This window comes from Rhodobacter sp. 24-YEA-8, from assembly GCF_900105075.1.
In the GTDB taxonomy this organism is placed as follows: Bacteria; Pseudomonadota; Alphaproteobacteria; order Rhodobacterales; family Rhodobacteraceae; genus Pseudogemmobacter.
Window position 1 is genome coordinate 1,390,068 of record NZ_FNSK01000001.1, and the last position, 115,343, is coordinate 1,505,410.

The 115,343-nt window shown below is 62.7% G+C and carries 98 protein-coding genes and 2 pseudogenes (2 of these 100 cut by a window edge); 41 read left to right on the forward strand and 59 right to left on the reverse strand.

Features of this window, described 5'->3' with window-relative positions:
- From BLW25_RS06980 to BLW25_RS07010, 7 genes are all read right to left on the reverse strand, one after another.
- On the reverse strand, window positions 1–445 hold the beginning of the coding sequence (locus BLW25_RS06980) for an NAD(P)/FAD-dependent oxidoreductase (protein ID WP_092897625.1). It extends 812 nt beyond the left edge of the window; 445 of the gene's 1,257 nt are visible here — the first part of the coding sequence; it begins with the start codon at window positions 443–445; the stop codon falls past the left edge of the window.
- Complete coding sequence (locus BLW25_RS06985) at window positions 445–768, reverse strand: 2Fe-2S iron-sulfur cluster-binding protein (protein WP_092897627.1); 324 nt, start codon at window positions 766–768, stop codon at window positions 445–447. The genes BLW25_RS06980 and BLW25_RS06985 overlap by 1 nt, the downstream gene beginning before the upstream one ends.
- A 14-nt stretch (window positions 769–782) precedes the next feature.
- The gene (locus tag BLW25_RS06990; protein ID WP_092897629.1) at window positions 783–2,411 is read right to left on the reverse strand and encodes a dipeptide ABC transporter ATP-binding protein; all 1,629 of its coding nucleotides are present in this window, start codon (window positions 2,409–2,411) and stop codon (window positions 783–785) included.
- The gene (locus tag BLW25_RS06995) at window positions 2,408–3,256 is read right to left on the reverse strand and encodes an ABC transporter permease (RefSeq protein WP_092897631.1); all 849 of its coding nucleotides are present in this window, start codon (window positions 3,254–3,256) and stop codon (window positions 2,408–2,410) included. The genes BLW25_RS06990 and BLW25_RS06995 overlap by 4 nt, the downstream gene beginning before the upstream one ends.
- A complete protein-coding gene (locus tag BLW25_RS07000) occupies window positions 3,249–4,214 on the reverse strand; it encodes an ABC transporter permease (RefSeq protein ID WP_092897633.1) in 966 nt (321 codons plus the stop codon). The genes BLW25_RS06995 and BLW25_RS07000 overlap by 8 nt, the downstream gene beginning before the upstream one ends.
- 58 nt (window positions 4,215–4,272) lie before the next feature.
- Window positions 4,273–5,904 (reverse strand): ABC transporter substrate-binding protein, encoded by a 1,632-nt coding sequence (locus tag BLW25_RS07005; RefSeq protein WP_092897635.1) that lies wholly within the window; start codon window positions 5,902–5,904, stop codon window positions 4,273–4,275.
- A 354-nt stretch (window positions 5,905–6,258) separates the two neighbouring features.
- Complete coding sequence (locus BLW25_RS07010) at window positions 6,259–7,185, reverse strand: LysR family transcriptional regulator (protein ID WP_092897637.1); 927 nt, start codon at window positions 7,183–7,185, stop codon at window positions 6,259–6,261.
- 282 nt (window positions 7,186–7,467) lie between these two features.
- Here BLW25_RS07010 and BLW25_RS23915 point away from each other — a divergent pair.
- Window positions 7,468–7,599, forward strand: a pseudogene (locus tag BLW25_RS23915) (IS5/IS1182 family transposase); the annotation flags it as partial.
- Between the two features lie 360 nt (window positions 7,600–7,959).
- Here the strand turns inward: BLW25_RS23915 and BLW25_RS07015 are convergent.
- Window positions 7,960–9,012, reverse strand: coding sequence for a lysine-2,3-aminomutase-like protein (locus BLW25_RS07015; protein ID WP_092897639.1), 1,053 nt, complete (start codon window positions 9,010–9,012; stop codon window positions 7,960–7,962).
- A 45-nt stretch (window positions 9,013–9,057) separates the two neighbouring features.
- Window positions 9,058–9,303 carry an usg protein gene (locus tag BLW25_RS07020; RefSeq protein WP_253188535.1) on the reverse strand — a complete coding sequence of 82 codons (246 nt, stop codon included), beginning with the start codon at window positions 9,301–9,303 and terminating at the stop codon, window positions 9,058–9,060.
- A 327-nt stretch (window positions 9,304–9,630) separates the two neighbouring features.
- On the opposite strand from BLW25_RS07020, the gene gyrA reads away from it, so the two are divergent.
- From gyrA to gluQRS, 4 genes are all read left to right on the forward strand, one after another.
- The gene (gene gyrA / locus BLW25_RS07025) at window positions 9,631–12,423 is read left to right on the forward strand and encodes a DNA gyrase subunit A (protein WP_092897643.1); all 2,793 of its coding nucleotides are present in this window, start codon (window positions 9,631–9,633) and stop codon (window positions 12,421–12,423) included.
- Between the two features lie 99 nt (window positions 12,424–12,522).
- Window positions 12,523–12,873, forward strand: a complete 351-nt coding sequence (locus BLW25_RS07030; protein WP_092897645.1) for a DUF6614 family protein — start codon at window positions 12,523–12,525, stop codon at window positions 12,871–12,873.
- Between the two features lie 40 nt (window positions 12,874–12,913).
- The gene (gene trmFO, locus BLW25_RS07035; RefSeq protein ID WP_092897647.1) at window positions 12,914–14,242 is read left to right on the forward strand and encodes a methylenetetrahydrofolate--tRNA-(uracil(54)-C(5))-methyltransferase (FADH(2)-oxidizing) TrmFO; all 1,329 of its coding nucleotides are present in this window, start codon (window positions 12,914–12,916) and stop codon (window positions 14,240–14,242) included.
- Window positions 14,230–15,063, forward strand: coding sequence for a tRNA glutamyl-Q(34) synthetase GluQRS (gene gluQRS / locus BLW25_RS07040; RefSeq protein ID WP_092897649.1), 834 nt, complete (start codon window positions 14,230–14,232; stop codon window positions 15,061–15,063). Before trmFO ends, gluQRS begins: the two co-directional genes overlap by 13 nt.
- A gap of 29 nt (window positions 15,064–15,092) precedes the next feature.
- Here gluQRS and hisI read toward each other — a convergent pair whose 3' ends face one another.
- Window positions 15,093–15,452 carry a phosphoribosyl-AMP cyclohydrolase gene (gene hisI / locus BLW25_RS07045; protein ID WP_092897651.1) on the reverse strand — a complete coding sequence of 120 codons (360 nt, stop codon included), beginning with the start codon at window positions 15,450–15,452 and terminating at the stop codon, window positions 15,093–15,095.
- Between the two features lie 91 nt (window positions 15,453–15,543).
- Here hisI and BLW25_RS07050 point away from each other — a divergent pair, with 91 nt between their 5' ends.
- Window positions 15,544–15,984: an iron-sulfur cluster assembly scaffold protein gene (locus tag BLW25_RS07050; RefSeq protein WP_092897653.1), complete on the forward strand. Its 441-nt coding sequence runs from the start codon at window positions 15,544–15,546 to the stop codon at window positions 15,982–15,984.
- Window positions 15,985–16,144: 160 nt separating this feature from the next.
- On the opposite strand, the gene BLW25_RS25220 is transcribed toward BLW25_RS07050, so the two are convergent.
- From BLW25_RS25220 to BLW25_RS07070, 5 genes are all read right to left on the reverse strand, one after another.
- Entirely contained in the window at window positions 16,145–16,267 is a 123-nt protein-coding gene (locus tag BLW25_RS25220) for a hypothetical protein (protein ID WP_283177946.1), read from the reverse strand.
- A 150-nt stretch (window positions 16,268–16,417) separates the two neighbouring features.
- Window positions 16,418–18,508, reverse strand: coding sequence for an ATP-dependent DNA helicase RecG (recG, locus tag BLW25_RS07055; protein ID WP_092897655.1), 2,091 nt, complete (start codon window positions 18,506–18,508; stop codon window positions 16,418–16,420).
- On the reverse strand, window positions 18,505–20,787 hold the full coding sequence (ligA, locus tag BLW25_RS07060; RefSeq protein ID WP_092897657.1) for an NAD-dependent DNA ligase LigA: 2,283 nt from the start codon (window positions 20,785–20,787) through the stop codon (window positions 18,505–18,507). Before ligA ends, recG begins: the two co-directional genes overlap by 4 nt.
- A gap of 153 nt (window positions 20,788–20,940) precedes the next feature.
- Window positions 20,941–21,654: a response regulator transcription factor CtrA gene (gene ctrA / locus BLW25_RS07065; protein WP_092897659.1), complete on the reverse strand. Its 714-nt coding sequence runs from the start codon at window positions 21,652–21,654 to the stop codon at window positions 20,941–20,943.
- Between the two features lie 111 nt (window positions 21,655–21,765).
- Window positions 21,766–22,044 carry a CtrA inhibitor SciP gene (locus BLW25_RS07070; protein WP_092897661.1) on the reverse strand — a complete coding sequence of 93 codons (279 nt, stop codon included), beginning with the start codon at window positions 22,042–22,044 and terminating at the stop codon, window positions 21,766–21,768.
- Between the two features lie 155 nt (window positions 22,045–22,199).
- Here BLW25_RS07070 and mnmA point away from each other — a divergent pair, with 155 nt between their 5' ends.
- Complete coding sequence (gene mnmA, locus BLW25_RS07075) at window positions 22,200–23,339, forward strand: tRNA 2-thiouridine(34) synthase MnmA (protein ID WP_092897663.1); 1,140 nt, start codon at window positions 22,200–22,202, stop codon at window positions 23,337–23,339.
- A 122-nt stretch (window positions 23,340–23,461) separates the two neighbouring features.
- Here the strand turns inward: mnmA and lpxB are convergent, their stop codons facing one another.
- The 13 genes from lpxB to pyrH all read right to left on the reverse strand — a co-directional run bounded on the left by lpxB (window position 23,462) and on the right by pyrH (window position 36,662).
- Window positions 23,462–24,628 carry a lipid-A-disaccharide synthase gene (gene lpxB, locus BLW25_RS07080; RefSeq protein ID WP_092897665.1) on the reverse strand — a complete coding sequence of 389 codons (1,167 nt, stop codon included), beginning with the start codon at window positions 24,626–24,628 and terminating at the stop codon, window positions 23,462–23,464.
- Complete coding sequence (locus BLW25_RS07085; RefSeq protein WP_092897667.1) at window positions 24,625–25,446, reverse strand: LpxI family protein; 822 nt, start codon at window positions 25,444–25,446, stop codon at window positions 24,625–24,627. The genes lpxB and BLW25_RS07085 overlap by 4 nt, the downstream gene beginning before the upstream one ends.
- Window positions 25,443–26,249, reverse strand: a complete 807-nt coding sequence (gene lpxA / locus BLW25_RS07090; protein ID WP_092897669.1) for an acyl-ACP--UDP-N-acetylglucosamine O-acyltransferase — start codon at window positions 26,247–26,249, stop codon at window positions 25,443–25,445. The genes BLW25_RS07085 and lpxA overlap by 4 nt, the downstream gene beginning before the upstream one ends.
- 3 nt (window positions 26,250–26,252) lie before the next feature.
- Window positions 26,253–26,726 carry a 3-hydroxyacyl-ACP dehydratase FabZ gene (gene fabZ, locus BLW25_RS07095; protein ID WP_092901673.1) on the reverse strand — a complete coding sequence of 158 codons (474 nt, stop codon included), beginning with the start codon at window positions 26,724–26,726 and terminating at the stop codon, window positions 26,253–26,255.
- 160 nt (window positions 26,727–26,886) lie between these two features.
- Window positions 26,887–27,627, reverse strand: a complete 741-nt coding sequence (locus BLW25_RS07100) for an OmpH/Skp family outer membrane protein (protein WP_092897671.1) — start codon at window positions 27,625–27,627, stop codon at window positions 26,887–26,889.
- Window position 27,628: 1 nt separating this feature from the next.
- Window positions 27,629–30,028 carry an outer membrane protein assembly factor BamA gene (bamA, locus tag BLW25_RS07105; RefSeq protein WP_092897673.1) on the reverse strand — a complete coding sequence of 800 codons (2,400 nt, stop codon included), beginning with the start codon at window positions 30,026–30,028 and terminating at the stop codon, window positions 27,629–27,631.
- A 389-nt stretch (window positions 30,029–30,417) separates the two neighbouring features.
- Entirely contained in the window at window positions 30,418–30,582 is a 165-nt protein-coding gene (locus BLW25_RS24300) for a hypothetical protein (RefSeq protein WP_171909501.1), read from the reverse strand.
- A 113-nt stretch (window positions 30,583–30,695) separates the two neighbouring features.
- Window positions 30,696–32,027 carry an RIP metalloprotease RseP gene (gene rseP / locus BLW25_RS07110; RefSeq protein WP_092897675.1) on the reverse strand — a complete coding sequence of 444 codons (1,332 nt, stop codon included), beginning with the start codon at window positions 32,025–32,027 and terminating at the stop codon, window positions 30,696–30,698.
- Between the two features lie 73 nt (window positions 32,028–32,100).
- Window positions 32,101–33,282 carry a 1-deoxy-D-xylulose-5-phosphate reductoisomerase gene (dxr, locus tag BLW25_RS07115; RefSeq protein WP_092897677.1) on the reverse strand — a complete coding sequence of 394 codons (1,182 nt, stop codon included), beginning with the start codon at window positions 33,280–33,282 and terminating at the stop codon, window positions 32,101–32,103.
- A 4-nt stretch (window positions 33,283–33,286) separates the two neighbouring features.
- Entirely contained in the window at window positions 33,287–34,138 is an 852-nt protein-coding gene (locus BLW25_RS07120) for a phosphatidate cytidylyltransferase (protein WP_092897679.1), read from the reverse strand.
- On the reverse strand, window positions 34,135–34,962 hold the full coding sequence (uppS, locus tag BLW25_RS07125; protein ID WP_092897681.1) for a polyprenyl diphosphate synthase: 828 nt from the start codon (window positions 34,960–34,962) through the stop codon (window positions 34,135–34,137). The genes BLW25_RS07120 and uppS overlap by 4 nt, the downstream gene beginning before the upstream one ends.
- A 20-nt stretch (window positions 34,963–34,982) precedes the next feature.
- The gene (frr, locus tag BLW25_RS07130) at window positions 34,983–35,552 is read right to left on the reverse strand and encodes a ribosome recycling factor (RefSeq protein ID WP_092897683.1); all 570 of its coding nucleotides are present in this window, start codon (window positions 35,550–35,552) and stop codon (window positions 34,983–34,985) included.
- Window positions 35,553–35,903: 351 nt separating this feature from the next.
- Entirely contained in the window at window positions 35,904–36,662 is a 759-nt protein-coding gene (gene pyrH / locus BLW25_RS07135; RefSeq protein ID WP_092897685.1) for a UMP kinase, read from the reverse strand.
- Between the two features lie 181 nt (window positions 36,663–36,843).
- Here pyrH and miaA point away from each other — a divergent pair, with 181 nt between their 5' ends.
- The 6 genes from miaA to BLW25_RS07165 all read left to right on the forward strand — a co-directional run bounded on the left by miaA (window position 36,844) and on the right by BLW25_RS07165 (window position 45,306).
- Window positions 36,844–37,710 (forward strand): tRNA (adenosine(37)-N6)-dimethylallyltransferase MiaA, encoded by an 867-nt coding sequence (gene miaA, locus BLW25_RS07140; RefSeq protein ID WP_092897687.1) that lies wholly within the window; start codon window positions 36,844–36,846, stop codon window positions 37,708–37,710.
- Window positions 37,711–37,890: 180 nt separating this feature from the next.
- On the forward strand, window positions 37,891–38,688 hold the full coding sequence (locus tag BLW25_RS07145; RefSeq protein WP_092897689.1) for an AraC family transcriptional regulator: 798 nt from the start codon (window positions 37,891–37,893) through the stop codon (window positions 38,686–38,688).
- A 439-nt stretch (window positions 38,689–39,127) separates the two neighbouring features.
- Window positions 39,128–40,783, forward strand: a complete 1,656-nt coding sequence (locus BLW25_RS07150; protein ID WP_092897691.1) for an ABC transporter substrate-binding protein — start codon at window positions 39,128–39,130, stop codon at window positions 40,781–40,783.
- Window positions 40,784–40,885: 102 nt separating this feature from the next.
- Window positions 40,886–41,971, forward strand: a complete 1,086-nt coding sequence (locus BLW25_RS07155; RefSeq protein WP_092897693.1) for an ABC transporter permease — start codon at window positions 40,886–40,888, stop codon at window positions 41,969–41,971.
- Window positions 41,972–41,981: 10 nt separating this feature from the next.
- Window positions 41,982–43,145 (forward strand): ABC transporter permease, encoded by a 1,164-nt coding sequence (locus BLW25_RS07160; protein ID WP_092897695.1) that lies wholly within the window; start codon window positions 41,982–41,984, stop codon window positions 43,143–43,145.
- Window positions 43,146–43,212: 67 nt separating this feature from the next.
- Window positions 43,213–45,306: an ABC transporter ATP-binding protein gene (locus BLW25_RS07165; RefSeq protein WP_092897697.1), complete on the forward strand. Its 2,094-nt coding sequence runs from the start codon at window positions 43,213–43,215 to the stop codon at window positions 45,304–45,306.
- A gap of 24 nt (window positions 45,307–45,330) precedes the next feature.
- Here the strand turns inward: BLW25_RS07165 and BLW25_RS07170 are convergent, their stop codons facing one another.
- The 6 genes from BLW25_RS07170 to BLW25_RS07195 form a co-directional block, all read right to left on the reverse strand.
- Window positions 45,331–45,645: an antifreeze protein gene (locus BLW25_RS07170; protein WP_143040462.1), complete on the reverse strand. Its 315-nt coding sequence runs from the start codon at window positions 45,643–45,645 to the stop codon at window positions 45,331–45,333.
- 187 nt (window positions 45,646–45,832) lie between these two features.
- Window positions 45,833–47,500 carry an amidohydrolase gene (locus BLW25_RS07175; protein WP_092897701.1) on the reverse strand — a complete coding sequence of 556 codons (1,668 nt, stop codon included), beginning with the start codon at window positions 47,498–47,500 and terminating at the stop codon, window positions 45,833–45,835.
- Window positions 47,501–47,572: 72 nt separating this feature from the next.
- A complete protein-coding gene (locus BLW25_RS07180; RefSeq protein ID WP_092897703.1) occupies window positions 47,573–48,601 on the reverse strand; it encodes an extracellular solute-binding protein in 1,029 nt (342 codons plus the stop codon).
- 40 nt (window positions 48,602–48,641) lie between these two features.
- Window positions 48,642–49,445: an ABC transporter permease gene (locus BLW25_RS07185; RefSeq protein ID WP_092897705.1), complete on the reverse strand. Its 804-nt coding sequence runs from the start codon at window positions 49,443–49,445 to the stop codon at window positions 48,642–48,644.
- Entirely contained in the window at window positions 49,438–50,370 is a 933-nt protein-coding gene (locus tag BLW25_RS07190) for an ABC transporter permease (RefSeq protein WP_092897707.1), read from the reverse strand. Before BLW25_RS07190 ends, BLW25_RS07185 begins: the two co-directional genes overlap by 8 nt.
- A 3-nt stretch (window positions 50,371–50,373) precedes the next feature.
- Window positions 50,374–51,441 (reverse strand): ABC transporter ATP-binding protein, encoded by a 1,068-nt coding sequence (locus BLW25_RS07195; RefSeq protein WP_216279342.1) that lies wholly within the window; start codon window positions 51,439–51,441, stop codon window positions 50,374–50,376.
- Between the two features lie 384 nt (window positions 51,442–51,825).
- Here BLW25_RS07195 and BLW25_RS07200 point away from each other — a divergent pair, with 384 nt between their 5' ends.
- Window positions 51,826–52,869 (forward strand): cytochrome-c peroxidase, encoded by a 1,044-nt coding sequence (locus tag BLW25_RS07200; protein ID WP_092897711.1) that lies wholly within the window; start codon window positions 51,826–51,828, stop codon window positions 52,867–52,869.
- Window positions 52,870–52,875: 6 nt separating this feature from the next.
- Here BLW25_RS07200 and BLW25_RS07205 read toward each other — a convergent pair whose 3' ends face one another.
- From BLW25_RS07205 to BLW25_RS07235, 6 genes are all read right to left on the reverse strand, one after another.
- A complete protein-coding gene (locus BLW25_RS07205) occupies window positions 52,876–53,949 on the reverse strand; it encodes an AbrB family transcriptional regulator (RefSeq protein WP_092897713.1) in 1,074 nt (357 codons plus the stop codon).
- A 256-nt stretch (window positions 53,950–54,205) separates the two neighbouring features.
- Window positions 54,206–54,838, reverse strand: coding sequence for a thioredoxin domain-containing protein (locus BLW25_RS07210; protein ID WP_092897715.1), 633 nt, complete (start codon window positions 54,836–54,838; stop codon window positions 54,206–54,208).
- Between the two features lie 7 nt (window positions 54,839–54,845).
- Window positions 54,846–55,676: a L,D-transpeptidase gene (locus BLW25_RS07215; RefSeq protein ID WP_092901676.1), complete on the reverse strand. Its 831-nt coding sequence runs from the start codon at window positions 55,674–55,676 to the stop codon at window positions 54,846–54,848.
- Window positions 55,677–56,261: 585 nt separating this feature from the next.
- Complete coding sequence (locus BLW25_RS07225) at window positions 56,262–56,450, reverse strand: hypothetical protein (protein ID WP_092897719.1); 189 nt, start codon at window positions 56,448–56,450, stop codon at window positions 56,262–56,264.
- Complete coding sequence (locus tag BLW25_RS07230) at window positions 56,447–57,073, reverse strand: RBBP9/YdeN family alpha/beta hydrolase (RefSeq protein WP_092897721.1); 627 nt, start codon at window positions 57,071–57,073, stop codon at window positions 56,447–56,449. The genes BLW25_RS07225 and BLW25_RS07230 overlap by 4 nt, the downstream gene beginning before the upstream one ends.
- A gap of 204 nt (window positions 57,074–57,277) precedes the next feature.
- On the reverse strand, window positions 57,278–57,760 hold the full coding sequence (locus tag BLW25_RS07235) for a MerR family transcriptional regulator (RefSeq protein ID WP_092897723.1): 483 nt from the start codon (window positions 57,758–57,760) through the stop codon (window positions 57,278–57,280).
- Window positions 57,761–57,902: 142 nt separating this feature from the next.
- Here BLW25_RS07235 and BLW25_RS07240 point away from each other — a divergent pair, with 142 nt between their 5' ends.
- Together BLW25_RS07240 and BLW25_RS07245 are read left to right on the forward strand one after the other, a co-directional pair.
- A complete protein-coding gene (locus tag BLW25_RS07240; protein WP_092897725.1) occupies window positions 57,903–58,286 on the forward strand; it encodes an MbcA/ParS/Xre antitoxin family protein in 384 nt (127 codons plus the stop codon).
- Window positions 58,246–59,013, forward strand: a complete 768-nt coding sequence (locus BLW25_RS07245) for an RES family NAD+ phosphorylase (protein WP_092897727.1) — start codon at window positions 58,246–58,248, stop codon at window positions 59,011–59,013. Before BLW25_RS07240 ends, BLW25_RS07245 begins: the two co-directional genes overlap by 41 nt.
- Window positions 59,014–59,025: 12 nt before the next feature.
- On the opposite strand, the gene msrA is transcribed toward BLW25_RS07245, so the two are convergent.
- The 3 genes from msrA to BLW25_RS07260 all read right to left on the reverse strand — a co-directional run bounded on the left by msrA (window position 59,026) and on the right by BLW25_RS07260 (window position 62,180).
- On the reverse strand, window positions 59,026–59,532 hold the full coding sequence (gene msrA, locus BLW25_RS07250; RefSeq protein ID WP_092897729.1) for a peptide-methionine (S)-S-oxide reductase MsrA: 507 nt from the start codon (window positions 59,530–59,532) through the stop codon (window positions 59,026–59,028).
- A 26-nt stretch (window positions 59,533–59,558) separates the two neighbouring features.
- Window positions 59,559–60,725 carry a M20 aminoacylase family protein gene (locus tag BLW25_RS07255; protein ID WP_092897731.1) on the reverse strand — a complete coding sequence of 389 codons (1,167 nt, stop codon included), beginning with the start codon at window positions 60,723–60,725 and terminating at the stop codon, window positions 59,559–59,561.
- A 111-nt stretch (window positions 60,726–60,836) separates the two neighbouring features.
- Complete coding sequence (locus BLW25_RS07260; RefSeq protein WP_092897733.1) at window positions 60,837–62,180, reverse strand: NAD(P)/FAD-dependent oxidoreductase; 1,344 nt, start codon at window positions 62,178–62,180, stop codon at window positions 60,837–60,839.
- A gap of 428 nt (window positions 62,181–62,608) precedes the next feature.
- Here BLW25_RS07260 and BLW25_RS23920 point away from each other — a divergent pair.
- Together BLW25_RS23920 and BLW25_RS07265 are read left to right on the forward strand one after the other, a co-directional pair.
- A pseudogene (locus BLW25_RS23920) lies at window positions 62,609–62,756 on the forward strand (IS5/IS1182 family transposase); the annotation flags it as partial.
- Window positions 62,757–62,836: 80 nt separating this feature from the next.
- Window positions 62,837–63,130: a hypothetical protein gene (locus BLW25_RS07265; protein WP_143040463.1), complete on the forward strand. Its 294-nt coding sequence runs from the start codon at window positions 62,837–62,839 to the stop codon at window positions 63,128–63,130.
- A gap of 49 nt (window positions 63,131–63,179) precedes the next feature.
- On the opposite strand, the gene BLW25_RS07270 is transcribed toward BLW25_RS07265, so the two are convergent.
- From BLW25_RS07270 to epmA, 5 genes are all read right to left on the reverse strand, one after another.
- Window positions 63,180–64,472: a DUF3422 family protein gene (locus BLW25_RS07270; RefSeq protein WP_092901679.1), complete on the reverse strand. Its 1,293-nt coding sequence runs from the start codon at window positions 64,470–64,472 to the stop codon at window positions 63,180–63,182.
- Between the two features lie 157 nt (window positions 64,473–64,629).
- Entirely contained in the window at window positions 64,630–65,889 is a 1,260-nt protein-coding gene (locus BLW25_RS07275; protein WP_092897737.1) for a glutamate-5-semialdehyde dehydrogenase, read from the reverse strand.
- Between the two features lie 124 nt (window positions 65,890–66,013).
- A complete protein-coding gene (gene proB, locus BLW25_RS07280) occupies window positions 66,014–67,135 on the reverse strand; it encodes a glutamate 5-kinase (protein WP_394328425.1) in 1,122 nt (373 codons plus the stop codon).
- An 8-nt stretch (window positions 67,136–67,143) separates the two neighbouring features.
- Window positions 67,144–68,169, reverse strand: a complete 1,026-nt coding sequence (obgE, locus tag BLW25_RS07285; RefSeq protein WP_092897739.1) for a GTPase ObgE — start codon at window positions 68,167–68,169, stop codon at window positions 67,144–67,146.
- A 181-nt stretch (window positions 68,170–68,350) separates the two neighbouring features.
- The gene (epmA, locus tag BLW25_RS07290; protein WP_253188271.1) at window positions 68,351–69,409 is read right to left on the reverse strand and encodes an EF-P lysine aminoacylase EpmA; all 1,059 of its coding nucleotides are present in this window, start codon (window positions 69,407–69,409) and stop codon (window positions 68,351–68,353) included.
- Between the two features lie 113 nt (window positions 69,410–69,522).
- On the opposite strand from epmA, the gene efp reads away from it, so the two are divergent.
- Both efp and BLW25_RS07300 read left to right on the forward strand, forming a co-directional pair.
- Window positions 69,523–70,089 carry an elongation factor P gene (gene efp, locus BLW25_RS07295; RefSeq protein ID WP_092897741.1) on the forward strand — a complete coding sequence of 189 codons (567 nt, stop codon included), beginning with the start codon at window positions 69,523–69,525 and terminating at the stop codon, window positions 70,087–70,089.
- A 262-nt stretch (window positions 70,090–70,351) separates the two neighbouring features.
- Window positions 70,352–71,149 (forward strand): alpha/beta hydrolase, encoded by a 798-nt coding sequence (locus BLW25_RS07300; RefSeq protein WP_092897743.1) that lies wholly within the window; start codon window positions 70,352–70,354, stop codon window positions 71,147–71,149.
- Window positions 71,150–71,218: 69 nt separating this feature from the next.
- Here the strand turns inward: BLW25_RS07300 and BLW25_RS07305 are convergent, their stop codons facing one another.
- A complete protein-coding gene (locus BLW25_RS07305; RefSeq protein WP_092897745.1) occupies window positions 71,219–71,980 on the reverse strand; it encodes a HugZ family pyridoxamine 5'-phosphate oxidase in 762 nt (253 codons plus the stop codon).
- Between the two features lie 306 nt (window positions 71,981–72,286).
- Between BLW25_RS07305 and BLW25_RS07310 the strand changes: the two genes are divergently transcribed.
- Window positions 72,287–73,960 (forward strand): ABC transporter ATP-binding protein/permease, encoded by a 1,674-nt coding sequence (locus BLW25_RS07310; RefSeq protein ID WP_092897747.1) that lies wholly within the window; start codon window positions 72,287–72,289, stop codon window positions 73,958–73,960.
- Between the two features lie 65 nt (window positions 73,961–74,025).
- Here BLW25_RS07310 and BLW25_RS07315 read toward each other — a convergent pair whose 3' ends face one another.
- From BLW25_RS07315 to BLW25_RS07325, 3 genes are all read right to left on the reverse strand, one after another.
- Entirely contained in the window at window positions 74,026–76,146 is a 2,121-nt protein-coding gene (locus BLW25_RS07315) for a TonB-dependent receptor domain-containing protein (protein WP_092897749.1), read from the reverse strand.
- Between the two features lie 178 nt (window positions 76,147–76,324).
- Window positions 76,325–77,137, reverse strand: a complete 813-nt coding sequence (locus BLW25_RS07320) for a HugZ family pyridoxamine 5'-phosphate oxidase (RefSeq protein ID WP_092897751.1) — start codon at window positions 77,135–77,137, stop codon at window positions 76,325–76,327.
- 1,312 nt (window positions 77,138–78,449) lie between these two features.
- Window positions 78,450–79,580 carry a PQQ-dependent sugar dehydrogenase gene (locus BLW25_RS07325; protein WP_092897753.1) on the reverse strand — a complete coding sequence of 377 codons (1,131 nt, stop codon included), beginning with the start codon at window positions 79,578–79,580 and terminating at the stop codon, window positions 78,450–78,452.
- 245 nt (window positions 79,581–79,825) lie between these two features.
- On the opposite strand from BLW25_RS07325, the gene BLW25_RS07330 reads away from it, so the two are divergent.
- The 8 genes from BLW25_RS07330 (at window position 79,826) to BLW25_RS07370 (ending at window position 89,235) form a co-directional block, all read left to right on the forward strand.
- Window positions 79,826–81,028, forward strand: coding sequence for an ABC transporter substrate-binding protein (locus tag BLW25_RS07330; RefSeq protein ID WP_092897755.1), 1,203 nt, complete (start codon window positions 79,826–79,828; stop codon window positions 81,026–81,028).
- Window positions 81,029–81,172: 144 nt separating this feature from the next.
- The gene (locus tag BLW25_RS07335) at window positions 81,173–81,955 is read left to right on the forward strand and encodes an ABC transporter ATP-binding protein (protein WP_092897757.1); all 783 of its coding nucleotides are present in this window, start codon (window positions 81,173–81,175) and stop codon (window positions 81,953–81,955) included.
- Window positions 81,956–82,022: 67 nt separating this feature from the next.
- On the forward strand, window positions 82,023–82,736 hold the full coding sequence (locus tag BLW25_RS07340; RefSeq protein WP_092897759.1) for an ABC transporter ATP-binding protein: 714 nt from the start codon (window positions 82,023–82,025) through the stop codon (window positions 82,734–82,736).
- A 396-nt stretch (window positions 82,737–83,132) separates the two neighbouring features.
- Window positions 83,133–83,546, forward strand: a complete 414-nt coding sequence (locus BLW25_RS07350) for a hypothetical protein (RefSeq protein WP_143040464.1) — start codon at window positions 83,133–83,135, stop codon at window positions 83,544–83,546.
- The gene (locus BLW25_RS07355; RefSeq protein ID WP_092897764.1) at window positions 83,546–84,550 is read left to right on the forward strand and encodes a branched-chain amino acid ABC transporter permease; all 1,005 of its coding nucleotides are present in this window, start codon (window positions 83,546–83,548) and stop codon (window positions 84,548–84,550) included. Before BLW25_RS07350 ends, BLW25_RS07355 begins: the two co-directional genes overlap by 1 nt.
- Before the next feature lies 1 nt (window position 84,551).
- A complete protein-coding gene (locus tag BLW25_RS07360; protein WP_092897766.1) occupies window positions 84,552–85,847 on the forward strand; it encodes a branched-chain amino acid ABC transporter permease in 1,296 nt (431 codons plus the stop codon).
- Window positions 85,844–86,758, forward strand: coding sequence for a hypothetical protein (locus BLW25_RS07365; protein WP_092897768.1), 915 nt, complete (start codon window positions 85,844–85,846; stop codon window positions 86,756–86,758). Before BLW25_RS07360 ends, BLW25_RS07365 begins: the two co-directional genes overlap by 4 nt.
- Before the next feature lie 56 nt (window positions 86,759–86,814).
- On the forward strand, window positions 86,815–89,235 hold the full coding sequence (locus tag BLW25_RS07370) for a GcvT family protein (protein ID WP_092897770.1): 2,421 nt from the start codon (window positions 86,815–86,817) through the stop codon (window positions 89,233–89,235).
- Window positions 89,236–90,177: 942 nt separating this feature from the next.
- On the opposite strand, the gene BLW25_RS07375 is transcribed toward BLW25_RS07370, so the two are convergent.
- Window positions 90,178–93,831, reverse strand: coding sequence for a vitamin B12-dependent ribonucleotide reductase (locus BLW25_RS07375; protein WP_092897772.1), 3,654 nt, complete (start codon window positions 93,829–93,831; stop codon window positions 90,178–90,180).
- A gap of 688 nt (window positions 93,832–94,519) precedes the next feature.
- On the opposite strand from BLW25_RS07375, the gene BLW25_RS07380 reads away from it, so the two are divergent.
- Together BLW25_RS07380 and eno are read left to right on the forward strand one after the other, a co-directional pair.
- Window positions 94,520–95,443: a DMT family transporter gene (locus BLW25_RS07380; protein ID WP_092897774.1), complete on the forward strand. Its 924-nt coding sequence runs from the start codon at window positions 94,520–94,522 to the stop codon at window positions 95,441–95,443.
- 126 nt (window positions 95,444–95,569) lie between these two features.
- Complete coding sequence (gene eno / locus BLW25_RS07385; protein WP_092897776.1) at window positions 95,570–96,847, forward strand: phosphopyruvate hydratase; 1,278 nt, start codon at window positions 95,570–95,572, stop codon at window positions 96,845–96,847.
- Between the two features lie 93 nt (window positions 96,848–96,940).
- On the opposite strand, the gene BLW25_RS07390 is transcribed toward eno, so the two are convergent.
- Both BLW25_RS07390 and BLW25_RS07395 read right to left on the reverse strand, forming a co-directional pair.
- A complete protein-coding gene (locus tag BLW25_RS07390; RefSeq protein ID WP_092897778.1) occupies window positions 96,941–97,483 on the reverse strand; it encodes an RSP_2648 family PIN domain-containing protein in 543 nt (180 codons plus the stop codon).
- A 1-nt stretch (window position 97,484) separates the two neighbouring features.
- Window positions 97,485–98,708 (reverse strand): RSP_2647 family RNA methyltransferase, encoded by a 1,224-nt coding sequence (locus BLW25_RS07395; protein WP_092897780.1) that lies wholly within the window; start codon window positions 98,706–98,708, stop codon window positions 97,485–97,487.
- A gap of 305 nt (window positions 98,709–99,013) precedes the next feature.
- On the opposite strand from BLW25_RS07395, the gene edd reads away from it, so the two are divergent.
- Complete coding sequence (edd, locus tag BLW25_RS07400; RefSeq protein WP_092897782.1) at window positions 99,014–100,831, forward strand: phosphogluconate dehydratase; 1,818 nt, start codon at window positions 99,014–99,016, stop codon at window positions 100,829–100,831.
- A 138-nt stretch (window positions 100,832–100,969) separates the two neighbouring features.
- A complete protein-coding gene (gene eda, locus BLW25_RS07405) occupies window positions 100,970–101,614 on the forward strand; it encodes a bifunctional 4-hydroxy-2-oxoglutarate aldolase/2-dehydro-3-deoxy-phosphogluconate aldolase (RefSeq protein ID WP_092897784.1) in 645 nt (214 codons plus the stop codon).
- 4 nt (window positions 101,615–101,618) lie between these two features.
- Here eda and BLW25_RS07410 read toward each other — a convergent pair whose 3' ends face one another.
- Both BLW25_RS07410 and BLW25_RS07415 read right to left on the reverse strand, forming a co-directional pair.
- Window positions 101,619–101,885, reverse strand: coding sequence for a hypothetical protein (locus BLW25_RS07410; RefSeq protein ID WP_092901691.1), 267 nt, complete (start codon window positions 101,883–101,885; stop codon window positions 101,619–101,621).
- A 19-nt stretch (window positions 101,886–101,904) separates the two neighbouring features.
- Window positions 101,905–104,703 carry a [protein-PII] uridylyltransferase family protein gene (locus BLW25_RS07415; protein ID WP_092901688.1) on the reverse strand — a complete coding sequence of 933 codons (2,799 nt, stop codon included), beginning with the start codon at window positions 104,701–104,703 and terminating at the stop codon, window positions 101,905–101,907.
- A gap of 271 nt (window positions 104,704–104,974) precedes the next feature.
- Between BLW25_RS07415 and BLW25_RS07420 the strand changes: the two genes are divergently transcribed.
- The 8 genes from BLW25_RS07420 to BLW25_RS07455 all read left to right on the forward strand — a co-directional run bounded on the left by BLW25_RS07420 (window position 104,975) and on the right by BLW25_RS07455 (window position 113,780).
- Window positions 104,975–105,508, forward strand: a complete 534-nt coding sequence (locus BLW25_RS07420) for a DUF2852 domain-containing protein (RefSeq protein ID WP_253188273.1) — start codon at window positions 104,975–104,977, stop codon at window positions 105,506–105,508.
- A 361-nt stretch (window positions 105,509–105,869) separates the two neighbouring features.
- A complete protein-coding gene (locus BLW25_RS07425; protein WP_092897787.1) occupies window positions 105,870–106,730 on the forward strand; it encodes an arginyltransferase in 861 nt (286 codons plus the stop codon).
- Window positions 106,731–107,261: 531 nt separating this feature from the next.
- On the forward strand, window positions 107,262–109,010 hold the full coding sequence (locus BLW25_RS07430) for an acetolactate synthase 3 large subunit (protein ID WP_092897789.1): 1,749 nt from the start codon (window positions 107,262–107,264) through the stop codon (window positions 109,008–109,010).
- A gap of 64 nt (window positions 109,011–109,074) precedes the next feature.
- Window positions 109,075–109,635 carry an acetolactate synthase small subunit gene (gene ilvN, locus BLW25_RS07435; RefSeq protein ID WP_092901697.1) on the forward strand — a complete coding sequence of 187 codons (561 nt, stop codon included), beginning with the start codon at window positions 109,075–109,077 and terminating at the stop codon, window positions 109,633–109,635.
- Window positions 109,636–109,837: 202 nt separating this feature from the next.
- Window positions 109,838–111,685, forward strand: coding sequence for an ABC-F family ATP-binding cassette domain-containing protein (locus tag BLW25_RS07440; protein ID WP_092897791.1), 1,848 nt, complete (start codon window positions 109,838–109,840; stop codon window positions 111,683–111,685).
- 127 nt (window positions 111,686–111,812) lie between these two features.
- Window positions 111,813–112,412, forward strand: a complete 600-nt coding sequence (locus tag BLW25_RS07445; protein ID WP_092897793.1) for a nitroreductase family protein — start codon at window positions 111,813–111,815, stop codon at window positions 112,410–112,412.
- A gap of 118 nt (window positions 112,413–112,530) precedes the next feature.
- Window positions 112,531–113,151, forward strand: coding sequence for a MarC family protein (locus tag BLW25_RS07450; protein WP_092897795.1), 621 nt, complete (start codon window positions 112,531–112,533; stop codon window positions 113,149–113,151).
- Between the two features lie 53 nt (window positions 113,152–113,204).
- Window positions 113,205–113,780, forward strand: coding sequence for a retropepsin-like aspartic protease family protein (locus tag BLW25_RS07455; protein WP_092897797.1), 576 nt, complete (start codon window positions 113,205–113,207; stop codon window positions 113,778–113,780).
- A 52-nt stretch (window positions 113,781–113,832) separates the two neighbouring features.
- Here BLW25_RS07455 and BLW25_RS07460 read toward each other — a convergent pair whose 3' ends face one another.
- Together BLW25_RS07460 and BLW25_RS07465 are read right to left on the reverse strand one after the other, a co-directional pair.
- Window positions 113,833–114,303 carry a DNA polymerase III subunit chi gene (locus BLW25_RS07460; protein WP_092897799.1) on the reverse strand — a complete coding sequence of 157 codons (471 nt, stop codon included), beginning with the start codon at window positions 114,301–114,303 and terminating at the stop codon, window positions 113,833–113,835.
- 7 nt (window positions 114,304–114,310) lie between these two features.
- On the reverse strand, window positions 114,311–115,343 hold the 3' portion of the coding sequence (locus BLW25_RS07465; RefSeq protein ID WP_092901700.1) for a leucyl aminopeptidase. 437 nt of this gene lie beyond the right edge of the window; 1,033 of the gene's 1,470 nt are visible here — the last part of the coding sequence; the start codon falls outside the window, past its right edge; its stop codon occupies window positions 114,311–114,313.

Below are 115,343 nucleotides of genomic sequence, written 5' to 3' on the forward strand. Positions count from 1 at the left end.
GGCTGCGGCTGGCGGCGATCTGCGCACGCAGCGCTTCGGCATCCGCGACTGTGCGCAGCGCAGCGATCTGCGCGCCCTGAAGGCCGCCACCCTCCGGCAACGAGAGCGGCCGCGGGCGGGCGCCGGTGGCAAGGATCAGCTTGTCATATGGCTCTTCCCGGCCGCAGCTCAGCCGTATCCGATGCGCATCGGGCCGGATCTCTACAACACGCACACCGCGTTCCAGTATGATGTTGTTGGAGGTGTAGAAGCCTTCAGCGCGCAGCAGCTGGGGCCTGGGTTCCGGCTGTTTCAGAAAGGTCTTTGACAGTGGCGGCTTGTGATAGGGCAAGCTGCGCTCATCGGTCAGCACCCGGATCGGCCCGTCATAGCCTTCGAGCCGCATACTGGCGGCAGCCTGGATGCCGGCATGGCCGGCGCCGATGATGATCGTACCGGCAGCCATCAGATCTGCCTTTCGGCGACATGCAGGATCAGCCCGTCCAGTGCCGGTTCCATGATCAGCTGACAGGCCAGCCGGCTTTCGGGCCGCAGCTCAGCCGCCGCCATTTCCAGCATGCCCTGCTCCATTTCGCCGGGGGCACCGGCGATGCCGAGAAAGGCTGCGTCGAGATAGACATGGCAGGTGGCACACATGCAGGAACCGCCGCATTCCGCCACGATCCCCCCGACATCATGCCGCATCGCCGCCTCCATCGCACTTTCATGCGGCATGGCTTCGATCTCGCGGCGGCTTCCATCGGGCTGAATGAAGGTAATATTAAGCATTTCGGTCCTGAGGGTCAGTTTGCGGCAGAAAGAGTGCTTAGCGTGGTGCGACCCGGCGCTGCCGCCAGCAGCTCCCTTGTATAGGGATGCTGCGGATCGCGGAGGATCGCGGAGGCCCGCCCCTGTTCGACGATGCGGCCCTTTTGCATGACGATGATGTCATCGCTGATCTGGGCCGCGACGCGCAGATCATGGGTGATGAAGAGCATCGCCAGATCCAGCCGGGCCTGGAGATCGCGCAGCAGTTCCAGCACCTGCGCCTGCACCGATACATCCAGCGCCGAGAGGCTTTCGTCGGCGATCAGAACATCGGGCCGCATCGCCAGCGCCCGGGCAATACCGATCCTTTGCCGCTGCCCGCCGGAAAAGGCCGCCGGGCGCCGCGCGTAAGCAGAGGCCTGCAGACCGACGAGGGTCAGAAGCTCTTCGGCAACCGCGCGCGCCTTGCTTGGCGGTGTGCCCGCGAGAATGGCCGCCCGCGCGATCACATCGCCGACCCGCCGTCGGGGGTTGAGGGATTCGAAAGGATCCTGAAAAATCATCTGAATGCGGCGCCGGCACTGCGCCAGATCACGCGGGGGCAGCGCAAGGATATCGGTTCCGCCGACCTCGACCCGGCCCGCTTTCGGTTCGATCAGACGGATCAGCGCCTTTGCAAGGGTAGATTTGCCCGAGCCGGATTCTCCGACAACCGAGAGAACGCTGCCGCGAAACAGGGTAAGGTTAATCTCATCAAGCGCGCGCATGGCCCCGAAGCTGTGGCAGAGCCCTGCAGCCTTCAGTGCGATCTGGCTCCTTTCCGGCGCCGGGCGCAGGCGTGGCGCCAGGCCCGGGATGGCGGCAATCAGACTGCGCGTATAGGGATGGCTTGCCGCCTCCAGCACGTCGCGCGCCGGGCCAAGTTCGACGATCACCCCGTCTTTCATCACGGCGATACGATCCGCGATATCGGCGACCACACCGAAATCATGGGTGATAAAGAGGATCCCGTGGTTATAGACGTCGCGCAATTCACGGATCAGTTTCAGCACCTGCGCCTGAGTGGTCACATCAAGTGCGGTGGTCGGCTCATCGGCGACCAGAACGCTGGGGTTAAGCGCCAGGGCCATCGCAATGACCACCCGCTGACACTGACCGCCGGACAGGCAATGCGGGAATGAGGCAAGGATGCGGTCGGGATCCGGCAGATGCATTGCCTCAACCAGGGCACGGGCGCGCTTGCGGCGTTCGGCTGCGTCAAAATCGGAATGCAGCAGAAAGACTTCCTCGATCTGTTCCCCGACGGTCATTGCCGGGTTGAGCGAGGACATCGGCTCCTGAAAGATCATCGCGATATCGCGGCCGCGCATTTGCCGCAGCTGTGCCTCGCTCAGCCCGGTCAGATCGGTGCCATTCAGCAGGATATGCCCCGCCACAACGTCAAGACCACGTGGCACCGCCCCCATCACAGCAGCGGAAAGGACCGATTTGCCGGAGCCGGATTCCCCGACAAGGCAGAGGATCTCACCCGGGTGCAGCTCAAGGCTGGCGCCCGAGACCGCCAGAGAACGGTCTGCACCCTTTGGCAGGCTGATGCTGAGATTTTCAAGCTTCAGAACCGGCCGGGGGGCTGTAGTGTCGCCGGGATTGACAGGATCGGTCATGACTGGCGCTCCATCCGGCCGGACACGTCTTTCAGACCGTCGGCCAGCAGGCTGAGACCAAGCATCAGCGAAGAGATCGCGAGGCATGGAAAGATGATAAGATAGGGAAATGCCATCGCCATCGCGCGGCCTTCATTGACCATCGAACCCCAGTCCGGTGTAGGAGGAGGCAGGCCAAGCCCGAGAAACCCGAGGGTCCCCAGTTTGATCGCGGTATAGCCGATCCGCAGGCAGAAATCGACGGCAAGCGGGCCAGTGGCATTGGGCAGAATATCCACGAGCATGATCCGCCAGGGGCTTTCGCCCTGGGTGCGGGCAGCGGCCACGAAATCGCGGCTGGAGATATCGAGACTGATGGCCCGCACGATGCGGAAGATTGCCGGGGCGCTCGCGAATGTCACCGCGAGGATGATGTTGAGTGGCGAGGGCCCGATGACCACGATGATCAGGATGTAAAGCACAAGAACCGGGAACGAGAGCACGACATTGGCGATGAAAGACAGGACCATATCGGTGCGACCGCGCTGATAACCTGCGGCAAGGCCGGCGCTGATCCCCACAGCATAGGCGGTCAGGGTGGCCAGCGTTGCATAGACCACCACGGTTCGGGCGCCGTAGATCAGTCGCGACAGGATATCGCGTCCCACGAGATCGGTGCCCAGCCAGAACATTCCGCCGGCCGGATCCGGGGTCAGTGGCTGCGCCAGTGGTTGCAGCATGCGAAGCGGATCATAGGGGGCGATCAGCGGCGCCAGCAGGGCGATGAGCAGCCAGGCGAGCGAGATGCCGCCCCCGATAAGCACCATAGGGTGGCGCAGATAGGCTCTGAGTTTGCTGTCAGGCATCTGCCACCCCCGCGCTGCGTTCAGCACCAGAGAGGCTGATGCGGGGATTGAGCCAGACATAGGCGAGGTCAGAGAGGATCTGAGACAGCACGACAACCACGACGCTGACCATGGCGCAGGCCTCGATCAGATAGACGTCGCTGTTCAGCGCCGCATCATAGAGAAGCGAGCCGAAGCCTTTATAGGCAAAGAAAACCTCGACCACGATCACGCCCGAAAGCAGCCAGGGCACCTGCATCATCACCACGGTAGCGGGCACAATCAGCGCGTTACGCAGCGCATGGCGGAACACGATCCGGAAGGTGCCGGCCCCTTTCAGCCGGGCAGTGCGCACATAATGCGAGGCCATAACCTCGGCCATCGCGGTGCGAGTGATGCGCGCAAGATAACCGGTCGAGTAGAGCGCCAGAACGGCGACCGGCAGCACCAGCTCGCTGAGGGAAAATCCGGTCAGCATGGTGCTGGTGCCGGGCAATACCCCAAGCCAGAACACAAAGATGGCCGAGAGCAGGACCGCCGAGGCAAAATCGGGCACCGAGGTCGAGAGGATCGCAAATACCGAAACAACGCGGTCCATCATTGAATTGGGCCGCATGCCGGCAATCACCCCCAGCAGAAGCGCGGTCGGGACCATCACCAGCAGGGCACAGGCGCCCAGCAGCAGCGAGGCGCCCAGCCTTGCCGGAATGATCTCGATCACCGGGGCCCGGAAGTGACTGGAGAGGCCCCAGTCACCTGACAGGAACGCGACAAGCCAGCGGCCATAGCGCAGCACAAGCGGGTCACGATAGCCATTGGCCAAAAGCCAGGCCTCCCGCTGTTCTTCGGTCGAGAACTGCCCCAGCACCTTGGCGGCGACATCGTCGACATTCACCTCTAGCGCAAGATAGACCAGTATCGAGACGGTCAGCATTGTTGCCGCAGCCCAGCCGAGCTTGCGGAGTAAAAAAGCAGTCATTCGCGTCCTGTTCTTTCCGGGGGTTCAGATCATTGCGTCTGATGCGGGCGTGGTGGTCTCAGGAAGTGACCCAGACCCGGTCCATCCGGTAGTAATGCGAGGGATGGAAATCATAATCCTGTACCCGTTCGGTGCAGGCCGAGAATTCCTTGGGCCAGAAGGGCTGCACGATAACGGCAGCATCGCGCAGAATGGTCTGGACCTCCTGCATGGCGGCCGCGCGCTCCTCCGGGTCGATGATCGTCATTGCCCTGTCGAGGGCTGCGTCAAATTCGGGGCTGGCAAAAGCGCTTTCATTCCATGCACCGCCGCTGCGGTAGGCAAGATTGAGCGTCATCACCCCCAGGGGCCGGTGCGCCCAATAGGTCAGACCAAAAGGCACCTTGTTCCAGACCGGCCAGTATTGGGTCGAGGGCAGGACATTCAGCGTCAGCCGGATCCCGGCCTCTGCCAGATTTTGCTGCAGAACCTGGGCGGTATCCTGTTCCCATTTGCCCTGGGTATTGCCCAGCACCAGTTCCAGATCGATGCCGTTCGGGTAGCCGGCATCGGCCAGCAGCGCCCGCGCCTTTTCGACATCACGCGCAATGGGAGGCAGCGGGAAATGATCGGGGTGTTTGGGCGAGACATGATAATTGCCGCCGACCACGCCTTCTCCGCGATAGGCAATTGCCAGCATCTGATCATTGTCGGCGGCAAGCTGCACCGCCTGGCGCACCCTGATATCGTCGAAAGGTTTCTCATCGGTCTTCATCCGCATCACGATCGTATGCGCGGGTTCAGACCGCAGCAGACGGACGCCCGGAAGTTTGGAGATGATATCGACATCGGTGATCGCGGCCCTGAAGATCACATCGATCTGATCGCTGGCCAGCGCTGCAAGCTGTGTGGTCACATCGGCGCCGACATCGACATAGATGATCCGGTCAAGATAGGCCGGTTCTCCCCAGTAATCGGCGCGCTTTTCAAAGACTGCCTGACGGCTGACTTCATAGGTTTTCAGCGCGAAGGGGCCGGTGCCGACCGGATTTGCCGGCCAGTTGGCGCCGCTCTTTTCGAAATCGCGATGCAGCATCGGGCAATTATAAGCGTAAAGCTGTTCGGGCAGCGAAACGACACCGCGTGACAGCGTCAGGCGCAGCGAGTGTTCACCGGTCTTTTCGACCTTTTCGATCGCCGAAAAGGCGGTTTTGTTTGAGGATTGCGATTCAGGCGCGATCCAGCGCGCAATGTTGAACACCACATCATCGGCGGTGAACGCATCGCCATTTGACCATTTTGCGCGGTCATCCAGCTCGAAATCCCAGATTCTCAGATCATCTGAGGGCGTCCAGCTTTTGGCCAGATAGGGATGCGTGATGTTCTCGCTGTCGACATAGGTCAGGTATTCAAGGCTGTTGCGGAAAAGGTTTGAGGCCTCTGTCCAGCTGGTCAGCATCGGGTCGGTGATTTCCTGGACCGTCATGCCAAAGCGCAATTCGCCGCCCGCCACCGGCAGCTTTGTGTCATCAGCGCGTGCCGCCCCGCCGGTGACCCCGGTGAAGGCCGCCGCAGAAGCCGCCGAGACCCCGAGCCAGGACATCGTGCGCAGGAACGCCCGCCGGTCGAGGCCGTTATCGCTGTATTTCCGGCACAGATCTTCGACCTCCGGGTGAAGGGGTTTGCCGCTGTTCATTTTGAGAATGGTCATGACGTTCCTGTTGGCGAATTATTTTTTGATTTGCGGTCGGTCGCCGCTGCGAAATCCAGGATGGATGCAGCGGCCCCGCTTATTGCTGCAACCTAGGTGCAACATTTGCACTGCCACAAGCAGAGTAATGAGATCGGGGGATCTATAAAAAGCAGGTCCTGCTTATGTATTTAAAAACAATAAATTACACGAAATTCCGGCATGCAATGCCCTGCCGGCCACCCCTGTCAGGTCGGCAAGGCCGGAGCGCGCTCCGTCAAAATCAGGACCTGACCCGCCCGTCCTGTGACCGGCAGATCCGGGCCGCGATGTGGCCTCAGGTGCTGGCCCAGACGGGCCGCGGCCCGGCTCTGCCTACTGACCTGCTTCCCGGTCGGATTTGCAGAATTGCTGGATCAGCCAGTTCCGGAACAGCGCAACGGCCGTGTCCTCCAACGCTTCGGCATCACAGACCAGATAGTATCCATAGCCCGGTGTCAGCCGCAGCGGCGAAGGACAGATCAGGTTTCCCGAAGCGATCTCCGGCCGAAACGGGGTCGGGTCCAGCAATGCGATCCCATTGCCGTTCTGCGCATAACGGATCGCGAGCTCGGCCGTGTCAAAGGTCAGTCCTCGCGCGACAGTGCCGCGCAGACCGTGCACGCCGGCAAACTGCTTCCAGAGCGAAAAACGGTCACCGTCATCGACGCGGACGTGCAAAAGCTCGTTGCGGCTGAGGAATGAATCCAGGGCTTCGCTGCTGTCCAGCGGACCCTCGCATACCAGGTCGGGATGACAGATCAGGGTGCTTTCAACCTGCCAGAGCAGATTGATCACCTTATCGCTGATGATCGGGCGGGAGTAGATGACGGCAGCATCGGGCGGGTTGCTCTGATGCTGTGGCAGCGTCAGACAACTGATGTCCAGCGTGATCCCCGGGCAGAGCTGCCGGAAATCCTTAAGCGCAGATACCGCCAGCAGGCTCGCGAAGCTCGGGGCAAAATAGATACGCAGCACGCGCATTTCGGTGCTCTGGGCGCCAATCTCGTCGAGCGTCAGGCTCAGCCGGTCAAAGGATTTCCGCACCGAACTCAGCAGCTTTTCCGCCGCAGGCGTCAACTCGATGCCACGCGGGTGGCGCTCGAACAAAGACACACCCGCCGCATGTTCGAGGGTTGCGACATGGCGGGATAACGAGCTTTGCGCGACGTTCAGACTGTCGGCTGCGGCGCGGAAACTGCCCTGAAGCGCGACCTCCTCAAAGGCCCGAAGCGCGTTTAGGGGCAGGCGTCTGCGATCCATAGAATTGCCCCCGGAGGTTTTGGCGCAATACACGGCACCGCCGGGGGCATGTCAACCGGCCTGCTGCAGGGCAGAATCCGGAGCGGCGCAGCAGGGCCTTGTACCGGACCGCACTCCTGTGTCAGCGCGGCCTGCCCTTCGGCGAGCCGATAGCGATGTTGAGACAGAACAGTTCACCTGTCAGTGGCTTTCTTGCGCTATCCATGTGACCTGCGGATTAATATTTGTGAATCAGCAGGTTAGATCGGCGCCACGAGCAAGCCCGCTCCCCTCTTCCGCACGATGAACTGGTCCGGCTACAGCCAGGCTCAGAAGCGCCGCGGCTCGCTGCCAGTATGGCTTGCCCCGGAAATGTCATGGTTCACGGCTCCGAGAGGCAAGGCGGGTCATTCTGAGTGGCTTTCGGCAGCAGCCTCCGGGCCGCCCTCATTAACCGCTACAACCACCACCGCTGCCATAAGAGTGCCGGCAACCTAAGCCCGGCAACGGCTGTTGTGGTGGTGACGAGAACATCCTGGCCGAAAGGAGATGCATCAAACTGCATATTACCTAAAACCGCCGCTTGAACCATCAGCGCCAGGCAGCATGATCTGAAACCGGTCAGACGCTGCCCTTCGCGCCGGAATTAGGCCGCCTGTTCCAAAGCCTTTGACGACGAATATGTGCGACGTCGCTGTGTTGCCCCGGGGCGCGCCGCCGATCCATCACGTTGGCTCCATTGCACAAACAGGCGTGACTGCATCTGCCGCCGCCATGGGCATTCGCGGCCCGAATTCAGAGATCCCGGTAGGAATGCGCGCGTCCTTGCGGATCGGTGACAGTCCAGCTGCCATCCCTGTGGTCTTGCAGATAGCCGGGGCCAACCGGAACCTTTCCAAAACCGCCGGGAATATCCAGGACATAGGTCGGCAGCGCCGTGCCGGAGAGCCGTCCCCGCAAAGCGGCAAAGATTTCCTGTCCCTCGTGCAGGCTCAGACGGAAATGGCCGGTGCCTTTCGCGAGATCGGGGTGATGCAGGTAATAGGGCTTCACCCGGTTGCGGATCAAAGTACGGAACAACTGCTCCAGCGTGCCGGGATCGGCATTGACTCCCTTCAGCAGCACGGTCTGCGACAGGAGCGGCACGCCCGCCCGGGTCAGCCGCGCGAGTGCCGCACTGGCCGCAGGGGTAATCTCATCGGCATGGTTCGTATGCAGCACCAGCCAGACCACCGGGCGGATCTGCATCGCCTGCGTCAGGTCTTCGGTGATCTTCTCCGGCGCTACGACCGGGATGCGGGTATGGAACCGGATCACCTCGACACTCGGGATCTCTGCCAGTCGGGCCAGCATATCCTTCAGGCGCCGCGCGGACAGGGTCAGCGGGTCGCCGCCGGTCAGGATCACCTCCCAGATCTGCGGATGATCGCGCAGATAGTCGAGCACGCGGGTGAACTCCGCCTCCTCCAGCTGACCGTTTTCGCCCACCGCCTCACGGCGGAAGCAAAAGCGGCAATAGACCTCGCAGATCTGAGTCGTGTGCAGGATCACGCGGTCGGGGTAGCGATGCGTCAGGCCGGGCACCGGGCGATGCACGTCATCGCCGATCGGGTCGATCAGCTCTTCCGGGAGGATGGTAAGCTCGCGCGGGTCGGGAAGGAATTGCGCTCTGACACCGTCAGATTCTATCTGCCGCATCGCGGGGCTCAGCCGCACCCGGAATTCCGCCGCGACCTGTTCAAGCTCTGCCCGTTGGGCCCCGGGGCTCAGACCCTCGCGGATCAGCCCGTCAACAGTGGTCAGCGCGCCCTGAGCCTGCGCCTTGCCGGGGGGAGACTGGTCATTCATGGCGCGGGCAATAACCTCACCCGCGCCTCCCGGCAAGCGCGGGCTTTACTGCAGCCTCAGTTCCGCCGTCACCCTGCGCCATTCCGCCGGCCCGATCTGCCGGCGATGCGTGAAGCGCACAGAATGCAGCGGCCCTTCGATATTCGTCTGCCAGTATTCAATGAAGCGAAACAGTTCGGGGTAATCCGGCGCCAGATCATAAGTCTGCCAGATGAACGTGTTGAGCACCGACCTGTAATCCGGCATCCGGTAGAAAATCTCGGCCGTGGTGAGCCCGTAACCTTGCAGCATGAGGCCGGTTTCGCTGTGCTGCCCCTCACCTGCCCGCCCCTCACCTGCCCGCCCGTCGCCGATCCGCCTGTCGCCTTCTTTCATGTCCTGTGCCTCCGTTCGTCCTCCCGTTCAGGAAAGCATGACAGAGATGAATATAAGGTCAATAAAATCAACGACCTGTCACTCGCCCTGCCCCTGTGATGACAGCAGAGATGACAGGAGACCGCCCCGACCATTGCGGCCACCATTGCACCCAATGGCTGGTATGGTGTAACTTCTGCTCAACTAAATGCGGGCCAGGGGACACGTTCCCGAAAGACCCGGCCGTGACAAAGAAGGCGTACCGTGTCAGACACTCCGGAAGATATTGAAAACGCTGGTGAAATCCCTGAAAAGCCGGTCTATCACGGCCCGCAGGTCGATATCACCCAGGAGATGCGGACCGCCTATCTCGACTATGCGATGTCGGTCATTGTCAGCCGTGCGATCCCCGATCTGCGCGACGGGCTGAAGCCGGTGCATCGCCGCGTGCTGTTCGCAATGCACGAAAGCAACAACACCCATGACAAGCCCTATCGCAAATCGGCCCGTCCGGTCGGCGATACGATGGGGAAATACCACCCGCATGGCGACAGCTCGATTTACGACGCGCTGGTGCGCATGGCGCAGCCCTTCAGCATGTCTCTGAAACTCCTTGATGGGCAAGGGAATTTCGGGTCGATGGATGGCGATCCGCCAGCCGCGATGCGCTATACCGAAGTCCGGATGGACAAGCCCGCCGCCTTTCTGCTGGCCGATATCGACAAGGATACGGTCGATTTCCAGGACAATTACGACGGCAAGGACCGCGAGCCGACGGTGCTTCCCTCCCGCTACCCGAACATGCTGGTCAACGGCACCGAAGGGATCGCGGTCGGCATGGCGACGCGGATCCCGCCGCACAACCTCGGCGAGGTGATCGACGCCACACTGGCGATGATAGAAAACCCGGATATCTCCATGGAATCGCTCATGGAAATGCTTCCGGCGCCAGATTTTCCGACCGGGGGTCTGATCCTTGGTCGTTCGGGCGCACGCAAGGCCTATCTCGAAGGGCGCGGCTCGGTGATCATCCGGGCGAAAACCCATGTGGAAGAGCTGCGCAAAGACCGCTGGGCAATCATCGTCGACGAGATCCCCTATCAGGTCAACAAGGCCTCGATGATCGAGAAGATCGCCGAAGCGGTGCGCGACAAGCGGATCGACGGGATCTCCTCGATCGCCGACGAGTCGGACCGTGTCGGCGTGCGGGTGGTGATCGAGCTGAAACGCGACGCCACACCCGATGTGGTGCTGAACCAGCTCTGGCGGTTCTCGCCGATGCAGGTGCATTTCGGCTGCAATATGCTGGCGTTGGTGGGTGGCAAGCCCGAGACCCTGACGCTTCGGGATTTTCTAAGCCATTTCCTTGTGTTCCGCGAAGAAGTTGTCGCACGCCGCACCGCTTTCGAGCTGCGGAAAGCGCGCGAGCGCAGCCATATTCTCTGCGGTCTCGCGGTCGCGGTGTCGAATGTCGATGAGGTTGTGGCGACGATCCGTTCCTCTGCCGATCCGGCCGAGGCGCGCGAGCGGCTCATGACCCGCAACTGGCCCGCGCATGATATCGCGGCCTACATCCGGCTGATCGACGATCCCGGCCATAAGATGAACGAGGATGGGACCTATAATCTCTCGGAGACCCAGGCCCGGGCGATCCTCGAACTGCGCCTGCAGCGCCTGACTGCGCTCGGCGTCAAGGAAGTGACCGACGAGCTGGAAGAACTTGCCGGCAAGATCAAGGATTTCCTCGATATTCTCTCGTCCCGTGATCGGATCATGGGGATCATTTCCGATGAGCTGACCGAGGTTCGCTCGCTCTTTGCCGTGCCGCGCCGCACCCAGATCGCCGATTGGGAAGGCGATATGGATGACGAGGATCTGATCGAGCGTGAGGATATGGTCGTGACCATCACCTCGGGCGGCTATATCAAGCGCACGCCGCTGGCCGAGTTCCGCCAGCAGAACCGTGGCGGCAAGGGTCTGTCTTCCATGCAGACCAAGGAAGATGACGTAGTCACAACGCTTTTCGTAGCAAATACACATACCTGGCTCTTGTTCTTCACAACCTCCGGCATGGTCTACAAGCTCAAGACCTGGCGGCTTCCGGTGGCGGGCCGCAATGCCAAAGGCAAGGCGCTGGTCAATATCCTGCCGATCGATCCCGGGGTCTCTATCGCCGCGCTGATGCCGGTTGATGTGCCGGAAGACGAGTGGGACAAGCTGCAGATCGTTTTCGCAACCTCGGATGGCGATGTGCGGCAGAATGATCTGTCGGACTTCACCAATGTGATGCGCAATGGCAAGATCGCGATGAAACTGCCTGAAAACGTTACACTTGTGAACGCAGCCATCGCCGATGAGAATGATGACGTCATGCTGGTGACGGCATCGGGTCGCGCCATTCGCTTCTCGACGCAAGAGATCCGCGTGTTCAAATCGCGCGGCTCGACCGGCGTGCGCGGCATCCGGCTGAACGGCGAGGATAAGGTCGTATCGATGTCGATCATCCGCCATTTCGAAGCCGATCCGGCCGAGCGCGCCGCCTATCTGAAGCAGCGCCGCCTTGTCGCGGGTGTGACCGAAGAGATCGAGGCGGATGATGAGGACGAGGCCGCAGCGGGCCAGCTTTCGACCGAGCGTTATGCTGAAATGTCAGCGGCCGAGGATCTGATCCTCACCATCACCGCGCGCGGTCTCGGCAAGCTCTCGTCCAGCCATGACTACCCGGTGCGCGGTCGTGGCGGTCAGGGTGTGACCGCCTTCGCCAAATCCATGCCTGGTGGGCCGCTGGTGGCCTCCTTCCCGGTCGATCTTTCCGATCAGATCATGCTCGCGACTTCTTCCGGCCAGTCGATTCGGGTGCCGGTGGACCAGATTTCTTTCCGCTCGCGGTCGGCTGGGGGCGTGAAGGTTCTGAATACCGGCGGCGAGGAAGAGGTGGTTTCGGTCGCCCGCATCGCCGAGCAGGAGGGCGTCGGCGCGGCGGACACGACGGTTCCCGATACAGCGTCTTCTGACACGCCGGCGCCTGACGTGCCGCCCGAGACCGCCCCGGAATGATGTGACGGCCCGCCCCTGTGGCGGGCCGTTTCATTTTAACCCGATGGTAAATTTTCGCTGTTTCACTTGGTCCGGGCGGCTGGCCCGAGGGAGGAAACGGTGCATCTTTACCATTGCCTGATCGAACTGCGGCCGGAGGCACGGGCCCTGGCATTCGCGGCTGCCGTCGCCGCCTGGATGGATCATCTGCACGGCAAGGGCCTGGTGAGCGACTGGCGGCTTCTGCGTCGCAAACTGGGGCTTGCTTCGGGGCAGCATACCGATTTCCTGCTGGAGATTGAGCTGCCTGGCCTTGCCGGCCTCGACACCGCTTTCGCAGGTCTCGCCGCCAGCGATGATGAGGCGCTGCGCCGCTACGACCAGATGCATGGCATGATCGCCCATGCCGATGTCGGCCTCTACCGGAACTGGCCCGATCCTGCGCAACGCGAACGCATCGCCCTGATCTGAGGAGTTGAACTGTCGGCAAGGCAGGGCTACATCGCGAGCCATGGAAAAGCTCCACATCATCGGCGGCGGCATGGCCGGATCCGAGGCCGCCTGGCAGGCGGCCGAGGCCGGCGTCCCGGTCGTCCTGCACGAAATGCGCCCCTCTGTGGGCACATTCGCGCATCGCACCGGCGATTTCGCCGAAATGGTCTGCTCGAACTCCTTCCGCTCGGATGATGATGAACGGAATGCCGTCGGCCTGCTGCATTGGGAAATGCAGGCGGCGGGCGGGTTGATCATGGAAATGGCCCGTCACCACCGTCTGCCGGCAGGTGGCGCACTGGCCGTTGACCGCGATGCCTTTTCGGCTTCGGTGACGGAACGGCTGCGCGCACATCCGATGATCTCATTCGACCCCGGCGAGATCCGCGCCCTTCCCGAAGACGGTCACTGGATCATCGCGACCGGCCCGCTGACCTCCGGCGCCCTGGCCGAAGCAATCCGCGCCGAGACCGGGGCGGACAGCCTCGCTTTTTTCGACGCCATCGCGCCCATTGTCTACGCGGAATCGGTCGATATGTCGGTCGCCTGGCGCCAGTCCCGCTATGACAAGGGCGAGACCGAGGAGGAACAGAAGGCCTATCTCAACTGCCCGATGACGCGGGAGCAATATGAGGCTTTCATCGACGCGCTGCTGGCCGCCGAGAAAACCGAATTCCATGAAGGCGAAACGGCCGGCTATTTCGACGGCTGCCTGCCGATCGAGGTCATGGCCGAACGCGGGCGCGAGACGCTGCGCTTCGGGCCGATGAAGCCGGTCGGCCTGACCAATGAACATGATCCCGAAACCAAAGCCTATGCGGTGGTTCAGCTGCGCCGCGACAATGCGCTCGGGACGCTCTATAATATCGTGGGCTTCCAGACCAAGATGAAATACGGCGCACAAACCGCTGTTTTCAAGTTGATTCCCGGACTTGAGAATGCTTCGTTTGCCCGTCTCGGCGGCATTCACCGCAATACATTCATCAACTCGCCGACGCTGCTCGATGGCCGGATGCGGCTGAAGTCTCGTCCGAATATCCGTTTCGCCGGTCAGATCACCGGGGTCGAGGGCTATGTCGAATCCGCTGCGATGGGTCTGCTCGCAGGCCGTATGGCAGCAGCTGAGATTAAGGGCCAGGATCTGCCGCCACCCCCTGCCGATACCGCGATGGGCGCGCTGATCACCCATATCACCGGTGGCGCCGAGGCAAAAACCTTCCAGCCGATGAATGTCAATTTCGGCCTCTTCCCCCCGATTGATGCCAAAGGCGGGCGCCGCGGTCGCAAGGATCGCTACAAGGCCTATACCGACCGCGCGAAAGACGCTTTCACAGAATGGCTCGGGTAACCCGTTTCGCGCCATCGCCAACCGGGCCGCTTCATCTGGGCCATGCATTCGCGGCGCTGACCGCAGCCGCGCGCGGTGATCGCTTTCTTCTCAGAATCGAAGATATCGATACCGCCCGCGCGCGGTCCGATTACGAGACCGCCATATATGACGATCTCAGCTGGCTGGGGCTGCACTGGGAAGCCCCGGTTCTGCGGCAGTCAGAGCGCCTTAACTTATACCGGCAAACAGTTGACAGTCTTGAAAAAAGCGGCCTGACCTATCATTGCACCTGCACCAGGGGCGATATTCGCGCGGCCCTTTCGGCGCCACAGGAAGGCGCGCCTGTGATCGGGCCGGATGGACCGGTCTATCCCGGTACCTGCCGCCATGCCGGCCACCGGGACGGCGCAATCCGTCTCGATATGGCGAAAGCCATGGCGCGCGCCGGCGACGTCACCTTCACCGATACAGGTCGTCGGCCGGGCCTTCATCGTCGCAATGCTGAACAGATGGTCGCTGAGATCGGCGATATAGTTCTGGCGCGCCGCGACATCGGGACCTCTTATCACATTGCTGTCGTGACCGATGACGCCGCCCAGGGCATCACCGAAATCACCCGTGGCGAAGACCTGTTCGAGGCCACCTTCATCCACGCCCTCCTGATCCGCCTGCTCGGCCTGCCCCAGCCGCTCTGGCATCATCATCGCCTGATCCGTGACGACAGCGGCAAGCGTCTTGCCAAGCGCGATGACGCCCGTGCGCTTGCAAAATACCGCGAGGACGGCGCGACGCCCGGCGATATCCGTCAGATGCTCGGCATGTCCCTTCCTCGTGACTGAAATAGTCCCGCCAGAGGTGAAGACCAGACTCAGGTAACCGGCTGCATCAGCTCGATCTCATCCCCGGTCTCGACCCCGGTATAAAAACACGACCGCCGGTTGGTATGGCAGGCCGGCCCGGTCTGATCCACAAGCGCCAGCAGACAGTCGCGATCACAATCCACCCGCAGCCCGACCAGCCGCTGCACATGGCCCGAGCTTTCCCCCTTGATCCAGAACGCCTGACGCGAGCGCGACCAATAGGTCATCCTGCCCGTTTCGAGCGTCTTCGCCACCGCCTCTGCGTTCATCCAGGCCAGCATCAGCACCTCGCCTGTGTCATGCTGCTGGGCGATACAGGCAACCAGCCCATTGGCATCGAATTTCAGACTGGCGGGATCAAAGCTCATGGTCTTCTCCTTGGCGCGGACGCTTCGTCCGATTACATAGACGTCAGGCAAGGCAGGCCACAAGGGCAGCCTATCGGCAAAGGCGACGGCGATGAGCGACAGCGATCTGATCTCGCTATATTCCGGTAAGATTCTCGAACTGGCGGCGAATATCCCGCTGGCCGGGCGGCTTGATGCGCCACAGGGAAGCGCGAAAAAGCGCTCTCCCACCTGCGGATCGACCGTGACGGTCGACCTGACGTTGCAGGACGGACGGGTTGCGGAATATGCGCAAGAGGTGCGGGCCTGTGCCCTCGGCCAGGCCTCTGCCGCGATTTTTGGCCGTGCTGTGATCGGGCGCAGCGCTCAGGACCTGCATCAGGCCCGCGACGCCGTTGCCGCCATGCTGAAAGACGGAGCTGAACCGCCGCCCGCGCCTTTCGATCTTTACGAGGTGCTGATCCCGGCGCGGGACTTCCGCAATCGTCATGCCTCAATCCTGCTGGTGCTCGACGCCGCCTGCGAAGCTGTCGACAAAGCCCGGCAGACCTAAAAAAAACCGCCGCGCGTCGGGATACGACGGCGGCGGAAGTCAAGCGTGTCTGGGACATGCGGGGATCTGCGGGACAGGTTCAGATCAGGGGCCTTCGGATCGGGACAGAGAAGGCCGGTGCATGTCTGGGGTCAGACCGCAGGCAGAAACTCGTATGCGCTCAGCCAGCGACGGGCAGCGCGAGGGCAACAAACAAAAGCGCGAAGAGGGCAAAGACGCCAAGAATATCCTCGGCCGCGCGGATATCTGCGCTGCGGCGAACGGCTTTCAGTCGGGCGATCATCTTCACTTCCTCCTGCTCTCTGTTTTGTTGCCATATTGTTCTCACATAATTCATGAGTTGTAAAGAACTAAAGTGGAACATTTGAGAACATAACGGGTTTCAGGTGTTCCCCTTATGCGGAGGCCGCCTCCACGCCCGCCGAATACGGGTTTAGCCGACCGTCAAAAGCCGGATCGCCCGATCCTGATCCAGCAGCCACAAAAGATGTCGTGCCGCTTTACCGCGCGGGCTGTCGAGCGTCGGATCATCGTGCAAAAGTTTGCGCGCATCCGATTGCGCCACCGCCATCAGCGCCGATTGCCGTTCCAGATCGGCGACGCGGAACCTGGGCAGGCCAGATTGCGCGGTGCCGATCAGATCCCCGGCACCGCGCATCGCGAGATCTTCCTCGGCGATGCGAAAACCGTCTTCGGTGTCGCGCAGCGTCTTGAGACGGCGCTCGCCGCTTTCACTCAAGGGCGGCTGATACATCATCAGACAGGTCGATTCCGCGGCCCCTCGCCCGACCCGCCCCCGAAGCTGATGCAGCTGTGCAAGGCCGAAGGTCTCGGCGCGCTCGATCACCATGATCGAGGCATTGGGCACGTTGACCCCGACTTCGATCACCGTCGTCGCGACCAGAACGCCGGTCTCTCCGGCAACAAACCGCGCCATAGCGGCATCCTTGGCCGCAGGCGGCATCTGTCCATGAACCAGCCCGACCCGCCCCTCACCCAAAGCGGCGCGCAGATGGGCAAACCGTTCCTCAGCCGAGGCCAGATCAACAAGCTCGCTTTCCTCGACCAGCGGGCAGACCCAATAGGCCTGACGCCCGGCTGCCACCGCCTGGGCCAGATGGGCCACCACCTCGTCAATCCGGCTTGTGGTCACCAGCACCGTCCTGACCGGTTTGCGGCCCGGCGGTTTTTCATCCAGCACCGAGACGTCCATATCGCCGTAAGAGGCCAGGGCAAGGCTGCGCGGAATCGGTGTCGCGGTCATCACCAGCACATCCGCCGCCTCGCCCTTGGCGCCCAGTTCCATCCGCTGTGCCACGCCAAAGCGATGCTGTTCATCGATCACTGCGAGACGCAGATTATGAAAAACCACGTCCTTCTGGAAAACGGCATGGGTGCCGACCAGGATCTGGATCTCTCCCGCCGCAAGAGCCGCCAGTTTGGCCACCCGGTCACTGCCCCGGTCGCGCCCGGTCAGGAGTTCCATCCGGATGCCGGCCTGGCCTGCGAGATCCGCCAGCCCCTCATAATGCTGGCGCGCGAGGATCTCGGTCGGAGCCATCAGCACACCCTGCCCGCCCGCCTCGACCGCCACCGCCAGCGCCATCAGCGCCACCAGCGTTTTCCCGGCACCGACATCGCCCTGCAACAGCCGGTTCATCCGCAACGGCGCGGCCATATCTGCGGCGATCTCGGTAACCGCACGCTGCTGCGCGGCTGTGGGCCGATAAGGAAAGCCGGCTAAAAGCCGCGCGCGCAGTCCTCCATCGCCCCGGCTCTGCATCCCACGCCCGCGCCGCATCCGCGCCCGCGCAAGCGACAGCGTCAGCTGATGCGCGAATAGTTCATCATAGGCGAGCCGCGCCCGGGCCGGATCTTCCGCCGCCAGATCCTGCGTGCTTGTGGGACGATGGGCCTGGGTGATCGCGGCAGACCAGGCAGGCCAGCCTTCGCGCGCCATCAGCCCGGGGTCGATCCATTCCGCCAGATCCGGCAACCGGGCCAGCGCCGAAACCATCGCTTTCTGCACCGTTTTCTGCGTGATGCCTGCTGTGAGTGGATAGACCGGTTCCCATCCCGGCAGCGATCCCGCCTCTTCCGGTGCCAGCACGTGATCGGGATGCACGATACGGATCGCAAAATCAGTGGCCTCGGCCTTGCCGGAAATCACCCGGCGCACGCCCTCCGGCAGGATGCGCTGCAGATAGTCACCGCGCGCATGGAAGAAGACCAGTTCCAGCGCCGCGCCCTCATCGTCGCGGCAATGCACCACTGTCGGCGCCGAGCGGGTGCGCCCCGGCTGATGGCGCAGCACCTCGACCGCGATGGTCACTGTTGTGGGCAAAACATAGTCGCGAATGCCGGCGCGCAGACTGCGGTCGATGCCGCTGTAAGGCAGCAGGTACAAAAGATCCTTCGGGCGGCTGACCGCCAGCCCTTCAAACGCCTTCGCGCTTTTTGCACCGACGCCGTCCAGCGTCTCCAGATCCGCGAAAAGCGGAAAGAGCGCCTCAGGACGGCTCATGCGCCGGTCTCTCCTGGCTGACCAGCCGCCAGATCGCCGATCAACACGAGCCAGCCATCCTCATCGAGCGTGCGGATGTTCAGCTTTGCCGCTTCCTTCAGCTTGGAGCCGGCGCCGGGCCCGGCCACCAGAAGATCGGTTTTGGCTGAAACCGAACCCGCAACCTTCGCCCCCAGCGATTCTGCGCGGGCCTTGGCTTCGGCCCGGGTCATTTTCTCAAGCGAGCCGGTGAAAACGACGGTCAGGCCCGCCACCGGGCTTTGGGTCGCACGTTTAGCTGGCGGAGTGATCTCTTTAAGCTGCGCCACGAGATCATCGACCGCCTGGCGCTCATGCCCGCCAGGCGCCAGCGCGGTCACCAGCGAGACCGCCAGAACCGCGCCGATCCCGTCGATTGACAAAAGCTCCTGCCAGGCGGAAAGCGTCGCCGGGTCCAGCGGATCCTGATCCCAGATCACCGCACGGGCCTTTGACGGCTGCGCCCGCCGCCCCGCGTCACGGGCGGCGATACGTTCTTCCGCCTCGGCCTCATCCGCCGCGATCTGGCGCAAAGCGGCCGGATGGGCTATGTCGATGGCCGATGCCAGGCTGGTCCAGGACTGGTAATGCCGCGCCAGATCCCGCGCGGCCACCTCACCGACATCACGGATGCCAAGCGCGAAGAGGAAGCGTTCAAAGCCAATCGTCCGGCGCTCGTCGATAGCGGCCCAGAGCTTCCTGACCGAGGTCTCGCCAAAACCATCGCGGTTCTTCAGCTTTTGCAGCGGGTTAGCGGTGTCACGTGCCTCAAGCGTAAAGATATCAGCCGGCGTTTTCACTGGCAGAAGATCGTCGAGATAGAACAGCTCAACCTGTTTCGCGCCGAGGCCCTCAATGTCAAATGCATTGCGACTGACGAAATGTTTCAGCCTTTCAACACCTTGCGCGGGACAGATCAGACCGCCAGTGCAGCGACGTACGGAATCTTCGGGGGCACGGATCGCCGGGCTGCCGCATTGCGGACAGGTCTCGGGGAAGACATAGGGGATCGCGCCTTCGGGCCGTTTCGCCAGATCGACATCCGCAATCTTCGGGATCACATCACCGGCACGGTAGACCTGGACGAAATCGCCGATCCGGATATCCTTGCCGCCGCGGATCTCTTCCCCGGCCGAATTGCGGCCATGAATGTAATCCTCATTATGCAGCGTGGCATTCGAGACCACCACACCGCCCACCGTCACCGGCACCAGCCGAGCAACCGGCGAGAGCGCGCCGGTGCGACCGACCTGAATGTCGATGGCCTCAAGCCAGGTCCAGGCGAGTTCGGCCGGGAATTTATGTGCAATCGCCCAGCGGGGCGTGGTCGAGCGAAACCCCAGCCGCGCCTGCAGCGCCAGATCGTCAACCTTATAAACCACGCCGTCGATGTCATAGCCAAGCCCGGCCCGCAATTCACCGATATGGCGATACTGCGCCAGCATCTCCTCTGGCCCCGCACAAAGCCGTGTCAGAGGATTGGTCTGGAACCCCAGTTCCGCAAGGCGCCGGATCGCGCCCGACTGGCTGTTCGCGAGGGGCGCCGACACCTCCCCCCAGGCATAGGCAAAGAACTTGAGCGGGCGGCTCGCGGTGATCCGCGCATCGAGCTGGCGCAGGCTGCCAGCGGCCGCATTGCGCGGATTGGCAAAGGTTTTTTCCCCGAGCTCTTCCTGGCGGCTGTTCAGCGCCGCGAAGTCAGCATGGGACATATAGACCTCGCCCCGCACCTCCATAATCTCCGGCGCCCCGGAAACCATATGCGGGATATCGGCAATCGTGAGCGCATTCGCGGTCACATTCTCCCCCGTTGCGCCATCCCCCCTGGTCGCGGCCTGGACCAGCCGCCCCGATTCGTAGCGCAAGGAAAGCGAGAGCCCGTCTATCTTCGGCTCTGCAGTATAGCTCACCCCGCCGGAATGGTTGAGGAAGGACCGTACCCTGTCGTCGAAATCCGAGACATCGCTGTCATCGAACGCATTTTCGAGACTGAGCATTGCGACGCGATGCGCAACCTTGCCGAACCCCTCCACCGGCGCTGCGCCAATCTGATCACTGGCACTGTCAGCCCGTTTCATCGCGGGAAAGCGCGCCTCGATCGCCGCATTGCGGCGCTTCAGCTGATCATATTCCGCATCGCTGATCACCGGAGCATCTTCGGCGTGATAGGCATGATTCGCGCCGGCAAGCTTCTGCGCCAGCATATTCAGCTCGGCCCGGGCCTCTGCTTCACTGAGATCTTCGACTGCTCTGGCTTCCATTGCCCCCTCCGCCCGGTTCGGCCCAAACCTAGGACCTGACCACCAGGAGGTAAAGCACCACACGCGCCTGGCAGCGGCACAGAGGTGCCGGACCCGGTCACACCGAAAGCGCAGGACATCGGCCTTGCCCGGGCAAAGCCGATGCGAGCCTGATCAGGCCGTTGCCGCGAGGCGCCCGCCGCCGCGGTCTCCTTCCGGATCGCGCAGCACATATCCTCGGCCCCAGACGGTCTCGATATAACTTTCGCCGCCGGTGGCTTCGCTCAGTTTCTTGCGCAATTTGCAAATAAACACGTCAATAATTTTAAGCTCCGGCTCATCCATGCCGCCATAAAGATGATTAAGGAACATCTCTTTTGTCAGAGTGGTTCCCTTGCGCAACGAAAGCAGCTCAAGCATCTGGTATTCCTTGCCGGTCAGATGAACGGCCTTGCCTTCGGATTCAACGGTTTTGGCATCGAGATTAACCGTGATCAGCCCGGTCCGGATTGTGGACTGGCTATGTCCTTTTGAGCGGCGGATGATCGCATGGATCCGCGCCACCAGTTCTTCGCGATGGAAAGGTTTGGTCAGATAGTCATCGGCGCCAAAGCCAAACCCCCTGATTTTGCTCTCGGTATCGTCCGATCCGGACAGGATCAGGATAGGCGTTTCTACGCGCGCGAGCCTGATCTGGCGAAGAACCTCATGCCCGCTCATATCGGGCAGATTGAGATCAAGCAGGATCAGATCGTAATCATAGAGGCGGGCGAGATCTATGCCATCCTCGCCCATATCAGTGCAATAGACATTCAGGTTGGCATGGGTCAACATCAGTTCGATACTGCGCGATGTTGTTGGATCATCTTCGACAAGTAAAATACGCATATGGAAATCTCCGGTCCGGGCTGTCAGGTCATTTTCGTTAACGACACTCGCATCCCCTGGTTAATGCATGGTTACCACGCACAGCTTGCCAGAGAGAAATTCCAATACAATCTAAAGTTGTCTGAATTTTTGAATAGACGTGACTTTCAGCGCCTTCTCTCCGTGTTTTTCGACAGCGTCACACCAAAGCCGGAATTCCTCTTCTGACAGGGAATACCGCTCGCGCGCCTCTTCGGCCGTGATCAGCCCATGTGCTACAGCCCGCACAACCGTCGCCTTGCGGCTGGCAACCCAGCGTCGCGTCTCTGGCGCGGGCAGATCCGCCCGGGTCAGAATGGAGCCATCCGGCAAGGTCACCTGCCTCGGGCCGTCAACTCGTCTGAGATACATCGCGGTTTCCGTTCGCTGTCTGGTTCAGGCAGATTTGACCAGTTACGCTTAAACATTGCTGAACCCGCACCTTGAGAGTAGGAAAGATTTTCATATATTCCGGGCTAATCCGGAACCTTTCCCCATCGGCGACCCTCCCATGCCCCGACACTGCCATGCCCTTTGATACCAGGCTCAACTCGCTCGGCTTTGACCGGGCCCCACAAGATACCCGCGTGGTCGTCGCCATGTCGGGCGGTGTCGACAGCTCTGTCGTGGCGGCGATGCTCAAGGAAGAGGGCTATGATGTCGTCGGCGTGACGCTGCAGCTCTATGACCACGGGGCCGCGCTGGCAAAGAAAGGCGCCTGCTGTGCCGGTCGTGACATCCATGACGCGCGGCGCGTGGCCGAGACGATGGGCTTCCCGCATTATGTGCTGGATTACGAGAACACCTTCCGCGAGGCGGTGATCGAGGAATTTGCCGAGGCCTACCTGGCTGGGGCGACGCCTGTGCCTTGCATCCGCTGCAATGAGAGGGTGAAGTTCAAGGACCTGCTCGCCACTGCGAAAGAGCTGGAGGCCGATTGCATGGCGACCGGCCATTACATCCAGCGCAAACTGGGCGGTGCCGGGCCAGAGCTGCATTCGGCCGCCGATCCGAACCGCGATCAGAGCTATTTCCTGTTCTCAACCACGCCGGAGCAGCTCTCTTACCTGCGCTTCCCGCTGGGCCACCTGCAGTCCAAGGCAGAGACCCGCGCCCTGGCGGCAAAATACGGTCTGCCGGTGGCCGACAAACCCGACAGCCAGGACATCTGTTTTGTCCCGAACGGCAATTATGCCAGCGTGATCGAGAAGCTGCGGCCCGATGCCGCCTCACCCGGTGAGATCGTCGATCTCGCAGGCAGGGTATTGGGCGCGCATCGTGGCGTGATCCATTACACGATCGGCCAGCGCAAAGGTCTGGGGATCGGGGGGCTCGGCGAGCCGCTTTATGTGGTGAAACTCGATGCCGAAAACCGTCGGGTCGTAGTCGGGCCAAAAGAGGCGCTCTCGACCCGGGTGATCCCGGTGCGGGAAATCAACTGGCTGGGCGATGCACCCTTTGAGAGCCAGCCGGAATGGCACGTGCTGACCAGGGTGCGTTCGACCCGCGCGCCGCGCCCGGCAATCATCCGTCCGATCTCGGCAACAGAAGCCGAAGTGGAGCTGATTGAACCGGAAGATGGTGTCAGCCCCGGCCAGGCCTGCGTGTTCTACGCGAATGAGGGAAGCCGCATTTATGGCGGCGGCTGGATCTGGCGCGGGCGTTAAACAGAGAGGGGGCGCTGCCCCCTCGGCTCCTGAAGGAGCCTCACCCCCGGGATATTTAGAGACAGATGAAAGAGGCTGACCTTTTCATCTGTCCTTAAATATCCCCGCCGGAGGCATGCGCGTCAGCGCAGTTTCGCGGCATCAACCTGCAAAAAGGTCAGAACAGAGTACGCGGCGCGCATCCCGGGGGCTTCACCGCCACGACCAAGGCGCTCCATGGTCAGGCGCATTGCCGCCTCCTGCCCTTTCGATTTTCCGGAAAGAAGTGCGGTCAGCGCCGGGATGAGCTTTGGCGGCCGGCAATCGCGGCCGATGAATTCCGGCACTGTCCGGGTCTCGGAGACGAGATTGACGAGGGTCACGGTATCGACCCGGATCATCCGCCGCATCAGCCAGAGCGTCAGCGGCGCCATGTCATAGGCAATCACCATCGGGCAATCCTGTGCCGCCAGTTCCAGGCTGACCGTACCGGACGCGGCCAGTGCAGCATCGGCGGCGGCGAAGGCAGCAATGCGGTTTGCGATATCGGGGGACTTCAGGATGACCGGCGCAGCGGCCCAGCCTGCAACCGCCTCTGACACGACCGGCATCAGATGGCTCGGCGTTGGCAGGATCACCCTCAGGCCAGGGCATGACGCAGCCAGACCGGCAACCGTTTCACCAAATGGCGGCAGAAGCCGGCTGACCTCGCCCCGGCGCGATCCGGGCAGCACGGCAAGCAAGGGTGCATCGGGGGCAATGCCATGCGCGGCGCGGAAGGCCTCTGCCTCGGCCGGACCGGCCACAGGCTCAGAGACCACCGGATGGCCCACGAAATCGCAGCTCATCCCGGCGGCTTCCATATAGGGCGGCTCAAAAGGCAAAAGCGCCAGCACATGGTCGATCACCCCCGCCATCTTAGCGGCGCGGCCCGGGCGCCAGGCCCAGACCGAGGGTGCGACATAGTGAATTGTCGGAATTTCCGGCGCGGCCTCTTTGACAATCCGCGCCACGCGCAGGCAAAAATCCGGGCTGTCGATGGTGATCAGGGCCGCCGGCTGCTCAGCCAGCACCAGGTCAGCGCATTGGCGGATCCGCCGTTTGAGATGGAAATATTTCGGAAATATCTCGGCAATGCCCATGACCGAGAGCTCTTCCATCGGAAAGGCGCTTTCCAGCCCCTCGGCCTGCATGGCCGGGCCGCCAACCCCTTCGAAGCGCGCCTCAGGCACCAGCGCCTTCAGCCCTGCCATCAGCGCGGCCCCGAGCCGGTCGCCCGAGGGCTCTCCGGCAATCAGGATGAATTTCACGAAGGTTCTCCGGGCTGACGCGCCCAGAGGAAGAGCCCCGCGTCACGCGCAGCGGCCTGCATTGCCGGCAGATCGAGGCAGATCACGCCACCTGCCTCCCAGACGATGCCACCCAGACCGGCCTGCGCCACCCGGGCCACGGTGACCGGCCCAAGCGCCGGCAGATCGATACGCCGGTCCTGCAGAGGTTTTGGCGCCTTATACAGCAACCCACGTCCGCGCGGGGCCTCGGGTCGCAGCCCGGCGGGCAGGGCAGCCACGCCAGCCAGCATCGCATCGGTCCCTGCGAGCGTCTCGGTTGCAAGGCAGAGCCCCTGTTGCACGACACAGCCCTGGCCGACATCGACCCGGCCAAGCGCCTCGGCAATCAGCGCAGCGCGGGCCGCATCCTGACGGTCACGGGGCTGAACCTCGCCGGCATAAAACGCGGCTTGCGGCACCAGGGCGGGCGCAAGATCGGAGGCGCCGATCACCGAAAACCCGTCTTCCTCGAAGAGTGCGATCACCTCGCGCAAAGTCGCGTCATCGCCCTGGGCCAGTGAGGCCATCAGACGCGGCACGATACCGGCGGTGATCGGATCAAACAGCGCCGGGTCAAGCCGCGGGCGCTGCACCGCACCGGCGAAACAGACGGCGGTGATCCCCGCCTCATGCAAGGCGGCAAAAAACGGGTAGAGCCGTTCGATCCGGAAGGTCAGATCGGGCACCAGCCCTTCGGGGGGAAAGCCATCCAGCGCGGCCACAAAGGGGCGCATGGGCGCAGCCTGCGCCAGCGCGGCAGGGAGTGCACCACGCCCGGCAATGATCGCGACGCTCATTTCGCGCCTTTCGGCGTCAGGAACGACCGGTCGCTGGCCGAGAGGATGAACTCGCTGATCTCGCGCACATGGACGGCGTCGAAATCCTCCGCGAGACGCTCGGCGCGGTCATGGAAGGTGCCCTCGCCCTGGGCCAGCATCTGGAAGGCGGCGCGCAGCTGGGTGATTTCGGCCCGGGTGACCCCACGTCGTTTCAGCCCGACAAGGTTCAGCCCGTCCAGCTCGCCACGCGGGGCCTGGACGAGGCCATAGGGGATCACGTCATTGGTGACCATGGTGACCGCGCCGATGATCGCGCCGCGCCCGATGCGGACAAACTGATGGATGCCGGACAGGCCGCCGATCACCACATCATCGCCGATATGGCAATGGCCCGCTATGGCGACATTATTCGCCATCACCACCCGATTTCCGACAATCGCGTCATGGCCGATATGAACCCCGGTCATCAGCAGGCAATCATCGCCGACGCGTGTCACCCCGCCACCGCCTTCGGTGCCGGTGTTCAGCGTGGCGCCTTCGCGGATGCGGCAACGGGCGCCGACCTCCAGACGGGTGCGCTCGCCCCTGAATTTCAGATCCTGCGGCACTTCGCCTACGCTCGCGAAGGGCCAGATCGTGGTCTCTTCGCCGATATCAGTCCAGCCGGTGACGACGGCATGCGATTTCAACTCGACCCCGCGTTGCAGCGTAACCTCGGGGCCGACCACGCAAAACGGGCCGATAAAACAATCCGGGCCAATCACGGCGCCGTCGTCGATCACGGCGGAAGGGTGGATGACGGCGGTACCGTGAATGGACATGGATCAGGCCTTTGGCAGGTCGAACATTGCGGTGAATTCAGCCTCGCAGGCCAGTTCACCATCGACCGTGGCGCGGCCCGAGAATTTCCAGACCTTGCCGCCGCCACGCAGCGCTTTCACATGCAGTTCCAGCACATCGCCGGGCACCACTTTGCGGCGGAATTTCACACCATCAACGCCCATGAAGAACACTTTCGCATTCTTGTCGACGAGATCCATCGAGAGCCCCACCAGCACGCCGGAGGTCTGTGCCATCGCCTCGATGATCATCACACCGGGGAAAATCGGCATACCCGGGAAATGGCCGGTGAATTGCGGCTCGTTATAGGTGACGCATTTCACGCCAACGCAGGATTCGTTGATCACCACATCGCGGACCTTGTCGATCAGCAAAAACGGGTAACGATGCGGGATAATCCGCTGGATCAGATCCAGATCGGCATTGGTGACGGCCCTGGCTTCCGTATTGGCATCCATCTGGCGCATCCTCCTCCTGTCACATAGGGCTGAAATCCGCAGCGGTTTCGCGCGGTTTTCCGACTGCTACCAAGTTGATAGCTGCGGGGCAAGTTCCGGCGAACAGCACCGGCGAAGAGCGCCGAAACCACCCGCGTCGGTTCGGCTGCAGGCGCGGCGTTCACGGTGCAGGCGCAGGTGTTCCGGTTGCGGGATCCTGAACCGGCGCAGGCACGGGGTCTGCACCGCCCTCTGTGCCCTGCCCATCGCCCTCCCCATCCCCGGGCGCGGCTTCGGGCGCCGGCAGACGCTGATCCATCAGGGCAATCGCACGCTGCGTCACATCCGCCGAGGAACGCGAGAGAATCAGAACATCATCGCCAATGATCGCCACTGCGCCATATTCATCCAGCAACTCGGCCATCAGCGGCACCGAGAGATCGACAAAAACCTTGCGATCCTCGTCCAGCTTGCGGTTGATCGCGCGCACTTTCGCATCCTGCGACTGGCGGAACTCCTCGACCTTGGTGTCGAAATCGCGCGCCAGAACCGAGAATGCCTCCGCCGTCATCCCGGCGCGTTTCCCCGTCAGATCACGCTCTTCCTGTTCCAGCGCGGCCTCGATGGCGCGGTTCTCGGCGCTGACTTCGGCGGCCGCCAGTTCCGCCGCTTGCGTTGCGGCCCTCCCCCAGGCGGATTTCTCGAAAAGCTCCGCCTGGTTGAGGGTCAAAAGTGCGAAAGTCTCGCGCTTGCCTGATGCGTCCGCGCCCGTGGCAGCCTCGCCCGCAGCCGCAGCGGGGGCAGTTTCTGCCCCCTGGGAGGCCGCAGGGACTTCGGCGTCCTGCGCAAAAGCTGCGCCCGCGCAGACCGGCAGCAGTGCCAGGCCCGCCAGCATCATCCCCCGGAGCGCAGGCGCCGCCATCTCAGAACTTGGTCGAAACGGTCAGGTCGAAGGACTGCGTTTTATCGTAGTCTTCCTTCTTGAGCGCCTTGGCAAAGTTGAAGCGCAGCGGCCCCACCGGCGTATCCCAGAGAACCGAGACACCGACCGCAACACGCGGCTTGAAACTGTCATCGATGGTCCCGGCAAGGCCTGCTTTGTCCGTAAGGCTCCAGACCGAGCCGATATCGAGGAAGGCAGCGCCCATGATGCCGTATTCTTCGGGCAGGCCGACCGGGAATTCCGATTCGAACCGCGCCACAGCAAAGACGTTGCCGCCGAGCGCATCTTCGAGATCGGTGCCGTCACGCGGGCCGATCCCGTTGGGCTCAAAGCCGCGCATCTTGCCGCGCAGGAAGAAGCGGTCGGTCACGCGGGTGCCGGTATCGCCAAGATCCTGGAGATGCCCTGCTTCGAAGATCGCGCGAATCGTGACTTCCTCATTCCAGATCTTCTGTTCGCCCATAGCGAAAAGCGATGTGGTGAGGAATTTGGTGTCGCCGCCAAGCCCGCCGATATCCTGGCCAAAGCGGAACAACAGGCCGCGCGTCGGATCAAGCCCGGTGATGCGGCTGTCATATTCATAAGTATAGCCGATGGACGACGAGGTCAGCGCACCGCGGCTGACTTCATCCTTCAGGATCGGCGACCGCAGCGAAATCGGCGTCGGCGGCACGGTGCTGTTATCGTATTCATCCGCATCGAGATCGAAGATGTCGTCCCGGCTGAGCCGATAGCGCAGGCTGAGGCGCGATTGTTCACCCAGCGGGAAGCCAAGCGCGAGCGAGAACCCGGCGCTGCGGGTGTTGTAGAGCGCATAATCCGAATCGGTTGTGCGATAGAACAACCCGAAGGAAAGGCTCAGATCCCGGCCGAAAAGTGCAGGTTCGGTGAAGGAGAAGCTCGAGCTTTGATTGTCCGAGGTGGTTGCGACGCTGGCCGCAATCGACTGGCCACGGCCAAGGAAGTTCGATTCCGCGAAACTGACCGAGATCCCTGCCCCGGATTCGACCGAATAGCTCAGACCAAAGCCAAGCGAGCCGGTCGGCTGTTCATCGACATCGACATTCACGACCACCTGATCCGGGGCCGAGCCCGGTTCAGCATTCACCCGCGCATCCGAGAAGAAGCCGAGCGCGCGGATCCGTTCCGCCGATTGCCGGATCTCGCGCGCGTTGAAGGGGTCGCCTTCAACGCTGCGGAACTGCCGTCGGACGACTTCGTCCAGCGTGGTGGCATTGCCTTCAATATCGATACGTTCGACGAAAATCTTCTCGCCGCGCACCACCGCGAATTCGATATTGACGCGCTGATTGCGGTCATCACGGGTGATACGGGGTTCGACGCGGACGAAATTCAGCCCCTTCTTCAGGGCGAGATTTTCCATCCGGGCGATATTGTTGTCGATCAGCGCCGGGCTCCAGGTCTGGCCTGCCCGGATCTTCTGCACCGCCGCGAAATCGTCGGCAGCAACGCCTTCGACCTCGGACACGGTAGAGATCGCGCCGATGGAATATTGCTGGCCTTCCCGGATGGTGAAGGTCACGAAGCTTGCATCGCGTTCGCGCGAGACTTCGGCCGAGGCGTCAAGCACCTGGAAATCGATATAGCCGCGCGAACGGTAGAATTCGGTCAAAAGCTGTTTGTCGACGTCGATCCGTTCCGAGACATAGGTGTCGCGCTGGATGATCTGGCGCAAAAGCCCCGCCTGTTTGGTCTGCAGGACCTGACGCAGCCGGCGGTCCGAGAAGGCGCGGTTCCCGACAAAGGAAAGCTGCTCGATCTCGACGACTTTGCCCTCGGTGATCTCGAAGACCAGATCGACCCGGTTGCCATCGCGACGGATGACCTTGGGGTTGACGGTAGCAGCAATACGGCCCCGCTGGCGGTAGACTTCGGCCAGGGTCGCCGCATCGGCTTCGGCGGTCGAGGGAGAAAAGACGTGACGCGACTGCGATTTCACCAGTTTGGCGAGATCGTCATCCTTGATGCGCCTGTTGCCCTCGAAGCTGATCACATTGATGAAGGGATATTCCTTCACTTTGATCACGAGCGTATTGCCCTGGGGGACGATCTCGACCGTCTCAAAAAGGCCCGAGCCATTGATCCGCTGATAGGCGTCATTCAGCGCCCCGGCCGAAACCTCCTGGCCACGGCTGATTCCCGCATAAGACAGGATGGTAGAGGCATCGACGCGCTCATTGCCTTCGACCTTCACCGCTGAAAAGGCGAAAACCTGGGCGAAGGCGGGCTTGAGCCAGACCGGCGTCGAGGCCACCGATCCGAGCAAAACCGCAGTCACAAGCGTGACCCCGGCAACCCTCTTGCGGCCACCGGCAATACCACCGGCGCGCTGCTGTTTCCGGATCGAGCTTTTCACCATGACCTGCCACGCGCTCCGCAGTACAATTTTCCCTGTGTCTGACTAACGACAAAGCCGGCCCTTGTCAAAAGCCTGCGGTCCTTGTGGATAAGTCTGGCAGATATAGTATGTCACCCCGCTGATCGCCGCATACGAGACAGGCGACACAAGCGCGGCACAACCCGAAGGAAGCTGCGGCCAGGGCGAATGCACCGATATGCCGTGAAATCAGCAGAAATACGCGCCCGGACCGGGGGCTTCCCGCCACCTTCCCCGCGGTCTGATGGCCGAAAAAGCGAAAACCCGGCACGAAAGAGCCGGGTTCGGGTTGTTTCTCACAGGTGTCACAAAGCCACAGCGCGGTCAGCAAGCGGCGGAAACCTGCCTGGCGCGGACCACGTAATGTCGCCTCAGGGCGTGATGTGCACGGGCGCCGCGTAATAGCCCAGAATGGCGGAGCCCAGAAATGCCCCCGCAAGAAGACCGGCCACAATCGTTCCCATGGTGAAAATCCGGTCGAAATTGATCCTGGCAAGCAGGACAAGACCCGGGAAAGTGCGTTCAACCAGCTGCATAGCATCACCTCTTGTTAGGCAGAGGGATAGGCCGTGAATCTGGCGAGACTAAGGCGCAAACCGCGCAGGATCCGGCGGTGCCGGGAAAACCGCCCCGGCCACCGCCGTCCATGTCAGACACAGGTGACGTCATTCCACAGCGCAAAGGCCATCAGCGACAGAAGCAGCGTCAGCCCGACCGTCATCAGAACCCGCAGCGCCCCGTCCGAGGGCGGCTTGCCCGTCACGGCCTCAAAAGCGTGGAACACGAGATGGCCGCCATCCAGCACCGGAATCGGCAGAAGGTTCAGGATCCCGACCCCCAGTGACAGCACCGCGAGCATGCTCAGGAAGCCCATGGTCCCGGTTTTCGCCGCATCTCCCATGGTTTCGGCCATGCCGATCACGCCCGACATATTGCAGGTGGAAATCTGCCCGACGATCATATGCCACAGGCCCGAGAAGGTGGTGGTGGTCATATTCCACATCGCGCTGGCGGCGGTTGTGACTGCCTCCCAGACGCCGGCCGGGCGGCTCGCGGGTTCAAAAGTCATGCCGGAAAAGGCACCGAGCAGCCAGCGGGTCTCGAAACCGCCGCCATCAGCCGCCGCGCGCGGCACATCGCGCGAACGCGGCGTCAGCTCCAGATCGAAAGTACGGCCATCGCGCCAGACCGTCAGCGGCAGGGTGCGGCCATTCGAGCCGCGCACGATATCCGCCAGATCCTCAAACGCGTTGATGTCCTTGCCATCGGCCCTGACCACCACATCGCCCGCCTGTAGACCAGCATCAATCGCGGCCGATTTCACCTGCACGCCGCCCATCAGGCCGGGCTGCGGATGCGGCGCCATCAGCGTCAGTTCCTGACCGTCCCGCTCGACGCGGAACTCCACTTCGGCGTCGCGCGGCAAGGCCCGCATCGCCTCGCCAAAGCTCTTATTGTCCGGCGTAGCCCGCCCGCCAAGCGCGAGAATGACATCGCCCTCCTGCAGCGTCTGCACCCCGGGCACCGGCACCAGCTTGCCCACGATGGGCCGGTCCAGCGCTATGCCGTTGAACAACACCGTGCCCAACAGGATCGCGAAGGTCAGAATGAAATTGGCCACCGGCCCGGCCAGCACGGTCGAGGCCCGCGCCCAGAGAGGCGCCCCCGCCATCGTATGGCGACGCTCAGACGCGCTCAGCCCCGAAGGCACCTCGGACCGGACAGAGGCCGCATCGGCATCACCGAGGAATTTCACATAGCCGCCAAAGGGAATCGCCGCGACCTGCCAGCGCGTGCCGCGCTTATCCACCCGCGACAGCAGCACCGGCCCGAATCCAAGCGAGAAGACCTCGGCGTGAATCCCCGACCAGCGTCCGATGATGTAATGGCCATATTCATGGATCGCCACGATGATCGAAAGCGCGACAATGAAGAAGACGACCGACCAGGCGGCCCCCGTGAGCAGTCCGAGGATATCCATAAATCAGCCGTTCCTTATGCCTGTTCGTCTGCTTTTAGTCTGTTTGTCTGCTTTTTTCTTCAGACCGCGTCTTTCAGACCGCGCGCGCGGGGTCAGCTGCGATCTCTGCCGCGCGGATCCTTGCGAGATGGTCCATCGCGAGCACATCCTCAAGAGAGCCTGCGTCTTTGTGAAGGCCGGAATCTGACGAAAGCCTGGTCAAGGTCGCCTCGACCAGCCGCGCCATATCCATGAACCCGATCTTATCCGCGAGGAAAAGATCCAGCGCGATCTCTTTCGCGGCATTGAAGGCGGCACCGGCAAGGCCGCGCACCTCCATCACCTCACGCGCCAGCCGCAGGGCCGGGAAACGGGTCTCATCGGGGGCTTCGAAACTCAGCTTCGTCAGTTTCGCAAGATCAAGCCGCGCCACCGGCAGCGCGGCACGCTCCGGCCAGTTCAGCGCATAGCCGATCGGGTGGCGCATATCCGGCACGCCCAGATGCGCCATCACCGCGCCATCCTGAAAGCCGACCATCGAATGGATGATGCTTTCACGGTGGATGATCACCTCGACCTGATCGGGCCTGACGCCGAACAGCTCGCGCGCCTCGATCACCTCAAGCGCCTTGTTGAACATCGAAGCGGAATCGATGGTGATCCGCTGCCCCATCGACCAGTTTGGATGCGCCAGCGCCTCGGCCACCGTGGCGGTCTCCAGCCGCGCCAGCGGCCAGTCGCGCAAAGCGCCCCCCGAAGCGGTCAGGATGATACGGTCAATCGTATCGGGTTCTTCCCCCGCAAGTGCCTGAAAAATCGCGGAATGCTCGCTGTCGACCGGCAGGATATGGCCGCCGGTCTCGCGCATCCGCCGCATCATCAGCGGGCCGGCGGCAACCAGGCTTTCCTTATTCGCGAGCGCCAGCGTGGCACCGGCCTCAAGTGCGGCAAGGCCCGGAATAAGCCCCGCCGCGCCGATGATCGCATTCAGCGTGAGACTGACGGGGCGAGCGGCGGCCTCGCGGATAGCCTCAGGCCCGGCGGCGATAGCAATCCCGCTGCCCGCAAGTGCATCGCGCAGATCCCGCAGCAGCCCGGGTTCGGATGTCACCACGATTTCAGGCCGGAGCGCCAGCGCCTGTTCGGCCAGAAGTGCGATATTGCGCCCGCCGGTCAGGGCGGTGACGGCAAAGGTGCCTTCTGCGGCGCGGGATACAAGGTCAATAGTCTGGGTGCCGACCGAGCCGGTCGCGCCAAGGATGGATATCTTGCGCAAGGCCTTACTCCGTCACAGTGTGCGGCAGGTTGGCCGCCAGGGGCGCGAGATCGCCGGCAACGGGCAGGAAATGCAGCCCGAGATTGAGGATCACCGCCAGAACCGCGGCAAAAGCCAGCGCATCGAAGCGGTCCAGAAGGCCACCATGGCCCGGGATCAGATTCGAGGCATCCTTGACCCCTGCCCGTCGCTTGATCGCCGATTCCGCGATATCGCCCAGTTGTCCCGCGAAAGCGATCAGAGGCGAGACCCACAGGACGGCCGCGCCAAAGCCGGCATAATGCCAGAAGGCAAAGCCCACCAGGGCCGCCCCGATCCAGCCCGCCGCCGTACCGGACCAGGTCTTTTTCGGGCTGATCTTCGGCCAGAATTTCGGCCCGCCGAGGATACGCCCTGCGAAATAGCCCAGCACATCCGAGGCCACCACCACCGAAATAAGCCAGGCAATCGCGACCACCCCATGCGTGTCGCTGCGCAGGATGATCAGTGCCATCGCCGTCACCACGATCACCAGCGCATAGGGCACGAAGACCAGAATGTCGCGGCGCGGCGTCAGCACCCCGATCAGCGAGGGCAGCAGTAGAAAGGGCAATGCCCAGGGCAGCGTGATCCCCATGATCAGCACCACCGCCGTGAGCCCCCCGAGCAGAATAGAGGCATCAAACCCCTGCCCGCGCGTCATCCGCGCCAGTTCCCACATCATCAGCGCCGAAGAGAGCACCGCAAGCGCGAGAAACCAGATCCCGCCAAGCCAGATTGCAACCCCTCCGACCGCCAGCATGACAATGGCCGAAAGTATACGCGGCGCCAGATCACCCCATCTTGCCGATTTTTCGCCTGCGGATTTTGCGGTCATGGTTTTGTTCCGCCGAACCGGCGCTCCCGATTGCCGAAACGTGAAAGAATCGAGGCCAGTTCCTCCGGCGTGAAATCGGGCCAGAGTGTTTCGGTAAATTCATATTCCGAATAAGCCGCCTGCCAGACGAGAAAATTCGAGGTGCGGGTCTCGCCCGAGGTGCGGATCACCAGATCCGGATCGGGCACGTCGCCAGTGTCGAGCGCATGTGAGAACGCGGCATCGGTCAGGTCTGCGGGATTGAACCGCCCCTCGGCCGCCTCGGTCGCGATCCGGCGCGCGGCGCGCAGGATCTCGTCCCGGCCGCCGTAATTGATCGCAACGATCAGGTTCAGTCGGGTGAGATGCGCGGTCTTGGCCTCGATCCCCGCCATAAGGCGTTGCAGCTTTGGCGCCAGACGCGAGCGGTCCCCGACAAAGCGCAACCGCACGCCTTCGCGTGCCAGGGCTGCGGCCTCGCGCTGGATGAAATGCGCGAAAATCCCCATCAGACCAAGGACTTCCTCGGTCGATCGTTTCCAGTTTTCTGTCGAGAATGCGTAAAGCGTCAGCCAGCGCAGCCCCATATCCGGCGCGGCGCGCACGATTTCACGCACCCGTTCCGCGCCCCGGCGATGCCCGACCAGTCGCGGCCAGCCGCGATTGGTCGCCCAGCGGCCATTGCCGTCCATGATGATCGCAACATGGCGCGCCGCCCCTGCACCTGCCTGCGCCTGATGCACCTGCGCGGCCGCATCTGGGCCTGATATGGCGGTGCCAGATCCGGAACTGCCAGATCCCGAAATGCGGGGCCCTGCGGCATCGGGGGTTTTAGCGGCGACCATGCGCGGCTCCTCCCGAAGGATCAGACCTGCATGATCTCTGCCTGTTTGGTCTCAAGCGTCTGGTCAATCAGCTTGATATGCTTGTCGGTCAGTTCCTGGACCTCTTCTTCCCAGAATTTCTGGTCGTCTTCCGAGAGCGAGTTCTTCGTCTTGGCTTTCTTGATCTGATCCATCCCGTCACGGCGCAGGTTGCGGATCGCAACTTTGGCATGCTCGGCATAGGAGCCGGCGACTTTGGTCAGTTCGCGGCGGCGTTCCTCGTTCAGCTCGGGGATCGGCAGCATGATGATCGGGCCATTGGTCTGCGGATTGATGCCCAGACCGGATTCGCGGATCGCCTTTTCCACCTTATTGATCATGCCCTTGTCCCAGACGTTGATCGTGACCATGCGTGGCTCGGGGACGTTGACGGTGCCAAGCTGGTTGATCGGCGTCATCTGGCCGTAAGCATCCACCATGATCGGCTCCAGCATCGCGCCGGAGGCACGGCCGGTACGCAGGCTGGCAAATTCGACCCGCAGAGAGGCAATCGCCCCTTCCATGCGGCGAACAAGATCATCGGTGTCGAGCATGAACTCTTCGTTCGACATCTGGCATATTCCTCAGGCTGGCCCGCGAGAGATGCGGGGAAATCTGGTTTCCTATAGGACAAAGATGGCCCGGGGTATAGAAGCTTGTGGCATGGAATGCCGCCCGCAACCGGGACCTGCGCAGAAATCCCCTTAGCGCAGGTATGGCGCGGGCGGTTTCCCTGCGCCCTTGCTCCTTATGCGCGGCGGCCTGTCCCGGCATGATGCCTCAGCGCAGTAAGCCGACAGGCCGGGCGTGGGTCACGGTGGCGCTGAAACCCTGCGTCAGCAGGCCCGGAAACGGGCGGTCCCTGACATTCACATCGGAATGAAAGGACCGCCCCAGGTAATTCTGGCGACGACTGAGATATCTCAGCCCTTCGCATTCACCAGGGTATAGGTGCCCTCGCCTGCGAGGATGGTGCGGAACCCGCCCGGCTCATCAAGCGAGAAGACGATGATCGGAAGATCGTTGTCGCGCGCCAGCGCGATGGCGGTCGCATCCATCACGCCGAGATGCTTTTCAAGCGCCTCGTCATAAGAGACAGTCTCGTAGCGTTTGGCATCTTCGTGTTTTTTCGGGTCTTTGTCATAGACGCCATCGACCTTGGTGCCCTTGAACACTGCCTCGCAGCCCATTTCATTGGCCCGCAAAGTCGCAGCCGTGTCGGTGGTGAAATAGGGGTTGCCGGTGCCGGCGGCAAAGATACAGACGCGTTTCTTCTCCAGGTGGCGGACGGCACGGCGGCGGATATAGGGCTCGCAGACCTGGTCCATCGGAATGGCCGAAATCACCCGGGTGAAGACGCCGATCTGTTCGAGCGCCGATTGCATCGCGAGCGCGTTCATCACCGTGGCAAGCATGCCCATGTAATCGGCGGTGGTGCGTTCCATCCCCTGCGCCGAACCGGCAAGGCCGCGGAAGATATTGCCGCCGCCGATCACCATACAGATCTCGACGCCAAGCTCCTGCACCGCTTTGACTTCCTGGGCGATACGCGCAACCGTGGGCGGATTGAGGCCGAAGCCCTGGTCGCCCATCAGCGCCTCCCCCGAGATTTTGAGCATCACGCGAGAATATTTCACCGCCGAGGCCGTGACTGGCCCTGGCTTTGTGCTTGCGCTGGACATGGGAATCCCCTGGTCTTGTTCTGATTTTGAAGTTGCGCGCAAAATGGTCCAAAAGCGGGCCGGGATCAACCGGGGTTGCGGCGGATCCGCACAGGCGCGAAAGAGAGCGCGAAAGGGGGCGTGGCCCCCATCCCGGCAAAGCCGGGATTGACCCGGAATATTTGGATCAAAAGGATATTCAATGCCGGATCTCTCTGCAATTTCAAGGGAGCTGCCAGTGCTGATCGCCGGACCGACGGCGAGCGGAAAATCGGCGCTGGCGCTGGAACTGGCGGCGCGGGACGGGCGTGCGGTGGTGAATGCCGATGCGCTTCAGGTCTATGAATGCTGGCGGGTCCTGTCGGCGCGGCCCTCTCTGGCCGAGGAGGCGGCGGCGGCGCATCTGCTTTACGGTCATATCGGGCGCGATGCGGAATATTCGGTTGGCCACTGGCTGCGCGAGATCACGGCTTTGCTGTCACGCCCGGTGGTGATCGTCGGCGGGACCGGGCTTTATTTCATGGCGCTGACGGAAGGTCTGGCCGGGGTGCCACCGGTGCCGCCCGCAATACGGGCCGAGGCGGACCGGCTGCGGCTGGAGGATTATCCCGCGATGCTGGCGCGGCTGGACCCCGAGACTGCCGCGCGGATCGACCTGCGCAACCCCGCCCGCGTACAGCGCGCCTGGGAGGTCTTGCGGGCATCGGGGCGCGGGCTGGCTTTCTGGCAGGCGCAGACGGGCCCCGCGCTTTTGCCACGCGCGCGCAGCGAGGCCATTGTGATCCAGCCGGAAATAAACTGGCTGAACCACCGCATCGACCGGCGTTTCGACCAGATGATCGGGACCGGAGCACTGGAGGAAGCGCGCGCCGCGCTGCCGTACTGGGATCCGGCACGCCCCTGGGCCAGGGCGATCGGGGCACCGGAACTGGTCGCCTGTCTGCGTGGCGAAACCAGCCTGGCCGATGCGATCACGGCAGCGAAAATCGCCAGCCATCAATATGCGAAACGTCAGCGCACCTGGTTTCGCAACCGGATGCGCGACTGGCAGGGGCTGGCCCTGCCCTGAGGCGCGCCCTGCCCCATCCGACTGCTGCGGCTTTGCCGGCGACCTGCGGAAAGTCCACAAATTTACCCCCAGCTTTCCGCAAGCTCTGTGGATAACTTATCTGAAATACAATCTTTTTGGTTTCATTTTTGCAGTCGTGCCGCTTACCTTTCGGCCATCGGCAGAAAAGATAAGAAGACTATGCAAGACTTTACCGCGATTTCAAACCTCCGGGTCCTCGCCATTCCACGCCTTGCCGCCGCCGGCCGCTGGCGTGTGGAGGCGATGCGATCTCTGTCGGAATCCTGCCTTTTGTGGTTCACCAAAGGCCAGGGCCGTATCACGGTCCAGGGGCAGACGCGCGGCTACACCGCACATAATGTGGTTTTCATCCCGCCGGGTGTTATGCATGGCTTTGATGCCGGCCCTTCGGTTTTCGGCACGGCGGTCTTTTTCGGGCGTAATTGTGGGCTGCCTTTGCCCGCATCGCCGCAGCATCTGCGGATCCGCGAAGTCCATGCGCAGCAGGAAATCAACGTCTTGCTTGATTCGATTTCGCGCGAGATGAGTTCGGATGTGCCGGCCCATGATCGTGCCACCGGCCATTATCTGGGGCTTCTCGGGGTCTGGCTGGAGCGCCAGGCCGCACGGGCCGAGCCGGAAACCACCCGTCCCGATGCCAGCCGCCGGCTTGCCGCGCGCTATTCCAGCCTTCTGGAACGGGAATACCGCTCTGGTCTTGGTGTTGCGGATTTTGCGGCAAAGCTGAATGTCACGCCCACCCATCTGTCGCGCTGCTGCAAACAGTCCTGCGGCAAACCGGCCTCGGTTCTGTTGCAGGACCGCCGTATCTTCGAGGCGCAGCGTCTTCTGAGCGAGACGAAGATCCCGGTGGGCCATATCGCAGCCAGCCTTGGCTTTGCCTCGCCGGCCTATTTCACCCGCGCCTTCCACCATATGACCGGCAAGTCGCCGACGGCATTCCGCCGCGCTGGCTGAGCCGGGGGCCAGAGGCCGGCAAGGCGCATCAACACGTTCAGCCGGCCCGCCTGGCCCATGCGCCTTGCGGGGCCTGCTGCCGGGCCCGCGACTGCCGGGCACCGGCGGCTGAACCTGCAAAGCGTCGTTAACATTTCCTTAGTCCCGATATCGCAAAAGCCCTGCGACTGGTCTGTCAAAAGCATTGACGCGAAAGCGGAAAACATGCGCAATGGACGGACCAGGGAATGAAGCTGGCGGAAAAAATCCGGCCCGCAACGCAGATCCCGCCATCCTGTTTCGCGGCGCAGTTCCTGCGTGGCCAGGCAGTTCCGGCCGTTCCGGCATAAGCCCGGACAGGCTCTGGAAGGGCACTGCAGCCGGGAGAGAACAGCACGTCCCGGACCTCGTTTGCGCGACGCTTTCCGCCTCGCGTCCGAGCCTGACAGGGAGATGATGAATGACCCGGAATACCGATACCGATACCGATACCCGTCTGCACCCCGCCGCAACAATGTATGCCGAAGAGCATCGCGCGGGCCAGCTCAGCCGCCGTGAATTCCTGACCCGTACCACCGCGCTTGGCGTGGCGGCGCCGGTCGCCTGGGGGCTGCTGGGGCTGGACGCCCCGGCCTATGCCGAAGGCACGCCGACGCCCGGCGGCACTTTGCGCATGTCGATGGAGCTGAAAGCGCTGAAAGACCCGCGCACCTCTGACTGGAGCCAGATCGCCAATTTCATGCGCGGCTGGCTGGAATATCTGGTCGAGTACAACAATGACGGCTCGATCCGCGGCATGTTGCTGGAAAGCTGGGAGGCCAATGACGACGCGACCGAATATACCCTGAAGGTGCGTCAGGGCGTGAAATGGTCGAATGGTGACGATTTCACCGCCGAAGACGTGGCGCATAACTTCGCACGCTGGTGCGATGGTTCGGTCGAAGGCAATTCGATGGCGGCGCGCTGTGTCGGTCTGCGGGACGGGAGCGAGGGCGGCAAGATGCGCGACGGTGCGGTCACCGTGGTCGATGGCTCGACCGTGAAACTGGTGCTGAGCGCCCCCGATATCGCCCTGATCGCGGCATTGGCCGATTATCCCGGCATGGTCGTTCATAAAAGCTATGAGAATGGTGATCCGACCCAGACACCGGGAACCGGACCGTTCAAATATGATAATTTTGAAACCGGCGTGCGCGCCTCGCTGGTGAAATCGGATCAGCCCTGGTGGGGGACCGAGGTTTATGGCGGGCCCTGGCTGGACCGGATCGAATATTACGATCTCGGCACCGACCCGGCGGCCGAGGTTGGGGCAGCAGGCTCGGGCGAGATTGATGCGACATATCAGTCAGTTGGCGAGTTCATCGAAGTGCTCGACGCCATGGGCTGGGATAAATCAGAAGCGGTGACCTCTGCGACGCTGGCGGTCCGGTTCAACCAGCTGGCCGAGGAATATAAGGATGTCAGGAACCGCACCGGCCTGATCAAATGCGTCGACAATGCCGTTGTGCTTGAACTGGGCTATTCCGGCCTTGGTACGGTTGCCGAAAATCACCATGTCTGCCCTATCCATCCGGAATATTTCCAGCTGCCGCCGGTGGTGACCGATCCGGCCGCCGGCAAGGCGCTGGTCACTGAGGCCGGTTATGGTGATTTCGAATTCGAACTGATCTCGCTTGATGACGCCTGGCAGGCTGCAACCTGCGACGCCATCGCAGCCCAGATCCGCGACGCCGGTCTCAAGATCAAACGGACCGTGTTGCCGGGTTCGACCTTCTGGAATGACTGGACCAAATATCCTTTCTCGGCCACCGAATGGAATATGCGTCCGCTTGGCGTCCAGGTTCTGTCGGTTGCCTATCGCAGCGGCGAGGCCTGGAACGAATCCGCCTTTTCGAATGCGGAATTCGATGCTGAGCTTGGCAAGGCCCTGGCGATCAACGACGCGACCGAGCGCAGCAAGGTCATGAAACGGGTCGAGGAAATCATGCAGGAGCAGGGCGTGCTCGTGCAATCCTACTGGCGCTCGCTCTATCGTCATACCGATCCGAAGGTGAAGGATTGCGGCATCCACGCAACCTTTGAACACCATCATTACAAGTGGTGGATCGCCGCCTGATGCGGTTCCTGGGGCAGGCACCGCCCTGCCCCGTTTCCGCCCCGCCCCCGGGGCCTTCAGCCAACAAGCCGCCGCCTTCCCTGACCCGGAAGAGGAGAAGCCATGTTCGCCTTTGTCCTGCGCCGTATCGGCGTGATGTTCCTGACTGTCCTTGCGCTGACCTTTATTGTCTTCTGGCTGACCAATCTGCCGCCCAACCTGGAAAAGCTCGCGAAATCCGAAGCTTCAGTGCGGATGAGCGATGCAGAAGTCGCAAGCTGGCTCGACCGCAACGGCTATGGCGCCCCGACGCTGCATCGCTACGGGCAATGGCTTGGCGTCATGCCAGGCTGGACCCGCGAAGAAGATGGCCGCTTTACCGGCCGCTGCATCAGCGGGACGGTGGCGACCCTTGACAATATCCCGGGCCGCTGCGGCATTCTCCAGGGGCAATGGGGCTTTTCCACCGTGTTCAAACAGCCGGTGGCCGATGTGATCAGACGCGCGCTGTCGATGACCTCCTGGCTGATGCTCTGGGTGATGATCGTGATGGTGCCGACCGCGCTGACCCTTGGCGTGCTCTCGGGCATGCGCGAAGGGTCCTGGACCGACCGCATCCTCTCGGGCTTTGCCATCGTGACCACGGCAACGCCGGAATATGTCTCGGGCGTGATCTTCATCGTGGTCTTTGCCTCGGCCACGGTTGGCATCTCGCCGGTACTGGCCGAGATGGGCTGGATCGAGGGCAAGACGCTTTTCCAGGGCACCGCCACCAGCGCCATGGATAAGATCACCTTCTGGAATTTCGCGCTGCCGGTGATGACCATCGCGCTTTACGGCATCGGATACATCGCCCGCATGACCCGCGCCTCGATGACCGAGGTGATGAGCCAGCAATATATCCGCACCGCACGCCTCAAGGGCGTCAGCTTTGCCCAGGTCGTCATGAAACACGCGCTGAGAAACGCGCTGATCGCACCTTTCACGGTGATCATGCTGCAATTCCCCTGGCTGCTGAATGGCGTGGTGATTGTCGAAACCCTGTTCAATTACAAAGGCTTCGGCTGGACACTCGTGCAGGCAGCCGGGAACAATGACATCCCGCTCCTGCTCGGCTGTTCCGTTGTCGCGGTGATCGTCGTGCTGATCACGCAGCTGATCTCGGATATCGGCTATGTCTTCCTCAACCCCCGCATCCGGCTGAGCTGAGGAGAGACAGATGCAAGACCTCTCCTGGCTCCAGATTGTCCTGAAATCCAGCCTCGCCTTCGCGCCGGTCTGGATCGCCCTGATCGCCACATTCATCCTGTCGATCCGGTACCGCCGCCGCCTCGGCCTTTACGGCAAGCTTTTCGATTCCATCGTGGGCCAGATCGGCTTTGCCGTGGTGATGTTCTGGATCTTCACGGCAATATTCGCCGATCTGATCATCACTCATGACCCCCTCGTGCAGCTGTCGGGGATGAAAAACAAACTCCCCGGCACGGCCCTCGCCACCGCGGCCGAAGGGGGCTATCCATGGTATCTGCTCGGCGGCGACAACCTCGCCCGTGACGTGTTTTCGCGCATGGTGATGGGCGCGCGTGAGGTGCTGAAAATCGCCCCGGCCGCCACCGTCTTCGCCTTCATGGTCGGGATCACGCTGGGCCTGCCCGCCGGCTATTTCGCGGGGAAGTTCGACACGCTCCTTTCCTTCGTCGCTAATCTCGTGCTGGCCTTCCCGGTGATCCTGCTCTTCTACCTGCTGGTCACACCTGAAATCGTCGAGACCGGGATCCCGATTTACTTTGCCGCAGCGCTGTTTCTCTTCCCGGTGATCTTCTTCACCGTGCTTTTCAACTCGCGCTTCCACATGCTGCCCGCGCGCCGCAACCTCTATGTCGGCCTGACGCTCGTGATCGGGCTCTGGGCCTGGGCGGGGCTCGCTTTCAGTAAAGACCCGACCGGCCTCTTCTCGATGAGCCCCAATATGCTCAACGTCTTTGTTTCGGTGGTCTTCGTGAACTCCCCCGGCGTCTTCCGCATCGTGCGCGGCCTGACCATGGACATCAAAGCCCGCGATTACGTCGCCGCCGGCCAGACCCGCGGCGAGGGACCGTGGTATATCATGCTGTGGGAGATCCTGCCCAATGCGCGCGGCCCCCTGATCGTCGATTTCTGCCTCAGGATCGGCTATACCACCATCCTCCTCGGCACGCTCGGCTTCTTCGGCCTCGGCGTCTCGCCGGAAAGCCCCGACTGGGGCTCCACCATCGATGATGGCCGCCGCCTCCTCGCAATCTTCCCCCATGCCGCCCTCGTTCCCGCCATTGCGCTGATGAGCCTCGTTCTCGGCCTCAACCTCCTCGCCGACGGGTTGCGCGAAGAAAGCCTGAAAGACTGATTTCATCTGTCCCTGAATATCCCGGGGTCCGGGGCAGCGCCCCGGCCAGCAGCCAAAGGAAACCCATATGACCGCGAAGCCGAGCACCTGGGACCCTTCACAGCCGATCCTCGAAATCGAGAATCTCTCGATCACCTTTTTCACCCGCCTGCGTCAGATCCCGGCGGTGATGGATTTCTCCTGCAGGGTGATGGCGGGCGAATCCATGGGCCTTGTCGGAGAATCCGGTTGCGGCAAATCCACTGTGGCACTCGCGGTGATGCGCGACCTCGGCAAAAACGGCCGCATCACTGCCGGGCGTATCCTCTTCAAAGGCCAGGACCTCACCACCATGAGCGAGGAAGACCTGCGCCGTATACGTGGTTCTGAGATCGCGATGATCTACCAGGAGCCGATGGCCTCGCTCAATCCCGCGATGAAGATCGGCGCGCAACTGGCGGAAGTCCCGATGATTCATCGTGGGATGGGCCGCGCGGAAGCCTGGGCGCTCGCCCGCCAGATCGTCGCCGATGTGCGGCTGCCCGATCCGGACCGGATGCTGAATTCCTATCCGCATCAGCTGTCCGGCGGCCAGCAACAGCGCATCGTCATCGCCATGGCGCTGATGGCGAAACCGGCGCTTCTGATCCTCGATGAGCCGACCACTGCACTTGATGTCACCGTCGAGGCCGGCATTGTCGCCCTTGTCAAAGAACTCGGCGAGAAATACGGCACTTCGATGCTGTTCATCAGCCACAATCTCGGCCTCATCCTCGATGTCTGTGACCGGCTTTGTGTGATGTATTCCGGCGAAGCGGTCGAGACCGGCAATGTCACTGAGGTCTTCACCGAGATGCGCCATCCCTATACCCAGGCCCTGTTCCGCGCGATCCCGCTGCCCGGAGCTGACAAAAACGCCCGCCCGCTGATCTCGATCCCCGGCAATTTCCCGCTGCCGCATGAACGCCCCAATGGCTGCAATTTCGGCCCGCGCTGCGATTATTTCGAGGCCGGGCGCTGCGATACGGGTGACATCGCCATGGAGCCGGTTACCGGCGGTGACCGTCACGCGACCCGCTGCCTGAAATGGCAGGAGATCGACTGGAACGCGCCGCCCGGGGTAGCCAAAGCCCGTAAAAAGCTGCCGCCGGGTGAGATCGTTCTGAAAATGGATGATCTGAGGAAATATTACCAGGTTTCCTCGGGGGCCTTCGGCGGCGGTCTGACCAAAGTCGTCAAGGCCAATGAGACGCTGAGTTTCGAGGCCCGGAAAGGCGAGACCCTTGCAATCGTCGGGGAATCGGGTTGTGGCAAATCCACCTTCGCCAGGGTGCTGATGGGGCTGGAGACCGCCACTTCGGGCAAGATCATGCTGTTTGATGAAAACGTGCAATCCACGCCGATCCAGAAACGCGGCGCCGATACGGTGTCGAAACTGCAGATGGTGTTCCAGAACCCGTTCGACACGCTGAACCCCTCGATGACAGTCGGGCGCCAGATCATCCGCGCGCTGGAGGTCTTTCATTACGGCGACAGTGACGCCGCGCGTCAGGCCCGGATGCTCGAGCTTCTTGACCTCGTGAAACTGCCGCGCGCATTCGCCGAACGGATGCCGCGCCAGCTTTCGGGCGGACAAAAGCAGCGCGTCGGCATCGCCCGTGCCTTCGCGGGCGGTGCGAAAGTGGTGGTCGCGGATGAGCCGGTCTCGGCGCTGGATGTCTCGGTCCAGGCAGCGGTCACCGATCTGCTGATGGATATCCAGCGCGAGAATGGCACGACGCTTTTGTTCATCAGCCACGATCTTTCCATCGTGCGCTATCTCAGCGACCGGGTGATGGTGATGTATCTTGGCCATGTGGTCGAGATGGGCACGACGGATCAGGTTTTCGCCCCCCCCTATCACCCCTATACCGAGGCGCTTTTATCCGCAGTGCCGATTGCCGATCCGACGGTGACGCGCAAACATATCGTGCTGGAGGGCGAGATCCCCTCGGCAATGAACCCGCCGCCGGGCTGCCCGTTCCAGACGCGCTGCCGCTGGAAATCCCAGGTCGAGGGCGGAATCTGTGATCGCGTGATGCCGCCGGTTCTGCAGCTTGCCGGCGGGCATCAGATCAAATGCCACCTTTCGTCCGCGCAATTTGCCGCGATGGAGCCGGTGATCCGCATCGCCGCCGAATGATCGGCCAGCGGTTTAACGGGTGGCTTAACGGGTGATTTCACGCGCCAGCCGTTCGGCATTGGCTTTGATACGGCGGCGGACCGGGCGCAATGCGGCCTCGGCCATTGTCGCGGGGGAGGCCCCCTTCATCGCGGCCTTCATCACCGCGATCTGCGCCTCTTGCAGGGCTGCGAGTTTTTCCGACACCATCCGCGCATTCTCACCCGGTGAAACCGGCCACATCCCCATCATCCCGGCCATCCGCATCGCGATAACCGCCTGAGCCTCGGCCATCATGACCGAAGATCGCAGGCCGAGGCGCATCATCTGTGCGGCGCTGGGGGGCAGGAATGGAAACATGACCGGGACCTTTGACATGCCCGCCGGGCAGGGATGATCTGTCTTCTCGAAGAGCGGCAACTTAGGCGAAAGATTTCCACAGGCAAGTTAACAAATGACGACGCCGGCGGAATTCCGTATTTCCCCGCCGGCGACTGTCTCAGTTTTGCTTCAGGTGCCGTAACGTCACCGTCTTTTGGTTCAGATATCAGATGGCCTGGCCTTCAGCCGCATAGGTCACCCGACCGCCGCAGATGGTCAGCGCGACCTGGACGCTGCCGATATGATCGGGTGCAACCTGTTCCAGATCTTCCTGCAACAGCACGAGATCCGCCGCGAGACCGGGTTTCAGTCGACCGGTGATATGGTCGGTATGCGCCGCCCAGGCGCCACCTGCCGTATAGGCGTAAAGGCTTTCTTCAAGGCTCAGGCGCTCATCGGTGCAGGCATCGCTGTATGGCAGCCGCGTCACCGCCGCCTGGACCGAACGCAAGACCGCCACATCGGTCACCGCCCAGTCCGAGGCATAGGCAACGGGCGCGCCGTGATCGGCCAGCGTTTTGTGCAGATAAGCATCCGGCCAGCGCGCGGCGCCGATATTGGTCAGCGTCGGCTCCATCCCGAAATCCATCGCGCCCGGTGGATGCGAGGGTTGCAGGCTCGCGACAATTCCAAGCGCACCGACACGCGGCACATCGGCACGGTCGATCAGTTCGATATGTTCGATCCGGTGACGCGAGTCGCGTTTGCCATTCTGGATCTGCGCGGTCTCATAGCCATCAATCGTGGTCCTGACCGCCCCGTCACCGATGGCATGAACCGCGATCTGCAGGCCACGGCGGTCAATCTCGGCCGCGAGCGGGTTGAACTGATCCGGCGGGAAAAGCGCGACCGACTTATGACCGGGCTTTGTCGGATAATCGTTCAGCATAAAGGCGGTATAGCTGTCGAGCACACCATCCATGAACATTTTCACAAAGCCCGAGGATAGCCATTCATCATTGAAGCTCTCGGTCATCTCGACGGCGCGGTCGAGTTCGGAATGGTCCATATTGGGTTTGTAATGGAAGGGCACCTTGACCCGTGCCAGCAACCGGCCTTCCTCCTGCAATTCGCGCAGGCATTCCAGCGTGTAGCGGTTGCCATCCATCATCACCATCGAGGTGATGCCATATTGTGCGCAATGGATCTGGCCACGCTCGAACATATCCTTGTCCAGATCGCGCTCGGCCTGGCTTGGATTGACCGGCTCGCCCCCGGTCGCGATGCCCAGATTCAACCGCCCGCGCCCGGCCAGATCAACCACCCGGCCGAAAGCTTCGAATTCCAGAAGCTCGCCGGTGGCGAGCCCGTCCGCCCCCATCACCACCTCATGGCCGGGCGAACATTCCAGCCCGTTCAGCGTGCCGGAAAGTTCCAGCGCAAGCGTATTGGCCCAGATCGTGTGGTGGTCATGCGAGGTCATCGCGATCGGGCGATCCGCGATGATACTGTCGAGGATATGGCGATTGGCGCCACCTTCGATAAGGCCATAATCGGCGCCCTGCGCCATCAGGAAGGGCAGATCCGGATTGGCCGCCGCATAGGCCAGAAAGGCCTCGCGCAGCTGATCTATGCCATGAACATGCGTCAGTTGCAGATCGCTCAGCTCGGAGCCGCCAAGCCCCAGATGCAGATGGCTTTCAACAAAGCCCGGCAGGAGCATCCGTCCGCCCGCATCCACCACTTTCGTGGCCGCCCCCTTCAGCGCGGTGATATCGGCATTGGAGCCCACGGCGAGGATACGCCCCGCGGCAATCGCCACGGCCTCGGCCCGGGGCATGTCGGGATCCATGGTCAGGGCCTTGGCATTGATGAAAATCAGGTCGGCGGGCATATTTCAGGCTCCATTCGGCAGAAAGGCGGCCCGAAGCGGGCCGCCCTGGATTTCAGAAAGCGGGGATGCCGCTTATTTCATCAGCTCGGTCCAGATCGCAGTCATATATTCCTGCGCCTTGGGCGGGCAGCGTTGCAGGAAATGGCCGGCGGCTTTCGAGGCCTCCGGGATCTCGATCTCCGGGGCGCCCTTCATTTCTTCGGGCATGAACGGCTCAGAGCCGGTGATGCCATTGGCATATTTGGCATGAGTCGAGATCAGCGCCGCGTTTTCCGGCTCCATGATGAAATTCAGGAACTTATATGCACCTTCGGGATTTTTGGCATCCGAGAGGATCCCCACCGAATCCATGAACAGCGGATAGCCTTCTTTCGGATAGCCGAAATGCACATCGGGGTTGTTGATGCGCGAGCGCAGGGCCGCCCCGTTCCAGTAGACGGTCGCCGCCCAGTCATTGCTCGACATCTTTTCGGTGGCGCCATAATCCATCGAAATCCAGTCGGGCTTGGCTGCGATCAGGGCATCACGGGCCTTTTTCAGCACTTCGGTGTCTTCGGTGCAGGGCTCGCCGCCGACATACCACACCGCCATATAGACGATATCGTTCATCTCGGGCGTCACATTGATTTTGCCCTTCAGCTCATCAGGCACGTCCAGCCAGATCGCCGAGGTGTTGATGTCGCCGCTATAGACCGATTTGTTGACCATGATCCCGGTCGATCCCCACTGCCACGGAATGGTATGGGCGCGGCCCGGATCCCAGGACACATCGCGCCATTCTGGTGCGATATTGCCGATATTGGGCAGTTTGGAATGGTCAAGCTCCGCCACCAGCCCCTCTTCGACGAAAATCGGCACGTAATTGGCCGAAGGCACCACCATGTCGAAGCCATGGCCGCCGGCGCGGATTTTTGCCAGGGCGGTGTCGTTTGAATCGTAATCGGTGACGATAACCTTGATGCCGGTCTCGGCCTCGAACTTCCGCAGAAGTTCAGCGCTGGTATAATCGCCCCAGTTGTAAAGCTGCAGCACTTTGTCATCGGCGCTGGCCATGGCGGCGGTGGCGCAGAGAATGGCCACCGTGCTGAGGAATTTCTTCATATCCGTCTCCCTGTGAAACTTTGGACAAGAACCATTCGGTTCAGTTTTTCTTGCGGTTGATAAGTGAGAACCCGACCAGCAGCAGCACTGTCAGTACCAGAAGACCGGTCGAGATCGCATTGACCTCGGGCGTCAGCGTCCGGCGCAGCTGGCCGAGCATATAGGTCGGCAGCGTATCCTGGCCTGCGGATTTCACAAACTCGGTAATCACCACATCATCGAGGCTGATGACGAAGGCGAGCATCGCGCCGGCGGCGATCCCGGGGGCCAGGAGAGGCAGCGTGACAAATCGAAAGGTCTGCCAGGGATTGGCGTAAAGATCCGCCGCCGCCGATTCCAGCGAGAGATCCATCCCCTCCAGCCTTGCCCGGATCGGCAGATAAGCAAAGGGCACACAAAAAGCCGAATGCGCGAGGATCAGATACCAGAGGCCCTGATAGCCGGTCCAGGCCTTGATCACCCCGAAGACGATCAAAAGCGCCACCGCGGTCACAATCTCGGGCACCATCAGTGGCTGGTTGATAAAGGCATAGATCGCCGTCTGGCCACGAAACGCGCGGCGCCTGGTGGTTGCAAGAGCCGCCATGGTCGCCACCACGGTCGCGATGAAACTGGCCGAAACCGCAATCTGCAGCGAACGCAGCGCGGCGGCCTGCACGACATCATTCTCCCAGGCCTCGATATACCAGCGCCAGGAAAAGCCCTGCCAGACCGAAAGCGTGGTGCCGGCATTGAAGGAAAAGAACACCAGCGTGCAGATCGGCAGATAGAGCGCGATAAAGACCAGGATCGCGACAGTGGCGAAACCGGGCAGGCGCGAGACTTCAAAGCTTTTCTCAGCCATGGCTCTTGCCCCCTTTGGTCGCGGCGCGGACATAGAAGATCATCGCCAGCATCACGATCAGCAAAAGCGTTATGGAAAGTGCGGCCCCCAGCGGCCAGTTGCGGCCCTGACCGAATTGCAGTTCGATGAAATTGCCGATCATCATATTCTTGCCGCCGCCCAGCACGCGCGGCGTGACATAGGCGCCAAGCGAGGGGATGAAGACAAGGATCGAGCCTGCGATGATACCGGGCTTCACTATCGGCAGCACGACATGGCGCAAGACCTGAAGGCGCGAGGCGTAAAGGTCATAGCCCGCTTCCAAAAGCCGCATATCGAAGCGGTCGATGGCCGCAAACAGCGGCAGCACCATCAGCGGCAGATAGACATAGGCCATGCCGATCAGCACGGCGGTATCGGTGTTCATGATGCGGATCGGTTCGGAAATCAGCCCGATCCCCAGCAGGATCTTGTTCAGAAGCCCCTCATTTCGGATGATTTCGGTGATCGCAAAGGTGCGGATCAGCAGATTGGTCCAGAAGGGAATGGTGATCAGGAACAGCCAGAGCGCGCGCTCTTTCAGCGGGCGCGTGGCGATGAACCAGGCGGTGGGAAAGCCAAGCGCGAAGGTGATCAGCGTGGTCAGGATCGAGATCTTCACCGAACGCCAGAAGATCGTCAGATGCGCATCGGCGAGCACCAGATTGCCATCATCAAAGATGTCGCGGGTGTAAAGAACCCCAACCCAGGCCTCGGTCGAGAAGTCCCACACCACGCCGCCGGTCGGGCCAGCCGTGAGGAAGGAATAGATCAGCACGATCAGCAGGGGCCCTGCCGCCGCGCAGAACAAAAGGATCAGCGCCGGGGCCGAAAGCGCCCAGGCATTGCGGGTCGAGCTTGCGGCCTGAAGGCGCTCGGCCTCGCTCGCGCCATGTGTCCGGGCCATCGCTCAGTCCTCCAGCATGAGGACAGAGCCCGGCGCGAACCGGATCCCCACCTTCGCCCCCTGCCCGATCAGCGCCTCGCCGGTGACGCCCGATTGCACGCAGGCCTCGATCCCGGTCCCGTCGGGCAGCACGATCTGGTAATTCATATCGGTGCCAAAATAGACCGAGCCCCGGACCTCGGCCGGGATCGTGCCCTGCGCATCCGGCGGCGTGATCTCGACATGTTCGGGCCTTACCGCCAGCGTGATCTGCCCGCCCTTGCCGCCGGTATCGACCGCAATCACCTCACCCGACGCGAGCTTCGCCCCGCCCGGCACACCGGTTGCGGTCAGGAAATTCGTCTCGCCGATGAAGGAGGCGACAAAACGGTTGCGCGGTTTCGTGTAGATCTCGCGCGGGGCGCCAAGCTGCTGGATCCTGCCCGCCGACATGACCGCGATGCGGTCCGACATGGTCAGCGCCTCTTCCTGGTCATGGGTGACGAAGACAAAGGTGATGCCGGTCTCGGTCTGGAGCCGTTTCAGCTCGACCTGCATCTCCTTGCGCAGCTTAAGATCAAGCGCCGAAAGCGGCTCATCAAGAAGCAGAACCTTGGGCCGCGGTGCCAATGCCCGCGCCAGCGCGACCCGCTGCTGCTGACCGCCCGAAAGCTGGCTGGTCTTGCGCCCTGCCATTGCCTCGAGCCGGACCAGCGCCAGCATCTCCTGGACCGTCCGGTCGACCTCGGCCTTTGCGATGCCCATCATCTTCAGCCCGAAGCCGATATTCTCGGCCACGCTCAGATGCGGGAACAGAGCATAGGACTGGAAGACCGTATTCACCGCCCGCTTGTTCGGGGGCTGGCCGGTCACATCCTGGCCATCGATCAGGATCTGCCCGGCGCTTGGCATTTCGAACCCCGCGATCAGGCGCAAAAGCGTGGTCTTGCCACAGCCCGATGGCCCGAGAAGCGTAAAGAATTCGCCGGTTCTGATTTCGCAGGACACATTGTCCAGCGCCCTGACCACGGTTTCGCCCTGACCGAACGCCTTGGTCACGTCTTTCGCCATAATGGCAGCAGTAACAGCCAAAAGATCACCCCTGTGGTGTGGTTCTCAGTATTATTATATTTTGATCATATTGCGGGCAGCCAATGCGATCGGGCAAGAGAAATCGCTGCCCCCGCCGCAATTTTATCTTTCCCCTGCGTGATCAGAGAGCAGAGCTGTCGGAAAAACAGGCAATAGCGTGATCGGACTCCGCCCGCTTCTGGGGACCGGTCGCGCTGGTCAGGGCGATGCATGAATGCAAGGTACTGCGCGCCAGAAGGGTTCCAAAATAATCTCGTATTTTCAAATAATTATTTAAATTAATTTATCTGAAAGCTTCGGGTTTGATCCCGATCATGGCGCCCTGCCCGCGCCCGGCTCCAGACTGATCCCGCGCGAACGCCAGCTCAACCTTCAGGAGCAAGCATGAAACCAATCCTCCTCACTCTCCTCGTCCCGGCGCTTTTGTCCGGGACGGCGGCGTCTGCCGAAACCTTGCGTGATCTCGCGCTGGAAACCTTCCGAGCCCTGCCTTCGACGGTTCCCGCCATCGCCGGCAACCCCTCGACCCCGGCAAAACTCGATCTGGGCAAAGCGCTGTTTTTCGATCCGCGTCTCTCGGCCTCGGGCGTGTTCAGCTGCTACAGCTGCCATAACCTGACCACCGGCGGTGATGACAATATGGAAACCTCGGTCGGTCATGGCTGGCAAAAAGGGCCGCGCAATGCGCCCACGGTGCTGAATGCGGTGCTCAATGAGGCGCAGTTCTGGGACGGGCGCGCCGATGACCTCGCAGCCCAGGCCAAGGGGCCGGTCCAGGCCGGTGTCGAGATGGCGAATACGCCCGACAATGTCATCGCCACGCTGGGATCCATGCCGCAATATGTGACCTGGTTCGACGCGGCCTTTCCTGACGATGCCGAACCGCTGAGCTTTGACAATATGGCCAAAGCGATCGAGGTGTTCGAGGCGACGCTGATCACGCCCGCGCCCTTTGATGCCTGGCTCAACGGCGATGATGCAGCCATGACGGCGGATCAGCTGGCCGGGTTGCAGCTTTTCATGGATAAGGGCTGTGCGTCGTGCCATTCGGGCGTCAATGTCGGCGGGCATGGCTATTACCCGTTCGGCCTGATCGAAAAGCCCGGGGCCGAGATCCTGCCGCCCGATGACAAGGGTCGCTTCGCGGTCACTGCGACGGTGGATGACGAATATGTCTTCCGCGCAGCACCCTTGCGCAACATCGCCTTGACTGCGCCCTATTTCCATTCGGGCAAGGTCTGGGATCTGCGCGTGGCGGTCGAGATCATGGCCGAAAGCCAGCTCGGCGAAGCGCTTCACCCCGAAGAGACCACGCAGATCGTGGCCTTTCTCGACAGTCTGACCGGCACCATGCCCCAGGTGGTGCTGCCGGTCCTGCCGGCGGAAACCGCCACCACACCGCATCCGGTGACGGCGATCCTGCCATAAGGCAGCTCAGGGCGGATCCCCCGATCCGCCCTTCCCGGATCCCCCCGCCGCGAGACGGCGCTCGAACAGGGCGAAAACCACCGGGGCCGCGACAATGATTGCAATGATCCTGACCACGTGATGCAGCGCGACAAAGGCAACATCGGCATGGATCGCCAGCGCGATCAGCCCCATCTCGGTCAGCCCGCCCGGTGCAAGCGCAAGCATGGCCTGTTCCGGGCTGGTGCCGGTCAGGATCCGCATCAGATGGCTGAAACCAAGGGCCACACCCAGGACCAGCACGGTCGATCCGATGCTGAGCCCCCCCGCCTTGCGCAGTTCCGAAAGTGGCACGCCGCGAAAGCGGCAGCCCAGCACGGTGCCGAGGATCACCTGGGCCGCATTGACCAGAACCGCGGGCGGCGCGGCTTCGGATATGCCGCTCAGATGCAGCGCGGCCGAAAGCGCCATCGGCCCGAGGAAGGTCGGCGCAGGCCAGTTCAGCGCGCGGCCGATCAGGCTCCCGAAGATGGCGGCGGCCATCAAAAGCCCCGCCTCCCGCCATTCCGGCAGACCGGCGCCACTTGCCGCCCCCGCGCCGACATCATGGCCCATGATGACCCGAAACCACAGCGCAATCAGCGAGATGGTCACCACGATCCTGAGGCTGTGGGCAAGGATAACGGGCTCGGGCTTGCCGCCTTTGGCCTCGGCCAACTCGATCATCTCGGCCAGCCCGCCCGGCATGCCGGCAAAGAAAGAGGTGCGCCAGTCATAGCCGCCGGCATAGCGATACCAGGGCACAATGATCAGGCCGACGACCAGAAGATAGACCAGCAAAAGCGACAGCGTCCCGATCCAGGTGACCATATGGCCCAGCACTTCGGGGGCGAAACGAGAGCCCAGCAGCACGCCGATCACCGCCACGACCGCAGGGCGGATGGCATTGGGCCCCTGGATCCGCAGCCCGGCGACCGAGGCGATCATGGTGGTAAAAAGCGCGCCAAGCATCCAGGGAAGCGGGAGGCCAAGCCCCCAGGCGACCAGGCCTCCGGCAGTACCGAGACCGAGCGCGGGCAGATAGGACAGGAGGGACGTCAAGGATCAGGTCCGAAATCAGAGCAGGTTGCGGCCCGGCGGCATCGCCGCATCACAGGTGCCGGGCGCCCGCCCATTTTGCCGATCCCGCCGCCAGTGTCGAGAGCGGTCATGACAAAACGGGGCGCGCGGCCTGCCTCGCCCGTGTTGTCGCGCCCGTGTTGTCGCGCCGGTGTTGTCGCGCCGGTGTTGTCCTGACGGCCTCGTCTGGCCGACCCTGGCCGGGGCGCTGCCCCGGCCCGCCGGTCTCCCGCAGCGCTTACCCCCGGCGGACCGCCGCGACGGCGGCGCGCAGTTCCGCGATTTCGGTAACGCGGGGAAAAAGGTTCAGGCCGACCAGATAGGCGGGCGTGCCGGGCAGGCCGAAGAAATCGGCTTCGGCCATGGTGCGGTCAATCAGCGCAACCCATTTGTCGCGTTCACGCTCAAAGCTCGCGATGGCGGCCTCGGGATCCAGCCCGGCATCGCGCACGGCCGCATCCATCCGCAACGCATCGACCCGGCGTCCTTTTCCGGCCATCAGCGCGGCATTGACCTCCGCATAGCGACCAAGGGCCACCGAGCCGAGGCCAAGCTGCACACCGCGCACGGAGGCCTCGCCAAAGATCGGCCAGTCTTTCATCACCAGACGGATATCGCCGTCAGAGCGCACATAATCCAGCAGGGCCGGATGCGAGTCGCGGCAGAAAGGGCACTGGTAATCAAAGTATTCCACGATGGTCACCGAGCCATCGGGATTGCCCAGCACCGGCTGATCAGGGTCATGCGTCAGCTCGCGCGGGGCCGCACCCGGCAGCATCTCTTCGGCCCGGACGGGAAATGCCGCCCCCGCCAGCATCATTGCTCCAAGCGAGCTCCCGAGAGAGCCCCTGATCAGATCGCGTCTTTTCATCACTGTCTCAGTTCAGGCTGCTGGTATAGGGGCTTTCAGGGAAGCCGGTCGGGTAGCCATAGGCCGGATCGGCGGCCGCAACCTCCGGCACTGCCGCCGGCTGGTTGAACGAGGCGCCACTATAGGGCGTGGTTGCGGGCACAAAGGATCCGAAGGCACCGGCGCTTTGTTCGGGGCTCAGGACAAGCACCTTGCCGCCTTTGACATAGTTCGCCGCCAGATGAATGGCATCCTGGTTGTACATGCGGATACAGCCCGCCGATGTGGCATGGCCGATCGAGGCGACCTCATTGGTGCCATGGATGCGGTAATAGGTGTCGCGCCCGCCCCGGAAGAGATAGATCGCCCGCGCGCCCAACGGATTTTGCGGCCCGCCCGGCAACCCGTCGGCATAGGCGGCATACATATCCGGGCGCTCGCGGATCATATTGTCGGTCGGCCGCCAGCTCGGCCAGACCCGGTCATATTGCGCGACCGCCGCGCCCTCGAAGGACCGGCCCTGATCGCCCACCGCCACCCGGTAGCGCAGCGCGCGATTGCCGCCCCGGATCAGATAAAGGTAGCGCTGCCAGGGATCGACAATGATCGCGCCGGGGGATTCGGTGATCGCAAGATCCACCTCGGTGCGGGTGTTTTCGGCAATCAGATAGCGCGGGTTTACGGCCGGGATATGGAACCCGTTATCCTCGAGCTCGCCATACATCGCGAGGATTTCCGGAGGGACATTGGCGGCAGGATCAGGGTGCGACCCGGAGTCGGGCACCTTTGGCGCACAGGCCGATACCAGCCCCGAAAGGGTCATCAAAAGAGCCGCACGACGACTGACCACAACGCTCATAAAACTGTCCTTTCCCGCCGGCGGGAAGGAGCAGACACGCCCCGGATCTGGCAGGATCGCGGGATGCTTGCCGCCGGCTTTGCACACCTCCGCCGTGATGCGATGCCGGAGCCGCGCCCACGAGGAACCAATCCGGCCATGCGCCATGATCCGAAGGGCCTGGTCAAGCCCCGCCGTCACACAGCTGCGCGAGAAAGTGAAATACCGCCAAAGACAGGCATGGCTTGCGCCGTTTCCGCACTGAACCGCCGCGTGATCCGGCGCGCGCGCACCGCCCGACATCAGCTCAGGCAAAGGATTTACCCGGCCCCGCGTCGGTTTGCGCCCCCGTCAGGACCCCTGTTCAGGCCCCGATTCCACTGAGAAGAATCGCCGCAGCCAACAAGACAGTCGCTGCGACACAGATCAGAATGCCATCGCCGGGGCCCGGGGTCGCCTGCGCGTTTTCGTCATTCCCCTGTGTTGCCCCGCCTTTCACCACTGCGCCCTGCACCATTCGGTCTTCGCCGGCCAGGATCGCCAGCACACCCGGAGCATCGCCGCACCATTCCGGTTATGTGTCGCTCCGACGACGTCAGCCCTGCCTCAGCGGGCGGGTTCCTCGACCTGCAGGCCGTCATAGGCATGTGCCGGTGTGGCGGAGAGGAAGCCGAGCGTATCTTTCGGCGTCAGGGTCAGCGCCAGCACAGCCGCCATCGCGAGGCTGGCCAGCAGGATCGCCGCCCTTTCCTGCCCCCGGCGCAGCGTGACGCGCGAGGTGTCCCGCGCGCTCACAGCACCGCTCCCGTCCTGGTCCGGGCTGCACGCTTGCGCGCGTCCGGCGTCTCATAGCCGTCAGGCCTGCGAAACCGCGATGGTGCGGCAGCCTCCGGCAGCGCCCCCGCCAGAAGACGATTGCGCAAACTGCGGCCCTCTTCCCAGGGACCGAAGCCGGCTGCGGCATTCACATGGCCCGCGAATCCGAGATCGACCAGTTCCGCCCCCCAGGCGCGGGAAAGTTGCGCCGCGCGTGAAAAGCCCATCCAGGGATCGTTGCGGCTGGCCGCGACGATAACCGGCAGGTCAAGCACCTCTTCCGGGATCGGGCCGAAATGGCCGATACGGTCGGCACCTGCGGTCTCGGCCGGGGCGACCAGCAGGGCGCCTGCCACCCGCAGATGCGGCCATTGCGTCAGAAGCCGCGCGATCAAAATCGCCCCCAGCGAGTGACCAACAAGAACGCAATCGGGATGCGCAATGATCATCGAGGCCAGCTCTACTTCCCAAAGCGCCGCTACAGGGCGATGCGGGTTCGAGAGATCCACCGTCAGCGCATGAGGGTCACTGGCCGCCCACCAATGTTGCCAATGCGGTGCAGCCGACCCGTCAAGGCCCGGAACGATAAGAGTGTTGATCATTACCATGCTCCTTTCCCGAGGTCACAGGAAAAGACTACATGATTTATCGTGATTGAGGATTCTAAAGATGCCTCCAGGAAAGGAAGAGGATTCTCTTTCGGACAGCGCGGTTACATCTCGCCTCCCTGGTCCCCAGAGGCAGCGGCCAGGCGCTCCGGCCCTGCAAGGCCTTGGCCAGGTGAGCGCATCCCTCAGTTAAGATATTCAGTAACTGTCGATTTTTCCGGTGACAGCCGTCTCACGCTGTCCTGGTCCCGTCTCGCCTTCCGCCGCGCGGTGATCGTGATTGCACAGGCTGTGATCCCCCAGTACCCCGATCACCCGGCAATCGCCGATGGTGCCATGGGCGCATTGTACGATCATCCGCTCCAGCTCATGTTCCAGCGCTTTCAGCCGCGAGATCCGTTCGCGCACCGCCCCGAGCTGGGTTCGAGCGATGCTGTCTGCGGCGGCGCAGGACTGATCCGGCTGATCGGAAAGCGAAAGCAGGTCACGGATCGCCTCGAGCGGGAAGCCCAGATCGCGCGCATGGCGGATAAAGCGCAGCCGTTCTTCGGCGACCTGGCTGTAAAGGCGCTGATTGCCGGAGGACCGTTCCGCCTCGGGCAAGAGGCCGATCTGTTCGTAATAGCGGATTGTGGGCACCTTGACGCCGGTACGGTCCCCGAGTTTGCCGATGGTGAGCATGCGCGCCTCCGATATCTCTACAGACTATAGGTATTGCCGGGCTTTGCTTCAACAAGGCTGCATGTTTCGATACCGTCTGGCAGGACCCCCCTTTCATATGAAATCAAGTGCACCTATATTTTCACATGAAAGGAGGTGGCAGATGATTTCTTTCCCCGTTATCGCGCCGGGCCAGCCCTCGCGGGGTCAGGTGCTTGGCAAAGCCGCCCTGCGCGCAGCCGAGCGCCTGGGTCTTTCGGCGCGGCAATTCGCCCGGGTGACCGGCCTTTCAGAACCGGGTGTATCGCGGCTGAAACGCGGCGCTGCCGGGATCGAGGAAGGCAGCAAGTCCTTTGAACTCGCGGCGATGCTCGTGCGGCTCTACCGCTCGCTTGATGCGATCACTGGCGGCGATGAAGCGGTGGCGCGGGCCTGGATTTCGGCCCCGAATGACGTGCTCGGCGCGACACCGGCAGAAAAGATAACATCAGTTCAGGGACTTGTTGATGTCTGCGCCTATCTGGACAGCCGCCGCGCTCGGCTCTGAATGCCGGGGTTTTCAGGGGCGCGGCTGGCGCCTGGTCGAAGCACAGCACCTGGTCTCGACCCTGAAACTGGTGGACAGCCTCGCGGAACAGGCGCTGCTGGAAGACATTCTGGAAACCACCAAACCGCCGATGCCCGCCGCCTGTCAGGGGCTTGATTACCTGCTGGCCACCCCCTTTCGCTACCGCCCCTACCCGCATGGGTCGCGCTTTCGTCGTGCCGGGCTGACGCCGGGTGTCTGGTATGGCGCCGAGAAAGTGCAGACCGCCCTTGCGGAAATGGTATTCTACCGTTTCCTGTTTTACGCCGAGAGCCCAGCGACGCCCTTTCCCGACGGGCCGGCGGAATATACCGCATTTGCGGCCAAACTCGCGACCGCAAGGGCGGTTGATCTGACAGCGCCGCCGATGGCCGACCCGGCCTGGAGCCATCCGACCGATTACGCGCCCTGCCAGACGCTGGCCGAAGCGGCCCGCGAGGCTGGCGCAGAGATCATCCGCTACAGATCGGTGCGCGACCCGAAAGCCGGCGCCAATCTGGCGGTGCTCAGCTGCAGCGCCTTTGCTGCACCCGGGATCCAGGACCGCCAGACATGGCGCATCCGCCTCAGCCCCACCGGCGCGATGGCCTTGCGCGAACATCCGCGCCAGGGGATTGATTTTCCGCGGGAAAGCTTCACCGACCCGCGGCTGAGCGGCATGGTCTGGGATCGGCCCCGCGCCAGATAAAGGCCGGGCGGATCACTCAGCCGCGCGTTTTGGCAGGACCCAGCCCGGGCGCGGAAAATGACAGGTATAGCCGTTCGGCTGGCGCTCCAGATAATCCTGATGTTCGGGCTCGGCCTCCCAGAATTCGGAAACCCGCTCCACCTCGGTCACCACCGGGCCGGGCCAGAGGCCGGAGGCATCGACATCTTTGATCGTCTCAAGCGCCACCGCACGCTGATCCTCGCTCGCCCAATAGATCGCCGAGCGGTAGCTCGGGCCAAGGTCATTCCCCTGGCGGTCGCGGGTGGTCGGGTCATGGATCTGGAAAAACGCCTCCAAAATCTGGCGGTAGCTGATCCGGGCGGGGTCGAAAATCACCTCGATCGCCTCGGCATGGCGGCCATGATTGCGGTAGGTGGCATTGGGCACCTCGCCGCCGGTATAGCCGACACGGGTGTTCACCACCCCCGGCAGGCGGCGGAGCAGCTGCTGCATCCCCCAGAAGCAGCCCCCGGCCAGAACGGCACGTTCCTCAGTCATCTGTCTCTCCTTTCACGCACGACGTGTCACGCGACCGGCATCCGCGCCTCGGCCATGCCGGCAAGCCAGCTTGCACCAAAGGGTGCGGCCTCATCGTCGAAATTATACCCGGCCTGGTGCAGCGGCGCGGTATTGCCATTGCCGAGGAAGATATAGGCACCCGGGCGCTCCTGCAGCATATAGGAGAAGTCCTCTGCCGCCATCAAAGGCGCGGTTTCGGTATCAACTTCGGGTGAGATCGCCCGTGCCACCGCCGCCGCATGGGCGGTGGCATCCTCGTGGTTCACCGTCACCGGATAGCCACGGCGGAAATGGACATCGACCGTCGCGCCATAGGTCGCAGCCACGCCCGCGCAGATCTGGCGCAGCCGCGCTTCGATCATCGCCCGGACGCCCTCGTCCAGCGTACGCACGGTGCCCTTCATCACCACCTCTTCGGCCAGCACATTATAGGCGGTCGAATCGCTGTGGATCGTCGCGACCGAGACCACCGCCGATTGCAGCGGATCGGTGTTCCGGGACACGATGCTTTGCAGCGCCAGCACCAGATGCGACGCGACCACAGTGGTATCAATCGCCTCCTGCGGTTTTGCCGCATGGCCGCCGCGCCCGGTCAGGGTCAGCGAGAATTCATCCGACGCCGCCATGATCGCACCGGGGCGGATCGCGAAACGGCCAACCGGGATCCCCGGCATATTATGGAGCCCGTAGACCTCCTGGATGTTCCAGCGCTCCATCAGCCCGTCTTTGACCATAGCAAGACCGCCGCCACCGCCCTCTTCAGCCGGCTGGAAGATACAGACCACCGACCCATCAAAATTCCGCGTCCCGGCGAGGTATTTCGCAGCACCAAGCAGCATCGCGGTATGCCCGTCATGACCGCAGGCATGCATGATCCCGGGTGTCGCCGAGGCATATTCGAGGCCGGTTTTTTCATGAATCGGCAGCGCATCCATATCGGCGCGCAGGCCTACCACCCGGCCCGCGCTGTCCGAGCGCCCCCGGATCACCGCGACGACGCCAGAACGGCCGATCCCCTCGGTCACCTCGTCGCAGCCAAAGGCCCGGCACAGCTCTGCCACACGCCCGGCGGTGCGCGGCAGGTCATAATTCAGCTCGGGGTGCCGGTGAAAATCCTGGCGCCAGGCTTTGATCTCGGGGGCGAGTTCGGCGAAACGGTTCTTGACGGGCATATGCGTCTCCTTCGGCACGGAGTCTGATCTCCGGCGCGCGGAGGGGCAAGCCCCCGCCGCTTGCCATTCCGCCACTGTTCAAAGACCGGGGCAGATCAGGACCGGGATCCGTCAGAGACTGGGGCCCGGCACCAGTTTCGATCCGTCAGTAAACCGCGACAGACGGAAGCGGCGCATGTCATGGCCGATCTCTTCGCCCAGAACCATGCTGGCGATCACCCGGCCCATGCCCGGCCCGATGCCGAATCCATGACCGCAAAGCCCGGTCGCGATCACCAGGCCCGGCAGCTTCTCGGTCCGGTCAATCACCGGAACAACATCGGGCATGGTCTCGATCATCCCGGCCCAGCTGGCGGTCAGGCGCGGCTTGCCGATCTGCGGGAAGGCTTCGGCAAAGCGGGTCCGCAGCCGCTCCAGCGCCCTGCGATCGGGCGCAGGGTTCAGGATCCGCATCCGCTCGAACGGCGATTCGACATCGCCCTTCAGCCAGCGTGGCGTCGACCAGGCGTCGGGATAGCCCTTCGGCGCCATCGGTTGCAGGCTGGTCTGGCCGAAAGTGCGTTTCAGCAGTGGCCAATAGGTGCCGAATTCGCGGAAGGCATCGGGGCCGATCCAGAAATTCTGGTGGTCACCGGGGGCGAGCGTATAGCCGCCATCCTCGCGGCGGCGAAAGGCGAAATGGCTGTCCACAGCCGCGCCCGGGAAAAGATCCGGGAGAGGCTCGGTCGCCGCCACTGTCGCGCGAACGGAAAGCTGCGGGATCCTGACGCCATGCGCGCCAAGGAAAAGCCGCGACCAGGCACCAGCGGCAACCACGACCTGATCACAGGCGATGCGCCCGGCCTCGGTCACCACACCCGCGACCCGGCCCGCCGAAAGATCAAGGCAGCGCACCGCGCAATGCTCAACGATCACTACCCCCGCCTCGGCCGCCAGATCTGCCAGCACCGGCACCGCAACCCATGGCTCGGCCCGCGCATCCGAGGCCGTCCAGAGACCGCCGGTCCAGCCCGCTTTGGCCGACGGGACCAGATCCGCCACCTCGCGTGCGCTCAGCATCCGGCTGTCCACCCCCGAGCCCGCGACCGAATCGAGCCATGACCGGAACCCCGCCATGTCGCCTTCTTTATTGGCGAGATACAGAACACCGGTTTGCCGGAACCCGAGCCGCCCGCCCGTCCCGGCCGCAAGCTCGCGCCACAGCGCAAGGCTTTCCATCATGATCGGCAGTTCCGCCGGATCGCGCCCCTGCTGACGGATCCAGCCCCAGTTGCGGCTGGACTGCTCGCCCGCGATCAGCCCCTTTTCACACAAAACCACCCGCTGGCCCTTTTTCGCCAGCGCCCACGCGGTCATCACCCCGATGATACCGCCTCCGATCACCACCGTATCACAGACCGCCGGCAGCCGGCCCCGATGCCGGAGGGGGCTGTTTTCGTGGATGGGAAAACTCATTCTGCTTCTCCGCAAACGTCCAGACCCAGGTGTTCCGGCGGGCGCCTTTGCGGCAATGCCCGGGCCGGAGATCTGCACCGCATATCCGCCCGCTGCAGAAATGACGAGAAATGCGATGCGCCTTTATTCCGGATCTGCAGGTCCGGCAATCGATCCTCAGAATCGCACAAGATTTCAATTCCTCCGGCAGCACCAGACGAATTCATCCCTGTCTGATCGTTTTTGTGCAAGGCCTCTGAAACTGACCCCGGACCTAATCCACAGGACCGCATTTTCGATACCAGGAAAGGGGGCGTTCTGGTTTTCAGAACTCCCTCACAGTGACGGACCTGGGCCCCTCTGCACGTGCTGGCAGCGATGGAGCGAGAAAAGTGTATTTTCCCGATGATGCACGCTCGGAAGTCCAGTGCGGCGGTTCCGAAGCCGTTGATGCCGATATCCGCCCTGCCCGCCTCTTCATGATCGCTGGAAAGGCTCAGCGACTATACGGGAGCTGCTGCGCTCGTCGGCAATTTATCGAAGGCAGAATTGCCGCTTGTTGACCGGGGCTATGATCGCACCTGGTTCAGAGACGCATAGAAAGTCAGCACAATGACCGGGTCGGGACCAACACCGCGTGGCTCGGCGCCACAGATACCGGGCGCGGTAATGACACTGTGACCCTCGGTTCAGGCGAAACCTCGATGTTCAGGCGCGGTCATAACGCAGATACCGTCATCCTGACCGCTCCCGCAGACAGGAGGCAGGTCACCACCAGGGCGGCCTTCACCAGCGTTCTGTGGATCGATTTACCTGGCGGCCGGACCAAATCCACGGAACGTGACCTGGTCAACATCTATGCATTGGAAGCGGTGATCTGCAGCGCCGGGAATGACACGATCTGCGATGGTACTGGCGCCGACAGGTTCATGTTCCGGAAAATGGACGGCGTGACCCCACCTCATCACTGATTTCACGCGCGCCCCCGGGATGGCTGCCTTTATCCGGGCCAGCCTGGTTTCAGTGAAAGCTCTTCCGGATCCGGCGCAGGCCCAGCCAGACCAGCGCAAGCACCGGCACAACCAGCACAGCCGTCATCATCTCTTTCGACAGCCCGGCGAGTTTCCCCAGCGGATAGAGCGCGTAAGACGCAAGGCTCACCGCGTAATAGCTGATCGCAACCACCGAAAGCCCCTCGACCGTATGCTGCAGCCGGAGCGCCAGATCCGCGCGGCGGTCCATGCTTTCCAAAAGCCGCTGGTTCTGCGCCGAGCGGTCGACATCAACCCTTGTGCGCAAAAGCTCAGCGGCGCGTTCCGCCCGGGTCGACAGGGTTTCCAGCCGTGCCTGAGCCGATTTCACCGTCCGCATCGCCGGATCATAGCGGCGCATCATGAACTCGCCAAAGGTCTGCCGCCCTTCAAGCCGCTCTTCGCGCAACACCTGGATGCGCTGGTTCAGGATCGCCTCATAGGCGGCGGTCGCGCCAAAGCGGAATGAGACCCGCACTGCCAGCCGCTCCAGCTCGGAGGAAATCGACAACAGATCATGCAAAGCCGCCTCCGGCGCCGGCCCCTTGCCGCCGGTCGTATCCAGCCCCGAGACCAGCGCGGAAAGCCGCGGGTCCAGCTGGTTGAGCTTGCCCGACAGATCACGCGCCCGCAAAAGCCCCAGCATCGACATGGCGCGGTAGACCTCGATCTCGCACAGACGCTGTACGATCCGCCCAATGCGCCGACGCCCGGTGCCGGGGCGGATGAAGACCGCGAAGCGCATATTGCCCGCCGGATCGATGCGGAAATCACCGGCGATCACCGCAGCCCCGTCAACCACTTTCGACAAGGCAAGGCTTTCCGGCACGAACCAGTCCTCGCAGCGGGCGAAAAGTTCCCCCATGCTCGCGGGCATATGCTCGATGCGGATCAGCACCGAGGCAATCCGCCCGCCCGGCGCCGCCTGCACCCAGTCCTCGGGGAAAACTTCCGTCTCGACCGGGTCAAAGGGGCGCGACGAGACACCCGGCGTAAAGGCCGAATAGGTCACGAATTCAGTATGGCTTTCCCATTTCAACTCGGTCCGGCCAATCGGGCCCGAAAAATGCGTGGCATCCGGCTGCGGATGCGCGCCGCCATTGCGGTCGATCAGGTCGATCAGATGATCCCGGTCGCGGGCCCGGTCCCGCCCTGCAGCATCCACCGGCTCCTTGAAGGCCATCATCACAGCGGTACAGGGCAGATCCAGCGCCGGGAAAGGCCGGGCATGAAGCTCATTCACCGTGGCATAACGGAGCGGATGGTCGGTCACAGGAGGCATATCTTCGCTCATAAGTTGAGATCAGGCCGGGTTACGCCCGGGAGAACCGATACCGCCAGCACAAAGCCCGCATACCAGGGTATGCGGGCAATATGTTGCCGTAATGCCAGGGCTCTTCCGGCAGGCTGACGCCCACAGAGCGCCCGTCGCCAGCCGGTCAGGCGCGAATGGTGCCGTCGCCGGTCACAAGATATTTGAAGCTGCACAATTGTGCGGCCCCGACTGGCCCGCGCGCATGCATCTTGCCGGTGGCAATCCCGATCTCGCCGCCCATCCCGAACTCACCGCCATCGGCGAACTGGGTCGAGGCATTGCGCATCAGGATCGCCGAATCGAGCCGCTGGAAGAACCGCGCGGCCACGGCATCATCCTCGGTCAGAACCGCTTCGGTATGGTTCGATCCATAGCGACGGATATGGGCAATAGCGCCGTCCACCCCGTCAACCAGTTTGGCCGCGATGATCATATCAAGGAATTCGCGCCCGAAATCATCGGCTTGCGCCGCGACCGTGCCAGTGACCTGCAGCAATTCACTCTCGGTTCTGACCTCGACCCCGGCCTTCACCAGATCCTCGATCAGCACCGGCCCGTGTTTCGCGTAAAACGCCCGGTCGATCAGCAGGCATTCAGCCGAGCCACAGATCCCCGTCCGCCTGGTCTTCGCGTTCAGCACCACACGCCGCGCCTTTTCCAGATCCGCCGCGCCATCGGCATAGACATGGCAAATGCCTTCAAGATGCGCGAAAACCGGCACCCGCGCCTCACGCTGCACAAGCCCGACAAGGCCCTTGCCGCCCCGCGGCACAATCACGTCGATATAGTCCACTGCCGTCAGCATGGCAGAAACCATATCGCGGTCCCTGACCGGCACCAGCTGGATCGCGGCCTCCGGCAGCCCGGCCTTTTTCAGCCCCAGGACCATACAGGCATGAATCGCGCCCGAGGAATGGAAGCTCTCGGATCCACCGCGCAGAATGACGGCATTGCCGGCCTTCAGACATAAGGCCCCGGCATCCGCAGTGACATTGGGCCGGCTTTCATAGATCACGCCGACAACACCCAAAGGCGTCGCCACCCGCCGGATCTGCAGACCCGAGGGTCGGTCCCATTCCTCAAGCACACGGCCCACCGGATCCGGCTGCTGTGCCACCTCGCGCAGCGCGGCGGCGATCCCCGCCACGCGGGCGCTGTCCAGCCGCAGCCGGTCAAGCATGGCGGGGGAAATCCCCTTCTCGCGGGCGAAATCCATATCTTTCGCATTGGCCGCCAGGATCAGGTCAACGCCTGCGTCAATCGCATCGGCCGCCGCAAACAAACCCGCCGCCTTCTGCTCTGGTGGAGCAAATGCCAGTTCCGCCGCAGCCTCACGCGCCGCCGATCCAATCTGTGTCATCAGATCCGAAAACTGACCATCCATCGCCTCACCTCTTCGCCTTAAGCTCTTCCTTTTGACGCAAAAAACCGGGTCTGCCGCCATTTCCGCCGCCGGTCCAACGCAGCGGCAGCATCGGGGCAAAGCCCCGCGGCTTCCCCGCACCGTGTTACATCACCATATCATCGCGATGCACCAGAGCCGCCCGGCCCTGATAGCCAAGTATCGCCTCAATCTCGCCCGAGCGATGCCCGGCAATCGCCCGCGCCTCGTCAGATGTATAGCGGATCAGGCCCTTGCCAAGCGCTTCGCCCGATGGCCCGATGATCCCCACTGGCTCCCCGCGCCCGAACCGCCCCTCAACGGCGACCACCCCGGCCGGCAGCAGGCTCTTGCCCAGACGCAGCGCCTTCACCGCGCCCTCATCCACCCGGACCCGGCCCTTTTCCTTCATCGCATTGATCCAGCGCTTGCGTGCCGCCTGCGGATCGGCCTCGGCGACAAACCAGGTCCGGTTCGCCCCTTCGGCCAGCGCTTTCAGCGGCCGCAAGGGCGAGCCCTCCATGATTGCCATGGCGCAGCCCCCGGCAACGGCAGTCTTCGCCGCCATCAGCTTTGTCTTCATGCCGCCTTTGGAAAGACCCGAAATCGGATCCCCCGCCATCGCCTCAATCGCGGGCGTGATGTGATCGACCAGATCAAAGCGCACCGCCGTCGGATCCTCTTTCGGATTGGCGGAATAGAACCCGTCCACATCCGACAAAAGCACCAGCTGATCCGCCCCGGCCGTCACAGCGATCTGCGCCGCCAGCCGGTCATTGTCGCCAAAGCGGATCTCATCGGTCGCGACTGTGTCGTTTTCATTGACAATCGGCACGACGCCAAGCCCGAGCAGCGTCTCCATCGTCGCGCGGGAATTCAGATAACGGCGCCGGTCGGCAGTATCTTCCAGCGTCACAAGGATCTGCGCCGTGGTGATACCATGCGGTGCCAGCACCTCTTCATAAGCGCGCGCCAGCCGGATCTGCCCGACCGCCGCCGCCGCCTGGGCCTGTTCCAGCGACAGTTCGCCCGAAGCCGGCAGCCCCAGAACCATCCGCCCAAGCGCGATCGAGCCCGATGACACCAGCACAACCTGAGTGCCGCGAACCCGCGCCTCTGCCACATCCAGCGCCAGCGCAGACAACCAGGCCTGGCGCAGCCCTTTGGCGCGGTCGACCAGCAAGGCCGAGCCGATCTTCACCACAAGACGACGCGCGGCCCGGATATCGGGCGCCTGCAAAACGCTCACTCTGTCGCTCAGGGCTGCCACGGCCCGCTTTCCTCTTCTTCCACCCCGGTCATCCGGATCTCTGCCATCAGCGCCCGCAACACTTCGGTGATCCCCTTCTGTGCTGCGCCCGAAATCACATAGACCGGGCCGCCGCTCGCCTTTTCCAGCGCACGCCTGCGATCCGAGATCTGCTTTGTATCCATCGCATCGGTCTTGTTCAGCGCCAGAATACGGGGCTTGTCGCCGAGGATTTCGGAATAGGCCTCCAGCTCGCTGACAATCGTGCGGTAATCCTTGGTGATGGTCGATGACGTGCCATCGACCAGATGCAGCAGCACCTTGCAGCGCTCGACATGGGCGAGGAACTGCGTTCCAAGGCCACGTCCTTCTGACGCCCCCTCGATCAGCCCCGGAATATCGGCCATCACGAATTCCCGCCCGTCAATGCCGACCACACCAAGGTTCGGCACCAGGGTCGTGAACGGGTAATCCGCGATTTTTGGTCGCGCATTCGAAACGGCGGCGAGGAATGTCGACTTGCCCGCATTCGGCAGCCCCACGAGCCCCGCATCCGCGATCAGCTTCAGCCTGAGCCAGATCGTCCGCTCCACCCCGGGAATCCCCGGATTGGCCCGGTTCGGCGAGCGGTTGGTCGAGGATTTGAACTGCAGATTGCCCCAGCCGCCATTGCCGCCCTGGGCCAGCAGCACGCGCTGCCCCGGCTCGGTCAGATCCGCGAGCACGGTTTCCTCATCCTCGTCAAGGATCTCGGTCCCCAGCGGCACTTTCAGGATAATATCATCGCCGGATTTACCGGTCTTCTGACTGCCCATGCCATGCTGGCCATTCTTCGCAAAGAAATGCTGCTGGTAACGATAATCGATCAGCGTGTTCAGCCCCTCGACCGCCACCGCCCAGACCGAACCACCGCGCCCGCCATCGCCGCCATCCGGCCCACCGAATTCGATGAACTTCTCGCGCCGGAACGAGACACAGCCCGCGCCGCCGCCGCCCGAGCGGATATAGACTTTGGCAAGATCGAGGAATTTCATCTGGGCATCTTTCCGAACGGGCGTATGGCACTTTCCCTCCGCCGATACAGGAGAAGCGCCCCCACCTCAAGCGACGCGGCCCCTCCACGCGCCAACTGCCGCTTTCAACTGTCCAAAAATATCCCGGGGGGGCTGCCGCAGGCAGACGGGGGCAGCGCCCCCTGACCCGGCCAGCCCGGGATCACCCCGCCGGAACCCATATCACATCCCTTATCCGCGGCGCGCCCAGGGCCAGCATCACCAGCCGGTCAAACCCAAGCGCGCAGCCCGCGGCCGGCGGCATCAATGCCAGCGCCGCCAGAAAATCCTCGTCAATCGGATAGGTCTCGCCGTAAACCCGCGCCTTGATCGCCATCTCTTCCTCAAAGCGCGCGCGTTGTTCGACCGGATCGGTCAGTTCGCCGAACCCGTTCGCCAGTTCCACCCCGCAGGCATAGACCTCGAACCGCTCGGCCAGCCGCGCATCCCCCGGCACCCGCCGTGCCAGCGCCGCCTCACAGGCCGGATAATGATCGAGAACCGTCAGCCGCCCCAGCCCCAGATTCGGCTCGACCCGCTCCGAGAGCACCCGGCTGAACAGATCCGACCAGGTCTCGCCCGCCATATGGCGGATCCCTGCCCGGTCCATCTGCGCCGCCAGTGCCGCGGCATCGGTGACGCCCGCACCATCCATCGTTGCCATGAGCTCAATCCCGGCATAGCGCGAAAACGCCTCCGCGACGCTCAGGCGCTCAAAGGGCAGTGCCGGATCACAGACCCGGTCGCGAAACCGCAAAACCCCGTCCGGCTGCGCAAGCCGCACCCAGGCCGCGATATCCTCCATCAGCCGGGTGTAATCCTCGCCGACCCGGTACCATTCCAGCATGGTGAATTCCGGCTCATGCAAAGCCCCGCGCTCGCGATTGCGCCAGACATGCGAAAAGGCGTGAATGCGGGTCTCACCGGCCGCCAGCAGCCGCTTCATCGCAAATTCCGGCGAGGTATGCAGATACATCTCGCGCATGCCGCCATCATTGCCGATGGCGGTGGTGCGGAACGCGTGCAGATGCGCCTCATTCCCCGGGCTGACCTGCAGGCCCGCCGGGTCAATCTCGGTAAACCCCTCCTCCGCCAGCCAGGACCTGATCCGCGCCTGGATGCGGTTGCGCTCCAGCAAGGCCGGGCGCCGGTCCGCATGATGCGACGGCTGCCACCACTGATCCTGGCCCGGATTACGCATTTCGCCGTCTCTGCCGCCCATCTTCGCCATTCCTGCTGGAAATCTGACACATCATGCGCTAACCGGAGCGCAATCGCTGGCCGGAGCCTTCAGCCTTCCCGGTCGCGCATCCGCATATCAAAGGATATTCACCCGTGAAAGTCATCGCGTCATCGCTCCGCAAGGGCAATGTGGTTGAGGTAGACGGCAAGCTCTACGCCGTCCTTTCGGCCGAAACCTACCGCCCCGGCAAAGGCACCCCCACCACCTCCGTCGATATGCGCCGCATCTCGGACGGGGTGAAGGTCTCGGAACGCTGGAAGACCACAGACCAGGTCGAAAAGGCCACCGTGGACGAGCGCGATTACGACTTCCTCTATGAGGATGGCGAAGGTTTCCATTTCATGCAGCCCGAAAGCTATGACCAGGTCGTGGTCAGCGCCGATGTCATGGGCGACAGCAAGGTCTATCTGACCGAAGGCATGCGCTGCTACGTCAAGACCTATGAAGGCGCACCTATCGCCATCGAAGTGCCGCAGAAAATCACCGTCGAAATCGCCGAGACCGAGCCGGTGGTCAAAGGCCAGACCGCCTCTTCCTCCTATAAGCCTGCGATGACCACCTCGGGGCTGCGGGTGATGGTGCCGGCCCATATCGGCGCCGAGACCCGCATCGTCATCAATACCGATGACAATTCCTATGTGGAACGCGCGAAAGACTGATCGCGGGCTTGCGCCTGAGTATCGATAAAACCACTCCCCAAAGGGGCAGGGCCAGACGCCCTGCCCCTTTTCTCATACACCGCACCAAGAAGCTGAGCCGGACTGCTGCCGCCCCCGATCAGACGAGCGGCTCCGACCAGATGGCGTTAATCGGCGGCAGCATGCACGCGACGATCTCCTGTCCCTGCGGCAAGAGCCAGTCTATACCGGAGAACACGCCTTTCGCCCGATGACGGGCAGAGACCCGGAGAGGATGAACTGAATGACGCGCCCGCCTTATGCCTGGCCGGATCCTGACCGTGATTATGCCAATGGCGCTTTTATCGCAGATGCCGCGCTCTTCCCCGCCCGCTGGACAGAAATGGCCCGTGCCTTCCGCGACAGCCTTGGCACCCGGGCACACCCTGATCTGCCCTATGGAACCGGGCCACGCCAGTTCTATGATCTCTTCGAACCGGAAGGCACGGCACGGGGTACCGTCCTCTTCATTCATGGCGGTTACTGGATGGCCTTTGGCCGCGAGAGCTGGTCGCATCTGGCCGCCGGCCCGCTGGCACGGGGCTGGCGCGTGGTCATGCCGTCCTACAGCCTCGCCCCCGATGCAAGCATCACACAGATGGTGCAGGAAATGGCCGATCTCACCCGGCTGATACTGCAAGACCGCCCCGGCCCGCTCATCGCAACCGGTCATTCCGCCGGCGGGCAGCTTGCCGCACGCCTCGCCTGCACCGATCTCGCTTTGCCCATCGCCCGCACTGTCCCGATCTCGCCTCTCAGCGAACTCGGCCCGCTGATGGCCACGAAAATGAATGAGACGCTGGGGATCACCGAAGATGAGGCCGCCCGCGAAAGCCCCGCGCGCCTCCGGCGCGCCCCCGGCATTTCTGCCCATATCCATGTCGGCGCAGATGAGCGCCCCGCCTTCCTCGCTCAGGCCCGTATTCTCGCAGAGGAATGGTCCTGCCCCTGGTCAACAGCCGGGGGCAAACACCATTTCAACGTGCTCGACGCCCTCGCCGACCCAGGATCCGCGCTCACGAATACGCTTCTCGCGCTGTGATCTTCCTTCTGATCTGAACACGCCCGGGGGTTGAGGGGGGGCCTCTTCACCCTCGCCCGGCCCCGCAGGTCAGCCGCCGGCCATCCGTGCGACTGCGGCCAGAAAGCCCTCTGCCGTCACCACCCGCTCCGGCAGGTCGAGCCGCAAGAGCCGTTCGCCCGATGCGAGGACCAGCCCCGCCGGATCCAGCGCAATCGCCTTCCAGCGCCCTGCCGCTGCCCCGACACCAACGGCCAGCGCGCCAAGCCGGGACGGCACGGCATTCAGCTCCGCCAGAACCGCACCCTCAGCCGCGATCAGCCCCTCTGCCCCGGCAAGATCAATGCGATAGGCGTCGAACCCGATATCCGAGGCATTGCGCCCGGGGCCGCCGCCGACAGTGACGCCCAGAACCTCGATCCGGAACAGCGCCGCATCGGGGAGCTGCAGATAGAGCTTCGCTTTCGGAAACCGCGCCGCGTAGCGCGCGCTCAACGCCTCCATCCGCTCCGGCCCGACCCGCTTTGCATGACCGACAAGCGTCATCCTCGGCTGCGTCAGCGCATCCGGCCTGTCAAACCCCGCCAGCGCCAGCGAGATCCGGTCATCGGCTGCGATATTTCTTGCATGAAGCGCCAGCCGCGCCGTGAAAAACACCGGGCTGCCATCGTAATCGGGCAGGATATTGGTCACCACGCCATATGGAAAACCGCCGGGATCCAGCGTCGAGAGCGCGGCATTGCGGCTTTCGTGCAAAAGCCCCTGGCCCGCCCTTCGCGGATCGAATTCCGCAGCTGCGGCCGGATTGATTTCGATATCACGCGGGGTGATGGCGGCTTCACTGGCTGGCATTGGAGGTCTCCGCATAGCCTTTGGTCACAAATCCGCTGGCTGGAACTCGGGCTACGGCGCGGCGGACGATAGCCAGCCTGCGCCACAGGTGAAAGACCATATTGCGACCCCTGCGACAAATTGCTAGCGCAGAGCCAGTCCCTTGCCGCCAGCCGGTCCGGGCGGGGCCTTCGGGAAACGAAGCCCCCGTGACCGCGACAAAAGCGCGAGCCCCGAGCGGCCCCTGCAACAGATCCGCATCCTCTCGCGCTGACGCCCTGCCGCGCCAACGTTGAGACCTGCGGCGCGCATATAAAGCGGACAAATATGAAAAAGCTCGCAGGCCGCATCTGGCGGCTGACCAAAATCGCGCTCTCCGGCCCGGGGACATCGATTGCCCTTTTCACCTATTCCATCGTTCTGGGGCTGCAATTTTTCGGCGTCTGGATCTCGCTCCGGACCATCGCCTGGAACAAGGCCTTTTTCGATGCGCTCGAACAGATGAACGCCCCCGAGGCGATGCGTCAGATCGGGGTGTTCTTCGCGCTCACCATGACTTCGGTTGCGATTTTCCTCGTCGGAGAATGGCTGCGCAAACGGCTTTTGATGCGGCTGCGCAGCCGGCTGACCGCGCGCGCCCTGGACCTCTGGGTCGGGCGCCGAGCCTATTGGTATCTCAGGCCGGGATTCTCGGCAGTGCCGGTCGACAACCCTGACCAGCGCGTGGCCGAAGATTGCCGGCTTTTCGCCGAGAAGCTGCTGATCGAGACGCTTGATCTGATCTCGAACATCGTGGCGCTGGTCTCTTATGTCGCCCTGCTCTGGAGCCTTTCAGACTTCACTCTCAGCTTCAGCATCGCTGGATATGACATTGAACTTCATAGATATATGGTAATTCTTGCCTTTCTCTATGTGGCCATTTCTTCGCTTGCGACGCATTTCCTTGGCCGACCGCTGAAGACCCTGCTTTTCACCCAGGAAAAGCGCGAGGCCGATTTCCGCCATGCCCTGGTCCAGCTGCGGGAAGAGGCCAGCCCGATTGCGCAATCGGGGGGCGAAGCGGCCGAGACGCGGCGGCTCTTGCGGCTTTTCGGCGTATTGCGTGTCAACTGGAACCAGCTGATCCGGCGCGAATTCATCTTCGGCCTTTTCTCGCGCAGCTATTTCCAGACCGTGCTGCGGGTGCCGACATTCTTTGCCCTGCCGGCCTATTTCGCGGGGGCGGTGACCCTTGGCGGGCTGATGCAACTTGCGGCGGCGTTCTCGAATGTCGTCACAACGCTGAGCTGGTTCATCTTTTCCTACCGCGATCTGGCGCAGTTCGTGGCCGTATCCGAGCGTCTCGATGGCCTTTTCGCCGCAACGGCGCAGCCAGAACTGCGCCCGGAACCACCCCAGGCGATCACCCGCGCCGCAACAGAGGATGGCACGCTGCATCTGCGCGGGCTGCGCCTTTTCACCCCTGAGGGACGCGCGCTGGCGCCGGTTCCGGATCTGACCCTTGCACGCGGGGAACGGCTTTGGATCACGGGGGCGTCCGGCCAGGGCAAAAGCACACTTGTCGCCGCGATCACCGGCCTCTGGCCCTATGGCGAGGGCCAGATCGGGCTGCCCGCCGATGCCCCGACCGTCCTGTCGCAAGAACCGCGCCTCTTCCCGGAAAGCCTCGCCGCCGCCGCCTGCTACCCGCTGGACCCGGCAAAGTGCGACCCTGTGCAGATCGAAGCCGCGCTGCGCCTGACCGGGCTTGGCACTGTCGCGCCCGAGCTGCCCCTAAAGGCGCTGTCGGGCGGCGAGCGGCAGCGGCTCGGCTTTGCGCGGCTTTTGCTGGCGCGGCCCGGTTTTGTCATCCTGGACGAGTCGACCAGCGCCCTTGATGCGGCCGCAGCCGAGGAAATGCTGGCGCTTTTGTGCCGTGAACTGCCGGAGGCGACGATCCTTTGTGTCTCACATGATGAGCCAAAGGCGCTTGGAACCTGTCAGCACCTGACGCTGGGCTGATACCAGCCTGTGAAAAGGCCGGCCCCGCATGACAGGGCCGGCCCGTTATCTGTCCTGAAAACTGATCAGAACCGCGCGGTCATCCCCACGATAAAGGTCCGGCCACGCCCGGATTCAGACCGGTAATTGTTCAGCCCCGAACCGGCATAGCCATAGGTCTTGTCGGTGATATTCTCGACCGAGAAGAAGGCCTGCACCGTGTCATTTACCTTATAGCTGCCATAGAGATCCCAGAGGTCATAGGCAGCGGTCTCCTGCCAGCCATTAAAGAACTCGGCCTCTTTGCCGGTGCCGACATAGCGATATTGCGCGCCGAGTTGCAGCCGCTGATCCAGGAGCCGCACGCCGAAATCGACGGTCGCCACGCGGTCAGGCTGGATCGAGCCTTCCCCATTGCCGCCACCGGTGCCGAAGCCCGTCGGCACATCATCGGTCTTGCTGTCGGAATAGCCGATATTGGCGTAATAGAGCCCGGCATCATAAGAGCCCTCGATCTCGACGCCATGGCTTTTCACCGTGCCATCGGTGTTCACCCAGCGAACCACACCGCCCTGCAGATCATTGACGATGTAGTTTTTGATCCGGTTGTTGAAGTAGCCAACCTTCAGCCGCACCTGGTCCTCGGCACTGAACAGCCCGTCACGCCGCCAGTTCACGCCCAGATCAACGCCTTTCGACAGTTCCGGCTTCAGATCCAGATTGTTATTGTTCGAGCTGCCGACACCCGTGTTGAACGGCACATTGGCGTAGAACACCTCATGAGAGCTTGGCGGCCGGAAGGTGTGGGAATAGGTGCCGTAAAGCTCGATCTCCGGCGTCAGATCGAAGGAGAGGCCGAGCTTCGGCAGCACTTCACCGCCCGAGCGTTCAACATATTCATTCGCAGGGGCCGTCCGGGTGCCCGAAACTTCCCAATGGTCATAGCGCAGACCACCGATCAGGCTCCAACGGCCAAAATCGGCCACCGCTTCGGAAAACAGCGAAGATTTATCGAGCGTTCCCGGATGGTTGCCACCGCGCCGCTCATAGGTTCTGAAGTCGTTTTGCTGCCAGCTGACGCCGAAGGTCAGATCAAGGTTCACGCCATTCGACAGATCGACATTGGCGTGGTTTGTCAGGCTCGCCCCTTTGGTGACATCCGCGGTGCGCCGCCCGGTATAGCCACCGGTCGAGCCGGGGCGGTAATTCAGCTCTTCCTCATTATGGAACAGCTCGAGATCAAGGTTGATCCACTGATTGTCCGGCCGCCATTTCCAGGACAGCGTGTCGGTCTGATTGTCGATATCCCAATTGTAATTCGAGTTGATGAACTGGTTGCGATACCAGCGGGTGCCGAACGCGAATGTATGTTCGGAATTCGGCTTGACCTCGAATTTCACCAGCCCGCCCTTTGGCGAATTCGAGGCGCCCTTGCCCGCGACCACGATCCCGTCGCCATTCTCGTAATCGCTTTGCGAGGTATGGGCGATTGCGGCCATCACATTGACCTCACCCTCACCGCCCCAGAGGCCGGTAAAGCGCTGCCCGTAAGCCAGCATCCCCGACTGGTCATAGCCGTTCGAGCCGCCCTTGAGCCGCAGCATCCCGCCCCGCGTCTCGCCCTCAAGCACGACATCATCAATCGCGAGCGTGCGGAAATTCGCAGCCCCGGACAGGGTGCCCGAACCATGCGCCCCCGAAACCGGGCCGCGCACCACTTCGACCGCGCCGGTCAGCTCGGGGTGAACATAGAGCATCGAGCCGCCAGACGCCTCATGGCCGCCGATATTCTTGAAGGTCTGCGGCACGCCGTCGATCATGGCGGTGACCCGGCCATAGCCGCTCATGCCACGAATATTGACCTCGATCCCCGGCTGGTTGGCCTGCTGGCGGGAAAAAACGCCGGGGATTGCGCGCAAGGCGGTCTGGGCATTGCCGGAATAGCGGCCGAGGATATCGGCACCGGAAATCGCGCTGACCGGCGCGGGCGTGTCATAGACCGCATCGCCCGCGACGCCGAGCGTGAGCCCTTCGCCGGTCAGGAAGATGGTGCCCAGGTTATGCGGCGTTGCCGTGCTGGTCTCGTCTTCACCTGTCGTCTGCGCGGTGACGGAAAGCGGGTATTGCGCCAGGATGCTGCTGCCCAGCAAAAGCGCGAGGAAACGGGTCGAGAAAAGGCGCGGATATGCGCCATGATGATAGGACATTGCTGTCTCCGGATCTGTCTCAGGGAAATGACGTCCCCTGGATCGCCGGAGCCACGGATATCCTGGCCCAACTGTCTCGGATCTGGTCGGATGCCCGGCGCATCACGCCCGGGCGCCAGCGTTTTAGGAAATAGTCACGCCCGGGGCAATGCGGCAGCGTGCAATTATTAAACAGAGATTAAGGTTTCCCCCGAAATTGCGGCATCGCTGCCACGGCAGGCAGTACCCCCCGGGCCTGGACGCTCAGCCCCGCGAGCATCGCGCGCAGCTCTGCCCGGCTGGTGACGCGCTGCGGAAACCAGATCCGGTGCAGCGCGCGTTCAGCCGCCAGGTCGATCCCCTCGGGGTCTATGGTCGCGATCCGCCAGCGCCCGCGTGCGCCGCCCGCCTTCGCGGTCAGAAAGGCAAAACTCTCGCGGTCGGCCTGGAGGCGGGTGATCTCTTCGGCCTCATTGCGCATCAGATCATCGGCACCGGCAAGGTCGCAGCGCAGATCCGCCACCGTCAGCAGATCGGTATTGCGCGCAGCCCCACCATTGAAATGGATCCCCTCGACCGCCACCCGGAAAAACATGGTATCTTTCAGAGGGATATAGGCCGAGGCCTTGGCAAAGCGGCGCCGGTAGCGTTCCCCCGCGATGCGCGCGGCCTCGCCTTCCAGCCGCAGCGCGCGCCCGACCAGCGTCATCCGCCTTTCGCTGACCACATCCAGCCCCTCGGCCTGCGCCAGCGTCATCGAGATCCGCGGATCGGCGAGGATATTGCGTGCATGCAGCGAGATCCCGGCCGCATAGAACAGCGGGCTGCCATCGGGTTCCACCGAGAGATTGGTCACCGTGCTGTAAGGATAGCCGCTGTGCTGATCCAGCGTCGCCAGCGCAATGCTGCGGCAGCTGCGCAAGAGATCACGCGCCATCTGGCGGGCATCGAAAGGCGCGGCGGCGGTCTGATTGATCGGCACGCGGCGCGGGGTGATGGCGCTGGCGCACATGGTTCACTCTCCGGCAGGTCGGTCCGCTTGCCGGATGGCTGGCATCTGCCCGAACCCTATCCCGGAGACGGCGCCTGCTTCAAGCCCTTCCGGAGCCCGTGCCCTGCAGGTGAGGAAAGGTTCTTGCCGCCGCCCTGAATCTTACTGGCAGTGGTTGCCACGAGCCTGTTGAACCAGTGATACTCCTCGCCCCGAAGAGAATGGGCCTGTTCCATCGCGCGATCCGGCAGAACGATATGCTCTCTTTTTGCTATTCGTTCAGCCGACGGCTTTGCTCCCGATGCTTCCGAGGGCGTTTTATCTGTTCGTGATGGCGATCCGGATCAGGATTTCTGCGGTCCGCCGATCGGAGTTGCGCGAGCCGATGCCCTTGGCGTTGGCCTTGAGGCAATGCATGCATGCGTCGCCCCTGTTACGGATGTGACATCTGGCTGAACGCTTGCAGCTGGCCCGTGCCAGGCGCCGCGTCTCATGCAGGATGGCGATACGGATGCGGGCGGCGCGAGCCTGAAGCAATGCTAAGATTCAGATTTCACACCATGAATCCGTCTTACCGATAAGTGCAACAACATCCCGTGGCGCAATCATGCCCCCGAATTTGCGGCCCGGCACACAATTTTCAGATCAGCCGCGACCGGCACAAATTTCTCCGCGATCCCGGTATCGCGGGCGGTTTCTATCGCAGGGTCTTTCTGGATTGGCGATAGGTCCGGCAGCCTTAATCTGAAATCGGATAGCACAGATGCATCTTATGGCGCCAAAGGGTGTTTTCCAGCCCAGCCTCACCCGTTCCAATGCTGTCACTGCATCGCCACGGAAGGGATTCATTCGTGCCGTCTGACACCCGAATTGGCAGAATCCTGCGGATCATCGCCTTGTTCCGGATGGTATTTTCCGGATCGCAAGAACAGGTGCCTGACCCAGGCCGGGATCACACCGGACAATCTCCGGATGGTCGAAAGCACCATAACCCGCGCAGAGCATCGTGCAACGGGTGCAAAAGTGGGGCTGCTGACAGGAGGCTCCTGTACGTTCGGGAGGTGGCTTTCGGTTAGGATCCTTCGACCTTCGTCAATGGCGCTGGCCGCCCGTTGGGGGCCGGGATCACGCCCGGGCAGGAAGCCGATTGCCCAGGTTATGATTTCGTAAGGGCCGACAACCTGACACAGCCCGCCATTCTGGTCGCCGACAGGGGCTATGGCTCCGCCATTTTTCAACATGATGTGACGCGGCGGGAAAAAGCGACAACCCTGAACCGCCCGGTCCCGCCGCCTGGGGCGCCGGACCGTCAGTTGCCCCGCTTTGCCGGGATTTATCCCTGGTTGGCGGGAGCCAGGCGATAGATCGCGCCTGCCGTTTCCGACAGGAACCAGATCGCCCCATCCGGCCCCTCCCGGATGTCGCGCACCCGGCCGGTCTCGGGGGCGGTGATGCGTTCTTCCGCCCAGCCGGTGACGGCGGGCGTTTCGGGATCAAGGCGCGAGATGAAATCGAGCTTGAGGGAGCCGGTGAAGACATCGCCCTTCCATGCGGGGATCAGCGTGCCCGAATAGATCATCAGACCCGAAGGCGCGATTGAGGGATCCCAGTAATGCAATGGCTGGTTCATACCGTCCGCATGGGTGCCGCTGCCGATTTTGGTGCCATTGTAATTCACCCCGTAGGAAATCACCGGCCAGCCGAAGTTCTCGCCCGGCTGTGACAGGTTGATCTCGTCACCGCCCTTCGCCCCATGTTCCGAGACCAGCAGGCCACCATCGGGCGTGGCGGCGGCACCCTGGATATTGCGGTGCCCGATCGAGAAGATCCCTTCCCGCCAGCCGGTCTGCGTGACATCGGGGCTGCCATCGCGCGCGATGCTGATCACCTTGCCATGGCTCAGGGCCGGGTCCTGCGCCTCAAGCCCCGCCGGGCCGGTGCCACGGTCGCCGGTGGTGATGAAGATATTGCCCCTGGCCCCCTCGACAATACGCGCACCGAAATGCCGGCTTGCGGCGGCTGTATCGCCGGTGAACAGGGTCTCGAAATCTTCAAGTCGGCTGTTATCCGCAGAGAGCCGCCCCCGCCCGGCCATGGTCGCAAGTCCCTCGCCGCTCCGGCCGGCCCAGGTCAGCCAGACCTCACGACTGGTGGCGAAATCGGCGGGAACCATCACATCCAGGAGCCCGCCCTGCCCCAGCACGGCCACCTCTGGCAGACCACTGATCGCCTGTGTCCCGCCTTCGGCAAGGCGCAAAAGCCTGCCGCCCTTTTCGGTAACCAGCAGGCTGCCATCGGGCAAAAAGGCAAAGCCCCATGGCATATCTAGCCCCGCTGCCACCCGGGTGATCTCCATCGGGCCAGCCGAGGTCTCAACCCTGCCCTGCGCCCCGGCGGCGCCCGCACCGGCCAGCAGCGCAAACGCCAGGCCGGTCAGAGCCGTCTTCACTACGGATTTGATCATCACGCGCCCCTTGCTTCCGCGTCCTACTGCCAGAGCTTCGGGCAAGGCTGCCGCCAAAGCCCCGGGCAGAATCTCCGGCCAGATCTCCAGATTAAGTCTCCGGGAGAAAAGATAGGGGCGGCTCTCCCGCGCTGCGAGGGCGGATAAGGAATTTATCCCTCATAACTGGATTTTTCGGCGCTTTTCTTTTGAAATCGGCCCGGCTAGGGTCGGGAAAGGATCTCGGTCCAATCAGGGAGATATCAATGAAAAAGTTTCTGCTGGCCACTGCGGCCTGCGCGCTGGCGGCTGGCTCGGCCTCGGCTGAGGATGTGAAACTCGGCATCCTGCTCGGCTTTACCGGCCCCATCGAAACCATCGCGCCGAATATGGCGCTGGCGTCGGAAATGGCGATCAAAGAAGTGAACGACTCCGGCAAGGCCGCCAATGGCTGGGTTTTCTCGGGCGTGCGCGCAGACAGCAGCTGCATTGATGCGGCTCTCGCGACGGCAGCCGCCGAACGCCTGATCACTTCGGAAAGCGTCAAGGGCATCATCGGTGCCGATTGCTCGGGTGTGACCCGCGCCGTTCTGACCAATGTGGCCATCCCGAACGGGATCGTGATGATCTCGCCTTCGGCCACCTCGCCGGCCTTGTCGGATGATCCGGATGAAGGTCTCTTCTTCCGCACCGTGCCCTCGGATGCCCGCGAAGGCATCATCATGGGCGACATCCTGGCCGAGCGTGGCGTGAAGTCGATCGCTATTTCCTATTCCAACTCGGATTACGGCAAGGGCCAGGCCGATGCGATTGCTGCGGCTGCCGAAGCCAAGGGGATCAAGGTCACCATCAACGCATCGCATGATGACGGCAAAGCCGATTACTCGGCCGAAGTCGCGGCACTGGCAGCAGCGGGCGGCGATGTGCTCGTGGTTGCGGGCTATGTCGACCAGGGCGGCAAAGGCATCATCCAGGCCGCGGTCGACACCGGCGCCTTCACGACCTTCGGCCTGCCGGGCGGTATGTTCGGGGAATCCCTGACCGAAGCCATTGGCGCCCCGCTGGAGGGTTCTTACGGCCAGCACCCGTCGTCAGACGCGGCCGGCTACCAGACCTATCTGGACCTGGCCACCGCCAATGACCCGAGCTTTGACGGCACCACCAACTTTGCGCCGAACACCTATGACGCGACTGCGATCATGATCCTTGCAATGCAGGCCGCCGGGTCGACCGACCCCAAGGTCTACAAAGACAAGATCATGGAAGTCGCCAATGGCCCCGCCGATGGCTCGGGCGAGGTGATCAACCCCGGCGAGCTGGGCAAGGCGCTGGAGCTGATCGCGGCCGGCAAAGCCATCAACTATGAAGGCGCCACCGGCGTGACCTTCCTGGAGAATGGCGATGTCACCGGGCGCTACCGCGAATATGAAATCAAGGACGGCAAGTGGGAAACGGTGAAATATCACTGATTTCCGGCTGACGTAGGGGCAATTGCCCCGGTCTCTGCCTTGACAGGCCCTGCAGGCCCGTGCATCCGCGCGGGCCTGTGACAAACAAAGCGCCACCCGGCCGCGTCTGACGGCAGTATCAGCGGGGGCAATCAGGGGAAGTGCATGATCCGGGTCGAGAACCTTCACCGGCATTTTGGCGGCTTTCATGCTGTCGATGGCGCCAGTCTTGAGATCCGCAAGGGCACGATCACCGGGCTGATCGGTCCGAACGGCGCCGGGAAATCCACCCTGTTCAATGTGATCGCCGGCCGGCTGCCGCCGACATCCGGCAAGGTCTTCATGGATGGCGAAGAGATCACCGGCCTTGCGCCGCATGAGCTGTTCCACAAAGGCCTTCTGCGCACCTTCCAGATCGCCCATGAATTCGGCTCGATGACGGTGCGCGAGAACCTGATGATGGTCCCGGGGAGCCAACATGGCGAGCATCTCTGGAACGCCCTCTTCTCGCGCAGCAAGATCCGCGAAGAGGAAGAGCGGCTTCGCGCCAGGGCCGATGAGGTGCTGGAATTCCTGACCATCAGCCATATCGCCGATAACAAGGCGAGCCAGATTTCCGGCGGTCAGAAAAAGCTTGTGGAGCTGGGCCGCACCATGATGGTCGACGCGAAAGTCGTCTTTCTGGATGAGGTCGGCGCCGGGGTGAACCGCACGCTTCTGAACACGATCGGCGATGCGATCCTGCGGCTGAACAGGGAACGCGGCTATACGTTCTGCGTCATCGAGCATGATATGGATTTCATCGGCCGCTTCTGCGACCCGGTGATCGTCATGGCCGAGGGCAAAGTTCTGGCCGAAGGCAGCGCCGCCGAGATCCGCGCCGATGAGCGCGTGATCGAGGCCTATCTGGGTCGCGGCCTGAAGAACAAGCTGAAGGCCGGCGCATGAGGCGGTGGGTCGGGATCTCCCCCGCGCATCAGGGTAATTTCAACATTTTTACTTTCGGGGAGGCGTAATGGCGCATCCTTTTCTGATCGGCGAAAACATGACCGGCGGCTATGGCCCGGTTGATATCCTTCATTCCTGTACCCTTGCCGTGGAAAAGGGCGAGATCGCGGTGATCGTCGGCCCGAATGGCGCCGGAAAATCCACCGCGATGAAGGCGGTGTTCGGCATGCTATCCTTACGCTCGGGCACGGTGCGGCTGGATGGCGAGGATATCACGAAGCTCTCCCCCCAGGCGCGGGTGCGCAAGGGGATGGGGTTCGTGCCGCAGACCCATAACATCTTCACCACAATGACGGTGGAAGAGAACCTCGAAATGGGCGCCTTCATCCGAGAGGATGAGGGGATCCGCGATACAATGGCGCAGATCTATGACCTCTTCCCGATCCTGAAGGAAAAGCGCAATCAGGCGGCAGGCGAGCTTTCGGGCGGCCAGCGCCAGCAGGTCGCGGTCGGGCGCGCACTGATGACGCAGCCGAAGGTGCTGATGCTTGACGAGCCGACCGCCGGGGTCTCGCCCATCGTGATGGACGAGCTGTTCGACCGGATCATCGAGATCGCCCGTACCGGCATCTCGATCCTGATGGTGGAACAGAATGCCCGCCAGGCGCTGGAGATCGCGGATAAGGGCTTTGTGCTGGTCCAGGGCGCGAACCGCTATACCGACACCGGTGCGGCGTTGCTGGCGGATCCCGAAGTCCGCAAATCCTTCCTCGGGGGCTGAAACGGTGCGCAGCATCCCTCCGCTGGTCCTTATGCTGCTTTCTTCGGGCCCCGCTTTGGCGGTCGAGCGTCTCAGCTGCAATGCGGTTTTCAGATGTGATACTTTCGCGCATTTTTGCGAAAAGCTCGAGCATCACATATTCGATTTCCGTCTTTCAGATGACGGCAGCGGGGGCGTGCTTGGGCCTGAGCCTCCGCAGGCGAAGCTGATCGCTCTGACAAGGGCCATGCCCCGGTTCGGGCGGAGCTTTCAGGTCGAGGACCCCGGCGGCGCTGTTGGCCTCGTGACCTTTGCGCCTGATGGCGGCTTCTCTTTGTCCTTTCACACAGAAACTGATGCAGGTCAGTCCACATCGATTGCGTTCAGTGGCACATGTGCTTCGGAAGGGATCAGCTGATGTCATACCATAGGCGCGCGTCCCTCGCCGCTCTGCCCCTGTCAACGAGGAAGGCGGTGGTCGTCATGGCAATCCTCTGCACCCTGTCCCCCCTGAGTGTAAGCGCGCGCAATCTCGACTGCATCGTCCGGTATGAATGTTCCGGCGGCAGCTGCAAGGAGACGAGCCGCCATTACCGCACCCATGCCGGCCCGGAAAAGATCGCGGTCCAGAGCCAGGGCTATGCGACCGATCTTGTGATGCTCGACAAAACCTCGGGCGGCGATCTTGTTTACGGGGGCCAGATCGGCCCGAATTTCTATGGTGTCTTCTTTCTAGCCCCGTCGAATGGCGCGCAGCTGATGTTGCAGGGCGTCAATGGCTGGTCGGAAAACAAGACCGAAATGCTGATTTGCACGGAGGCCACGGGCTGATGGATATTCTGAATGCCTTCGTGGCTTTTGCCAATTTCATATTGGTGCCGGGGCTGACCTATGGCAGCCAGCTGGCGCTTGGCGCGCTCGGGGTCTCGCTGGTTTTCGCGGTACTGAGGTTTTCGAATTTCGCGCATGGCGATACGATGGCGCTTGGCACGGTGATGGCGATCCTTTTCACCTGGATGCTGCAAAGCTGGGGCGTCTCGGCCGGCCCGCTGCCGACAGCACTGATCGCGCTGCCTTTCGCGATCATCGCGACCTCCGCTCTGGTGCTGGGCTCTGATATCGTCGTCTACCGCTTTTACCGCCGTGCCAAAGCGAAACCGATCATCCTGATGATCGCCTCGATCGGCGTCATGTTCGTGATGAATGGCCTGGTGCGGATGATCCTCGGCACACGTGAGATTCAATTTGCCGATGGCGAGCGCTTCCTGCTGCCGCCCGCCACCTTCCGCGCCGCGACCGGTCTGGCCGAGCCCCTGGCGATCCGCACTTCCCAGGCAGTTTCCGTGATCGTGGCGGTGATCTGCGTTGTGGCGCTGTTCTGGTTTCTGAACCGCACCCGCACCGGCAAGTCGATGCGGGCCTTTTCCGACAATGAAGATCTGGCGCTTCTGTCCGGGATCAACCCGGACCGCGTGGTGACGGTGACCTGGATCATCGCGGCGGCGCTGGCGACCATTGCCGGGACGCTTTACGGGCTTGATAAAAACTACCGTGTCTTCGTCTATTTCGGGATGCTGCTGCCGATCTTCGCAAGCGCCATTGTCGGCGGGCTCGGCTCGCCCATCGGCGCGATCATCGGCGGCTTTGTCATCGCTTTTTCGGAAATCCTGATCACCAACGCCTGGAGCAAGATCCTCGGCTATCTGATGCCGGAGGGCTGGCTCGGAGACGGGCTCTACCAGGCGCTCTCGACCGATTACAAAGTGGCGGTGAGTTTCGTGATCCTGATCATCGTACTTCTGGTGAAGCCCAATGGCATCATGGGGAGCAAATAAGATGCGTAATACCCTACTCTTTGCCGGCGTCGCGGCTCTCTTCCTGCTGACCGGCTTCTTTCAAAGCTGGAACCTCGCGCTCAATATCCTGAACCTTGCGCTGATCTCGGCGGTGATGGCGATTGGCGTGAATATCCAATGGGGCTGGGCCGGGCTGTTCTCGGCCGGGATCGTCGGCTTTGTCGCCCTTGGCGGCGTCGGGGTGGCGCTGGTCTCGGGCAAACCCGTCGCCGGTGCCTGGGAAGCCGGCACACCCGAGATCCTCTCGGCGCTGGTCTTTGGCGCCATTGCAATCGTGCTGGCGGTCTGGATGCAGAAAAAGCTGCCAAAAGGCAGCACGCGAACGCTGGCGACCATCGCTTTCCTGCTGGTCTGCTTCTTCATCTACCGCGCGCTGCTTGACCCCGCCGTCATGGCGGTCGAGGCGAATGACTCGTCGAAAGCCGGGCATATCGGCGGTCTCGGGATCAATTCTCTCTGGGCCTGGCCGGTGGGTGCGGCTCTGGCAGGGGCCGTGGCCTGGGTGATCGGCAAAGTGGCGCTTGGTCTGCGCGAGGATTATCTCGCCATTGCAACGCTGGGGATCGGCGAGATCATCATCGCCGCGCTGAGGAATGAGGACTGGCTGGCGCGCGGGGTAAAGAACCTGATCGACCTGCCCCGGCCCTGGCCGGTGCCCTATGAGCTGGAACTGCAGCGCAATCCGGATTTCGCTGACTGGATCGGGCTGGTGAATGCCGATCCGGTTCCGGCCTCGGCCATTGCGGTGAAACTGCTTTATGCGGGCCTGTTTGCCATCATTGTGCTGGTATTGTTGTGGCTGTGTGAGCGCGCGCTTAACAGCCCCTGGGGCCGTATGACCCGCGCGATCCGCGACAATGAGATCTCGGCCGCGGCAATGGGCAAGAATGTCAAATACCGCCATTTGCAGATCTTCATCCTCGGCTCTGCCGTGGTCGGCCTGGCCGGGGCGATGATGACCTCGCTCGATGGTCAGCTGACTCCCTCAAGCTATGCACCTTTGCGCTTTACCTTCCTGATCTGGGTGATGGTGATCGTCGGCGGTTCGGGCAATAATAAGGGCGCCATTCTGGGCGGTATCCTGATCGGCTGGCTCTATCTTGCAGCGGAATCCTTCGGGCCGATGATCATGGGCTGGCTGACCTCGGTTCTGCCGGCAGGTCCGGTGAAAACCCAGCTGGCGGAATCTGCGGCTCATATGCGGCTTCTGATGCTTGGGGTGATACTGCTCCTGGTGCTGCGTTTTGCGCCGCGCGGGCTGATCCCCGAGAAATGAACCCGGAACCCGGCCCTTTGCCCTTCGCGCTCATCCTGGCCATCTGGGGAGAGCGCTATGGTGCAGCACATATCAATGGTATCGTCCAGGGAGCTTTTGACCACTCGCCCGGGATGCGCGAGGCGGTGCTGGTCAGCGACCGCCCGCGCCCGGATCTGGATCCCCGAATCCGTCAATGCCTGTTCCCTGCCCCCTTCAACCAGCCGGAATTCTTTTCGCGCGGCTACCGCGCAAAGGTCGCAGTGCTCTCGCCCGAAATCACGCCCCGCGATTTGCGCTGCATCTATATTGACCTCGATTCTGCGGTGATCGGTGATCTGGGACGGCTGGCTGCCCTGGTCAGGGATGAAACCAGCCTCTTCATGCTGCCCCCCACCGGGCTTGGCTTTTCGCGGTTGCGCCGGCTGATCGACCGGCTGCGCCCGGGGGCGCATTTCCCGGTCGGGAATTCCTCGGTCCTTGCGTTTCATGCAGGCGTCACCCCCAATCCGGCCTGCCTCTACGCGGCCATGTTGCAAGATCCGCAGAATAGGACCGCAGGCGACATGTGTATTGATGATGTCATCATCTCCTCACTCGCACGCGACATCATCCGGGCGGTGCCGGAGGATTGCGCCGTGATGTTGCGGCGCGAATTCATGTCAAAACTGCCGTTCTGGCCCCGGATAAAGGCCGCTTTGCCCTGGATCGCCGCCCGGCGCCGCCATATCGCGGTGGTGACGATGAACGGGCCAGAGGTCAAATCCGAACAGCTGGGCCGGCTGGAAACCGGCAGCCCGATCCGCGACGGGCGCGGCCGCAAAGGGGTCTGGTCTCCTGCGGCAATCGGCGCGGTCTGGCCTGAACTGGCCCGCGCCTGCCGCCGTATCGCCGAGACCTGCAGTATAAACGACACTCAAAGTCGCCGGTGAACAAGAATCCTGCCAGGTGCGCCCGATAATCCCGATATGATCTGAAAGGGTTGGCTATGCGCACATCTGTCCGGGTTGTGGTGATTGGCGGCGGGGTGGTTGGCTGTTCGGTGCTTTACCACCTGACAAAGCTCGGCTGGTCGGATGTCATGCTGATCGAGCGCTCTGACCTGACCTCCGGATCGACCTGGCATGCGGCGGGCGGGTTCCACACCATGAACGGCGACACCAATATGGCGGCGCTGCAGGGCTATACGATCCGGCTTTACAAGGAACTCGAAGAGATCACCGGCATGTCCTGCGGGCTGCACCATGTCGGCGGCGTGACTTTGGCCGACAACCCGGCGCGGTTTGAACAGCTGAAGGCCGAGCGTGCGAAACACCGCTATATGGGGCTCGACACCGAGATCCTCTCGCCCGCTGAGATTTCGAAACTGACCGATGGTATGGTCAATCTCGACGGCATCATCGGCGGTCTTTACGACCCGCTGGACGGCCACCTCGACCCTTCCGGCACCACCCATGCCTATGCCAAAGCCGCCCGCATGGCAGGGGCTGAAATCGTGTTGCACAATCGCGTGCTGGAGACCCGCCCGGTGAAAGACGGCTGGGAAGTTGTGACCGAGAAAGGCACCGTGACCTGCGAGCATCTGGTGAATGCCGGCGGCCTCTGGGCGCGGGAAATCGGCGCCATGGCCGGGGTTTACCTGCCGCTTTTGCCGATGGCGCATCAGTATCTGGTGACCGAGGACATCCCCGAAATCATGGATATCCTGGCCCAGGGCCGCGAATTCCCGCATGTGATGGATCCGGGCGGCGAGAGCTATCTGCGCCAGGAAGGGCGCGGTTTGTGCATCGGATTCTATGAGAAGCCCTGCGAGCCCTGGGCGCTGGACGGCACGCCCTGGACATTCGGCCATGAGCTTCTGAACGAGAATTACGACAAAATCGAAGAATCCATCTCCTTTGCCTGGCGCCGCTTCCCGGTGCTGGAACGCTCGGGCGTGAAACGCGTGATCCACGGGCCCTTCACCTTCGCCCCGGACGGCAACCCGCTGATAGGTCCGGTGCCGGGCCTGAAGAATTACTGGTCGGCCTGTGCGGTGATGGCGGGCTTCAGCCAGGGCGGCGGCATGGGTCTCGCCCTGGCGCAATGGATGATCGAAGGCGAGGTCGAACGTGACCCGCGCGGCTTTGACGTGGCGCGTTTCGGCACCTGGACCAGCCCCGGCTATACCGTGCCGAAGGTGATCGAAAACTACCAGATGCGCTTCAACGTCTCATACCCGAACGAGGAACGCCCGGCGGCCCGACCCTTCCGCACCACGCCGATGTATGACGTGTTTGACGGGATGGGCGCAGTCTGGGGAAGCCAATACGGGCTTGAGGTGGTGAATTACTTCGCCCTGCCCGGCGAGCCGCGCTATGAGACGCCGACCTTCAAACGCTCCAATGCCTGGGAGGCCACCGCGCGCGAGGTCAAAGGCCTGCGCGAAGGCGTCGGCATCAATGAATTGCAGAATTTCGGAAAATATCTGGTGAAAGGCCAGGGCGCCCGCGCCTGGCTCGACCGGATTATGGCTGGCCGCATCCCGAAACCGGGCCGCATTTCGCTGACCCCGATGCTGGCGGTCTCGGGCAAGATCATCGGCGATTTCACGGTCTCCTGCCTGTCTGAGACCGAGTTCCAGCTGACCGCCAGCTATGGCGCGCAGGGCTGGCATCTGCGCTGGTTCCAGGACCATGCCACGCCCGGTGTCAATGTTGAGAACATCTCGGATACGCGATCCGGCTTCACCATCGCCGGGCCGAATGCCCGCAAGCTGCTGGCGCGCGTCACCCGCACGGATGTCTCGGCGAAAACGTTCAGGTTTATGGATGTAAAACCGATGACTGTCGGCATGGCGAATTGCCTTGTGCAGCGCGTCAGCTACACCGCCGATCTCGGCTACGAGATCTTCTGCGACCAGATGTCTGTGCGCCATCTCTGGGACGTGCTGATGAAAGCCGGCGCGGATCTGGGCATCACCCCCTTCGGGATGCGGGCGATGATGAGTCTCCGGCTCGACAAATGGTTCGGCTCCTGGGGGCGCGAATTCTCGCCCGATTACACCCCTGCTGAGACCGGGCTTGACCGGTTTATCGCCTGGACGAAACCTGTCGACTGGATCGGCAAAGAGGCCGCGCTGAAGGAACGCGAAACCGGCCCGTCTCGCCGCCTCGTGACGATGGAAGTCGATGTCAGCGATGCCGATGTCGTGGCCTGGGAACCGGTCTGGCTCGACGGCAAGGTCGTCGGCTGGTGTACCTCGGGCGGCTACAGCCACTGGACCGGAAAGTCACTGGCACTGGGCTTCATCCCCGCCCATCGCGTCGAAGACGGGCTGGAGCTGGAGGTCGAAATCCTCGGCGAGCGCCGCCCGGCCCGGGTGCATCTGGCGCCGGTCTGGGATGATGGCGGCCGGATGCGCGACTGATCTGACACAGCGACCGATCAGTGATGATCGCCTGGCTCGCCTCTCCTGACAGCACTTATGAGCCACAGTGATCCGGAGAGGATCGGGAGAAACCGGTAAGAACGAGGTTTCGCCCCGCGGCGTTGCCCTTGCGAAGCAGACGCCTCGGTTCTTGCCGAACAGCAGGGAGATAGCGATCATCCCCGCACATTCCCCCACCACATCAATATCAAGCTCGTCGATCCATGCGTTGCAGTTCCGTTCTTTGAGGCGGTCTCGCGCCCAGATCCCGAAATATGGGGGCCGGCTGCCAGCTGTGCCCGGCCGTCATGCTCGTGCCAGGTTGCCGAAAAATCATGGGGTAGGCATGGCGAGGCATCGGCCAGATGCAGGCCGTGGCAGCAAAAGCGCCTGTCGTGGACGAGCGCTCATAGCGCTCGAGACGCTACCCGTCCCCCCGGGGCGCGATCCTGAGAAACGCATTCCGGGCAGGCGCGCATCCACCGCCGCTATATCTCCGAACGAGCTTGCCGTTCTGACCCGAGCCGGACGAACCCATCCTCCGAAGGCCGGAAGAGATCGCACGCCTCTACGCCACCACAACCGGCCAGGCGGTCTGTCTGATCTGCATCACCGCGAACCAGGGCCTTCAGATCCAGCCCCGGCTACCCATCCGACCCACGCCATTCGCCGCCGGAAGACGCGAGGCAAAGGGCAGCATTGTCTCCTCGGGCAATAATGGAATGGTAGCGGGATGGGGGATCGGATGCGCTTGCTCAGACCCTGAAGCAGAAAAGCGACGCAACTAACTGATCTGGAAAAGGAAAGGCGCGGATCCATGTCGATCCGCGCCCTTCCATTCAATGTCGGCTCATGTGCAGGAACGCTGGCCCTGACCGGGTCGGTGCAGGCTTGGGGGTAAGGCCCGGGCTCTTATGCTCCAACGACACCCCCGCCGGGCCCTCAGCTGCAGCCGGTTGTGCCGCCGCAGGTGGTGCATTTCAGGCAGGTTCCGTTGCGGACCAGCGTGTAATTGCCACATTCAGTGCAGGAATCCCCGGTATAGCCCTGCAGCTTCGCGCGGCTCCGCGCATCTGACCCGGCATTCAGCGCAGCAAGGCTGCTGCCGGGCGTTCGGGTGCCCGGGATCAGCATATTCAGCGCCGTCACCGGATCGATCCCAGCGGCTGCCTTGTCATTACCAGGAAGGAGATCCTGCGGCAGGCGATTTCTCAGATAGCCGGTCGAACTGATCGATTTCAGAAGCTCCACCGAACGCGTCACCGGCGCGGCTGCAGCGCGCTGGTCGGGCTTGCCCTCATCATCGCCACGGCCGAGATCATCGAAAGCCGTGCCTTTTGGAGCGACATGGGCCAGATCGGTGCGATCAAGATAGGAAATCGCCAGTTCGCGGAAGATGTAGTCGAGAATCGAGGTCGCGTTGCGGATTGAATCATTGCCCTGCACCATCCCCGCCGGCTCAAACCGGGTGAAGGTGAAGGCATCGACAAATTCCTCAAGCGGAACACCATATTGCAAGCCGACGCTCACAGCGATTGCGAAGTTGTTCATCATGGCACGGAAGCCCGCACCTTCCTTATGCATGTCGATGAAAATCTCGCCAAGCGCCCCATCGGCATATTCGCCGGTCCTGAGATAGACCTTATGGCCGCCAATCAACGCCTTCTGGGTATAGCCCTTGCGCCGCTCGGGAAGTTTCTCGCGATGGCTGCGGACGATCTCTTTGACCACCACTTTCTCGATGATCTTTTCAGCGATCACCCGCGCCTTTTCCTGCGGTGAGCCGGTCTCGAGCACCTCTTCGGCCTCGTCATCGCCTTCGATCAGCGCCGCGGCCAGCGGCTGCGACAGTTTGGATCCGTCGCGATAGATCGCATTGGCCTTGACGCCGAGGCTGTGGGACAGTGCGTAAGCCGCCAGCACCTCATCGATCCTGGCCGAGGACGGCATGTTGATCGTCTTGGAAATCGCGCCCGAGATAAAGCTCTGCGCGGCGGCCATCATGAGGATATGGCTTTCGACGCCGAGCAGACGATGCCCCTTGCGGCCACAGGGGCTGGCGCAGTCAAAGACCGCAAGATGGGCCTCGTTCAGATGCGGCGCGCCTTCCAGCGTCATGGTGCCGCAGACATGGTCATTCGCCGCCTCGACCTGGGCGCGGGTAAAGCCCAGATGTTTCAGCAGATCGAAACCGGGATCCATCAGCTCGGTTTCCGGAATGCCAAGCGTGCCCTTGCAGAACTCTTCGCCAAGCGTCCATTGGTTGAAGACAAAGCGGATATCGAAGGCCGTGGGCAAAGCCGCCTCGACTTTCGCGATTTCGGCGGCACCAAAGCCATGACCGATCAGCGCGGTATGGTTGATTGCGGGTGCCTGGGCGAGGCTGCCATGCCCGACCGCGTAAGCCACGATCGCGGCCGCCTGATGGGCGGGATAGCCCAGGGCCTCAAGCGCCGCCGGCACCGACTGGTTGATGATCTTGAAATAGCCGCCGCCGGCAAGTTTCTTGAACTTCACCAGCGCGAAATCTGGCTCGATTCCGGTGGTGTCGCAATCCATCACCAAACCGATCGTCCCGGTGGGCGCGATGACCGAAACCTGGGCGTTGCGGAAGCCATGCACCTCGCCCAGCGACAGCGCCTCATCCCAGGCGAGCCGGGCCAGTGCGACCAGTGCGGCATCGGGGCAATTCGCATGATCAAGCGGGACCGGCGCCACGTTCAGCCCGGAATACCCCCCGCCGCCCTGCGCCGCCGCGCGGTGGTTGCGGATCACCCGCAGCATGGCGTCACGGTTCTTCGCATAGCCGGGGAAAGCCCCCAGTTCTGCCGCCATCTCGGCGGATGTCGCGTAGGAAATGCCGGTCATGATCGCGGTCAGCGCGCCGCAGAGCGCACGGCCTTCGGCGGAATCGTAACCAAGCCCCATGGTCATCAGAAGCCCGCCGATATTGGCGTAGCCCAGACCCAGGGTGCGGAATTCATACGATCTTTGCGCAATTTCCTTCGACGGGAACTGCGCCATCATCACCGAGATTTCCAGCGTCAGCGTCCAGAGCCGGCAGGCATGGACAAAGGCCTCGGCCTGGAACCTCCCGCCTTTCCAGAAGGTCAGAAGGTTCAAAGACGCCAGATTGCAGGCGGTATCATCCAGGAACATATATTCCGAACACGGGTTCGAGCCCCGGATCGGCCCATCTTCCGGGCAGGTATGCCAGGCATTGATCGTGTCATGGAACTGGATGCCGGGATCGGCACAGGCCCAGGCGGCATGGCCGACCTGATCCCAGAGATCGCGGGCCGAAACGGTTTTCGCCACCACGCCGTCGGTACGGCGCACCAGCTCCCAAGGCAGATCGTCGCGCACCGCCGTGAGGAAGGCATCGGTCACCCGCACCGAATTGTTCGAATTCTGGCCCGAGACGGTGGAATAGGCCTCGGAATCCCAGTCGGTGTCATAGGTGGGGAATTCGATACTGTCGAAGCCCTGGGCGGCATATTGCAGCACGCGATTGGTGTATGTATCGGGGATCAGAGCCCTTTTTGCCGAACGGATCGCGGCTTTCAGACGCGCATTCCTGGCGGGATCAAAGGCATCGGCTTCGGACCCGTCCCAGGCACGGATGGCGGCGAAAATGCCGTTCAGCTCGCGCTCATGCGCTTTGGATCCGGCGACCAGCGAAGCAACCTTTTGCTCCTCGATCACCTTCCAGTTGATGAACTGCTCGACATCGGGGTGATCCATGTCGCAGATCACCATCTTGGCCGCGCGCCGTGTGGTGCCACCGGATCTGATCGCCCCTGCCGCGCGGTCGCCGATCCTGAGGAACCCCATCAGCCCCGAAGATTTGCCGCCGCCCGACAGCTTTTCATTCTCGCCCCTGAGCGACGAAAAATTGGTGCCGGTGCCAGATCCATATTTGAACAGACGCGCCTCGCGGACCCAGAGATCCATGATGCCGCCCTCTTTCACCAGATCATCCGAGACCGACTGGATGAAACAGGCATGCGGCTGCGGGTGTTCATAGGCGCTGGTGGATTGCACCAGTTTGCCGCTGACATGATCGACATAGAAATGGCCCTGCCCCGGCCCGTCGATCCCATAGGCCCAATGTAGCCCGGTATTGAACCATTGCGGTGAATTCGGCGCGGACATCTGCCGCGCCAGCATATAGCGCATCTCGTCAAGATAATGCTGCGCGTCTTCCTCACGGGTGAAATAGCCGCCCTTCCAGCCCCAATAGGCCCAGGCGCCGGCCAGGCGGTCGAAGACCTGCTTTGCCGAGGTCTCGCCGGTATAGCGCTCGCCCTCGGGCAAAAGGGCCAGCGCCGCCTCGTCAGCGACCGAGCGCCAGAGAAATTCGGGTATGCCCTTTTCTTTGACCCGCTTCAGCCGCACCGGAACGCCTGCGCGGCGGAAGTATTTCTGGGCGATCACGTCCGATGCAACCTGGCTCCAGCCCTCGGGCACCTCGACCGCGTCATTGCGAAAGACGATGCGGCCATCGGGATTGCGGATTTCAGAAGTGGTGGTGGTGAAATGCACCGCGCCCCAGGCACCGCCGGAGGCATTGGTAAATCTGCGCTCGATTTTCATTGCTCTGTCCCCTGTGGGCCATTTGCGGCCCTTGTTTTTGCGGATGCAGCACTGGTCGTGACATCCCGGGCCTGAACCACCACACCGGGACCGGTTCGGCCGACAAGAGCCGGCGTCGAAAGGTGTTGGTGCAAAGGATACAACATATGGTGGCCTGACCTGCCTCGCGAGCAACGTGTCGTAGGAAAACGGCAGTTTCAACGGATTTATTTCGGTCCCTTCCCGCAATGTCATCTTGACGCCACGGGGCCATGCGCCGGGGCCGGGCCAGTTCCGGCCCGGGTTTTGCAGCGTGCAGATGTGGGCAAATCTGTGGACGATCCCGGGATGTATTCTGGCCGGTGCCGGCTTTTCCCTCCGATCCGGGCGGTTTGGCCCGAAAGCTTCACATCGCGGATGAAGCCTGGCCAGATACGCGGGGCACTGCGTTCCCCTGTGGAAAACAGCCCAGCGACCGATTCCCCAAAACGCCGTATGTGCTGCCGGGCAAAAATGTCGCAACCGCGCGAAATCGCAAACAGGGGTCGCCGGTGCCTCATTCTGTCGCAGGTGAGACGGCTGTGTCACTTTCCCCTGCGTAAAACTCCGGCTAAGAGCAGGAAAGTCACCACCATATGCCGGGCGCAAGCGCGTCCCTGATGGCAAAACCGGCCCAGGGACCGGCGAGCGGTGTGAAGGAGTTTAGCGAATGAGTGCCCCGAATGCCGCCCCGGACAGCGCCGCAGAACGCGCGGCCGCAAGCGTGACTGAAAACCGCAGGGCCGCTGTCCTGATGGTCAGCGCCATGGCCGCTTTTGCCATCGAGGATACCTTTCTCAAACATGCCGCAGTCTCGATGCCGCCGGGTCAGGTCTTGGTGATCAACGGCCTTGCGGGGGGCGGTATTTTCGCGCTCCTGGCGCTGCGTCGTGGCGAGGCGGTGTTCAGCATGGCCGCTTTGCGCGGCATAGCGCTGATCCGCAATGTCTCGGAAGGGGTGGCGGCTTTCACCTATCTGCTGGCGCTTGCGCTGGTGCCGATGGCGACGGCCTCGGCGCTGTTGCAGGCGTCGCCCCTGATGATCACTGCAGGGGCCGCGCTGTTTCTGGGCGAGACCGTCGGCTGGCGGCGCTGGATCTCGATCCTGACCGGCTTTGTCGGTGTGATGATCATTCTGGAACCCTGGAAGACCGGGATCGACATTGCCGGCCTCGCCATGGTCGGCTGTGTCATCGCGCTGTCGGTACGCGACCTCGTAACGCGCCGGTTGCCGCCGCATCTGGGAACGATGAGCCTTTCGTCCTGGGGGGTGCTGGCCTCGGTCCCGGCGGGCGTGCTTCTGATGCTGGTGCGCGGCGAGGGTTTTCAGGCGCCCGCCCCCGAACAGGGTGTGGTGCTGGCCTGCGCGGTCTTGGCCGGGCTGATCGGCTATTACATGGTGGTCGAGTCGATGCGGATCGGCGAAGTCTCGGCCGTGGCACCATTCCGTTACACGCGCCTGGTATTCGCTTTCATACTGGCGGTGCTTTTCCTTGGCGAAGATCTGAGCGTCAATGTGGTGATCGGATCGGGCCTCGTGATCCTGTCCGGTCTCTATATGTTCGGCCGCGCCAGAAAGCGGGTGCAGACCTAGCCCGACAAAAAACACGCAGGTCCTGGGATTGCCGCCCTTCCCCAGGGCGGCCGCTCCCGCTAAACGGAGATCGGGATCGGCCCATCCCGCCCGACTGAAACAGAAACGTCTGACCCGGAGCTTACGATGAGCACGATCATTGACATTCACGCCCGCGAAATTCTCGACAGCCGCGGCAACCCGACCGTAGAGGTCGATGTGGTGCTGGAAAGCGGCACCATGGGCCGCGCCGCAGTGCCCTCGGGGGCCTCGACCGGCGCCCATGAGGCGAATGAGCGCCGCGATGGCGACAAATCCCGCTATTTCGGCAAAGGCGTGCTGGAGGCGGTGGCTGCCGTCAATGGCGAGATCGCCGAAGAGCTGGTCGGCTATGATGCCACCGAGCAAACCGGCATCGACCGCACCATGATCGAGATGGATGGCACGCCGAACAAATCCCGCCTTGGCGCCAATGCGATCCTCGGCGTCTCGCTGGCGGTGGCAAAGGCTGCGGCGGAATACACGACCCAGCCGCTTTACCGCTATATCGGCGGGACTTCGGCACGTGTCTTGCCGGTGCCGATGATGAATATCATCAATGGCGGCGAACATGCCGACAACCCGATCGACATCCAGGAATTCATGATCATGCCGGTCGGCGCGGATGACATCCGTGACGCGGTCCGCATGGGATCGGAAGTCTTCCACACGCTGAAAAAAGAGCTCTCAGCAGCTGGCTACGGCACCAATGTCGGCGATGAGGGTGGCTTTGCGCCGAATCTGTCTTCGAGCCGCGTGGCACTGGATTTCATCCTGAAGGCCATTGAAAAGGCCGGCTACAAGCCCGGTGAAGATATCTATCTCGCCCTCGACTGCGCCGCGACCGAATATTTCAAGGGTGGCAAATACGAGATGAAGGGCGAAGGCATCTCGCTTTCCTCGGAAGAGAATGCCGAATACCTGGCGAAACTGGCGGCGGATTATCCGATCATCTCGATCGAAGACGGCATGGCCGAGGATGACTGGGCGGGCTGGAAACTGCTGACCGACAAGATCGGCAATAAGGTGCAGCTGGTCGGCGACGATCTTTTCGTGACCAATCCGCGCCGCCTGGCCGAGGGGATCAGCAAGGGCATCGCCAATTCGATGCTGGTGAAGGTCAATCAGATCGGCACCCTGACCGAGACCCTTGAGGCCGTCGATATGGCGCATCGCGCGCGCTATACCAATGTGATGTCGCATCGTTCGGGCGAGACCGAAGACAGCACCATCGCTGATCTCGCGGTGGCCACGAATTGCGGTCAGATCAAGACCGGCTCGCTGTCGCGCTCGGACCGGATGGCGAAATACAACCAGCTGATCCGTATCGAAGAAATGCTGGGCGAAACCGCAGAATATGCAGGACGTTCGATCCTGAAGGGCTGACCTTGGCCAGAAGCCGGATTTTTCAGAAAAATCCGGCTCAAATTTCGCAGACGAAATTTGCGGGCGCCTCAGGGCGCTCGTCTTTTTGCAGGATCAGCCGGCCAGTGCTTTGGCGAGACGAAAGAGCCGCACGCGTTTCAAAAGCGGTTTCAGGTCCACCGGCTGGCCCGACAGGCTTTCAGCCTTTGCGCGCACCCGCCCGACAATCGCCGCCATCTTTTCCGGCGCACGCGATTGCAGCTCCCAGAGAAAGCCATCCGGATCCCTCCGGGAAATGCCTTCTGCCGCCAGAACGTGACCGGGAAAATCTGAGGCATTGAAGGTCACGATCGCATCGGCATGGCCGGCGATACCCGTCGCCAGCACATGCAGATCGCCGGGATCAGGCAGCACCAGACGCGCCTCGATGGCGGGTTGCGGCGCGACCCGCCCGCGCGGGAAAGCCGCGCGAAACAGTGCGGCCTCGCCCTCGGCCACAACCTGTATACCGGGGCCGAGTTTGGCCGATGAATGCGTCCATTCCCCGAGGATCCGGTCCGACCAGACCGGCTCATAAAGGCCCGCCTCGCCCGCGCCCTGCAAAATCTCCCGCAAAACCGTCGGGAAAAGGACACAGGCGTCGAGAACGGCCTTCACCTCAGCCGTCCAGACGGAAGGCCAGAGCCTTGAGATATCCCGTTTCCGCAAGCTGCGGCAGTACCGGATGGTCGGGACCGGCAAAGCCGGTATAGATCAGCTGCCCGCGCCGCCCGCCGCGCCCGATCCCGCGTGCCGAAGCATTGCGGAAGGACGAGAGATCCGCGGCATGGGAACAGGAACAGAGGACCAGGTAGCCACCGGGCGCAACCAGCGCGGCTGCCAGTTTTGCCACCCGCTCATAGGCCCTGAGCCCGGCCTCAAGCGCCGGTTTGGCCGGCGCAAAGGCCGGCGGGTCGCAGATCACCAGATCGAACTGCGCCCCTTCCGCACCAAGCGCTTCGAGCACCTGGAAAGCATCGCCCTGCCGCGTCGAAAACCGTTCGGCAACGCCGGAGGCCTTTGCACCGCCCTCGGCCAGCGCCAGCGCCGGTGCCGATCCGTCTACTGCCAGCGCGCTTTCTGCGCCCCCGGCCAAAGCCGCCAGCGCGAAGCCACCGACATGGCTGAACACATCGAGCACCCGCGCCCCGCGCGCCAGCCGCGCCGTGAATGCATGGTTCTCGCGCTGGTCAAAGAAGAGCCCGGTCTTTTGCCCCCCGGTCAGGTCGGCAAGGTAGGTCGCACCATTCATCGGTACAGCAATCGGCGCGGCAGGCGTTGTGCCCAGCACGGTCACGATCTCTTCGGAAAGGCCCTCAAGCCCCCGTGCCCGGCCCGAGCCGTTCTTGATCACGGTTGTCACGCCGGTGACCGCTGCCAGTGCCGAGACGAGGGTCGCGAGATGCCCTTCGGCCCAGGCGGCATTGGGCTGCACCACCGCCACATCGCCGAAGCGGTCGATCACCACGCCGGGAAGCCCGTCGGCCTCGGCATGAATCAGGCGGTAGAAGGGCTCGGGGTAAAGCCGTGCCCGCGCAGCCAGCGCCCGCGTCAGACGTGCTTTGAACCAGGCCTCATCAATCGCCGCCTCCGGATCGCGGTCGAGCATCCGCGCCACGATCTTCGATGCGGGGTTTATGGTCACAAGGCCAAGCGGCCGGCGCTCGGCATCTTCCAGCACCGCGAGCGCACCCGGCGCCAGCGCGGAAGTCCGGCGGTCCATCACCAGCTCATCGGCATAGACCCAGGGGTAGCCGTGGCGGATTGCGCGGGCCTCGGCCTTAGGCCGCAGCCGCACAGTTGGATATTTATACGCGGCGGTGGGGATATCTGTCTCTGTCATGCCCTTCTCTTACTCAACCCGGCTGCTTTGTGAAAGTGGCATGGTCTCTTTGCGGCAGTGGAATAACGTATCGTCCGGCTCTCGCACCGGATCGCGATACGCTGCCTTTGACGCCACCGCCGTTTTGTGCTGCTCCGATGGCAAAGCTCTTGCAAAATGGGGTTTCCCCCTTTAATGTTAGCGCTAACAGATCTATCTTCAGACAGAATATCCCTGCCGACCCCGATTTCCGCCCCAGCTTCTCCGACAGGCAGGCCCCAGCCCCCCGCCACGGAGATCCCCAAAGCCAGGACCGAGAGACCAACATGACATCGAGGCCAGACCTGAACCCGATCATCGCCCGCGTTACCGACCGGATCCGCAGGCGCTCAGAGCATTCGCGCTCCGCCTATCTGGCGCGGATGGCGGCGGCAGTCGCCAAAGGCCCGGTCCGCGCGCATCTGAGCTGTTCCAACCAGGCCCATGCCTATGCGGCGATGGGCGCAGACAAGACAGATCTCGCGCTTGGCCGGGCGCCGAATATCGGGGTGATCACCGCCTATAATGACATGCTCTCGGCGCATCAGCCCTATGAGGATTACCCGAAGATCATCCGCGAGACCGCGCGCAGGTTCGGTGCCACGGCCCAGGTCGCAGGCGGTGTACCCGCGATGTGCGACGGCGTAACCCAGGGCCAGCCCGGGATGGAGCTGTCGCTCTTCTCGCGTGATGTGATCGCGCTGGCGGCCGGCGTGTCACTCAGCCATGACTGTTACGACTCGGCGCTGTGGCTCGGGGTCTGCGACAAGATCGTGCCCGGGCTGATCATGGCCGCCGCCACTTTTGGTCATATTCCGTCGATTTTCATTCCCGCAGGCCCGATGACCAGCGGCATTGGCAATGACCAGAAAGCCAAAACCCGCGCCGCTTTCGCCGAAGGCAAGGCCACACGCGAAGAGCTGATGGCGGCCGAGATGGCCTCTTACCACGGGCCGGGCACCTGCACCTTTTACGGCACCGCCAATACCAATCAGATGCTGATGGAGGTGATGGGCCTCCACCTCCCCGGCGCCACTTTCGTCAATCCCGGAACGCCTTTGCGCGAGGCACTGACCGAGGCCGCCGTGGCGCGTGCAGCGGCGATCACCGCTTTGGGCAATGATTTCCGCCCGGCGGGCGAGATCCTTGACGAGCGCGCCTATGTGAACGGGATCGTCGGCCTGATGGCCACAGGCGGATCGACCAATCTTGTGCTGCATCTGCCCGCGATGGCGCGGGCCTCGGGCGTGCTGCTCGATCTTGAGGATTTTGACGATCTGTCGGGCGCCGTGCCGCTGATGGCACGGGTTTACCCGAACGGGCTGGCGGATGTGAACCATTTCCACGCGGCGGGGGGCTTGCAGTTCCTGATCCGCGATCTGCTGGGCGCGGGGCTTTTGCATGAGGATGTGAAGACGGTCGCTGGCGACGGGCTGACACATTACACCCGCGAGCCCGAATTGCATGAGGGCACCTTCCGCTACCGAGAAGGCCCGGTGAAAACACTGAACGACAGGATCCTGCGTCCGGCCGCCGATCCCTTCGCGCAGACCGGCGGGTTGCGGCAGCTGGAAGGCAATCTTGGTCGTGCGGTGATCAAGATCTCCGCCGTGGCGCCCGAGCGCCATGTGATCGAAGCGCCTGCGCGGGTGTTCCATGACCAGGACTCGGTAAAGGCGGCGTTCAAACGCGGCGAGTTCACCAGCGATATGATCGTGGTGCTGCGTTTCCAGGGGCCGCAGGCCAATGGCATGCCAGAGCTGCATTCGCTTACGCCGGTGCTGACCGTGTTGCAAGATCGCGGGCTGAAAGTGGCGCTGGTGACCGATGGCCGCATGTCGGGCGCCAGTGGCAAGGTGCCGGCTGCAATCCATGTCTCACCCGAAGCCGCCTGTGGCGGCCCGCTCGCGCGGTTGCAGGATGGTGATCTGTTGCGCCTTGACGCGGTCAGGGGGGAGCTGACCTGCCTCGCCCCCGATTTTGCGACCCGCGCCCCGGTCGTGGCTGATCTGAGCGCCAACGGCTTTGGCACCGGGCGGGAACTTTTCGAGATGTTCCGCCGCTCGGTCGGCAATGCAGAACATGGTGCGGCAGTGGTCGTCTGATCCGCCGCCGCGCCCCCGACTTTTGCCGGATATCTCCGGCGGGAGTGTTCAGGTCAGGAGGACGGCGCTTTGTTCCCCCTGATCTGAATACTCAGATCTTAACACTGCCGCTGGCAGATACCTGTCCGAGGAAAAGACATGACCCCCGCAGAGCAATCCATTGCCGCTGAACAAATCTGCCGACTGGCGCCGGTTGTGCCGGTTCTGGTCGTAGAAGATGTCGCCCAGGCTGCGCCGCTGGCGAAAGCCCTGGTCGCGGGCGGCCTGCCCGCGCTTGAGGTGACCCTGCGCACGAAGGCCGCGCTCGATGTGATCCGCGCCATGGCCGAGATCGAGGGCGGCGTGGTCGGGGCCGGAACGCTCCTGACCCGTGCCGATGTGAAGGCGGCAAAGGCAGCCGGCGCGCGGTTTGGGGTTTCGCCCGGGGCCACTCCGGCGCTGATTGAGGCCTGCGAAGATGAAGGGCTGCCGCTGCTGCCCGGCGCGGCTTCGGCCTCGGAGGCCATGGCTTTGCTTGAACGCGGCTATACGGTGCAGAAATTCTTTCCCGCCGAACAGGCCGGCGGCGCCGGGTTTCTCAAGGCGCTTTCATCACCATTGCCCGAGGTGCGGTTTTGCCCGACCGGCGGCATCAGCCTGAAAAACGCCGCCGATTATCTTGGCCTGCCGAATGTGCTTTGCGTGGGCGGCAGCTGGGTTGCGCCGAAAGACGCGCTTGCGGCCGGCGCCTGGGCCGAGGTTACCCGGCTTTCCGCTGAGGCCAAAGGCCTCGCCCGCCGCTGACTTCTCAGACTGACCTTCCAAGACGACCGCCGCGGCGCTTTGGCTCTGCGGCGGGCATCAGCCCGGCGGCCAGAACGTCGTTCATAGGATGATCCGGCGCGCCGACGCTGTATTCCGCGATCAGCGTGCGCAGCGCATCGGGGATCTTGCGATTATCCGCGACACTCAGCGCCCAGTCCATGAAGATCGACCGGCATTCGCCCGGCGAAATCCCTTCGATCCGGTAGCTTTCCCGCACCAGCCCTTTCGGATCTGCCTCTTCCAGCCGCACTGCCAGCCTCCCCATCGCCTTACCCGTTCTGTTTTGCCGCAAATTGCCGCGCGCAGACCCCGTCTGCAAGCACCACCACCGACCGAAGCTGTGCCAGAAGCGTCTCCATGTCGCTTTCCCCGGTCTCGCGCAGCAAAAACGCGCGCCCGCCTTCGCCGATCATGGCCGGATCAAGTGGCCCTTCGCTCAGGAGCCGCGCCGCGCAATGGAGCGACCAGAGGAAACGCCATGCCTTTGCCAGGCTCTCCTGATCGGACTTCTCCAGCACCTGTTTGGCGCCGGCAAGCTGGCGTTCAATGCTTCGGGCCGGGTTCGCGGTGATCAGCGCCGCCATTTCGGCGACAAGCTCGATATCCATCAGCCGGCCGGGCCCGTTCTTGGTCTCCCACTCGCCGCGCGCGGGCTTGGCCTCCTGCAGCCGCGCCCGCATCGAGGCGACATCGGCGACCACGCCCCCCCCCGCGCCTTTCAGCGCGATCACTTCGCGACGGGCCTCTTCAACCGCGACGGCCAGCGTCGGATCGCCGGCCAGCACCCGCGCCCGCGTGAGCGCGAGATGTTCCCAGGTCCAGGCCTCGGTCATCTGATAGTCGCGCCAGCTCGTCAGCGCGGTCGCAACCGGCCCCTGGCGGCCCGAGGGGCGCAGCCGCACATCGACCTCGTAAAGCCTGCCCCCCGCGGTCTGGGCCGACAGCGCCGTCACCATCGCCTGGGTCAGCCGCGCATAATAGGTGCGCACCGGCAGCGGGCGGCGTCCTTCGGATTGCTCGGCCTCGCCCCCTTCACCAAAGGCATCATAGATCAGGATCAGGTCAAGGTCTGAACAGGCATTGAGCCGCCCTGCCCCGAGGCTCCCCATGCCCAGCAGCACCGCCCCCCGGCCCGGCGGCTCACCATGCTTGGTCGCGAATTCGGCCACGACCCGGGGCCAGAGCGCGGCCACCACTGCCTCGGCGAGGTCGGAATATTGCTTACCGGCCTCGAAACTGTCGATCAGCCCGCGCAGATGATGGACGCCGACGCGGAAATGCCATTCCTTCATCCAGCGCCGCGCCTCGTCGAGCTGACGTTCGTAATCGGCGAGGTCCCCAAGCCGTTGCGACAGCGCCGCAGTCAGGCCGCGCGCGCCGGGCCAGGGTTCGAAGAATGCCCCCCCGATCACCGCATCAAGGACCGCAGCATTGCGTGAAAGATACCGGGCTAGCTCCGGCGCAGTGCCGGCAATGTCGATGATCAGATCCACCAGCTGCGGATTGGCCTCGAAGAGCGAGAAGATCTGCACGCCCGAGGGCAGGCCCGCCAGAAACCCGTCCAGCGCGACCAGCGCCTCATCCGGATTGGCGGCTGCGGTCAGCGATTTCAGGAATTGCGGACGAAGGCGGCGGAAAATGGTCTGGGCGCGATCCGAGCGCAGACACGGATAATGCTGCCAGCCTTCGACGATCGAGCGGGCGTGATCGGAAAGCTGTGGCCCCTCTTCCACCGGCTCGTCGGGGGCAAAGAAGCCCTCGGTCAGATCATCGGTGCGCTGCAGACGCGTGATCAGCCCCTCGCGGAACTGGTCCTCGCCTTCGCCCATGAAGGCCGCGATCCGCGCGACGCCCGCGGCAGTTGGCGGCATGGTCTGGGTCTGCGCATCGCCGACCATCTGCAGCCGGTGCTCCAACTCGCGATGCGCGCGGTAAAGCGTGGTCAGTTCGGTGGCCACAGCGCCCGGGATCCAGCCCTTTTCCGCCAGCGCGGCAAGACCGCCTTCGGTGGTGGGATCGCGCAGATCCGGGTCACGCCCCCCCGCGATCAGCTGGCGGGTCTGGGTGAAAAACTCGATCTCGCGGATGCCGCCAAGGCCGAGCTTGATATTGTGGTTTTCGACCGTCAGCGGCCCGTTCAGCCCGCGATGTTCGCGGATCCTCAGCCGCATGTCATGTGCGTCCTGGATCGCGGCATAGTCGAGATGTTTGCGCCAGACAAAGGGCGTCAGCGACTGCAAAAAGCGCCGCCCGGCCTCCAGATCGCCGCCACAGGGCCGCGCCTTGATATAGGCGGCACGTTCCCAGGTTCGGCCTTCGGCCTCATAGTAATTATACGCCGCCCCCATCGAGAGGCAGACCGGCATCACCGAAGCATCGGGCCTAAGCCGCAGATCTGTGCGGAAAACATAGCCTTCGGAGGTCACATCCGAGAGGATCGCCGTCATCTTCTTGGTCACGCGGATAAAACTGGCGCGGGCCTCGGCCTGGTCCTCGCCATAGCGCTCCTGGTCGAAAAGGCAGATGAGGTCGATATCCGAGGAGTAGTTCAGCTCACCGGCGCCCATTTTGCCCATGGCAAGCACGGTCATGCCACCGGCGGTTTCCGCATCCTGCGGGCCAGCGCCCGGCAGTTTCCCCCGCCGGATTTCCTCGGCCACCAGCCATTTGACACTGAGATCGACGGCGAGATCGGCAAGGGCGGTCAGCGCACCCGTCACCTCATTCAGCTGCCAGACGCCGCCCAGATCACAGAGCGCCGTCAGGAGCGCCGCACGACGCTTGGCCTGGCGCAGCGCCGCGCCCAGAGTATCAAGCCCGGCCTCTCGCGGCTCGGCCAGAAGTGAGGCAAGCGCATGTTCCGGTGCGCCCGCGAGCGCCTGACGGATCCAGACGGCCTCGCGTTCCAGCAGGCCGCCGAGATAGGGCGAGCAGCCCGCTATGCCCCCGATCAGCCCCGCGACCAGAGGCCCGAGATCGGCAAATTCAGCCATGGCCCCGGCCCCGGCTGCGGGATCAAAGGCGATGGGCTGTCGGGTGATGCGGGCGGCAAAGGCGTGATCTGACATGGGCGCAAAATGCGGCGCGGTGACGGGGGGGTCAATTCCCCTGATTACGGGCGGCGCGGCTTTGACAAAGAATTCCACCTTTCCGGCCATCAGGCCCCGCCCGGGGCTGCCCGCACTGTCCCGACTGGCCCAGGCGAAAAGCCGCTGAACCGCCGGGCTGCGCGGCTCCGGCCATGTAAATATCATTCACATCCCCCTTGAAAGAACCGGAAGCCGGTCGCAAATTATCCATGTGAACGACATTTACATCTGAACAGGGAGTGATCTTGAGATGAACAGCGCAGCTGGTTCCCGCACTGGCATGATGGCCTTTCGCGGGATTACCGACCGGCTTTGCCAGGTTGAGGCCTGGCTTGATGCCCGTGGCAAATGGGCCTGGATTGTCGCCATGGTGGCGGGGTTCGTGATTTTCTTTCCGCTTGGCCTCGCAATTCTGGCCTGGATGATCTGGGGAAAACAGATGTTCGGATTCGCCTGCAGCAACCGCAGACATGACCGCAGCGCCCGCAATGGCTTTGGCCGCCGGGGCTTTGACCGTCACGCGCCGTTCCGCGCCACCGGCAATACGGCCTTCGACTCTTACCGCGATGAGACCCTGCGCCGCCTGGAAGATGAACAGGGCGCATTTGAATCCTTCCTGCAACGCCTGCGCGATGCCCGCGACAAGCAGGAATTCGACCATTTCATGGAAGAACGCGCCCGGGGCGTCTCGGAGGCCGCCGCAGCCCGATCTGAAGCCGCCGCTGAAACCGCGCCAAAACCCGGGCCGGAAACCGGCGAAGCGCCGCGACGTGGCGAATACTGAGGCCCCGTGCTACCAAAGCCGCCCTTAGCAAAGCCGCAGCCGGTGAGCCGTACCCGCTGAACGGTGGCTGCTGATTGGTGCCCGGCGAAGGGTTTCCACCGCATGACATGCAGGAAAACATGAGCGCTCCGGCCAGTGGCCGGGGCGCCGTTTTGCCGAATATGTGCTGTTGTCGGATGGGATTGCCCTTGCTAGGGTCTCGCCTGACCACCGCTGGCGCGTTCGGGTTTCTTTCCCGACCCGCCAGGCCTGCCAGCAAAATTGCCTGCGTCCTGCATAAGATTCCCCAAACGGGCGCCCTTCCCATACCCTGACTGAGACAAGCCAACCGACAGAGACCCGTAACGCCCACGACAGCCAGATGCGCCATACCCTTCCCATCGCCCCACAATTCTATGTGACCGCTCCGCAGCCATGCCCCTATCTCGACGGGCGGATGGAGCGCAAACTGTTCACGGCCTTGCAGGGCGAACATGCGCAAAGGCTGAATGACGCGCTGTCGAAACAGGGCTTCCGGCGCAGCCAGAATGTGCTTTACCGCCCGTCCTGCGCGGAATGTTCAGCCTGTCTCTCGGCACGGATCCGGGTTGCCGATTTCAGACCCTCGCGCACCCAGAAGCGGGTTCTGAAAAAGAACGAGGATCTGACCCGCAACGCAACCAGCCCCTGGGCGACGGAAGACCAGTTCCAGCTGTTCCGCCGCTATCTCGACACCCGTCACGCCGATGGGGGGATGGCCGATATGGATATTTTCGAATTCGCCGCCATGATCGAGGAAACCCCGATCCGGTCGCGGGTGATCGAATACACCCACCCCGCAGACCGCGCGGATCCTGGCAGGTCGGATCGCTATGGCTCGGACCGCGACAGCCGTCTCGCGGCCGTCTGTCTGACTGATGTGTTCGATGACGGGCTTTCGATGGTCTATTCCTTTTACGACCCCGCGATGAACGCGCGCTCGCTCGGCAGCTATATCATCCTTGATCATGTCGAGATCGCGCGCGAGGCCGGGTTGCCCTATGTCTATCTTGGCTATTGGGTGCCTGGCAGCCGCAAGATGGGGTATAAGGCCAGCTTTGACGCGCTGGAGATTTTCAAGGGCGGGCAATGGACCGATCTGGGCTCGCCCGCTGATCACCAGGCCGAGCTTCACCCGCTCTCGGTTGATCCGATCGCCGAACAGGTCGCAAAGATCAGTCTGCCGGAGGCGCGTGGTGCCTGAACAGACCTCGCGCCTTCGCCTGATCGCACCTGCATCAGCCGGGCGTATCAGTGCCATGAGGAAACCGGCGGTCACCCGTCCGCTTCTGTGCCCTGTTGCGACTACCTGTTGCGAATGAGCTTTCAGCCTGGAGGATAAAACTGCCGCGCGAAACTGCAGAGCGGTGCACTCTGTTCTCTGTCATAAGCGTGAACCGCCAAAGATTCGGGGCAGCAAAACACGAAAATTGCCCGCCGCGACAAGCGGCCGAAATAATATTGCGATTTTCACACCAACCGAGACATATTCAGTGCAGATTTACGGTTGACGCCCCTTAACAGCTTGCCTTAGGTTCCCGTCAGTCGCGCGGGCTTTCACAGGCCGCTGCGCTGAGGAGATGCGTATGGGCAGGATTATTGTCGTAGTAAGGGACAGGCGCATGGGCCGGTAACGGTTGCCATAATGGTCTCCCATGCGCCCCCGGATTAACCCTCGGGGGCTTTTTGTTTTGGAACGGCCGGCAGGAGCCGGCGAGAGGATGACGGTGCAGCGATGACGGCAAAGGTGATGACCGGCGCGAAGATGGTGGTGCAGGCTCTGAAGGATCAGGGCGTCGAGGTGGTATTTGGCTATCCCGGCGGTGCAGTCCTGCCGATCTATGACGAGATTTTCCAGCAAAACGACATCCGCCATATCCTTGTCCGTCACGAACAGGGCGCGGTCCATATGGCCGAAGGCTATGCGCGGTCCACCGGCAAGGTGGGCGTGGCGCTGGTGACCTCGGGGCCGGGAGCGACCAATGCCGTGACCGGGCTGACCGATGCGCTGATGGATTCAATCCCGATCCTCGTCCTGTCGGGCCAGGTGCCGACCTTCATGATCGGAACCGATGGGTTCCAGGAGGCTGATACCGTCGGCATCACCCGTCCCTGCACCAAGATGAACTGGCTGGTGAAAGAGACTGAGAAGCTCTCGGACACGATCCACCAGGCTTTCCATGTCGCGAAATCGGGCCGTCCGGGCCCGGTGCTGGTGGATATCCCCAAGGATGTGCAATTCGCGACCGGCCCCTATACCGCGCCGGAGAAAGCAAAGGTCTCGCATTACCAGCCGCGGGTGAAGGGCGATATCGACGCCATCACCCGGATGGTGGAACTCATGGAAACCGCCGAGCGGCCTTTGTTCTATACCGGTGGCGGCGTGATCAATTCCGGAAAGGGCGCGAGCCAGCTGCTGTGTGAATTTGTCGAGGCGACCGGCTTCCCGATCACCTCGACGCTGATGGGGCTTGGCGCCTATCCGGCCAGCGGCAAGGCCTGGCTCGGGATGCTGGGGATGCATGGTCTTTATGAGGCCAATCTGGCGATGCATGGCTGCGATCTGATGATCAATGTCGGTGCGCGTTTCGATGACCGCATCACCGGTCGCGTCGCCGATTTCTCGCCGAAATCGAAGAAAGTGCATATCGATATTGATCCGTCATCCATCAATAAGGTGATCCGGGTCGATGTGCCGATCCTGGGCGATGTCGGCCATATCCTGGAAGATGCGCTGAAGATCTGGAAGGCGCGCGGGCGCAAGGTCAATAAAGAGGGCCTCGCGAAATGGTGGAAGCAGCTTAATGAATGGCGGGCGGTCAATTGCCTTTCCTACACGCCGTCTTCGAGCACGATCAAACCGCAATATGCGCTGGAACGGCTCGAAGCGCTGACCAAAGGCATGGACCGCTATATCACCACCGAAGTCGGTCAGCATCAGATGTGGGCGGCGCAGTTCCTCGGCTTTGACGAGCCGAACCGCTGGATGACCTCTGGCGGCCTCGGGACCATGGGCTATGGCATTCCCGCCAGCATAGGTGTGCAGGTCGCGCATCCCGACGCGCTGGTGATCAACGTCGCGGGTGAGGCCTCCTGGCTGATGAATATGCAGGAGATGGGGACGGCGATGCAGTTCCGCGCCCCGGTCAAGCAGTTCATCCTGAACAATGAGCGGCTTGGCATGGTGCGCCAGTGGCAGGAGCTGCTGCATGGCGAGCGCTATTCGCATTCCTGGTCGGAAAGCCTGCCCGATTTCGTGAAACTGGCAGAAGCCTTCGGCTGCAAAGGGTTGCGGGTCGACGATCCGAAGGATCTCGATGACGCGATCATGGAGATGATCCGTTATGACGGGCCGGTGATCTTTGATTGCCGCGTCGAAAAGCATGAGAATTGCTTCCCGATGATTCCCTCGGGCAGGCCGCATAATGAGATGCTGCTTTCGGCCGATGCGGATGCGTTCAAATCGGGCGCTGTTTTGGTGTGATGCCGTGCCGGGGGCCCTGCCCCCGGACCCCCGGGATATTTAGAGACAGATGAAAGGGCAGCAGATGTCTGCGCTTAAGATCAAAAAGGGCTCGACGAGCCATTCCGCCTATGACCTTCGCGATCATCACAGCGAGGTAGAGGCGAGCCATACGCTGGCGGTGATTGTCGAGAATGAGCCGGGCGTGCTGGCGCGCGTCATCGGGCTGTTTTCGGGCCGGGGATATAATATCGACAGCCTTACCGTGGCCGAGGTCGACCATACCGGGCATCGCTCGCGGATCACTGTTGTGACGCGCGGGACACCGGCCGTGATCGACCAGATCGAGGCACAGCTCTCGCGCATGGTGCCGGTGCATGCCGTGCATGACCTGACCGCCGAAGGGCCGAGCGTGCAGCGCGAACTCGCGCTGTTCAAGGTGGTCGGCAAAGGCGATCAGCGGATCGAGGCCCTGCGGCTGGCGGAGATTTTCCGCGCCAAAGTGGTCGATACCAGCCTCGAAAGCTTCATCTTCGAGCTGACAGGCACCCCGGACAAGATCGATGCTTTTGCAGATCTGATGCGCCCGCTTGGCCTGACAGAAATCGCCCGTACCGGTGTCGCGGCCCTGTCGCGCGGCTTGTGACCAGGGCCTTGACCGTGCGATCGGGCCGGCGCGGCGCCGCCTGCCCCCATGCCGACCGCAGGCCTGCATCAGCAGGCCTGCCCCCTCCCGCGCCTTCCGGACCGGAGCCGCGCCGCGGCTTTGGGCCAAAAGCGCGGCTTCCCTGCTGATCTCTGGCTGATCCCGGTTGACCTGAGACGCGGGCGCTGGCAAGGCGGGCGCCATGTTGCGCATCTCTGACATCACCTATTCCGTCGAAGGCCGCCCCCTGTTCGAAGGGGCCTCGGCCACCATTCCCACCGGCCACAAGGTCGGCCTTGTCGGGCGCAACGGCGCCGGCAAGACCACGCTTTTCCGGCTGATCCGGGGTCAGCTCGCGCTGGAGGGCGGCGATATCTCGCTGCCCAGCCGTGCAAAGATCGGAGGCGTCGCGCAGGAGGTGCCCTCGTCCGAGACCTCGCTTCTCGATACGGTTCTCGCCGCCGATACCGAGCGCGCGAGCCTGATCCTGGAATCCGAGACCGCGACCGACCCGGCCCGGATTGCAGAGATCCAGTCGCGTCTGAGTGACATCGACGCCTGGTCGGCAGAGGGCCGCGCCTCTTCGATCCTGAAAGGTCTTGGCTTTGACGCGGATCAGCAGCTCATGCCCTGTTCCGCTTTTTCCGGCGGCTGGCGGATGCGGGTCGCGCTGGCCGGGGTTCTTTTCGCGCAGCCCGATCTTTTGCTGCTGGACGAGCCGACCAACTATCTCGACCTTGAAGGCGCGCTCTGGCTGGAGGCTTACCTTCAGAAATACCCCCATACCGTTATCATCATCAGCCATGATCGCGGCTTGCTGAACCGCGCGGTGCAGGGCATCCTGCATCTCGACGCCAAAAAGCTCACCTATTGGCAGGGCGGTTATGATCAATTCGCCCGCCAGATGGCCGAGCGCCGCGCGCTCCAGGCCGCCGAAGCCAAAAAGCAGGAGGCCCGCCGCGCCCATCTGCAAAGCTTTGTTGACCGTTTCAAGGCAAAGGCCTCGAAAGCGACGCAGGCTCAGAGCCGCGTGAAGATGCTTGAGAAAATGACCTCGATCACCGCGCCGGAAGATGCGGCGCGGGTGGTTTTCACCTTTCCTGCACCGGAAGAGCTCTCGCCGCCGATCCTGACGCTGGATGGCGCGAGCGTGGGGTATGACGGGCCGCCGGTTCTGAAAAAACTCTCGCTCCGGATCGACCAGGATGACCGGATCGCGCTTCTGGGCCGCAATGGCGAGGGCAAATCGACGCTGTCGAAGCTGCTTGCCGGCAAGCTGAAGGAGTCGGGCGGCAGCGTCACCCGGTCCTCAAAACTGCGCATCGGCTATTTCGCGCAGCACCAGGTCGATGAGCTCTATATCGACGAAACGCCGTTGCAGCATATCCAGCGCCTGCGTCCCTCAGAGCATCAGGCGAAACTGCGCGCGCGGCTTGCAGGCTTCGGCCTTGGTGCAGATCAGGCGGAAACGGCCGTGGGGCGGCTTTCGGGCGGGCAGAAAGCACGGCTCTCGCTGCTGCTTGCGACCATCGACGCGCCGCATATGCTGATCCTCGACGAACCGACGAACCACCTCGATATCGAAAGCCGCGAGGCGCTCGTGGAGGCGCTGACCGAATATTCCGGCGCGGTCATCCTTGTCAGCCATGACATGCATCTGCTGTCGCTTGTGGCCGACCGGCTCTGGCTGGTGAAAGGCGGCGCGGTCGAGCCCTATAATGGCGATCTCGAAGATTACCGCCGTCTGCTTCTGACCCCGGATGAGGCTCTGAAACCCGCGAAAGCCGCGCCTGTGGTGAAAAAGGCCAGCCGCGAGGAAATGACCGCGCTCAAGGCCGAGCTCCGGAAATGCGAGGAACGCGTCGCCAAGATCGAGGATATGCGCTCGAAGCTGGCGGTGAAACTTGCGGATCCGGCGCTGTACGAGGATGACCGCAAGGGCGATCTGGGGGTCTGGAACCGGAAATATGCCGAGGTGATGGAGGCGTTGGACCGCGCCGAATCTCTCTGGATCAACGCCCAGGAGGCGCTGGAGAAAGCCAATCCATAATGGCCGCAGAGATGAACCCGAACTGTTCATCTCTGCACATTCAAGCCGTCTTGAAATTCTTCTGGTGCGATAGTTGATAGGTGTCAACGCAAACGCCGCAACGCGGCATCCAGATAGGCACCTGAAAATGTCGAAGACCATCGAAGCCCTGACCAAGCGCCGCACCCAATATGCACTTGGCCGCAACGTCACCCTGTCGAAAGATCAGATCGAAGCGCTGATCAAAGAGGCGATCCGCCAGGCCCCCTCGTCCTTCAACTCGCAAAGCTCGCGCGCCGTGATCCTCTTCGGCGCCGACAGCGAGAAAGTCTGGTCGCTGATCGATGCCGAACTGCGCAAGATCGTTCCGGCCGAGGCTTTCGCTTCGACCGAGGCCAAGCTGAAATCCTTCGCAGCCGGCGTCGGCACTGTTCTGTTCTATGAAGACCAGGACACGATCAAGGGCCTGCAGGAAAACTTCCCGCTCTATGCCGATGCTTTCCCGGGCTTTTCGCTGCATTCCGCCGGCATGGCGCAGCTTGCCGTCTGGACCGCGCTTGCCGAAGAAGGCATCGGTGCCAGCCTGCAACATTATTCGCCGATCGCCGATGCGGCCCTGACCGCCGCGTTCAACCTCCCCGCCAGCTGGAAACTCCAGGCGCAGATGCCGTTCGGCTCGAATGAAGCGCCCTTCCTCGACAAGGCCTTCATCGAAGACGCCCATCGCTTCGTTACCCTCGGCAAGTAATCCGGGCCGGACCTTACCACAAAAGGGGAAGGCCAAACGCCTTCCCCTTTTGCATTTCTGCCGCCCGGAGCTGTGAAAGCCGGTTGACGGGAACGGGTTTCCCCCCCGACAGTCAGCCATGGACAGCGCCTTTCTGATCACTGCCTTTGCCACGCTTTTCGTGGTGATCGACCCGCCGGGCCTCGTTCCGCTGTTCATTGCCCTGACGCAGGGCATGGACCCAGGCCATCGCCGCGCCATGGCGCGCCGCGCCTGCCTGATCGCTGCCGCCCTTTTGCTGATCTTCGGTCTCTTCGGCGAGGTGATCCTGAACTTCATCGGCATTTCGATGCCGGCTTTCCGCATTGCCGGTGGCATCCTTTTGTTTCTGACCGCCCTCGACATGCTGTTCGAGCGCCGCACACAGCGCCGCGAAGGCCAGCAGGCCGATCCCGATCATGACCCCTCGGTTTTCCCGCTCGCGACACCGCTGATCGCCGGCCCCGGTGCCATCGCCACCATGATCCTCCTGATGGGCCAGGCGGGCGAGGCCTGGAGCGCCAAACTCGCCGTCCTCCTCCTCCTCGCGGCGATCATGCTGGTGACCTTCCTCTTCTTCCTCGCCTCGCCGCTGCTGGAGCGTCTGCTTGGCCGCACCGGCACCGTGGTGATCACCCGGCTTCTGGGCATGCTGCTCGCCGCGCTTTCTGTCCAGTTCGTGATCGATGGGGTGCGCCAGACCGGGTTGATCACCGGCTGACGCCCTTCCAGCCCGCCCGCCTTTACGCCATAGTCGGCCCAAAGGAGACCCAAATGGATTCAGAGCTCTGGCCGCGCGTCATCTATCTCAGCCTGCTGGTGGCGGCGCTTGGGAGCTGGATCCTGGTCGAATATCGCGGTCGCTTCGGTACGGCGCTGTGCACCTTCGCCGCCTGGGGGCTGATCTTCGTGGGCCTTGCCGCAGGCTATGGGCTCTGGAAGGATATCCAGGGCGAGAACCGCCCGCGCCAGATGGCGAGCGAGGCCGGCGAGATGGTGTTGCGCCGCGCCGCTGACGGCCATTTCTACGCCGCCCTCGACATCAACGGCACCGAGGTCTTCTTCATGGTGGATACCGGCGCCACCAATATGGTGATCTCGCGCCGCGATGCGGAACGGCTGGGCTTCCACCCTGATGAGCTGCGTTATTTCGGTGAGGCCTCTACCGCCAATGGCATCGTGCGAACCGCCCGCGTCACGCTTGATGAAATCGATTTCGGCCCCTTCACTGACCGCTCCATGGACGCCTGGGTGAATGAGGGGGAAATGGACGGCTCGCTCCTTGGCATGGATTACCTGCGCCGCTTCTCGATCCGCATCGAAGGCGATCGCATGATCCTGACGCGCTGACGCGCTGCCAGCTTCCACCTGGCATAAATACTCCCGCAGCGGGCGCGCACCGTCAGCCAGCAGCACCGCCGGTCGAGGACTTCATCTCCCACCGCCCCGAAGCGTCCGACCAGTATTCCGCCACCAGCCCGGCCGCGACCACCGCTTTCCATTCGGCCCGTGCCGCCTGCATCTGCCGCTCATCGGCGCCCTCGAACAAAAGCCAGACCCGCTCCATCAATGCCGCCTCGCCCGGATCGACCGGTGATCCCGCCAGAAGCATCACAGCCTTCGCGCCATTGACTGCAGCCCCCGTGCCCAGCAACACCGGCTGGAGGGCATCATGATCACCCCCCGCAAGCCCATGCGGCAGAAACCCCTCTCTCGGCTCCAGCCAGAGCTGCATATCCAGCCGCTCCAGAAGCGCAGGATCCGGGCCGCGCAGCATCACATTCCAGCCCTGACCCAGAGCCTGGGTCAGGAGCGGGCGCGCAGCCTCGGCAAGACTGCGCGCCGTCAGATGGTAGAATTTTACCGCGCCCATGGGCGGATCAGCCCTCGAACCGGTCCTGGATCAGCCGGTTCAGCGCCCTGACGCCCCAGCCGGTCGCGCCTTTCGGGCTGAACTCGGTTCCCGATTTCGCCCAGGCGGTGCCGGCGATGTCCAGATGGATCCAGGGCGTATCGGGTTTCACAAAGCGCTGCAGGAACTGCGCGGCGGTGATCGAGCCGGCATCGCGCCCGCAGGAATTGCGCATATCGGCGACCCGGCTTTTCAGCATCCGGTCATAGACCGCACCCAGAGGCAGCCGCCATGCGCCCTCATTCTCGCCCGCAGCTGCTTTCAGGAAGGCGTTGCACAGCGTGTCATCATTGGAAAACACCCCGGCATTATCGTCGCCAAGCGCCACGATCACTGCGCCCGTCAGGGTCGCCAGATCAATCATCCCGCGCGGCGCAAACCGCTCCTGCGTGTACCAGAGCACATCCGCCAGGACGAGCCGGCCCTCGGCATCGGTATTGATCACCTCGATCGTGTCGCCCTTCATAGAGCGCACGACATCGCCGGGCCTTTGTGCCTTGCCGTCAGGCATGTTCTCGACAAGACCCACCAGCCCGACCACATTGGTCTTTGCTTTGCGCAGCGCAAGCGTCCGCATCACCCCGGCCACGGTGGCGGCGCCGCCCATATCCATCACCATGTCTTCCATACCGACCGCCGGTTTCAGGCTGATGCCACCGGTGTCGAAACAGACGCCCTTGCCCACAAGCGCCAGTGGCGGCTCGTCTTTTGCGCCGCCCTTCCATTGCATGACCACGACCTTGGACGGGCTTTCCGATCCCTGACCAACCCCCAGCAGCGCCCGCATCCCCAGCTTTTCCAGCTCTTCTTCCTCAAGGATCTCGACCTCAAGGCCCAGTTCCCCCATCGCAGCCAGCCGGGCGGCGAATTCATAGGTGTTCAGCACATTCGCAGGCTCATTGATCAGATCGCGGGTGAAGAACACCCCTTCTGCCAGCGCGGCAAAGGGGGCGGCCTCGGCCGCGACCTCTTCGGGTTTTGCGACACAGAAAGAAACCGGC

Bases quoted from the DNA above. Each gene is read 5' to 3' on its own strand.
- BLW25_RS06985 (WP_092897627.1), bottom strand. From the start codon at position 768: ATGCTTAATATTACCTTCATTCAGCCCGATGGAAGCCGCCGCGAGATC.
- BLW25_RS06990 (WP_092897629.1), bottom strand. From the start codon at position 2,411: ATGACCGATCCTGTCAATCCCGGCGACACTACAGCCCCCCGGCCGGTT.
- BLW25_RS06995 (WP_092897631.1), bottom strand. From the start codon at position 3,256: ATGCCTGACAGCAAACTCAGAGCCTATCTGCGCCACCCTATGGTGCTT.
- BLW25_RS07000 (WP_092897633.1), bottom strand. From the start codon at position 4,214: ATGACTGCTTTTTTACTCCGCAAGCTCGGCTGGGCTGCGGCAACAATG.
- BLW25_RS07005 (WP_092897635.1), bottom strand. From the start codon at position 5,904: ATGACCATTCTCAAAATGAACAGCGGCAAACCCCTTCACCCGGAGGTC.
- BLW25_RS07010 (WP_092897637.1), bottom strand. From the start codon at position 7,185: ATGGATCGCAGACGCCTGCCCCTAAACGCGCTTCGGGCCTTTGAGGAG.
- BLW25_RS07015 (WP_092897639.1), bottom strand. From the start codon at position 9,012: ATGAATGACCAGTCTCCCCCCGGCAAGGCGCAGGCTCAGGGCGCGCTG.
- BLW25_RS07020 (WP_253188535.1), bottom strand. From the start codon at position 9,303: ATGCTGCAAGGTTACGGGCTCACCACGGCCGAGATTTTCTACCGGATG.
- trmFO (WP_092897647.1), top strand. From the start codon at position 12,914: ATGGAAAAGCTCCACATCATCGGCGGCGGCATGGCCGGATCCGAGGCC.
- gluQRS (WP_092897649.1), top strand. From the start codon at position 14,230: ATGGCTCGGGTAACCCGTTTCGCGCCATCGCCAACCGGGCCGCTTCAT.
- hisI (WP_092897651.1), bottom strand. From the start codon at position 15,452: ATGAGCTTTGATCCCGCCAGTCTGAAATTCGATGCCAATGGGCTGGTT.
- BLW25_RS07050 (WP_092897653.1), top strand. From the start codon at position 15,544: ATGAGCGACAGCGATCTGATCTCGCTATATTCCGGTAAGATTCTCGAA.
- BLW25_RS25220 (WP_283177946.1), bottom strand. From the start codon at position 16,267: ATGATCGCCCGACTGAAAGCCGTTCGCCGCAGCGCAGATATCCGCGCG.
- recG (WP_092897655.1), bottom strand. From the start codon at position 18,508: ATGAGCCGTCCTGAGGCGCTCTTTCCGCTTTTCGCGGATCTGGAGACG.
- ligA (WP_092897657.1), bottom strand. From the start codon at position 20,787: ATGGAAGCCAGAGCAGTCGAAGATCTCAGTGAAGCAGAGGCCCGGGCC.
- ctrA (WP_092897659.1), bottom strand. From the start codon at position 21,654: ATGCGTATTTTACTTGTCGAAGATGATCCAACAACATCGCGCAGTATC.
- BLW25_RS07070 (WP_092897661.1), bottom strand. From the start codon at position 22,044: ATGTATCTCAGACGAGTTGACGGCCCGAGGCAGGTGACCTTGCCGGAT.
- mnmA (WP_092897663.1), top strand. From the start codon at position 22,200: ATGCCCTTTGATACCAGGCTCAACTCGCTCGGCTTTGACCGGGCCCCA.
- BLW25_RS07085 (WP_092897667.1), bottom strand. From the start codon at position 25,446: ATGAGCGTCGCGATCATTGCCGGGCGTGGTGCACTCCCTGCCGCGCTG.
- lpxA (WP_092897669.1), bottom strand. From the start codon at position 26,249: ATGTCCATTCACGGTACCGCCGTCATCCACCCTTCCGCCGTGATCGAC.
- fabZ (WP_092901673.1), bottom strand. From the start codon at position 26,726: ATGGATGCCAATACGGAAGCCAGGGCCGTCACCAATGCCGATCTGGAT.
- BLW25_RS07100 (WP_092897671.1), bottom strand. From the start codon at position 27,627: ATGGCGGCGCCTGCGCTCCGGGGGATGATGCTGGCGGGCCTGGCACTG.
- bamA (WP_092897673.1), bottom strand. From the start codon at position 30,028: ATGGTGAAAAGCTCGATCCGGAAACAGCAGCGCGCCGGTGGTATTGCC.
- BLW25_RS24300 (WP_171909501.1), bottom strand. From the start codon at position 30,582: ATGCAGCTGGTTGAACGCACTTTCCCGGGTCTTGTCCTGCTTGCCAGG.
- rseP (WP_092897675.1), bottom strand. From the start codon at position 32,027: ATGGATATCCTCGGACTGCTCACGGGGGCCGCCTGGTCGGTCGTCTTC.
- BLW25_RS07120 (WP_092897679.1), bottom strand. From the start codon at position 34,138: ATGACCGCAAAATCCGCAGGCGAAAAATCGGCAAGATGGGGTGATCTG.
- uppS (WP_092897681.1), bottom strand. From the start codon at position 34,962: ATGGTCGCCGCTAAAACCCCCGATGCCGCAGGGCCCCGCATTTCGGGA.
- frr (WP_092897683.1), bottom strand. From the start codon at position 35,552: ATGTCGAACGAAGAGTTCATGCTCGACACCGATGATCTTGTTCGCCGC.
- pyrH (WP_092897685.1), bottom strand. From the start codon at position 36,662: ATGTCCAGCGCAAGCACAAAGCCAGGGCCAGTCACGGCCTCGGCGGTG.
- miaA (WP_092897687.1), top strand. From the start codon at position 36,844: ATGCCGGATCTCTCTGCAATTTCAAGGGAGCTGCCAGTGCTGATCGCC.
- BLW25_RS07145 (WP_092897689.1), top strand. From the start codon at position 37,891: ATGCAAGACTTTACCGCGATTTCAAACCTCCGGGTCCTCGCCATTCCA.
- BLW25_RS07150 (WP_092897691.1), top strand. From the start codon at position 39,128: ATGACCCGGAATACCGATACCGATACCGATACCCGTCTGCACCCCGCC.
- BLW25_RS07155 (WP_092897693.1), top strand. From the start codon at position 40,886: ATGTTCGCCTTTGTCCTGCGCCGTATCGGCGTGATGTTCCTGACTGTC.
- BLW25_RS07160 (WP_092897695.1), top strand. From the start codon at position 41,982: ATGCAAGACCTCTCCTGGCTCCAGATTGTCCTGAAATCCAGCCTCGCC.
- BLW25_RS07165 (WP_092897697.1), top strand. From the start codon at position 43,213: ATGACCGCGAAGCCGAGCACCTGGGACCCTTCACAGCCGATCCTCGAA.
- BLW25_RS07170 (WP_143040462.1), bottom strand. From the start codon at position 45,645: ATGTTTCCATTCCTGCCCCCCAGCGCCGCACAGATGATGCGCCTCGGC.
- BLW25_RS07175 (WP_092897701.1), bottom strand. From the start codon at position 47,500: ATGCCCGCCGACCTGATTTTCATCAATGCCAAGGCCCTGACCATGGAT.
- BLW25_RS07180 (WP_092897703.1), bottom strand. From the start codon at position 48,601: ATGAAGAAATTCCTCAGCACGGTGGCCATTCTCTGCGCCACCGCCGCC.
- BLW25_RS07185 (WP_092897705.1), bottom strand. From the start codon at position 49,445: ATGGCTGAGAAAAGCTTTGAAGTCTCGCGCCTGCCCGGTTTCGCCACT.
- BLW25_RS07190 (WP_092897707.1), bottom strand. From the start codon at position 50,370: ATGGCCCGGACACATGGCGCGAGCGAGGCCGAGCGCCTTCAGGCCGCA.
- BLW25_RS07200 (WP_092897711.1), top strand. From the start codon at position 51,826: ATGAAACCAATCCTCCTCACTCTCCTCGTCCCGGCGCTTTTGTCCGGG.
- BLW25_RS07210 (WP_092897715.1), bottom strand. From the start codon at position 54,838: ATGAAAAGACGCGATCTGATCAGGGGCTCTCTCGGGAGCTCGCTTGGA.
- BLW25_RS07215 (WP_092901676.1), bottom strand. From the start codon at position 55,676: ATGAGCGTTGTGGTCAGTCGTCGTGCGGCTCTTTTGATGACCCTTTCG.
- BLW25_RS07230 (WP_092897721.1), bottom strand. From the start codon at position 57,073: ATGATCAACACTCTTATCGTTCCGGGCCTTGACGGGTCGGCTGCACCG.
- BLW25_RS07235 (WP_092897723.1), bottom strand. From the start codon at position 57,760: ATGCTCACCATCGGCAAACTCGGGGACCGTACCGGCGTCAAGGTGCCC.
- BLW25_RS07240 (WP_092897725.1), top strand. From the start codon at position 57,903: ATGATTTCTTTCCCCGTTATCGCGCCGGGCCAGCCCTCGCGGGGTCAG.
- BLW25_RS07245 (WP_092897727.1), top strand. From the start codon at position 58,246: ATGTCTGCGCCTATCTGGACAGCCGCCGCGCTCGGCTCTGAATGCCGG.
- msrA (WP_092897729.1), bottom strand. From the start codon at position 59,532: ATGACTGAGGAACGTGCCGTTCTGGCCGGGGGCTGCTTCTGGGGGATG.
- BLW25_RS07255 (WP_092897731.1), bottom strand. From the start codon at position 60,725: ATGCCCGTCAAGAACCGTTTCGCCGAACTCGCCCCCGAGATCAAAGCC.
- BLW25_RS07260 (WP_092897733.1), bottom strand. From the start codon at position 62,180: ATGAGTTTTCCCATCCACGAAAACAGCCCCCTCCGGCATCGGGGCCGG.
- BLW25_RS07270 (WP_092901679.1), bottom strand. From the start codon at position 64,472: ATGCCTCCTGTGACCGACCATCCGCTCCGTTATGCCACGGTGAATGAG.
- BLW25_RS07275 (WP_092897737.1), bottom strand. From the start codon at position 65,889: ATGGATGGTCAGTTTTCGGATCTGATGACACAGATTGGATCGGCGGCG.
- obgE (WP_092897739.1), bottom strand. From the start codon at position 68,169: ATGAAATTCCTCGATCTTGCCAAAGTCTATATCCGCTCGGGCGGCGGC.
- epmA (WP_253188271.1), bottom strand. From the start codon at position 69,409: ATGGGCGGCAGAGACGGCGAAATGCGTAATCCGGGCCAGGATCAGTGG.
- BLW25_RS07300 (WP_092897743.1), top strand. From the start codon at position 70,352: ATGACGCGCCCGCCTTATGCCTGGCCGGATCCTGACCGTGATTATGCC.
- BLW25_RS07305 (WP_092897745.1), bottom strand. From the start codon at position 71,980: ATGCCAGCCAGTGAAGCCGCCATCACCCCGCGTGATATCGAAATCAAT.
- BLW25_RS07310 (WP_092897747.1), top strand. From the start codon at position 72,287: ATGAAAAAGCTCGCAGGCCGCATCTGGCGGCTGACCAAAATCGCGCTC.
- BLW25_RS07315 (WP_092897749.1), bottom strand. From the start codon at position 76,146: ATGTCCTATCATCATGGCGCATATCCGCGCCTTTTCTCGACCCGTTTC.
- BLW25_RS07320 (WP_092897751.1), bottom strand. From the start codon at position 77,137: ATGTGCGCCAGCGCCATCACCCCGCGCCGCGTGCCGATCAATCAGACC.
- BLW25_RS07325 (WP_092897753.1), bottom strand. From the start codon at position 79,580: ATGATCAAATCCGTAGTGAAGACGGCTCTGACCGGCCTGGCGTTTGCG.
- BLW25_RS07330 (WP_092897755.1), top strand. From the start codon at position 79,826: ATGAAAAAGTTTCTGCTGGCCACTGCGGCCTGCGCGCTGGCGGCTGGC.
- BLW25_RS07335 (WP_092897757.1), top strand. From the start codon at position 81,173: ATGATCCGGGTCGAGAACCTTCACCGGCATTTTGGCGGCTTTCATGCT.
- BLW25_RS07340 (WP_092897759.1), top strand. From the start codon at position 82,023: ATGGCGCATCCTTTTCTGATCGGCGAAAACATGACCGGCGGCTATGGC.
- BLW25_RS07350 (WP_143040464.1), top strand. From the start codon at position 83,133: ATGTCATACCATAGGCGCGCGTCCCTCGCCGCTCTGCCCCTGTCAACG.
- BLW25_RS07355 (WP_092897764.1), top strand. From the start codon at position 83,546: ATGGATATTCTGAATGCCTTCGTGGCTTTTGCCAATTTCATATTGGTG.
- BLW25_RS07360 (WP_092897766.1), top strand. From the start codon at position 84,552: ATGCGTAATACCCTACTCTTTGCCGGCGTCGCGGCTCTCTTCCTGCTG.
- BLW25_RS07365 (WP_092897768.1), top strand. From the start codon at position 85,844: ATGAACCCGGAACCCGGCCCTTTGCCCTTCGCGCTCATCCTGGCCATC.
- BLW25_RS07370 (WP_092897770.1), top strand. From the start codon at position 86,815: ATGCGCACATCTGTCCGGGTTGTGGTGATTGGCGGCGGGGTGGTTGGC.
- BLW25_RS07375 (WP_092897772.1), bottom strand. From the start codon at position 93,831: ATGAAAATCGAGCGCAGATTTACCAATGCCTCCGGCGGTGCCTGGGGC.
- BLW25_RS07380 (WP_092897774.1), top strand. From the start codon at position 94,520: ATGAGTGCCCCGAATGCCGCCCCGGACAGCGCCGCAGAACGCGCGGCC.
- eno (WP_092897776.1), top strand. From the start codon at position 95,570: ATGAGCACGATCATTGACATTCACGCCCGCGAAATTCTCGACAGCCGC.
- BLW25_RS07395 (WP_092897780.1), bottom strand. From the start codon at position 98,708: ATGACAGAGACAGATATCCCCACCGCCGCGTATAAATATCCAACTGTG.
- edd (WP_092897782.1), top strand. From the start codon at position 99,014: ATGACATCGAGGCCAGACCTGAACCCGATCATCGCCCGCGTTACCGAC.
- eda (WP_092897784.1), top strand. From the start codon at position 100,970: ATGACCCCCGCAGAGCAATCCATTGCCGCTGAACAAATCTGCCGACTG.
- BLW25_RS07415 (WP_092901688.1), bottom strand. From the start codon at position 104,703: ATGTCAGATCACGCCTTTGCCGCCCGCATCACCCGACAGCCCATCGCC.
- BLW25_RS07420 (WP_253188273.1), top strand. From the start codon at position 104,975: ATGAACAGCGCAGCTGGTTCCCGCACTGGCATGATGGCCTTTCGCGGG.
- BLW25_RS07425 (WP_092897787.1), top strand. From the start codon at position 105,870: ATGCGCCATACCCTTCCCATCGCCCCACAATTCTATGTGACCGCTCCG.
- BLW25_RS07430 (WP_092897789.1), top strand. From the start codon at position 107,262: ATGACGGCAAAGGTGATGACCGGCGCGAAGATGGTGGTGCAGGCTCTG.
- ilvN (WP_092901697.1), top strand. From the start codon at position 109,075: ATGTCTGCGCTTAAGATCAAAAAGGGCTCGACGAGCCATTCCGCCTAT.
- BLW25_RS07440 (WP_092897791.1), top strand. From the start codon at position 109,838: ATGTTGCGCATCTCTGACATCACCTATTCCGTCGAAGGCCGCCCCCTG.
- BLW25_RS07445 (WP_092897793.1), top strand. From the start codon at position 111,813: ATGTCGAAGACCATCGAAGCCCTGACCAAGCGCCGCACCCAATATGCA.
- BLW25_RS07450 (WP_092897795.1), top strand. From the start codon at position 112,531: ATGGACAGCGCCTTTCTGATCACTGCCTTTGCCACGCTTTTCGTGGTG.
- BLW25_RS07455 (WP_092897797.1), top strand. From the start codon at position 113,205: ATGGATTCAGAGCTCTGGCCGCGCGTCATCTATCTCAGCCTGCTGGTG.
- BLW25_RS07460 (WP_092897799.1), bottom strand. From the start codon at position 114,303: ATGGGCGCGGTAAAATTCTACCATCTGACGGCGCGCAGTCTTGCCGAG.